General features: G+C 52.5%; 93 protein-coding genes, 1 tRNA gene, 5 pseudogenes and 1 other annotated feature. Of the genes and pseudogenes, 91 read left to right on the top strand and 8 right to left on the bottom strand.

Annotated elements, in window-relative coordinates:
* From GCWU000341_RS13755 to GCWU000341_RS06640, 6 genes and pseudogenes are all read left to right on the top strand, one after another.
* Nucleotides 1-435 (top strand): annotated as a pseudogene (locus GCWU000341_RS13755) (transposase); the annotation flags it as partial.
* A gap of 69 nt (nucleotides 436-504) precedes the next feature.
* Nucleotides 505-1,658, top strand: a protein-coding gene (locus GCWU000341_RS06665) for an IS3 family transposase (RefSeq protein WP_155812709.1) whose coding sequence is annotated in 2 segments (ribosomal slippage) — nucleotides 505-760 and nucleotides 760-1,658 — 1,155 coding nt in all. Because the reading frame shifts where the segments join, the coding sequence is not laid out codon by codon here.
* A gap of 41 nt (nucleotides 1,659-1,699) precedes the next feature.
* Complete coding sequence (locus tag GCWU000341_RS06660; RefSeq protein WP_009215086.1) at nucleotides 1,700-2,746, top strand: tyrosine-type recombinase/integrase; 1,047 nt, start codon at nucleotides 1,700-1,702, stop codon at nucleotides 2,744-2,746.
* Nucleotides 2,747-3,396: 650 nt separating this feature from the next.
* On the top strand, nucleotides 3,397-4,446 hold the full coding sequence (locus GCWU000341_RS06650; protein ID WP_242651631.1) for a reverse transcriptase/maturase family protein: 1,050 nt from the start codon (nucleotides 3,397-3,399) through the stop codon (nucleotides 4,444-4,446).
* Between the two features lie 162 nt (nucleotides 4,447-4,608).
* Nucleotides 4,609-4,872: a hypothetical protein gene (locus GCWU000341_RS14460; protein ID WP_009215083.1), complete on the top strand. Its 264-nt coding sequence runs from the start codon at nucleotides 4,609-4,611 to the stop codon at nucleotides 4,870-4,872.
* Nucleotides 4,823-5,503: pseudogene (locus GCWU000341_RS06640) on the top strand (IS3 family transposase); the annotation flags it as partial. The gene GCWU000341_RS14460 and the pseudogene GCWU000341_RS06640, both read left to right, overlap by 50 nt.
* Here the strand turns inward: GCWU000341_RS06640 and GCWU000341_RS14455 are convergent.
* Complete coding sequence (locus GCWU000341_RS14455) at nucleotides 5,444-5,779, bottom strand: DUF6431 domain-containing protein (RefSeq protein ID WP_442852100.1); 336 nt, start codon at nucleotides 5,777-5,779, stop codon at nucleotides 5,444-5,446. The pseudogene GCWU000341_RS06640 and the gene GCWU000341_RS14455 sit on opposite strands and share 60 nt — an antisense overlap.
* A 283-nt stretch (nucleotides 5,780-6,062) precedes the next feature.
* Between GCWU000341_RS14455 and GCWU000341_RS12655 the strand changes: the two genes are divergently transcribed.
* Nucleotides 6,063-6,284, top strand: a complete 222-nt coding sequence (locus GCWU000341_RS12655) for a CD1107 family mobile element protein (protein ID WP_009215080.1) — start codon at nucleotides 6,063-6,065, stop codon at nucleotides 6,282-6,284.
* A 204-nt stretch (nucleotides 6,285-6,488) separates the two neighbouring features.
* The gene (locus tag GCWU000341_RS12650; RefSeq protein ID WP_009215078.1) at nucleotides 6,489-6,695 is read left to right on the top strand and encodes a hypothetical protein; all 207 of its coding nucleotides are present in this window, start codon (nucleotides 6,489-6,491) and stop codon (nucleotides 6,693-6,695) included.
* Between the two features lie 106 nt (nucleotides 6,696-6,801).
* Here the strand turns inward: GCWU000341_RS12650 and GCWU000341_RS06630 are convergent, their stop codons facing one another.
* Both GCWU000341_RS06630 and GCWU000341_RS06625 read right to left on the bottom strand, forming a co-directional pair.
* The gene (locus tag GCWU000341_RS06630) at nucleotides 6,802-7,119 is read right to left on the bottom strand and encodes a type II toxin-antitoxin system RelE/ParE family toxin (protein ID WP_009215077.1); all 318 of its coding nucleotides are present in this window, start codon (nucleotides 7,117-7,119) and stop codon (nucleotides 6,802-6,804) included.
* Nucleotides 7,100-7,372 carry a type II toxin-antitoxin system Phd/YefM family antitoxin gene (locus GCWU000341_RS06625; RefSeq protein ID WP_009215076.1) on the bottom strand — a complete coding sequence of 91 codons (273 nt, stop codon included), beginning with the start codon at nucleotides 7,370-7,372 and terminating at the stop codon, nucleotides 7,100-7,102. Before GCWU000341_RS06625 ends, GCWU000341_RS06630 begins: the two co-directional genes overlap by 20 nt.
* Before the next feature lie 170 nt (nucleotides 7,373-7,542).
* On the opposite strand from GCWU000341_RS06625, the gene GCWU000341_RS06620 reads away from it, so the two are divergent.
* Nucleotides 7,543-7,893 (top strand): transposase, encoded by a 351-nt coding sequence (locus tag GCWU000341_RS06620; RefSeq protein ID WP_009215075.1) that lies wholly within the window; start codon nucleotides 7,543-7,545, stop codon nucleotides 7,891-7,893.
* Nucleotides 7,862-8,332 (top strand): annotated as a pseudogene (locus GCWU000341_RS06615) (transposase); the annotation flags it as partial. The gene GCWU000341_RS06620 and the pseudogene GCWU000341_RS06615, both read left to right, overlap by 32 nt.
* Before the next feature lie 108 nt (nucleotides 8,333-8,440).
* Here the strand turns inward: GCWU000341_RS06615 and GCWU000341_RS06610 are convergent.
* Nucleotides 8,441-8,833 carry an IS3 family transposase gene (locus GCWU000341_RS06610; RefSeq protein ID WP_050761938.1) on the bottom strand — a complete coding sequence of 131 codons (393 nt, stop codon included), beginning with the start codon at nucleotides 8,831-8,833 and terminating at the stop codon, nucleotides 8,441-8,443.
* A 295-nt stretch (nucleotides 8,834-9,128) separates the two neighbouring features.
* Between GCWU000341_RS06610 and GCWU000341_RS06605 the strand changes: the two genes are divergently transcribed.
* The 37 genes and pseudogenes from GCWU000341_RS06605 (at nucleotide 9,129) to GCWU000341_RS06420 (ending at nucleotide 49,474) form a co-directional block, all read left to right on the top strand.
* Nucleotides 9,129-10,376 carry an ATP-binding protein gene (locus GCWU000341_RS06605; protein WP_009215072.1) on the top strand — a complete coding sequence of 416 codons (1,248 nt, stop codon included), beginning with the start codon at nucleotides 9,129-9,131 and terminating at the stop codon, nucleotides 10,374-10,376.
* A 385-nt stretch (nucleotides 10,377-10,761) separates the two neighbouring features.
* A complete protein-coding gene (locus tag GCWU000341_RS06595; protein WP_009215071.1) occupies nucleotides 10,762-11,379 on the top strand; it encodes an SAP domain-containing protein in 618 nt (205 codons plus the stop codon).
* A gap of 102 nt (nucleotides 11,380-11,481) precedes the next feature.
* Nucleotides 11,482-11,814 carry an RNase III regulator YmdB gene (locus tag GCWU000341_RS12640; protein ID WP_009215070.1) on the top strand — a complete coding sequence of 111 codons (333 nt, stop codon included), beginning with the start codon at nucleotides 11,482-11,484 and terminating at the stop codon, nucleotides 11,812-11,814.
* Nucleotides 11,808-12,263, top strand: a complete 456-nt coding sequence (gene bcp, locus GCWU000341_RS06585; protein WP_009215069.1) for a thioredoxin-dependent thiol peroxidase — start codon at nucleotides 11,808-11,810, stop codon at nucleotides 12,261-12,263. The genes GCWU000341_RS12640 and bcp overlap by 7 nt, the downstream gene beginning before the upstream one ends.
* Nucleotides 12,260-13,078 carry a peroxide stress protein YaaA gene (gene yaaA / locus GCWU000341_RS06580; RefSeq protein ID WP_009215068.1) on the top strand — a complete coding sequence of 273 codons (819 nt, stop codon included), beginning with the start codon at nucleotides 12,260-12,262 and terminating at the stop codon, nucleotides 13,076-13,078. The genes bcp and yaaA overlap by 4 nt, the downstream gene beginning before the upstream one ends.
* Nucleotides 13,079-13,132: 54 nt before the next feature.
* Nucleotides 13,133-14,008, top strand: coding sequence for a CPBP family intramembrane glutamic endopeptidase (locus GCWU000341_RS06575; RefSeq protein ID WP_009215067.1), 876 nt, complete (start codon nucleotides 13,133-13,135; stop codon nucleotides 14,006-14,008).
* Entirely contained in the window at nucleotides 13,965-14,411 is a 447-nt protein-coding gene (locus GCWU000341_RS06570; protein WP_009215066.1) for a LytTR family DNA-binding domain-containing protein, read from the top strand. The genes GCWU000341_RS06575 and GCWU000341_RS06570 overlap by 44 nt, the downstream gene beginning before the upstream one ends.
* The gene (locus tag GCWU000341_RS06565; protein WP_009215065.1) at nucleotides 14,411-14,797 is read left to right on the top strand and encodes a hypothetical protein; all 387 of its coding nucleotides are present in this window, start codon (nucleotides 14,411-14,413) and stop codon (nucleotides 14,795-14,797) included. Before GCWU000341_RS06570 ends, GCWU000341_RS06565 begins: the two co-directional genes overlap by 1 nt.
* A gap of 122 nt (nucleotides 14,798-14,919) precedes the next feature.
* Nucleotides 14,920-16,173: a WYL domain-containing protein gene (locus GCWU000341_RS06560; RefSeq protein WP_009215064.1), complete on the top strand. Its 1,254-nt coding sequence runs from the start codon at nucleotides 14,920-14,922 to the stop codon at nucleotides 16,171-16,173.
* Entirely contained in the window at nucleotides 16,160-17,065 is a 906-nt protein-coding gene (locus tag GCWU000341_RS06555) for a hypothetical protein (RefSeq protein ID WP_040653803.1), read from the top strand. Before GCWU000341_RS06560 ends, GCWU000341_RS06555 begins: the two co-directional genes overlap by 14 nt.
* Before the next feature lie 313 nt (nucleotides 17,066-17,378).
* The gene (locus tag GCWU000341_RS06550; RefSeq protein WP_330360389.1) at nucleotides 17,379-18,866 is read left to right on the top strand and encodes a DUF2828 family protein; all 1,488 of its coding nucleotides are present in this window, start codon (nucleotides 17,379-17,381) and stop codon (nucleotides 18,864-18,866) included.
* Nucleotides 18,867-18,890: 24 nt separating this feature from the next.
* Nucleotides 18,891-19,700, top strand: a complete 810-nt coding sequence (locus GCWU000341_RS06545; protein WP_009215060.1) for a TetR/AcrR family transcriptional regulator — start codon at nucleotides 18,891-18,893, stop codon at nucleotides 19,698-19,700.
* Nucleotides 19,701-19,798: 98 nt separating this feature from the next.
* Nucleotides 19,799-20,557 (top strand): CPBP family intramembrane glutamic endopeptidase, encoded by a 759-nt coding sequence (locus tag GCWU000341_RS06540; protein WP_242651630.1) that lies wholly within the window; start codon nucleotides 19,799-19,801, stop codon nucleotides 20,555-20,557.
* The gene (locus GCWU000341_RS06535) at nucleotides 20,547-21,776 is read left to right on the top strand and encodes an MFS transporter (protein ID WP_009215058.1); all 1,230 of its coding nucleotides are present in this window, start codon (nucleotides 20,547-20,549) and stop codon (nucleotides 21,774-21,776) included. Before GCWU000341_RS06540 ends, GCWU000341_RS06535 begins: the two co-directional genes overlap by 11 nt.
* Nucleotides 21,777-21,980: 204 nt before the next feature.
* Nucleotides 21,981-23,258, top strand: a complete 1,278-nt coding sequence (locus GCWU000341_RS06530; RefSeq protein WP_009215057.1) for an L-cysteine desulfidase family protein — start codon at nucleotides 21,981-21,983, stop codon at nucleotides 23,256-23,258.
* A gap of 243 nt (nucleotides 23,259-23,501) precedes the next feature.
* Entirely contained in the window at nucleotides 23,502-24,536 is a 1,035-nt protein-coding gene (locus tag GCWU000341_RS06525) for a LacI family DNA-binding transcriptional regulator (RefSeq protein WP_040653537.1), read from the top strand.
* Complete coding sequence (locus GCWU000341_RS06520) at nucleotides 24,523-25,548, top strand: substrate-binding domain-containing protein (protein ID WP_009215055.1); 1,026 nt, start codon at nucleotides 24,523-24,525, stop codon at nucleotides 25,546-25,548. Before GCWU000341_RS06525 ends, GCWU000341_RS06520 begins: the two co-directional genes overlap by 14 nt.
* A 500-nt stretch (nucleotides 25,549-26,048) precedes the next feature.
* The gene (locus tag GCWU000341_RS06515) at nucleotides 26,049-27,494 is read left to right on the top strand and encodes an ABC transporter substrate-binding protein (RefSeq protein WP_050761933.1); all 1,446 of its coding nucleotides are present in this window, start codon (nucleotides 26,049-26,051) and stop codon (nucleotides 27,492-27,494) included.
* Nucleotides 27,495-27,566: 72 nt separating this feature from the next.
* Entirely contained in the window at nucleotides 27,567-28,574 is a 1,008-nt protein-coding gene (locus GCWU000341_RS06510) for a carbohydrate ABC transporter permease (RefSeq protein ID WP_009215052.1), read from the top strand.
* Nucleotide 28,575: 1 nt separating this feature from the next.
* Nucleotides 28,576-29,430, top strand: coding sequence for a carbohydrate ABC transporter permease (locus GCWU000341_RS06505; RefSeq protein WP_009215051.1), 855 nt, complete (start codon nucleotides 28,576-28,578; stop codon nucleotides 29,428-29,430).
* 99 nt (nucleotides 29,431-29,529) lie between these two features.
* Nucleotides 29,530-30,558, top strand: coding sequence for a glycoside hydrolase family 130 protein (locus GCWU000341_RS06500; protein WP_155812705.1), 1,029 nt, complete (start codon nucleotides 29,530-29,532; stop codon nucleotides 30,556-30,558).
* Between the two features lie 15 nt (nucleotides 30,559-30,573).
* Nucleotides 30,574-31,746, top strand: a complete 1,173-nt coding sequence (locus GCWU000341_RS06495) for an AGE family epimerase/isomerase (protein WP_009215049.1) — start codon at nucleotides 30,574-30,576, stop codon at nucleotides 31,744-31,746.
* A gap of 50 nt (nucleotides 31,747-31,796) precedes the next feature.
* Nucleotides 31,797-33,056, top strand: coding sequence for a glycoside hydrolase family 130 protein (locus GCWU000341_RS06490; RefSeq protein ID WP_009215048.1), 1,260 nt, complete (start codon nucleotides 31,797-31,799; stop codon nucleotides 33,054-33,056).
* Between the two features lie 25 nt (nucleotides 33,057-33,081).
* On the top strand, nucleotides 33,082-34,137 hold the full coding sequence (locus tag GCWU000341_RS06485) for a GDSL-type esterase/lipase family protein (protein WP_009215047.1): 1,056 nt from the start codon (nucleotides 33,082-33,084) through the stop codon (nucleotides 34,135-34,137).
* Nucleotides 34,138-34,212: 75 nt separating this feature from the next.
* Complete coding sequence (locus GCWU000341_RS06480; protein ID WP_009215046.1) at nucleotides 34,213-35,370, top strand: SGNH/GDSL hydrolase family protein; 1,158 nt, start codon at nucleotides 34,213-34,215, stop codon at nucleotides 35,368-35,370.
* 52 nt (nucleotides 35,371-35,422) lie between these two features.
* On the top strand, nucleotides 35,423-37,147 hold the full coding sequence (locus GCWU000341_RS06475; protein WP_009215045.1) for a phospho-sugar mutase: 1,725 nt from the start codon (nucleotides 35,423-35,425) through the stop codon (nucleotides 37,145-37,147).
* Nucleotides 37,148-37,234: 87 nt separating this feature from the next.
* Complete coding sequence (locus GCWU000341_RS06470; RefSeq protein ID WP_040653797.1) at nucleotides 37,235-38,212, top strand: type I phosphomannose isomerase catalytic subunit; 978 nt, start codon at nucleotides 37,235-37,237, stop codon at nucleotides 38,210-38,212.
* Nucleotides 38,213-38,483: 271 nt separating this feature from the next.
* Nucleotides 38,484-39,800, top strand: coding sequence for a DUF6688 domain-containing protein (locus GCWU000341_RS06465; RefSeq protein WP_009215042.1), 1,317 nt, complete (start codon nucleotides 38,484-38,486; stop codon nucleotides 39,798-39,800).
* A 189-nt stretch (nucleotides 39,801-39,989) separates the two neighbouring features.
* Nucleotides 39,990-40,511 (top strand): helix-turn-helix domain-containing protein, encoded by a 522-nt coding sequence (locus tag GCWU000341_RS06460; protein WP_009215041.1) that lies wholly within the window; start codon nucleotides 39,990-39,992, stop codon nucleotides 40,509-40,511.
* Between the two features lie 254 nt (nucleotides 40,512-40,765).
* Nucleotides 40,766-41,587, top strand: a complete 822-nt coding sequence (locus GCWU000341_RS14205; RefSeq protein WP_009215040.1) for a DUF1294 domain-containing protein — start codon at nucleotides 40,766-40,768, stop codon at nucleotides 41,585-41,587.
* Nucleotides 41,588-41,784: 197 nt separating this feature from the next.
* Nucleotides 41,785-42,018: a hypothetical protein gene (locus tag GCWU000341_RS06450; protein WP_009215039.1), complete on the top strand. Its 234-nt coding sequence runs from the start codon at nucleotides 41,785-41,787 to the stop codon at nucleotides 42,016-42,018.
* Nucleotides 42,019-42,052: 34 nt separating this feature from the next.
* Complete coding sequence (locus GCWU000341_RS06445; RefSeq protein WP_009215038.1) at nucleotides 42,053-43,216, top strand: SseB family protein; 1,164 nt, start codon at nucleotides 42,053-42,055, stop codon at nucleotides 43,214-43,216.
* A 336-nt stretch (nucleotides 43,217-43,552) separates the two neighbouring features.
* Nucleotides 43,553-44,900, top strand: a pseudogene (locus GCWU000341_RS14330) (ABC transporter substrate-binding protein).
* A gap of 128 nt (nucleotides 44,901-45,028) precedes the next feature.
* Nucleotides 45,029-45,919 (top strand): carbohydrate ABC transporter permease, encoded by an 891-nt coding sequence (locus GCWU000341_RS06435; RefSeq protein ID WP_009215034.1) that lies wholly within the window; start codon nucleotides 45,029-45,031, stop codon nucleotides 45,917-45,919.
* A gap of 9 nt (nucleotides 45,920-45,928) precedes the next feature.
* Complete coding sequence (locus GCWU000341_RS06430) at nucleotides 45,929-46,774, top strand: carbohydrate ABC transporter permease (RefSeq protein WP_009215033.1); 846 nt, start codon at nucleotides 45,929-45,931, stop codon at nucleotides 46,772-46,774.
* 154 nt (nucleotides 46,775-46,928) lie between these two features.
* Nucleotides 46,929-47,987 carry a LacI family DNA-binding transcriptional regulator gene (locus GCWU000341_RS06425; RefSeq protein ID WP_155812675.1) on the top strand — a complete coding sequence of 353 codons (1,059 nt, stop codon included), beginning with the start codon at nucleotides 46,929-46,931 and terminating at the stop codon, nucleotides 47,985-47,987.
* A gap of 2 nt (nucleotides 47,988-47,989) precedes the next feature.
* A complete protein-coding gene (locus tag GCWU000341_RS06420) occupies nucleotides 47,990-49,474 on the top strand; it encodes a glycoside hydrolase family 32 protein (RefSeq protein WP_009215031.1) in 1,485 nt (494 codons plus the stop codon).
* 27 nt (nucleotides 49,475-49,501) lie between these two features.
* Here GCWU000341_RS06420 and uxaC read toward each other — a convergent pair whose 3' ends face one another.
* On the bottom strand, nucleotides 49,502-50,917 hold the full coding sequence (uxaC, locus tag GCWU000341_RS06415) for a glucuronate isomerase (RefSeq protein ID WP_009215030.1): 1,416 nt from the start codon (nucleotides 50,915-50,917) through the stop codon (nucleotides 49,502-49,504).
* 184 nt (nucleotides 50,918-51,101) lie between these two features.
* Nucleotides 51,102-52,142: a LacI family DNA-binding transcriptional regulator gene (locus GCWU000341_RS06410; protein ID WP_040653535.1), complete on the bottom strand. Its 1,041-nt coding sequence runs from the start codon at nucleotides 52,140-52,142 to the stop codon at nucleotides 51,102-51,104.
* Between the two features lie 178 nt (nucleotides 52,143-52,320).
* Here GCWU000341_RS06410 and GCWU000341_RS06405 point away from each other — a divergent pair, with 178 nt between their 5' ends.
* The 8 genes from GCWU000341_RS06405 (at nucleotide 52,321) to GCWU000341_RS06370 (ending at nucleotide 60,806) form a co-directional block, all read left to right on the top strand.
* Nucleotides 52,321-53,352 carry a sugar kinase gene (locus GCWU000341_RS06405; RefSeq protein WP_009215027.1) on the top strand — a complete coding sequence of 344 codons (1,032 nt, stop codon included), beginning with the start codon at nucleotides 52,321-52,323 and terminating at the stop codon, nucleotides 53,350-53,352.
* Nucleotides 53,353-53,537: 185 nt separating this feature from the next.
* A complete protein-coding gene (locus GCWU000341_RS06400) occupies nucleotides 53,538-54,971 on the top strand; it encodes a peptide MFS transporter (RefSeq protein WP_040653533.1) in 1,434 nt (477 codons plus the stop codon).
* Between the two features lie 45 nt (nucleotides 54,972-55,016).
* Nucleotides 55,017-55,259, top strand: a binding site (T-box leader).
* 52 nt (nucleotides 55,260-55,311) lie between these two features.
* Entirely contained in the window at nucleotides 55,312-56,403 is a 1,092-nt protein-coding gene (locus GCWU000341_RS06395; protein WP_040653531.1) for an ABC transporter substrate-binding protein, read from the top strand.
* A 485-nt stretch (nucleotides 56,404-56,888) separates the two neighbouring features.
* Nucleotides 56,889-57,839 carry an ABC transporter permease gene (locus tag GCWU000341_RS06390; protein ID WP_009215022.1) on the top strand — a complete coding sequence of 317 codons (951 nt, stop codon included), beginning with the start codon at nucleotides 56,889-56,891 and terminating at the stop codon, nucleotides 57,837-57,839.
* Nucleotides 57,832-58,713 (top strand): ABC transporter ATP-binding protein, encoded by an 882-nt coding sequence (locus GCWU000341_RS06385; protein WP_009215021.1) that lies wholly within the window; start codon nucleotides 57,832-57,834, stop codon nucleotides 58,711-58,713. The genes GCWU000341_RS06390 and GCWU000341_RS06385 overlap by 8 nt, the downstream gene beginning before the upstream one ends.
* Nucleotides 58,710-59,348: an AAA family ATPase gene (locus GCWU000341_RS06380; RefSeq protein WP_009215020.1), complete on the top strand. Its 639-nt coding sequence runs from the start codon at nucleotides 58,710-58,712 to the stop codon at nucleotides 59,346-59,348. The genes GCWU000341_RS06385 and GCWU000341_RS06380 overlap by 4 nt, the downstream gene beginning before the upstream one ends.
* The gene (gene aroA, locus GCWU000341_RS06375; protein ID WP_009215019.1) at nucleotides 59,348-60,679 is read left to right on the top strand and encodes a 3-phosphoshikimate 1-carboxyvinyltransferase; all 1,332 of its coding nucleotides are present in this window, start codon (nucleotides 59,348-59,350) and stop codon (nucleotides 60,677-60,679) included. The genes GCWU000341_RS06380 and aroA overlap by 1 nt, the downstream gene beginning before the upstream one ends.
* 55 nt (nucleotides 60,680-60,734) lie before the next feature.
* Nucleotides 60,735-60,806 (top strand) — tRNA-Glu (locus GCWU000341_RS06370).
* A 271-nt stretch (nucleotides 60,807-61,077) separates the two neighbouring features.
* Here GCWU000341_RS06370 and nagB read toward each other — a convergent pair.
* Nucleotides 61,078-61,809, bottom strand: coding sequence for a glucosamine-6-phosphate deaminase (nagB, locus tag GCWU000341_RS06365; protein WP_040653529.1), 732 nt, complete (start codon nucleotides 61,807-61,809; stop codon nucleotides 61,078-61,080).
* Nucleotides 61,810-62,120: 311 nt separating this feature from the next.
* On the opposite strand from nagB, the gene GCWU000341_RS06360 reads away from it, so the two are divergent.
* The 32 genes and pseudogenes from GCWU000341_RS06360 to GCWU000341_RS06205 all read left to right on the top strand — a co-directional run bounded on the left by GCWU000341_RS06360 (nucleotide 62,121) and on the right by GCWU000341_RS06205 (nucleotide 96,770).
* Nucleotides 62,121-62,813: an N-acetylmannosamine-6-phosphate 2-epimerase gene (locus GCWU000341_RS06360; protein WP_040653528.1), complete on the top strand. Its 693-nt coding sequence runs from the start codon at nucleotides 62,121-62,123 to the stop codon at nucleotides 62,811-62,813.
* Nucleotides 62,814-63,061: 248 nt separating this feature from the next.
* Nucleotides 63,062-63,223 (top strand): annotated as a pseudogene (locus GCWU000341_RS14450) (lipolytic enzyme, G-D-S-L); the annotation flags it as partial.
* A 198-nt stretch (nucleotides 63,224-63,421) separates the two neighbouring features.
* Complete coding sequence (locus tag GCWU000341_RS06350) at nucleotides 63,422-64,315, top strand: ROK family protein (RefSeq protein ID WP_009215014.1); 894 nt, start codon at nucleotides 63,422-63,424, stop codon at nucleotides 64,313-64,315.
* Nucleotides 64,312-65,454 carry an N-acetylglucosamine-6-phosphate deacetylase gene (nagA, locus tag GCWU000341_RS06345; RefSeq protein WP_009215013.1) on the top strand — a complete coding sequence of 381 codons (1,143 nt, stop codon included), beginning with the start codon at nucleotides 64,312-64,314 and terminating at the stop codon, nucleotides 65,452-65,454. Before GCWU000341_RS06350 ends, nagA begins: the two co-directional genes overlap by 4 nt.
* 74 nt (nucleotides 65,455-65,528) lie before the next feature.
* Nucleotides 65,529-66,350, top strand: a complete 822-nt coding sequence (locus tag GCWU000341_RS06340; protein WP_009215012.1) for a MurR/RpiR family transcriptional regulator — start codon at nucleotides 65,529-65,531, stop codon at nucleotides 66,348-66,350.
* A 114-nt stretch (nucleotides 66,351-66,464) separates the two neighbouring features.
* Nucleotides 66,465-66,920 carry a large conductance mechanosensitive channel protein MscL gene (gene mscL, locus GCWU000341_RS06335; protein ID WP_009215011.1) on the top strand — a complete coding sequence of 152 codons (456 nt, stop codon included), beginning with the start codon at nucleotides 66,465-66,467 and terminating at the stop codon, nucleotides 66,918-66,920.
* Nucleotides 66,921-66,995: 75 nt separating this feature from the next.
* On the top strand, nucleotides 66,996-68,159 hold the full coding sequence (locus GCWU000341_RS06330; protein WP_009215010.1) for a cation diffusion facilitator family transporter: 1,164 nt from the start codon (nucleotides 66,996-66,998) through the stop codon (nucleotides 68,157-68,159).
* 43 nt (nucleotides 68,160-68,202) lie between these two features.
* Complete coding sequence (locus GCWU000341_RS06325) at nucleotides 68,203-68,940, top strand: acyl-[acyl-carrier-protein] thioesterase (RefSeq protein WP_040653525.1); 738 nt, start codon at nucleotides 68,203-68,205, stop codon at nucleotides 68,938-68,940.
* A complete protein-coding gene (locus GCWU000341_RS06320; RefSeq protein ID WP_009215008.1) occupies nucleotides 68,909-69,559 on the top strand; it encodes a S1-like domain-containing RNA-binding protein in 651 nt (216 codons plus the stop codon). The genes GCWU000341_RS06325 and GCWU000341_RS06320 overlap by 32 nt, the downstream gene beginning before the upstream one ends.
* A 477-nt stretch (nucleotides 69,560-70,036) precedes the next feature.
* Nucleotides 70,037-71,149 carry an ABC transporter ATP-binding protein gene (locus GCWU000341_RS06310; protein ID WP_009215006.1) on the top strand — a complete coding sequence of 371 codons (1,113 nt, stop codon included), beginning with the start codon at nucleotides 70,037-70,039 and terminating at the stop codon, nucleotides 71,147-71,149.
* A 222-nt stretch (nucleotides 71,150-71,371) separates the two neighbouring features.
* Complete coding sequence (locus GCWU000341_RS06305) at nucleotides 71,372-72,460, top strand: PucR family transcriptional regulator (RefSeq protein WP_009215004.1); 1,089 nt, start codon at nucleotides 71,372-71,374, stop codon at nucleotides 72,458-72,460.
* Between the two features lie 348 nt (nucleotides 72,461-72,808).
* Entirely contained in the window at nucleotides 72,809-74,182 is a 1,374-nt protein-coding gene (locus tag GCWU000341_RS06300) for a S41 family peptidase (RefSeq protein WP_040653786.1), read from the top strand.
* Between the two features lie 173 nt (nucleotides 74,183-74,355).
* On the top strand, nucleotides 74,356-75,288 hold the full coding sequence (locus tag GCWU000341_RS06295) for a diacylglycerol/lipid kinase family protein (RefSeq protein WP_009215001.1): 933 nt from the start codon (nucleotides 74,356-74,358) through the stop codon (nucleotides 75,286-75,288).
* Nucleotides 75,289-75,345: 57 nt separating this feature from the next.
* Nucleotides 75,346-75,849, top strand: a complete 504-nt coding sequence (gene ispF, locus GCWU000341_RS06290; protein ID WP_050761965.1) for a 2-C-methyl-D-erythritol 2,4-cyclodiphosphate synthase — start codon at nucleotides 75,346-75,348, stop codon at nucleotides 75,847-75,849.
* A gap of 65 nt (nucleotides 75,850-75,914) precedes the next feature.
* Nucleotides 75,915-77,357 (top strand): S1C family serine protease, encoded by a 1,443-nt coding sequence (locus GCWU000341_RS06285; protein WP_009214999.1) that lies wholly within the window; start codon nucleotides 75,915-75,917, stop codon nucleotides 77,355-77,357.
* Between the two features lie 196 nt (nucleotides 77,358-77,553).
* Nucleotides 77,554-78,963, top strand: a complete 1,410-nt coding sequence (gene cysS / locus GCWU000341_RS06280; RefSeq protein WP_009214998.1) for a cysteine--tRNA ligase — start codon at nucleotides 77,554-77,556, stop codon at nucleotides 78,961-78,963.
* Nucleotides 78,948-79,418, top strand: coding sequence for a Mini-ribonuclease 3 (locus tag GCWU000341_RS06275; protein ID WP_009214997.1), 471 nt, complete (start codon nucleotides 78,948-78,950; stop codon nucleotides 79,416-79,418). Before cysS ends, GCWU000341_RS06275 begins: the two co-directional genes overlap by 16 nt.
* Complete coding sequence (rlmB, locus tag GCWU000341_RS06270) at nucleotides 79,408-80,160, top strand: 23S rRNA (guanosine(2251)-2'-O)-methyltransferase RlmB (RefSeq protein ID WP_009214996.1); 753 nt, start codon at nucleotides 79,408-79,410, stop codon at nucleotides 80,158-80,160. The genes GCWU000341_RS06275 and rlmB overlap by 11 nt, the downstream gene beginning before the upstream one ends.
* A gap of 27 nt (nucleotides 80,161-80,187) precedes the next feature.
* A complete protein-coding gene (locus GCWU000341_RS06265; RefSeq protein ID WP_009214995.1) occupies nucleotides 80,188-80,910 on the top strand; it encodes a YoaK family protein in 723 nt (240 codons plus the stop codon).
* 109 nt (nucleotides 80,911-81,019) lie between these two features.
* Complete coding sequence (gene aroE / locus GCWU000341_RS06260) at nucleotides 81,020-81,910, top strand: shikimate dehydrogenase (protein ID WP_196794806.1); 891 nt, start codon at nucleotides 81,020-81,022, stop codon at nucleotides 81,908-81,910.
* A gap of 108 nt (nucleotides 81,911-82,018) precedes the next feature.
* Entirely contained in the window at nucleotides 82,019-83,671 is a 1,653-nt protein-coding gene (locus GCWU000341_RS06255; RefSeq protein WP_040653523.1) for a sensor histidine kinase, read from the top strand.
* On the top strand, nucleotides 83,671-84,333 hold the full coding sequence (locus GCWU000341_RS06250; protein WP_009214992.1) for a response regulator: 663 nt from the start codon (nucleotides 83,671-83,673) through the stop codon (nucleotides 84,331-84,333). The genes GCWU000341_RS06255 and GCWU000341_RS06250 overlap by 1 nt, the downstream gene beginning before the upstream one ends.
* The gene (locus tag GCWU000341_RS06245; protein ID WP_009214991.1) at nucleotides 84,330-85,067 is read left to right on the top strand and encodes a hypothetical protein; all 738 of its coding nucleotides are present in this window, start codon (nucleotides 84,330-84,332) and stop codon (nucleotides 85,065-85,067) included. Before GCWU000341_RS06250 ends, GCWU000341_RS06245 begins: the two co-directional genes overlap by 4 nt.
* Complete coding sequence (locus GCWU000341_RS06240; RefSeq protein WP_009214990.1) at nucleotides 85,064-85,570, top strand: hypothetical protein; 507 nt, start codon at nucleotides 85,064-85,066, stop codon at nucleotides 85,568-85,570. The genes GCWU000341_RS06245 and GCWU000341_RS06240 overlap by 4 nt, the downstream gene beginning before the upstream one ends.
* 3 nt (nucleotides 85,571-85,573) lie before the next feature.
* Nucleotides 85,574-86,911, top strand: coding sequence for a signal peptidase I (locus GCWU000341_RS06235; protein ID WP_009214989.1), 1,338 nt, complete (start codon nucleotides 85,574-85,576; stop codon nucleotides 86,909-86,911).
* The gene (locus GCWU000341_RS06230) at nucleotides 86,904-88,094 is read left to right on the top strand and encodes a DUF5305 family protein (protein WP_009214988.1); all 1,191 of its coding nucleotides are present in this window, start codon (nucleotides 86,904-86,906) and stop codon (nucleotides 88,092-88,094) included. Before GCWU000341_RS06235 ends, GCWU000341_RS06230 begins: the two co-directional genes overlap by 8 nt.
* A gap of 88 nt (nucleotides 88,095-88,182) precedes the next feature.
* Entirely contained in the window at nucleotides 88,183-88,782 is a 600-nt protein-coding gene (locus GCWU000341_RS14190; RefSeq protein WP_009214987.1) for a SipW-dependent-type signal peptide-containing protein, read from the top strand.
* Nucleotides 88,783-88,986: 204 nt separating this feature from the next.
* Entirely contained in the window at nucleotides 88,987-89,235 is a 249-nt protein-coding gene (locus GCWU000341_RS14185) for a hypothetical protein (RefSeq protein WP_009214986.1), read from the top strand.
* Nucleotides 89,236-89,606: 371 nt separating this feature from the next.
* The gene (locus GCWU000341_RS06220) at nucleotides 89,607-91,922 is read left to right on the top strand and encodes a hypothetical protein (RefSeq protein ID WP_009214984.1); all 2,316 of its coding nucleotides are present in this window, start codon (nucleotides 89,607-89,609) and stop codon (nucleotides 91,920-91,922) included.
* A gap of 14 nt (nucleotides 91,923-91,936) precedes the next feature.
* On the top strand, nucleotides 91,937-93,583 hold the full coding sequence (locus GCWU000341_RS06215; protein ID WP_155812673.1) for a hypothetical protein: 1,647 nt from the start codon (nucleotides 91,937-91,939) through the stop codon (nucleotides 93,581-93,583).
* Between the two features lie 199 nt (nucleotides 93,584-93,782).
* Entirely contained in the window at nucleotides 93,783-95,168 is a 1,386-nt protein-coding gene (locus tag GCWU000341_RS06210; RefSeq protein WP_009214982.1) for an extracellular solute-binding protein, read from the top strand.
* A gap of 12 nt (nucleotides 95,169-95,180) precedes the next feature.
* A complete protein-coding gene (locus tag GCWU000341_RS06205; RefSeq protein ID WP_009214981.1) occupies nucleotides 95,181-96,770 on the top strand; it encodes a helix-turn-helix transcriptional regulator in 1,590 nt (529 codons plus the stop codon).
* A gap of 5 nt (nucleotides 96,771-96,775) precedes the next feature.
* On the opposite strand, the gene mgtE is transcribed toward GCWU000341_RS06205, so the two are convergent.
* Nucleotides 96,776-98,182 (bottom strand): magnesium transporter, encoded by a 1,407-nt coding sequence (gene mgtE, locus GCWU000341_RS06200; protein WP_242651629.1) that lies wholly within the window; start codon nucleotides 98,180-98,182, stop codon nucleotides 96,776-96,778.
* Nucleotides 98,183-98,845: 663 nt separating this feature from the next.
* On the opposite strand from mgtE, the gene citD reads away from it, so the two are divergent.
* The 4 genes from citD (at nucleotide 98,846) to GCWU000341_RS06180 (ending at nucleotide 102,855) form a co-directional block, all read left to right on the top strand.
* Nucleotides 98,846-99,145: a citrate lyase acyl carrier protein gene (gene citD, locus GCWU000341_RS06195; RefSeq protein ID WP_036600098.1), complete on the top strand. Its 300-nt coding sequence runs from the start codon at nucleotides 98,846-98,848 to the stop codon at nucleotides 99,143-99,145.
* The gene (locus GCWU000341_RS06190; RefSeq protein WP_040653775.1) at nucleotides 99,145-100,047 is read left to right on the top strand and encodes an aldolase/citrate lyase family protein; all 903 of its coding nucleotides are present in this window, start codon (nucleotides 99,145-99,147) and stop codon (nucleotides 100,045-100,047) included. The genes citD and GCWU000341_RS06190 overlap by 1 nt, the downstream gene beginning before the upstream one ends.
* A 1-nt stretch (nucleotide 100,048) precedes the next feature.
* On the top strand, nucleotides 100,049-101,611 hold the full coding sequence (gene citF / locus GCWU000341_RS06185; protein ID WP_009214975.1) for a citrate lyase subunit alpha: 1,563 nt from the start codon (nucleotides 100,049-100,051) through the stop codon (nucleotides 101,609-101,611).
* A 266-nt stretch (nucleotides 101,612-101,877) separates the two neighbouring features.
* The gene (locus tag GCWU000341_RS06180) at nucleotides 101,878-102,855 is read left to right on the top strand and encodes a hypothetical protein (RefSeq protein ID WP_036600099.1); all 978 of its coding nucleotides are present in this window, start codon (nucleotides 101,878-101,880) and stop codon (nucleotides 102,853-102,855) included.
* Nucleotides 102,856-103,095 lie beyond the last annotated feature (240 nt).

The raw sequence follows: 103,095 nt of genomic DNA, 5'->3' as shown, positions 1-103,095 counted from the left end.
CTCGATTCGGTAGAGGGCACAAAAGGGAGGGCTGTCATGCTTACGATCACCTTCGTGACAGACGGCCTGCAGCTCGCTGTCCGACGAGAGCATAACGATTCTCAGTCGGTAACCGATCTCTTCCGCAGGCTGTATCTGGAACTTGGCCCGAACACGTTTCCCGATCTGTTCCCGGTACTTCTGGCGGACAACGGCAGCGAGTTTTCTGATCCGAAGAGCATTGAATTTGATGCCAATGGGAACCGCCGCACATGGCTGTTTTACTGCAATGCCTCTGCGCCTTATCAGAAAGGGAGCTGTGAGGTCCGTCATGAAATGATTCGCAGAATCATCCCCAAAGGCGTTGACATCACCCCTTATTCACAGGAGCAGATCAACACCATGATGAGCCACATTAATTCTTACCGAAGGAAGACACTCGGTAATAAAAGTCCATTGAAGTGATAAACTGAAGTTGTAACACAAATGGCTGATAAAATATAATAGCAAATGGAGGATTTTATCATGCCACAACCTTACGACGAACCATTTAAGAAAAAGATTGTCCGTCTCCGCCTGGAGGAAGGCCGATCCATGAGGAGCCTCACAGAAGAATATGGGGTTTCTAAATCCAGCGTTGTCAAATGGTGTAATGAATTTCGCGAAGAATGCCAGAGTAATCCAGAAAGCCAAAAAGATTATGATACCATGGAGGCAATGCTGAAGCTAAAGAAGGAAAATGAAGAACTCCGAAAAGAGAATCTATTCCTAAAAAAAGCGGCGGCATTCTTTGCGAAGGAAATCGATTAGAGGCTTATCGATTTATCCGAAATTATCATCATGAATTTGGCGTTCGTTGGCTCCTGAAAAGATTTGGCATCTGTCCAAATGCCTACTACAACTTCCTGAAGAATAGGAAGTCTGTGTATCGTGCCCAAAAACAGGCTGCTCTTAATGAAATATCGAAAATATATCACGAACACAACGGAGTAGACGGGTATCGCAGTATGCGGGTATTTTTGGCACGGAAAAATATCAAACTCAGCGCACTCACTGTACACCATTATATGAACGGTGATCTGCAGCTTTACGCCATTGTCCGGCGTAGAAAGCCGGATTACCGAAAAGGGAAGGCCCATAAAGTATTTGACAATCTCTTGAATCAAAATTTCAGTGCAGAGCATATCAATCAGAAGTGGGCTACTGATTTCACATATGTCTTCCTCAGAGATGGAAGCGTGCGCTATAACTGCACGGTCATCGATCTTTATGATCGCAGCGTAGTATCCAGTATCACGGATCGCAATATCACAAGTGATCTCGCAGTGAGGGCTGTTAAGAAAGCCCTGGAAAACCAGAAATCCATCAGCGGCAGCCTTATCTTACATTCGGATCAGGGATCACAATATACATCTAAAGAATTCACGGATTATTGTGCCTCTGCCGGCATAACCCAGAGCATGAATAAAGCTGGTTATCCTTATGACAATGCTCCTATGGAGCGGTATTTCAACACCTTGAAAAATGAGCTCTTATATCTACACGAGTATTCATCTGAGGAGGTGCTATACTCGTCCATCGATGAATTTGCATATGTATGGTACAACCATGTGCGACCTCATTCATACAATGGATATAAGACACCATTTGAGGCAAGGACTGGAATATCGAATTATTAAGCCATACGTGTTACAAAAAAGCTTGACCACTACAGTATGATATGTGGTGTAATCTGAAGAGGGGACTGAAAGACAGCACCTTCCAGAATTACAAATATACGTACACTCTTAATGTAAAGCCGTCATTTGGCCGGATGCTGATAAAGAAAGTCAGGAAATCGGATGTCAAACGTTTCTATAATTCGCTTGCCGATGAGAGAAACCTGAAGGCGACCACAATTGATGGAATACATACAGTCCTTCATCAGGTTTTTGATCTGGCTGTAGACGATAATTATATCCGTTCGAATCCCTGTGATAATGTTCTTCGCGAATTAAAACAGTCACATGTATTCAAAACGGAAAAGCGCCGCGGATTGACCAGGCAGGAGCAGGATCTGTTTCTGAACTTTTTAAAGAAATCGGAAAAGTACAGGCACTGGTATCCAATTTTTGCCATTATGATTGGGACAGGACTGAGAGTGGGAGAGGCAACTGGCCTTCGCTGGTGTGATATTGACCTGGAAGATGGGTTTATTGATGTGAATCATACCCTTGTATATTATCAGCATGAAGTCAACGGATGTTACTTCAACATTAACACACCGAAAACTGAAGCAGGGAGGCGGATTGTTCCCATGCTGGATTTTGTGAAGGAAGCTTTCCTTGAAGAAAAGCACAGACAGGAGAGAGAGGGAATCAGGAGCCTTGCCCAGGTAGATGGTTATGCTGATTTTATCTTTGTAAACCGTTTTGGAATGCTGCAGCATCAGTCCACACTTAACAAGGCGATCCGCAGGATTACACGGGACTGTAATGATGAGGTATTGCTCAAGGACCCGGAGGCGACCGTTCTCCTGCCGCATTTCAGCTGCCATTCCCTCCGTCATACCTTTACGACGAGGATGTGTGAAGCCGGTGTTAATGTTAAGGTGATTCAGGATACCCTCGGACACGCGGATATCTCCACAACGCTGAATATCTATGCGGATGTCACGAAGGATTTAAAGAAATCCGAGTTTGAAGGTCTTGACAAATGGTTTGGCAAGTCGATGAATCAGCAGAGTAACGGCGCTGATCCGGCGGATGGTAATGAAACGCCGGTATGAGCACGTTGCGTATAGAACATACATGCGCAGTAGACGTTGAATTATCATGTATCTTGTGCTATAATCACCCTTGCCTTACAAGATGTTGTAAGGGCTGAGAATTGTTGTCAACAGTTCGCCAGCGAGCTCCGATAAGAGCGGTTGGGTCAATCTGTCTGAGATGCAGCCCAGAGCGGTCAGCACGAAGATGGTGATGATTAGGAACATGACAAAGTCCTCCTGCTTGATTATACAGTAATTAAGCATTGCTACAATTGGATAGCTGGTAATCAGACGCAGTATCAGCTGCACCCTTGTTACCACGATTATTTGTATACCCATCGGCTAAGGAATGCTATCCTCCATGCCAATGGGTATTGCAATTTAAAGGAGAGAGCATTATCGACGAATGGATTTTAAAACCGGAGACTGTTGCGAAAAGCAAAAAGTATTATGCTCACTTTGATTGCCGGACTGATATCAGAAAGGCTGCAAAAAATGTGACAGATCCGAATTGGGTGGCTCATCATGGTTTTTATCCGTTTATCCATTATGAGAAAGACTGTAGTAAGTATACCAGCAAGGGAAAGAAAGATAAAAAACGGGACATATGTTATGCGGCACATATAGACCGCTGCATTTTACAGTTCTATTGTCACCGGATGAACGAGGTGTACAATCAACGAATCAGAGAGTACCATATCGAGGATGTTCCGGTTGCATACCGCTCAGATCTCGGTCTAAACAACATTCATCTTGCAAAACAGGCCATTGACTTTATTAAAGCCAATCCGAAGGCCTATGTGCTTATAGGAGACTTTACAGGGTTCTTTGATAATCTGGATCATGCATACTTGAAGGAGCAATGGTGTAAACTCCTGGGAGTTGACCGGCTCCCTTCTGATCATTACACCATTTTTAAGAATATAACCAGATACAGTGTATGGGAGTTGGATGACCTGCTCGAAATAAATGATCTTCCCAAAACGAGTTCTGGGAGAAAAAAGCTGAATGCTATGCGCACTGTTCTGACAACAGACCAGTTCAAAAAGTATCGTTCACATATACATAAGAACCCCAATTCATATGGGATTCCACAGGGGTCACCCATCAGTGCCTTACTGGCAAATGTTTATATGATGGAGGTCGATCAGAAAATCAAGGCGATTGTGGCGCAGCATAACGGGAAGTATATGAGATACAGTGATGATTTCATCATTGTTCTTCCTGTTGAGGAATCCGTTGCTAATGACGCTATCAAATCTGTCAATCAGATAATCCATGATACTCCTGGACTGGAACTGGAGCCGAAGAAGACGCAGATATTCAGAACGAATCTTCCTGAGATAATAAACGTGGGCGATTCATTTCTGAAGCATGCGGATAAATCAAAGAATGTAATAAACTTTTTGGGTTTTACCTTTGATGGGAAAAAGACGACACTCCGGCCGAAGACAGTAAGCAAGTACTATTATCGAATGTACAGAAAAGCTCATGTGATAGCAGAAAATCCCGGACAAAAGGGAAAGGATCATCTCTATGAAAGGTACTCAGAAAGAGGTGCCAGGTCAGGAGATGGGAAGAAAGGGAATTTCTTTACATATGTTCAGCGGGCTGAAAAAATATTTGGAGATGCCGAAGAAATTCGTCGGCCTGTAAAGAATCATATGGCTAAGATCCGAAAAACTCTTAAAGAGGGGAAACATAAATCTCGGGCTTAGCTGAGGCCCTTTGGCGTAACGCCAATTCTTACGCCAATCGGAACACGATGTATGTGAACCTGTAAGAACTTACGTAAAAATGAGGCTCTCTGGAACAGCGGAAATATAAGGATTTAAGAACTTACGTGAACCTTTGTAAAATCTGGAACAGAGTTCTCGACAATGAAGTCGCTAAAGAGCGGCAGTGACGGAAATGGTGTAAGCTCTGAGGACAAAAACACCGAGTCCGAAGCTACACCGGCAGTGAATGCAAATGACCCCGCGATGCCTCTCTTCGACGCCAAGAAGCCCGATTTCGAGCATCTGAACATCGAGCCGCCGTTCGCTGATTACGTCGATTTCGAGACCTTCAGCAAGTCCGATTTCCGCGCCGTGAAGGTGTTGGAATGTGAGGCGGCCGTACCGAAGAGTAAGAAGCGTTTCTGAAAAGATCGTCCGCAAAATCATGAAGGAGGAATCCCTTGTTGTCAAGATACGCAGGAGACGTAAATACAACTCTTATCAGGGTGAACTCAGCATGGCCCCGGAGAATCTCTTCAATCGTGATTTTCATGCGGATAAACCGAATGAAAAGTGGCTCACGGATATCACGGAGTTTTCCATTCCGTCCGGGAAGGGATATCTGTCCCCTGCCATTGACTGTTTTGATGGAATGCCTGTCAGTTGGAGGATGGGAGTCTCTCCTAATGCCAATCTGGTAAACGCAATGCTGAGAGATGCTGTCAATACACTGGATCCGGAAGAGAAAGCCATGATCCATTCCGATCGCGGATGTCATTACCAATGGCCGGAATGGATCAAAATAGTTAATGACGCAGGACTCACAAGATCTATGTCGAGAAAAGGCTGTTCACCAGACAACGCTGCCTGTGAAGGCTTCTTCGGACATCTAAAAAACGAAATGTTCTATAACCGCAGTTGGGAAGGCTGTTCGATTGCTGAGTTAAAATGTGAGATCGACAGTTATATTCGCTGGTACTGCACAGATCGAATCAAATCAACACTCGGAGGACTCAGTCCTCTTCAGCATAGAAAGGAGTTGGGTGTGGCTGTCTAAAAAAATGTCCGCGCTCCCAAAAATCTGAGAATACGGAACAATGGAAGACAGCAGAATCGCATGGGCAGCGCCGCATTCGGGGCATCTGAGCCTGAGGATTCGGAGAATGGAAGAGGAATGCTCATCCCGGATGTGACGCCTGTAATATCCATGTATCGTCAGGAAGGAAGAATAACCGCAGGAACATGTCAGCTGATGCAGCCGCAGAGCATGGATAAAAGAATCGTATATGTTTTGTGAAATGTGATTGCAATCTTCAACAAGTATGGTTATCATAGCATTGTACATGGGCCGGATACTTAGGTAACCGTGCTTGTGTCCTGTGTGACAGCAGGTCCGACTTTTTCAGGGTGCAGACCTGCTATTTTTATATAGCGGCAATGACAAAGATAACACAGAAGGTACAGCATACGCTAATCCGACGCGAAATGCATCAGATTAAACTATACTGTACCTTCTTTTAATTTGCGTAAAACTGCGGTGTTGGAACCCAAGTAAACTGCCGGATGACACAGAGAATCCTTCGGATGTCGGAACGGCAGTAGATACAGAAGGAAATATGGCAGATCAGACAGATGCTGAAGATACAGCATCTGATACCACGACCGAGCCGGAGGGTTCGCTTACTCCGGATGGCAACATGAATCTGGTGGACGATTACGGAAGCAGCAATAAGAGCGGCAAGCAATTCATCACGATGACCACGAAGAAAGGCAATTACTTCAATCTCATCATCGACCGCGATGACAGCGGGAATGAGACCGTGCATTTCCTGAATTAGGTTGATGAAGCGGATCTCCTTTCCCTTATGGATAAGGATAAGATCAAGGAATACGCCGAATAAAAATCTAAGGAGGATGATGCAAAGGAGACCGGCTTAACGCCAGCCTCAAAGGAGGGTACAGCTTTCACAATAAAGACCGAGAAGAAAGAGGAGACGAAGGCGAAAAAGAAGGTCAAGGTCCCTGTCGGTTCTCCGGTTCTGATGATCCTGGTCGGCTTCGGAACCATCGGTGCGTATATCTATAAGAAGATCGGAAAGCAGAACAAGGAAGACGACCGCCCGGATCCGGATGCCGATTACAGGGAAGGCGAGGAAGAGGATTATCTGGACGAGCTGGACAAGGAAGAAGATCAGGCAGAGCCGGATCTTGAGATTGATCCGGAAGACGCGGCAGACTCAGAGAAATGAGGGAAGTCAGAACGGATTGAATCTTTATAGGTGTTGTCACAAGAAGATATACCGGGGATATGGTGACGGATAAAAGCCGCCTATTCAACAGGCGGCTTAACTGTAACTATTTCAACAGGCTGTCAAGATCACGTTTGGCATACAGGACACGGCGAACTTCCATTGTGTCGCCAATGACAACGTAGAATACTGAAAAGTTTCTTACATTGATTCGGTAGTAAGGATGTGGTCTGTTTTTTGATGACGGATAGGGTGCGAAAGCAAGCGGAATCTCAAGCCGTTTATTGATCGCAATTTCAATATCATCAATCAGCCGGAGCGCGGCATCTGGATTTTGCAGATGGTTTGCAATATAGTCTGTGATTTCGTCCAGGTCTTTCTCAAAGAGAGGAAGAAATGACAGCTTATACCTTTGCGTGCTCATTAATTCTGCTCCTTGCTCTGCCAAAGACTTCGGATGCAGAGTACCGAACGGTGGTTTGTTCCGCAGCGGCATCAGCCTCATCCAGTTTTCGCTCGATGTTATCTGTGAGCTCAGAGTATTGTTCAATACTCATGAGCACCATCGTTCCATAACCATTCTTTGTAAGAAACACAGGCGCATTGGAATTAATAACCGTTTCCTCAATCTCTGAAAATTTATTTCTGAGATCCGAGACAGGACGAATGTTGATCATAGTGGCACCTCCTTTATATCGTTATATTATCATTATTTTATCATAATCACAATAAAGAATCAGCGGGGACTGGGAACGGATGTCAGAGAAAAAACCACTCTGGCATCTGGTGTTGTATCATAAATCTTGACACTTCTCATTCACGGATTTAAATAAGAAATCAGGTGAAGATGGATGTCAAAATGGCACAGAAAAAAGTTTACGACAAAGAGTTAAAAGTCCAGGCCGTAAAGCTCGGTCGGGAGATCGGCTTCAGCAAGGCAGCCAAGGAGCTCGGAATCAACGTGGAGACGCTCTATGGATGGAGCAAGGCAGCCAAGGAAGGGCGTCTGGATCTCGGACTGGGTACCTACACTCCGGAAACCGCAATGAGCCTCACAGAGAAGGCGCAGAAGCTCAGACAGCAAAACCGCAGCCTGGAGAAAGAAAACACCAGACTGAAAGAAGAAAACGAGTTTCTCGCAGAGGCAAGCGCTTTTTTCGCGGAAGGACGGCAAACTCTATGTCTCAGCCATTTTTGACTGCTTTGATCTTGGCGTTCCGGTGCTCTCCATGGCGGACAAGATGCGGGCAGATCTCTGTGTATCCACAGCAGAGAACGCACATAAGGCATTCCCCGGTATCGAAAAAGCAATCCTTCACAGTGACCGCGGAAGCCAGTACACTGGTGCAGTCTACCGTGCCGCACTTGCCCGCTGCGGTATTATACAGAGCAGGAACAGTGATGGCGGCAGATGTCATGACAATGCGCGCTGTGAAGCAATGTGGGCCAGGATGAAGGAGGAACTCCTGTACGGGCGGTACGACACGAAGAAAATGACCATCAGCGAACGGAAAACTCTGATCTGGAGGTACTTCATCATCTATTGGAACAACAGACGTATCTGCACAGCAAATGTCGGTCTTCCTCCGATGGTTATGAGACAACAGTGTTATGACTTTCTGGGACAGGCTGCATAAAAGTTCCGTGTAGAAGATGTGTCAAGTGATATTGACAATAGGGGGTGCGGACGTTTTCTTGGACTGTCTAAGCGGCAATCCCGAGCGATGCCCGGCACCCTGCAGGACTCATGAATCCAAGGATTCCTTGATTCTGTCTTCGTTATACCAGTGAAGATATCCATCCAGCCCCTTCACGAAATTTTCAAGACTCACTCCCATCCAGTCTCTGCCATAGAAGAACTCATTCTTAATCCTTCCGAACAGCCCCTCACATGCCGAGTTGTCAGGAGAGTATTCTTTCTTTGACATGGACCTTGTCCATCCATTCTCACTCATACGTTTAATCCAGCCGGGCCACCTGTAGTGGCACCCTCTGTCCGTGTGTATCATCGGTTTTGTCTCTGTCCCAAGTTTCTGTGCCAGATGATCCGGCATTGTATTTACCAGGTTCGCATTCGGATGAAGTCCAATCGTCCAGGTCGAAAGGTATCCGTCAAAGCAGTCGACGATCCGTGACATAGAAACCTTTCCGGCGGGAAGGGCAAACTCTGTGATATTAAATAACCAGGTTCCTTGCTGTGGAAATCTCTGTTTGGGGATGCGGACAAAAACCTGGACTCTCGCAGATGACAGACGAGGACTTTGATGCATTAGAGCCGATTCCAAACTTTGATGCGTGAAGTCCACGAAATATTTTTGCAGTAAACCGCAAAAATCTTTCATAGAGCGGTTGTAAAACAGCCTCGAACGGGGTATGATCCTATTGAAGATTTCTGCAGTAAACCGCAAAAATCTTTAATAGGAGGTGCTGTACATGGAAATCAAAAGAGATCGCTACTTGAATACACTTATCAGTAAGGAGCATAACGGCCTTATTAAAGTCATAACCGGTATGCGCAGGTGCGGCAAGTCATATCTCCTCTTTACGTTTTTTAAGGAGCATTTGCTGTCTGAGGGCGTAGATGAAGCGCACATTATCGAGATTGCTTTTGATGCTTTTGGAAATAAGAAGTTTCGCGATCCGGATGTCTTGTATCCGTATCTGAAGGAGCAGATCAAAGATGATGCTATGTACTATGTGCTGCTTGATGAGGTACAGCTGCTGGGTGAATTTGAATCTATTCTCAATAGCCTGATACGCATGAAAAATGTGGATATATATGTAACCGGGAGCAACGCCCGTTTTCTTTCCAAGGATGTCATTACTGAGTTCAGGGGTCGTGGGGATGAGGTGCATATGTATCCCTTAAACTTTGCGGAATTTATGTCAGTCTATCAAGGAACAAAGCAGGACGGCTGGAATGAGTATATGCTCTATGGAGGCATCCCTTTGGTGTTTGAATTTAGAACTCCGGATCAAAAAATTGCGTTTTTGAAATCCCTTTTTGAGGAAACCTATATTTCAGATATCGTCGGTAGGCATAATATTCGCAATAAGGCAGAATTGGAGGAACTTTTGAACATTCTGTCCTCGGCTATCGGTTCTCTGACCAAAAAATTGTCAGCGACATTTCAAACCGTTAAGAAAAAGAAGATCAGCAATGTGACAATCAAGCGGTATATTGATTATCTCTGTGATTCCTTCCTGATTGACAGCGCAATTCGCTATGACGTGAAGGGAAAGAAATATATTGATACGCCGGTAAAGTATTATTTTACGGATATGGGGCTTCGCAATGTCAGATTGAATTTCCGACAGATTGAAGAAACTCACAGCATGGAGAATATCATCTTCAACGAGCTGAAGATGAGGGGCTTCAATGTGGATGTAGGTGTTATTGTGCAGTATGACACTAATGAGAAAGGCAACAGCATTCGTAAGCAGCTGGAAATTGATTTTGTCTGCAATCAGGGTTCCAAGCGCTATTACATTCAGTCTGCCTATGCGATTTCTGATCATGCAAAAATGGAGCAGGAGCAAAGATCTTTGATGTTGACCGGAGATTTCTTCAAGCGAATTATCATTAGCAAAGACACACCTGCACCGTATTACAATGAGTCTGGCGTATTGATTATGAGTGTTTATGACTTCCTGCTGAATGAGAACAGTTTAGAGAACTAAGAAGCATGGAAAAAATAACAAGGTTTGTCCGAACTGTGGACGCAAAATGAAGCAGCAGTTTAGGGGATGCGGATATTTTTCTGGACCGTCTAAGCGGCAATTCTGAGCGATACCTGGTACCCCGCAGAACATATCTGACTTGGCAATGTCGACAGATCTTTCTTTCCCGGCCCAGAGATGAAGATCCTGAAACAGGGACTTATGGATTCGTTTCAGATGATTATAGTCAAATTTTCCGCTGATGGGATTTTGCTGGAGCTGCAGAAAACGCCTTGCTGTCAGATCCCTTGATTGGGCGATTTTAATCTGACTTTTCATTGGAGATTATCGCCCGTCGCTAACAAAACATTGAGAGAAACAAATTTGAAGTTTTGGAGGTGAGTATTTGAAAGAGAGCAGACCGGATTTCAGAGAGATAAAATCATTTGAAGAATTTAACAGATACTATTGGTATCGCGAAGAGCTTTCACAAATTTGCAAGTCTCTTGGACTAGAATACAGAAGTACAAAACAAGAGCTGAATCATATTATAGAACAATATTTTAAGGGAATTAGAGTGGAAAAGTCTTTGAAGAAGGCGAATAAAAACCAAATCGAGATTATAACATTAAATGCACCATTACTTGAATGTGGTTTTTCCTTCAATCAAAGATTTCGAGATTATTTTTCAGCTGTAACAGCTGTTACCCCATTTAAATTTAATGCGGATATGGCAACAGCCTGGCGAAAAGTAAAAGCTGAAAATGATTTGAATTTTACAATTTATGATATGCTGAAAGTATATTATGGGGTCTCGGACTACGCTAAGTATGATAATTCAGCTTGTCAATGGAATCAATTTCTAAAGGACTTTTGCTTAGATGAATTTAGCGATTATTATTCTGATAAGCTAAAAGTTGCGGCTATCCTTTGGAAAGAAGTCAGAGACTCGAAGAATGAAAAAATTTATTCAAGGGAACTTCTAAATGAGTATAAATACAAAATAGAGGAGTACCATAAATGACTCCCGGTTTGTATAGTTGACAACTGAATAGAAACAGTAAAAATTGTCCGCGCCTCCATATCAGCCAATTGGGAATCCGAAAAACAAGAAGGATGAGTAAAAATGCCTTTTAAGATAGTACGAAACGATATTACCAGGATGCAGACAGACGCGATCGTCAATACGGCAAATGCGCTGCCGACGGTCGGGTCTGGATGCGACCATGCCATTTATGAAGCAGCGGGCCAGGACGACCTGCTTTCTTACCGCAAAGAGCATATTGGCACGGTGAAAGAGGGAGAGGTTGATCTTGTCAACTTTATTTATACAGGATCATTGGGCCGGCTTGATGAGCCCGAAAGCATTGCAGAGTTGATGTCATGGTCGGATAAAATAAACTGTGTATGTGCCATGAATGATAAGCCAGTCATACAAAAGGAGGATCTCATATGCTGAAGACGGGAACCAGAGCGCCGGAATTTTCCTTGCCGGATCAGAACGGGGAAATGAGAAGTCTCTCGGATTATCGGGGACAGAAGCTTATCCTCTATTTCTACCCGAAGGATATGACCGCCGGATGTACAAAGCAGGCCTGTGCGTTTGGGGAACTGTACCCACAGTTTCGGGAGAAAGGCGCGGCAGTCCTTGGCGTGAGCAAGGACAGTGTGGCCTCTCATAAGAAGTTTGAGGAGAAATATGGCCTGCCGTTCACGCTGCTTTCCGATACGGAAAAAGAAGTAATTCAGGCGTATGATGTCTGGAAGGAGAAGAAAAACTATGGAAAGGTCTCCATGGGTGTTGTCCGGACGACCTATCTGATCGATGAAAACGGGATTATCGTAAGGGCGTTCGATAAGGTGAAGGCTGCTGATAACCCGGCGCAGATGCTGGCGGAGCTCGGATGAGGATCATAATTTCTCCGGCAAAACAGATGCGGACGGATCGGGATTCCTTTCTCTGTACGGAACTTCCCGTATTTATGGAGAAGACGGAAATCCTGAAAGAATGGATCCGGGGCCTCAGTTATGATGAGCAGAAAAGCTTATGGGGCTGCAATGATAAGATTGCCCGGCTGAATGCCGAGCGATTTTCGCATATGGATCTGCGAAGGAACCTGACAGCGGCAATCCTCGCCTATGACGGGATTCAATACAGCTACATGGCGCCTGCGGTCTTTGAGGACGGCCAGTATGCTTATCTGCAGGAGCAGCTGCGAATTCTGTCAGGCTTCTATGGTGTCGTCAGGCCAATGGATGGCGTAGTGCCATATCGTCTGGAAATGCAGGCGAAGGCAGCGGTTTCCGGGCATAAGAACCTTTATGATTTCTGGGGCAGAGATCTTTACCGGGAAGTTATGGATGAAAGTCACATACTTATCAATCTGGCATCGAAGGAGTATTCCAAATGCATCGAGAAATATCTGCAGCCGGAAGATCGTTATATCAGCTGTGTCTTTGCTGAGGAAAAGGGCGGTAAGATCGTGCAGAAAGGGGTTTATGCCAAGATGGCCAGAGGAGAGATGGTGCGATTCTTGTCCGGTATTCATGCAGAGGATCCGGAGCAGATAAAGGACTTCAACTGGAGCGGCTACCGCTTTGATGAGGGCAGATCCTCGGAGACGGAATATGTCTTTCTACGGGAAGCGATCCCGGAAAAGGGATCCTCTTCTCCTTTTGCATTTGGGGATCGAAATTTTGCAGCTTGGCAGAGGGGGGATTGAAGTCTATTTACGGCTGTGCTAACGTGCATAACAATGCACGGGAGGGTAAATAGAATGAAAAAAGAGAAGATCACAAAGCCTTTTACACTGGTAGCTGCAATATACACCCTTTATTTCATACTGCGTGTAATGGACCTTTTTATACTTCGTACCGATCAGACTTGGGTTGGGGAGGCCATCATTCACAAGCTGCTGGGAATTGTTATAATGTCGATCATCGCCTGCAGACTCGGATTTAAGCCTGAAGAAATCGGATTTTCCAAAGGAAAAAACATTCTCAAGGTATTTAACGGTCTGGCTTTTGGCCTTAGTGTATATGGAATCGCCTATGCAGCTGAGATAATTATGGCAAAGGCCGCAGGCTCCTTCGATTCACTTAGATTCTATGTAAGCGCCTACGCTATTGATAAAAACAGTGGAAACAGAACGGGATTCCTCTTTTTTATCCTCTGCATTATCGGAAATGTGATAAATGTGCTTATGGAAGAGGGGAACTTCCGAGGATTGTTTCCCAGGATTTTAGGAGAGAAATATGCTTTTGCCAAAGCAACAGTCATTACGTCGGCTCTGTTTGGATTCTGGCATATTGTTTTGCCTGTCAGAAACTATGTGGATAGAGAGCAAAGCTTCAGCGGAATGATCGTACAATGCGTACTTTTACTTGTCATAAGCGCAGTGATCGGATTAAAATTTACGATCTTGACAAAGATGAGCGGCAGCATTTATATGAGTATGGGGGATCACTTTTTCAACAATACCATAGTCAATCTTTTACACGTGGTGACGAATACCGGTGCCGACGAGATGATGACTGTCAGGATTTTCATCGCTCAGTCTCTTTCCTTCGTCCTCGTGCTTATTTATTACTGCAAATGGCGGAAAACCAATGCGTTTAATACTGAGAGAGAGGCAGGATTTAGAGCATCCTGAGGTTATCATCGAATATCGTGAGCTGACGGATGGGGTGAAACGAGTGTCGGCTTTTGTCCGCTCGGTGGATCAGAGCATTTCCTGTAAAAGAGAAGGCGAAGAGTTTTCCATTCCGCTAAGTGATGTGTTTTACATAGAAAGTGTAGATAAGAAAACCTTCGTATATGGCGAGACTGAGGTTTATCAGACAGGCTTAAGGCTTACCGAGCTGGAGAAAATGCTCTCACATGCGGGCTTTGTGAGGGTCAGCAAATCGGTAATTCTAAATATCGAGAAGCTTCAGGGGGTCAAGAATCTGGCTAATTCAAGGCTTGAGGCATTTCTTTCCAATAATGAGAGAATCTGCGTGAGCAGAAAGTATCTTAAGGAGATCAGAGCAGTGCTTTTAAGGAGGAACGCTTGATGAAAAAGGCCATTCTGAATATCTTTGCCATGACCGGAATGACCTTGACAGTGCTTTCCCTGGTGGCACTTTGCTATCATGCCAGCTTCCTATGTCTTGACACGGTTTTTCAGGCACTGGGGTTGAATGCGGTAATTTACGCAGGGATATCCCTGCTTAATAGTATTGAATTTCGCTATTATCTTGCTGAGATTGCTTTAAAGCTATGGTATTCCATCTCGCTTGTGCTTGTCAGCGGGATTATTTTCGGCTGGTATTCGAGTCTATCGACTCCTGTATTGTGCTTTATGGTTCTTGTGATGCTGGTTTTATGTGGATACCTTGACATGCTTAGCATTAAGAATGAGGTAAGAGAGATTAATGATTTAATAGGAGAGAATTATTAGGGATATTTCAGCGTTATGTCCGATATCCTTAAGCACTGCGGGGAGCTTTGGCAATAAGGCATCCCTTTGATAGAATATAGGAAAAGGTATTTCCTTCTGATCGGGGCAGAAAGGTGCAGTCAATGGCATACAGCGAGCTGATCAAGAATTTTGAGAAAATCCGGTCCTATATGCGCGACTTCTATGTCTACGGCTTTCGAAGCCGCGGTGACTTTGAGCAGAAGAGTGCCCGCAGCTATGATAATGAACGCCGCAGGATCGAGAGCTGGCTCGGAGATTCCATGTCCTTCCGGCAGGATGCGTCCGGGAAGAGAGTTTTTATTTCCGTGGATCAGCGGGAAGTGCCCCATAATCCATTATACAGGGCTCTGAAGGCGAAGAGCTTTACCGATAGGGATATTACACTGCACTTTTATATCCTTGACGTGCTCGCAGATGGAGGGAAGCTTCCACTCAGGGATATCGTAAACCGCGTACTCGCGTGCTGTCAGGAAATCGCAGAGGAGGAATTTCTGCCGGATGATTCTACGATCCGCAATAAGCTGAAGGAATATGCTGCTCTTGGAATTCTAAAGGCGGAAAAGCGTGGAAAGGAACTGCTTTATTATCGAAATGATGCGCCTTGGGATAGGGAGGGATGGAGGGATGCGGCGGCATTTGCTTCTGAAGTCATGCCGCTGGGGCTTATCGCTTCCCAGCTGCTCGACAAAATGCCGGAGTCAGCGGACTATTTCGGCTTTAAGCATCATTATCTTCTGAATGCCATGGATTCAGAAGTCCTGGAGGGAATTCTTCTTTGCCGTAAAGAGAAGAAAAATGCACTGCTTACATTTTCCACAAGGAAAAGTAAGGCCGGAATGCATCAGGCCTTGGTTTACCCGCTGAAGGTTTATATCAGTGCACAGAACGGAAGAGAAAACCTCCTCGCCTACAGCTTTTGTGAGAAAAGACCCTGCATGTATCGTCTGGACAGGATACATTCCGTCAGGGCAGCAGACGCTCAGCCGGATTCGGAAAAGCTGGATTACGCCGGAGAACGGTTTTCAGAGCATCTTTGGGGTACTTCAGCCGGTTCGGGCCGCGGCAGAAGACTGCAGAAGCTTACGATGAATATCCATGTTGAGAAAGAGGAGTATTTTGTCATAGACAGGTTAAAACGGGAGAAAAGACAGGGAGAGCTTGTCCGGATCGATGAAAATACCTGGCAGTTTACGATTGACGTATATGATGCTCAGGAGATGCTTCCGTGGATACGGACATTTACCGGCCGGATTGAGAGTCTTGTATGCACAGACCCGGAAGTGGTGAAACGGTTTTATGGGGATCTTCAGGAAATGGATTTGCTTTATGGAGGCGAGGACAGTGATTTTTCATGAGCTGTACAGCACGTATTATAATGTTGTCTCCGAGATTCTCACTGAGGCTGTCCGGGGAGAATTGTCCGGAGAACGAATCCGGAAGATCGTAGAGGAGAAGGCCTATCTGGAAAGCGGACTTTCGATTCCGAAGGCGCTGGAGGAAAGGGAATGGCCGCTTCTTCGAGAGAATTATACGACACCGATAGAGCATGTGCCGACTATGCCGCTTACGGAAGTTCAAAAGCAGTGGATGAAAGCGATTTGCCAGGATCCGCGCATAAGGCTCTTTGACCCTCCGATTCAGGAGCTTAAAGATACGGAACCGCTGTTTGAAGCGGGTTTTTTTGCCTGCTTCGATCGCTGTTCAGATGGAGATCCCTATGAGGACCGTCTTTACCGGGAGCATTTCCGCCTTGTGCTTCTTGCCCTGAAGGAAAGGAGAGGGCTGCGGCTTCGCTGCCGAGGAAAACGCTGTCGCCTGTATATCCCCGAGAGGCTGGAGTATTCCGCAAAGGATGATAAGTTCCGACTGATCGCGCATTCTCCGAAGGGAACGCCATATGTGATCCGGATGTCCGGCATCTGTCAGCTGAGCCTTTCGGAGAAGCTGGCGGAGGAGGAAACGGGCTCCAGGGCAGAGAAGGAAACCGTGGTGCTGGAGCTTTCGGATGAAAGAAATACTCTGGAACGGGCTATGATCCATTTTTCCGACCTTGAGAAAGAGACCGTGAAACTGGATGATACGCATTACAGGATCGCGCTGCGATATAGGAAAGATGACGAGACGGAGATCCTGATCCGGGTTCTCTCATTTGGCCCGAAGCTTCGGGTTTCCTCTCCGGAGAGTTTTGTCCGGCGGCTCAGAGGGCGGCTTAACATGCAGAAACGATTTCAGGGCTTCGGATCCTGACGAATTCGCAACTTTTTTTCCATGACTCACGTTTTTCTTCCTGATAAGATAGGTGCATCAAAGGTTCCGACCGCAATCAGCGGCTCAAAGTACGGAGAATCCGTCCTCCGGGGAAACTTCTTAAAGATAAAGACACTGCCAGCAAACATGGGAGACAGAGATGCGAAGTACAGAGCGTCCTGACGGATTCCGATATCCATCGGCGTCTGATGAATCAACAGTGTCTTGTAATGAGAAAGTGTTCGAGGAGAGACGGATTTTATTTTTTGCACCTATTTTACATCTAAAGAGGAATCCAGGCGGCTTGGTCGATGTGTATCTGGAGGGGAGAACGATGTTGGAGCTCTTAAGCAAAGAGGCAGACAGAACATATACAGAGAACAATGCCCTGAGCAACGTGAGCACGGGCTCAGAATGCCTTGACCTCTTCGCGCTCATCGGATCCCTTCGCTTTGCATCCGAGGAAGATATTATAGGACATTTTTTGCGTGCTTATGCCGAGGATGCAAATATCGCGGTAAAAATCCTGTTTTTTGCCCGCGATATTCGCGGCGGGCTCGGAGAGAGACGGCTGTTTCGCGTCTTATTAAAGTGGATTGCGGACAATGAGCCTGAGGCATGCAGAAAAAACCTCGCCCTGATCGGAGAATATGGAAGGTATGATGATCTTCTCTGTCTTCTTGGCACTGCCTGCGAGCGGGATATGATGGATCTAATCCGTACGCAGCTGAAAAGGGATCAGGAAGCAATGTCCTCCGGAAAGCCTCTGTCGCTCCTCGGGAAATGGCTGCCGTCGGTCAATACTTCCAACGCAGAAAAGGTCCGCATGGCGAAGAAGATTGCCCGCGCCTTGGCCATGACAGAGGCACAGTATCGGAAGCTTCTGTCTAAGCTTCGCCTGCGGATCCGAATCCTGGAGAATAATCTTCGGGAGAAGGACTATAGCTTTGATTATGAGAAACAGCCTTCCAGAGCGCTTTTCAAGTACAGAAGAGCCTTTCAGAGGAATGATTCCCGAAGGTACCAGGCGTTTTTGAACGCCGCTGAGACGAATCCCTTCGTGCTGCATACAGGAACGCTTGCACCATATGACATCATCGCTCCTGCCCTTTCAGGCGGAAATCTGCGCTCTCTCACAAAAGAAGAGCGCAGAAGCATGGATATCAGCTGGAATGCGCAGCCGGACTTTACAGCCAACGAAAATGCGCTGGTGGTCGTGGATGGTTCCGCTTCCATGTATTGGGGAGGGACGCCTCTGCCGGCCGCAGTGGCGCAATCCCTTGGGATCTATTTTGCGGAGCGAAACAAGGGCGCGTTTAAGGATCATTTCATTACCTTTTCGAGCACGCCGAAGCTGGTAAAGGTGAAAGGACGGGATATTGCAGAGAAGCTTCGCTACTGCACGCAGTTTAATGATTGCAGCAATACAGATCTGGAGAAGGTATTTGACCTGATTTTGAATACCGCTGTGAAGAATCATCTGTCCCAGGCGGAGCTTCCTGTAAAGCTGTACATCATTTCCGATATGGAATTTGACTGCTGCAGCAACGCGGGAATGACGAACTTCCAGTCCGCAAAGAAGAAATTCGAGGAGCATGGATATCTGCTGCCGCGCCTTGTGTTTTGGAATGTCCAGAGCAGAAGGCGTCAGCAGCCGGTCACGCGGAATGAACAGGGAGTATGTCTTATATCCGGCTGCAATGCGCGGATCTTCTCCATGCTGAAGACGGATACATTGGACCCGTACCATTTCATGCTGCAGCTTCTGAATTCGGAGCGCTATGCGTCGCTTTCGGTATAGCGCGCGCTGAAAGAAAGCGATGCCATGCTTTGCAGCGAGAACCAACTCGAAAGCATGTTTAGGAGCGATAAAACAAAGGAGCAGCGGGATATTTTATTATCTCGCTGCTCTTTGCATTGCATTGAAAAACTTCATATGAAAAAACCGACTAATGGTCGAAAATATCTTGACATCGGAATTCTCACAGCCTATAATAGAGAAAACCGACCGATAGTCGATTACAGGAGGCGGATCATGAAAAAGGGAGAACGGAGAAAAGAGGAGCTGATTAAAATCGCTTATAAAAAGTTTCTGGAAAAGGGCTATGAACAAACCAGTGTGGATGAAATCATAGAAGAGGCGCATATTGCCAAAGGAACGTATTATTATTATTTCCAGAGCAAGGAAGAGATGCTTGAGGAAGTGGTCGAAATGATGCTGGAGAATGGCTCGGAGCGAGCGAGAAAGGTGTCGAGCTCCACTCTTTCCATTCCGGAAAAAATCGTCGGCACCGTGCTCGCTTATCGGCCGATGGCGGATGAGCTGGTGATTCAGGATACTCTCAATCGGCCGGAAAATATCTACCTGCACGATAAGGTTTACAAGAAGCTGATTTCCAAAGCGGGTCCTCTGATTTCCGAGATAGTAAGGGAGGGAATTCGGCAGGGGGTCTTTGACTGTGAGCAGATCGAGGAGCATGTAAGGATGATACTCATTATAAGTTCTCAGCTATTTGACGGCGGTGATTTCACAGCGAATGATGTAATCGCATTTATAGATATCGTTGAAAAATCATTCGGCGCGAGACCGGGAACAATGGGCTTTATCAGAGAATTGATCGGAAGGAGGAAATGATGGTGAAGGCAGCAAAGGACAGCTACAGGTACAGGCCGATACTCTTTTTTATATGCGCGTATCTCTTTACATGGATTTTCTGGATTCCGGCGATCTTTTTGCCGGAAAGCATCAGCCCCTTCCTGATGTTGATCGGGCTTATGGCACCTGCTGTAGTTTCTACCGTTTTTGTCATGGCATCGGGCTCAGATGCACTGAAGCAGGACCTGAAAAATAAGATTTTCGGCTTTTACAAGGTGAAATGGCGGAATGTTCTTTGGGCGGTGATCGTATTTGCGATCATAATAGCCTGTTCCATCCTCTTATCTCTTCTTTTTGGACAGTCACCGGATCAGCTTTCCTTTGCGAAGGACTTTTCTTTTACCGGTGTCGGCATAGCCGGTGCGTTTTTTACCATTACGGTCGCCGCAATCATCGAGGAAGTGGGGTGGAAGGGATATTGTGAGGATTCGATCGGGAACTACATGAACTGGTTTTGGGAATCCATGATCTTCGGAGCGCTCTGGTCCTTCTGGCATTTTCCTCTCATTTTTATTCAGGGAACGTATCATGCCGGTCTTATGGTGAATCCGCTTTATGCAATCAATTTCTTTGTGAGTGCAGTGCCTATGGGCTTTGTTATCACATGGGTGTATCTCGTGAGTGACCGTTCCATATTGGCCTGCATGATATTCCATTTCTTCGTGAACTTCATGCAGGAGAAGATCGCGATGACTCCTGAGACAAAATGCGTAGAGACGATAGTCGTTACATTGGCGGCCGCGATCATAGTTTTGCTCAAAAAAGATATGTTCTTTGAAAGCGATCATGTTGGAAGACTTCTTGAAATGCAGGGCGGAGAGAATCATGATAAATAAAGCGAATAATTACGGGAAGTTCATATTGCTGTGGGCAGGCGAACTGATTTCTCAAATCGGAGGTGGTCTTAGCAGCTTTGGTTTAGGCGTCTATGTTTTCCGGCAGACCGGAAGAGCCTCCGACATGGCGCTTATCACTCTGTTTGGCTTTCTTCCCAGCCTCCTTTTGAGCGCCCCGGCAGGTGTCCTCGCGGATAGGTACGACAGAAGGCTGCTCATGATGATTGGCGATGGATGCTCCGGCGCAGGCGTCGTTTTCATTCTACTGTGCATGATAAACGGCGGGGCAACGCTTATCCAGATTTGCATCGGGGTATTCATCAGTTCCATTTTCGCTTCTCTTCTGGAACCGTCCTACAGAGCCACAATTACGGATTTGCTGACGAAAGAGGAGTTTTCAAAAGCGAGCGGGCTGGTATCCCTGGCGGGAAGCGCAAAATATCTCTTTTCCCCTATCATCGCAGGCTTTCTTCTTAGCATTTCTGATGTGAAGCTGCTTTTGCTGATTGATATCTGCACATTCTTTTTGACAGTACTATCCACGGCAGTCGTCAGAAGAAACATTAATAACAAGAAAACGGAAATAAGAGACGGGTTTTCCGTTCGTCTGAAGGAAGGATGGAGAGCGGTATATGAGAGAAAAGGCGTATTCATGCTCATCATGGTCACATCGGTCATTACGCTTTTTATGGGTGTGTTTCAGGTATTGGCAGCTCCTGCAATATTATCCTTTTCCGATTCCAATACTATGGGCATTACGGAAACGGTATGCGCCTGCGGAATGCTTGTATCCGGAATGATTTTAGGGATATGGGGAATAAAGAGACAGTTTATAAAAATCTTAAGCATATCCCTTGCCCTCGCCGGCGTTTTCATGGTCGGCTTCAGCGCTTTTGAGAGCATAGCATGGATGTGCGTCTTTGGATTTTTGTTTTTTGCGGCTTTGCCCTTTGCCAATAATTGTTTGGACTATCTTGCGAGGACAAACATCCCTGATGAGTTTCAGGGAAGGGCCTGGGGCTTGATCGGTTTTCTCTCTCAGCTTGGCTATCTCGCTGCGTATGCCGTATCAGGCCTTGCCGCTGACTTTTTAGGAGCATTAAGCGGACGCGGGGTGGGGCGAGGCTCCGCTATGATAATCGGGATTTCGGGAATCTGCCTCATTGTCATTGCAGTCAGTATCCCCATGATTAAGAGGATACGAGATCTTGATAGATAAAGATCACGCATGGTCTATAACATGATTCCACGTCCATATCATGAAGCGCTTCTTTGTTCTCTGCCGGGGACAGAAGATGAATCGATAATAAAAACAAAACGACCGGTTTTGTGATAGAGTATTAAGCAAGCAACGGAAAGGCGTCCGATGTGTGCCGTGCCAGGATATTTTTATGGAAAGCTCAGCTTCAGAAGGAGACTTTGCATGCATGAATTAACGAAACTTATCTATCAGGATATGCGCCCTGCCCTGGGAGTCACCGAGCCCGCTGCGATCGCTTTCTCCGTCGCAACGGCCAGAAGGCATGCCCCCGGCATCGTCCGGAGGGTGACACTGCGTCTCAACAGCGGAATCTATAAGAATGCCTTCACCTGCGGCATTCCTTCTTCCGATGAGCTTGGAAACTTCCATGCCGCGGCGCTCGGCGCCGTAGGGGCCGATCCGGAGAAGGGGCTGGAGTGCTTGGAGGGCATCAGCCCGGAACAGGCCGAGAGCGCAAGGGCCATGGTAAAGGCAGGGAAAATCAGGGTCGAAATGAGTGAGATCAGCAGCCGTATCTTCATTGAAGCGACGGTGGAATCGACGGGAGGCAGTGCCTGCGTCACCATCCGGGATGCCCATATGAAGATCGTTAGGATCACGGAAAACGGACGCACCGTCTTTGAAAAAGAATCCGCTGAGCCCTCCGAGGAGGAGAGCAGCGCACTCATCCACAGCTATACCCTGGAGCAGCTTCATGACTATGCTCTCAGCGTTCCGCTGGAGGAGATTCGATTTATCCAAGAAGCGTTTCAGCTCAATTTTGCCCTGTGTGAAGCAGGGCTTAGCAGCAGGAAGACTCGTTTTTCCCGCTATTTGCTCGAAAAAAACGGAGGCAGAATCATCTCAGAAGACGAGCAGAGGACCGCCTCGCTGCTTTGCAATGCCGCGATTGAAGCCCGTGTCCTGGGGCTTCCGGAGCCGGCGATGAGCATTACCGGATCCGGTGCCCACGGCATCATCGCCACCATGCCGCTCTATGCTGCCGCTAAGGTCAGGGGCTATTCCGAAGAGCAGCTGCTCCGGGCGACGGCCTTGAGCTTCCTGGTCTGTATGTACATTAAGGAGTACTCCGGGAAGCTCTCCGCCTTCTGCGGCTGCGCCATTGCGGCCGGCACCGGCATGGCCTGCGGACTCGTTTTGCTCCGCGGCGGCAGCACCCGGCAGATGGCAGAGAGCATCAATAATATGGCGGGCAGCATCACCGGCATGATCTGCGACGGAGGGAATCAGGGCTGCACCATGAAAGGCGTGGTCGCGGTGGACGCCGCGTGGCAGTCGGTGGAGATGGCGATGCAGGATGTTTTCATCGATAGTGTTCACGGCATCAATGCTGTAACTCCGGAGGAGACCATGCGCAATATGGGATACATCGCTTCCCCGGGTATGGTGGGCACGGAAAAGACGATTGTCGATATTCTGAGGGAGAAAAGGATGGAATAAGATGATTTCTCGTCTGCATCATGAAGAGCTTCCTTGACCTTAAGCCGGGCTTGGCGGAAGGCTTTTTCGGGAAGGGCGTTCTCTGGGATTAACAGCAAAAATATCCGGAAGACGGAAAGAGGACTTGCAAAGTGTGGTTAAATACATTAAAATAATTAAAAATACTTTATTATAGTGATTTGGTTAATATAAATTAACAAGAAATGAAAGAAACGGGCAAGGAAGAAATGGAGGCAGTCAGGTTTGGAGAGAAGAAAAAGCATCAGAATGGAAACGATCGCGAAGGAGCTTGGAGTCAGTGTAGTGACGGTTTCCAACGCGTTGAACGGGCGAAAGGGTGTCAGTGAGGAGAAGCGCAGGAGAATCGTTGCCAGGGCGCAGGAATTGGGATACAGTGCCTCGGAGCATGAGCCGGTCATGAAAAAAAAGGACTGTCTGATCGGCTGTATCGTGGCAAGCCGTTTTGTACAGGAATTTCCTTCGTTTTATATGGAGATCTATAAGAATATAGCCAGAGAAGCCGGCAAGCGAGGCTGTATGACGGTGTTGGAGGTTGTGACCTCTGAGATGGAGAATCATGCCCGCTCTTTTCCGGCCTTTCAGGAAACAGGGATAGGCGGGATTCTTTTGATCGGAGAAATGAAGCGGACATATGTGGATCATGTGAAAAAACAGTATCCGTATCTTCCGGTCGTCTGCGTGGATGACTATGATGTGCGGGAAGACATCGATTATATTGTGACGGATAGTTTCGGCGGCATGGAGAGAATGACGTATCTTTTGCTCCAGCAGGGGCTGACGGATCTTGTCTTTGTCGGAACGGTCGGAGCCACAGACAGTATTACAGATCGTTATCTTGGATTCTGTAAGGCTCTGGAGAGACGAGGGATCACAAGCAATCTTCATGAAGTAATTCCGGACAGGGAGGGGGGGAGATTATTTCCCCCAAAGCTTCCGAAGCACCTTCCTCAGGGCTTTGTGTGTAATTGTGACAAGACAGCCTTTGAGGTGATCAGGATGCTGAGGGGACGCGGCATCCGGGTGCCGGAGGATGTTTCGGTCGTCGGGTTTGATGATTTCCCGAGGGAGACAGCGGAGCATATTCGCCTCGCCACCTATCGGAATGACGCAAAGCTTATCGCGCAGCTGAGCCTTCATATCATGATAAACAGGCTGGAGAAAAAAGACAGATCCTGCGGAGTGCGGGTTGTGGAAGGAACTGTTGTGCGCGGGGAAAGTGTAAAGTACAGGAGGCAGTGCACAAATGGCGGAGGTTAAGCTGAAGGATATTGCAGACCGCATTGGAGTCAGTACGGTCACGGTATCCAATGCTCTCTCGGGGAAAAAGGGAGTGAGCGCCGGGCTGCGGGAAAATATTGAGAACGTGGCTGAGGAGCTGGGATATGATATCTCCCGTTATCACAGGACTTTGCAGGGGGCCAGGATCGGGGTGATTTCTACCGAAAAACGCTACATGGAAATCGGAAATTCCTTCTACTGGTCGCTGTACCAGCAGGTAGTAAATGCGGCAACAGAAAGGCAGAGTGTCACGATGCTTGAGCCGGTCGAGGAAAGCAGACAGGAGAGCGGGCAGCCGCCGCGTATTCTGAAAGCAAAAGCAGTGGATGGATTGATAGTGATTGGCTGGATGTTTGCTCCATATATCCAATATCTGGTAAAGGAAGCCGGTGTACCGGTTGTGCTGCTGGATTTTCGTGTGAGAGAGAGCAGCTGCGATACGGTTATAAGCTGTAATTATACCGGAATATACAAAATGACGCGCTACCTGACGGATCGCGGACACAGGAGACTTGCATTTGTGGGAAGTGTTTTGGCCAATGAGAATATTATGGATCGTTATTATGGATACAGAAAGGCGTTGATTGAGGCAGGTATTGAAGAGAGAAGAGACTGGATTCTGGAAGACAGAGATCTTCTGACTGGAGAGATGCAGTTTTCCCTTCCGGATGAGCTGCCCACGGCGTTTGTCTGTAACTGTGACCTTGCTGCCCGAGATGTGTATGCAGCATTGGATGAGCGGGGGCTCAGAGTTCCTGACGACGCTTCTATAGTGGGATACGATGATTATCTGCCGGATTCATCGGTTGCGGATTTGCTGACGACTTATCACGTGGATACCCGGAGAATGGCTGAGATGGCGGTCGGACGATTATTGGGAAAGATTCATGGGGAGGAAACTCAATATGGAATCCACTATATCGATGGACCTGTGATAGAACGAAGCAGTGTAAGGGATCTTCGAATAAAAACGGGAAACGGAAGAAAATGACAGCTATACTGAAAAACTGCCGCGTCCACGGTGTATTCGCTTATCGGATACACCGTGGACGCGGCAGTTTTTTTAGGACATAAATTGCGTTTTTTCGTAGCTGCGGACCACTCGTACTGAAACAGCAGCGTGCAGTGAAAAGCCGCCGATAAAACAATAGGGAAGACTTAAATTAGACACATAATACATTGTGTTTTAATTTTGGCCGGGTGTCAAACACGCAATGCCAAGGATTCTTTAACTTGAGAAAATATGCTTGAACTGTGAGCGCTTTAAGAGGGAGACAGGAGAGGATATGCGGTTTCAAGAGAGAATTTTTGTGTGACAAGTCGGGAAGGCAGATTAAATTATAATTAAGTTGAAATTTAAGTTAGGCGAGTATAAACTTAATTTAATAACAAAATTGGAATTGAATTTAAGCATAAAACAGTATCTCAAGACAGGAGGCAAGATAAAGCGAAAGCCAATTGCAAAAGGCATTTTCAGAAGGAGGAAAGAACATGAAAAAACAAGAGTTCATTGCAGCAGCTCTGACGGCGTTCATTGCAGCTTCTCTTGCGGCATGCGGATCTGCTTCACCCGCCACGTCAGGGACATCCGCTTCCGGAGCTTCAAGTGCCGGGGGAACGGCAGCGCCGGTATCCATGGATCAGATCAATCTGGGAACGGATTATACGGACATTAAGGCGAATCTGAAGTTCATCACACACAGAACAGATCTGCTTGACACGGATTTTGCGGAGTACATCAAGGATTTCCAGAAGATGTACCCGAATGTCAGTATTGAATATGAAGGAATCACGAACTATGTAGATGACTTCACTACCCGCCTTTCCACGGGAGACTGGGGAGATATCTGCATGATTCCGACAACCATTTCCAAGTCGGATCTGGGGGAATACTTCATTTCGTATGGTACTGAGGATACCTTGCGAAAGAAGTACACGCTGCTGGATAACTTTACCTATAATGGACAGTCCTATGGGATGCCGTCCATGGCAAACCTCAGCGGTGTGGTCTATAACAAGAAAGTGTTCAGCGACGCAGGGATTACGACGGCTCCTGTGACACCGGATGAATTTATGGAGGATCTTCAGAAGATCAAGGACAAGACAGATGCGGTCCCTCTGTATACAAATTTTGCAGCAGGATGGACGATGACGGCATGGGATGCTTATATTGACGGTACGGCAACCGGAGATCCGAACTTTACCAATGCGGGTCTGGATGAAGGAAAGAATCCGTTCAGTGATAGAGGTGACGGCACCGGCCCGTACGCAGTATACAACACCCTTTATGAAGCGGTCTCCAAGAAGCTTACGGAGGATGACCCGACCACAACAGACTGGGAAGGCAGCAAAGGGATGCTGAACAGCGGGAAGATCGGATGTATGTTCCTTGGATCCTGGGCAATCCCGCAGATGAAGTCTGCCGGAAAGAATGCGGATGAGATTGCATATATGCCTTTTCCGATCAGCGTGAACGGTATTCAGTATGCCGTAGAAGCGCCGGATTATTGCTACGGAATCAATAAGAACAGCTCCAAGGACAATCAGATCGCGGCTATCTGCTACGTGAAATATCTGATGGAGAAATCCGGGTATGCAGTGGCACAAGGCGGGATGGATTGTATTGCAGGCGCCGAGATGCCGGATTTCCTGAAGGATTTCGAATCGGACAAGATCAGAATCATTGTGAATGAAGCGGCTCCGGCAGGAAAAGAAACTCTGCACAATGATATCAACAACGATTCTGAGCTTGGGCTGAATGTTTCCGGCGCATGTGCAAAAGCGGTTGTTCAGAATGCAGTCAGCGGTGGAGAATCCATGAAGGATCTCGCGGATGAATGGAATAAGGCATGGGCATCGGCTCAGGAATCGAATGGAGTTACTCCTGCGGATTATACGCCGGTTCCCGCTGCAGCATCATCGATAGCCGGTAATTAGGACGTTTCCGTTCTCAGCGTCAGCTTCGCAAGCTGACGCTGAGAGAAATATCAAGGGAAAGGAGCTGTTTCCATGGAGGACAATAAGAATTCCGTCCGGCGCAGAAGCTGGTTTATGACTACCAGGGGAAGCCGGAGACTCGTAATGATCACTTTTATGGCTTTCCCCCTTCTGCTTCTTTTGGTATTTACTTATTTTCCTTTTTTCAAGATGGTTCAGTTCAGCTTTTATGATATGGGCTATATCGGGAAAAGGGAGTTCGTCGGACTTCGAAATTACAGAGACGTATTTACCAGGGGCGACTGCTTTCGCGCATTGAAGCTGAGTCTGTATTACCTGATTGGTGCATTTGTTCAGCTGGGACTGGCTCTGTTCTTTGCTTCAATTCTAAGTCAGAAGATGAAGGGCTCCGGTGTGTTTAAAGGACTGCTGTTTTTCCCGTTTTTGGTGTGCGGAATTGCGGTAGGCTTCATCTTCAAGTTTTTTTACACGAGAGGCTTCGTATTTGATACGGTTCTGCAGTGCTGTGGCTTGCAGCTGGACAAGCTTCCGTACTGGCTGAGAGATACGAAGATTAATAATATATCACTGGCGGCAAGCTCTATCTGGCGGTACATGGGTCAGAATATGGTTCTGTTCATCGGCGCAATCACTTCTGTGGACAGCGAACTGTATGAAGCGGCGGCTATCGATGGCGCGAATGGATGGCAGAAATTCAGATATATTACCTTTCCGGGCATCAAAACCATAGTTGTTCTGAATCTGATCCTGTCCATTTCGGGATCACTGAGCGTATTTGAACCGCCTTATGTAACTACCGGCGGTGAATTCGGAACAGCGACCTATTTTGTCGTGATGGATAAACTGGCACATGCCAGCCAGAAGGTGGGTCTTGCCTCCGCTATGGCGGTTGTACTGATGATCTTGATTCTCATTGTCACGGGGATTCAGAAATGGGTGGAGTGGTATTTTCTCGGCACATCCGGTTGTGATGCACAGATTGAGATTAAGCGGAGAAAGAAACGCGCGGAAGCAGAGCGCGCAGCAAAAGAAATGTCATCCGGGAAAGGAGCGGTATAAGATGAACAAAAATACAACGGCTGTTGTCAAGAAAACGGTTTGGACGATCGTAAAGTACATCCTTCTTGTATTTGTATCATTCTGTGCCGTCCTCCCGCTGATCAGCTGTATTTTTACCGCGCTTAAGACGCCGGAGGAGTATGCATCCACCAGCGTCATGACACTCCCGTCCCACTGGGCTTATTTTCAGAACTTTATTGACGCCTGGAAGCAGGCAAATATGGCTCTGGCCTTCCGGAATTCTCTGTTTATTCTGGTTTTTGTTCTTTTCGGATCGATCATGAGCGGATCCATGCTTGCCTATGTGCTCAGCAGGTTTAAGTTCAAGGGAAATGGAATCATCCGGGCGCTGTTCCTCTTTGCTTCCTTGCTTCCGGGCATCGCCATGCAGGTTTCTGTCTATCAGATTATGTATACCCTGGGGTGGATCAACAGTCTTCCTGGATATAGCATCCTGATGTGCGGGACAGATGTTATCTCTATCTATATCTTTATTCAGTATTTTGAAAATCTGTCGCCGGCGCTGGATGAGGCGGCCATCATGGATGGCTGCACTTACTTTGGCGTATTCTTCCGCATTTTGTTTCCGCTCCTGAAGCCGGCAATCATTACCGTAATGATTCTGAAGGGTGTGGGCACCTACAATGAATATTATATGGCAAACCTTTACCTGCAGGACAAGAACAAATATGTCACGGTGGCTACCTCGCTGTTTAAATTCACAGGGCCGCTGGGAAATCAGTACAACTACATCTGCGCGGGCGTTATCATTACAATGCTCCCGGCGCTGATTATCTTTATTCTCTGCCAGAAACAGATATACAGCGGACTGGCACAGGGAGCAGTAAAGGGTTAAGGAAAAGCTTTCAAGGATTAGGCTTAAGCCGGACGTGCTGCCGCAGTGGATATTGAAGTATGCAGCACCGTCCATAAAGATGAGAAAATGAGGACTTCAATTATGAGCGTAAAGATCATCGGAGCGAATGTACCCAATATGCCCTGGCAGGATCGTCCTGCCTCAGACGAGAGCGGACTTCCGCTCTGGAGATATAGTGAGAATCCAATCATCGGACGCAGCCCGGCAAAGGGAGTTGCGCGGATTTTCAACAGCGCAGTTATTCCCTACAAGGATGCATTTATCGGAGTTTTCCGCGGCGAGCAGACGGACGGCGTCCCCTATATTTATCTGGGAGAAAGCAAGGATGCCATTCACTGGAGCTTCAGGCCCGACAAAATCCGCTTTGTAAAGGAAGACGGAGAGGCATTCATGCCGAACTATGCGTATGACCCTCGCCTGGTAAAGATTGAGGATGTCTATTATATCATCTGGTGTCAGGATTTCTATGGAGCATCAATCGGAATGGCAAAGACAGCGGACTTCCGGACATTTACTCGACTGGAAAATCCATTGATTCCCTTCAACCGGAATGCTGTGCTGTTCCCCAGAAAAATAAACGGAAAATTCATGATGCTTTCCCGTCCGAGTGATTCCGGACATACTCCCTTCGGAGATATTTTCCTTTCGGAAAGTCCGGACATGGAATATTGGGGACATCATCGTCATGTGATGAGCAATGCAAGCGGCAACTGGTGGGAGAACGTCAAGATCGGAGGAGGCGCCGCGCCGATTGAAACCAGCGAGGGATGGCTTTTGTTCTATCATGGCGTGACCAATACCTGCAATGGCTATGTGTACAGCATCGGTGCAGCCATTCTGGACAGGGATCATCCATCCCGTGTGAAATACCGCTGTCGGACATTCCTTCTTACACCGCAGGAGTGGTACGAGGAGAGAGGATTTGTTCCGAATGTAACCTTCCCCTGTGCAACGATTCATGATGCACAGAGCGGGCGCATCGCTGTTTATTATGGCTGCGCGGACACCTATGTGGGAACGGCGTTCACCACAGTGGAGGAGCTTGTAGATTATATCAGGGCAAATAATCAGATATCGGAAATGGATGCAGAGGAAGGGGTCCGCTGACAAAAGGAGAAAATCATGTTTGCGGAGGAAGTAAAGAAGCATCTGGCGACAAAAATACTTCCCTTCTGGGAGGGACTGATCGACCGGGAGAATGGCGGCTATATCGGCTTTGTCGGGCGAGATCTTGTGCGGGACCCGAAGGCGGAAAAGGGATGTATCCTGAACAGCAGGATTCTCTGGTTTTTTTCCAGCTGCTGCCTTGGGCTGAAGGATCCTTCGATTCTGCCATACGCAGATCATGCCTGGAAGTTCCTGCGGGATCACTGCTATGACAGGGTAAATGGCGGTGTATTCTGGTTTCTGAGCTTCGACGGAAGGCCGCTGGATACGACAAAACACACATATAATCAGGCGTTTGCCATTTATGCTCTGTCTGCATATTATCGGGCCAGCGGAAACCGGGAGTCACTGGCTATGGCTATGGAACTCTATCAGCTGGTGGAAAGCAGGATGAAGGATGAATTCGGATATCTGGAGGCGTTTGATCGGACTTTTCATCCGGTATCGAATGAAAAGCTTTCCGAAAATGGAGTTATGGCAGAGAAAACCATGAATACTCTTCTTCATGTCCTGGAGGGATATTCCGGACTGTGTGAGGCCAATGAGGATGAGGCAGTGAAAAACAGCATCCGGTGGATCCTGGATATTTTTGCCGCTCATATCTACAATCCGGATCAGGGCAGGCAGGAGGTTTTCTTTGACAGAGGGTGGAATTCCCTGATAGATCTCTGCTCCTATGGACATGATATTGAATCCTCTTGGCTTCTGGACCGCAGCCTGGACATTCTGAAGGATCCGATCTATCGCTCCAAAATTGCGCCCATCACAGTGATCCTTGCGGAAAATATCTACAAACGGGCCTATAGCGATCATTCGGTATTCAATGAATGCGAACGGGGAAGGATTGATGCAACACGTGTCTGGTGGGTTCAGGCAGAAAGCATTGTGGGATTTTTAAATCTCTGGCAGAAGAAAGCGGAGTGCTTTGAGTATCGAAGGGCAGCGGAGGAGATATGGTCCTATATTCAGACCTATCTGGTAGATCATAGAAAGGGAGGGGAATGGTTCTGGGCAGTTCATGCAGACCATACGCCGACAGAGCAGCCGATTGTAGAGCCGTGGAAATGTCCGTATCATAACGGACGCATGTGTCTGGAGGTTCTCACTCGCCTGGAGAATGAGCAGTAGCAGCTGGCTTTCAGAAAGCGATTGCATGATACGGAAAGAGGGGAAACAGGATGCATCCCAGATATTATGTGGAAAAAGAAAAAACAGACCGGCTGATATTCCGGAAAAATCAGAAAACGGATTTTTACAACGGCATCTACAGCCGTTACCAGTATCCGATCCTGACCAGAGAGTCTATTCCGGTTGAGTGGAGATACGATCTGGACGAAAGAACGAATCCGTATTTCATGGAGAGGCTCGGCGTCAATGCTGTTATGAACAGCGGCGCAATTTACCTGAATGGAAAGTATTGTCTGGTCTGCCGTGTGGAAGGAAATGATCGGAAGTCCTTTTTTGCTGTGGCAGAAAGTGAGAGTCCTGTGGATGGGTTTCGTTTTCGGGATGAACCGCTAATCCTTCCGGACACCTGCCCGGATGAAAGCAATGTGTATGATATGCGTCTGACCAGGCATGAGGATGGATGGATTTACGGAGTATTCTGTTCTGAAAGTAAGGATAAGGGGAATGAGGACTTGTCTGCCGCGGTTGCAGAGGCCGGGATCGTACGTACCAAGGACATGGAGAAGTGGGAGCGCCTGGACAATCTGAAGACTCTTCAGTCTCCGCAGCAGCGAAATGTCGTTCTGCACCCGGAGTTTGTGGATAAAAAATATGCCTTCTACACCCGCCCGATGGACAACTTCATCGAAACCGGAAGCGGCGGCGGGATCGGCTTTGGCCTGTGCGATGATATCTGTCATGCGGTTGTCAAGGAGGAAAAGATCATCAGCAGGAGAATTTATCATACGCTGACAGAATCCAAAAACGGATGCGGAGCGGTCCCGATCCGCGGCAGAAAGTGCTGGATTCATATTGCCCACGGCGTGCGGAACACGGCGGCGGGTCTTCGCTACGTCCTGTATGCCTTTGGCACGGATCTTAAGGATCCGTCGAGGGTCATTGCGAAACCCTCCGGCGTCTTTCTGGTACCTCTGGGAGGAGAGCGAGTTGGAGATGTCTCCAATGTCGTGTTTACGAACGGAGCCATCGCCAGAGAGAATGGTGACGTCTATCTTTACTATGCATCGTCGGACACACGTATGCATGTCGCCTTAACGACAATAGACCGGCTGGAGGATTATCTGTTTCGGACACCGGAGGATCCGCTTCGTTCAGCGGATTGTGTGCGTCAGCGATGCGAGCTGATTCGACATAACCGGGAGATCCTCAAGGCTCAGAAAAGCATGGATTCGCAGCTGAAGCAGGGGAATACAGGCATTGCATCAGAGACGGACGCGCCTTCCTTCGCGGCTTGGGAGCATCGGATTTAGTTCAGGGAAAAGGGATCAGCTTCTTATGAAAAGAATAGATGCAGACAATAATCATCTGGTCTACAGCGGACGAATTGACTTCAGAGATCCGAAGTCTCCTGTTTTTGTGTATCCGTGTACCAATGTGCGGATGCGGTTTCGCGGAGACAGGCTGAAGATCCTGCTAAGAAACAGGCATGAATACTGGAAAAATTTTGCCGGGATACTGGCAGACGGAAAACAGATGAAATTCTCCCTGAATGAAACCGGCGAAACGGTTCTTGAGATTCCTCTGGACGAGCAGAGAGAGGAACATGAGGTTATGCTGTTCAAACGGCAGGACGGGTGCCATTATTTTGCTTTTCAGGGCATCTGGCTCGATGAGAATGCAGAGCTTCTGGCAGCGCCGGAGCTTCCGGGGCGGAGAATCGAGGTATTTGGAGATTCTGTTTCGGCCGGAGAGCTGTCGGAGGCGGTGGATTATACAGGAAAGGAAGATCCGCAGCACGAGGGAGAATACTCGAACAGCTGGTATTCATATTCCTGGACGACGGCACGGCTGCTTGGCGCAGAGCTTCATGATATCGCACAGGGCGGCATGGCCTTGCTGGATGGAAGCGGCTGGTATCATGAACCGGATGCGGAGGGTATGGTCTCCGTGTGGGATAAGATCGAATACAATCCTGTTCTTGGTGAAATTGTTCCCTGGGATTTTTCCAAATGGATTCCGGATGTGGTGATCGTGGCACTGGGGCAGAATGACAGTCATCCGATTGATTATATGGCGGAGCATCCGGACGGGCCGAAGGCGCAGGCATGGAAAGACGGTTATTATCATTTTTTGGAAAAGCTCCGGAAGGTTTATCCAAAGGCGCAGATCGTCTGCATCACGACACTTCTGATGCATGATCCTGCCTGGGATCGCGCGATCACAGAGGCAGTGGATCGATTCCGGTCCGACAATAAGGATGAGAAGCTGACGCAGTATCTTTTCCGCAGGAACGGATGCGGTACGCCGGGACATCTGCGGATTACAGAGGGACGCGAGATGGCGGAGGAGCTGGCCCGGTACCTGGAGAAGCTTTCCATTCGGGGATGGTAGTACACAAAACAGAGAAAAGCGCAGCATATTCAGAAAAAATGCAGTAAATGAAAAACAGCTGAAGAGGGAGAAAAAATGCAGGCAGATGATACAAGGCTGATCAGATGTATGGAAAGAGCGTCCCAAGGAAAGTCCCTGACGATTGGTTTTTTTGGCGGATCCATCACGCAGGACAGTCTGGCCTCTGTACACGAAAAATGCTATGCGTATCGTACTTATCTTTGGTGGAAGGAAAACTTCCCTAAAGCGGATATTCATTATGTAAATGCCGGAATCGGGGGCACAGACTCTCTGTATGGGGTATCCAGGGTGACGGGCGATATGCTGATCTATCAGCCGAATCTTGTGTTCATAGATTTCAGTGTCAATGATAAGCCGACGAATTTTTTTCGTGAAAGCTATGAGGGATTGATCAGGAGAGTGCTGAATTTCCCGTCCTTTCCCGCTGTGGTATTGCTTCATAATGTCCGCTATGACAATGGACTGACCGCGGAACCGCAGCATGGAGAAATCGGTGATTATTATCGGCTTCCCCGTGTGAGTATCCGCGATACGGTTTATCAAAGAGTGCAAAATCAGGAGCTCCGGATGGAGGATATTTCACCGGACGGTCTTCATCCGAATGACCGGGGGCATGGCCTGATTGCGAAGGAAATCATTCGCCTGCTGGAATCTGTTTTTGACAGCTGGAAGAATCAAAAGTCTGCGTCACAACCTCTCTGTGAGGGGAAAAATGTCGAAGCGGCAGGGGAAGAAAATCGTCTGATGGATACGGTTAAGGTGGATGCTCTGCCCCATCCGATTACCGAAAATGCTTATCAGGGGGCAAAACGTCTTACGATTGCCAATGCGCTGCCAAAGCTGGACGGATTTCTTGCGGATCCCCATGAGAAGCTGGGCCATCTGGATCATTTCAAAAACGGCTGGATCGGAAGGAGGGGCGGAGATACGATAAGCTTCTCTGTGGAGGCATCCTGCATTGCTGTACAGTATCGAAAATCGGTCTGCCATCCTGCCAGAAGAGCGGAGCTTGTGCTGGATCAGGATACGGCGCATCCGATTCTGCTGGACGGAAATTTCGATGAGGAATGGGGGGACTGTCTCTATCTTGAGAGTATCCTGCATCATGGAAAGAGGGGAACGCATACTGTGCAGATACGAGTGCTGCCGGAATACGGCGAAGAAAGCATCAGCTATGTGCCCTTTTATCTGCTGTCGTTGATAAGCGCCTGATGTCACTGCGGATCGCCTTATATCAGAGGCAAAGAAGGGAGGAGCCTGCACGATGAACGCAAAGGAAAAATACAGATATTGGTTGAATAGTCCTGATATAGATGAGGATACAAAGGCGGAATTACGTTCGATCGAAGGGAATGATAAGGAGATCGAGGACCGCTTTTACCGGGAGCTGGAATTCGGAACCGGGGGACTGCGGGGAGTGATGGGAGCCGGCAGCAATCGCATGAACCGATATACGGTTCGGAAAGCTGCGCAGGGACTGGCGAATTATATTAAGAAGCAGAATACATCCGGGAAGGGTGTGGCCATTGCTTATGATTCGCGTTTACATTCACAGGAATTTGCGGAAGATGCGGCGCTCTGCCTTGCGGCCAATCAGATACCGGCGTATGTCTTTCCCTCTCTTCGCCCTACACCGATGCTTTCCTTTGCCGTCAGAAAGCTGGGATGTACGGCAGGGATTGTCATAACGGCCAGCCACAATCCGAGAGAGTACAATGGGTATAAAGTTTACTGGGAGGATGGCGCGCAGATCACACCGCCCCGTGATGCGGAAATCATTGCAGAGGTCAATGCGGTCACGGATTTTGCCGAGGCGCTTAGCATGACAAAGGAAGCTGCGCTGGCGGAGGATCTCTATCATGTAATCGGATCGGAAGTCGATGATCAGTACATGGAAGCGGTAAAATCATTGGTGATCCATCCGGAGACAATCCGTGAGCAGGCAGACCGGCTCAGGATTGTCTACACTCCGCTGCATGGAAGCGGGAATCTCTGGGTCAGGCGCATCTTAAAAGAACTTGGCTTTCATCATGTATATGTGGTAGAGGAGCAGGAGCTTCCCGACGGAAGCTTCCCGACGCTGTCCTATCCCAATCCCGAGGATCCCAAGGCATTTGAGCTTGCACTGAAGCTGTCTGAGGAAAAAGATGCGGATCTCGTCCTTGCCACAGATCCGGACGCAGACAGACTTGGAATTTATGTGAAGGACAGAACAGACGGCAAGTATAAAAGCTTCACCGGAAACATGACCGGTATCCTTTTGCTGGACTACATTCTCTCTCAGAGAAAGTCGGCCGGAACACTTCCCTTAGACGGAGCTGTCGTGACAACCATTGTTTCCGGAAAAATGAGCGCACCGCTGTCCGCGGATTATGGGATGAGCCGGATTGAGACGCTGACCGGATTCAAATATATCGGAGAACAGATCAAATTCTTTGAGCAAACTCATCAGCATCACTTTGTGTTTGGCTATGAGGAAAGCTATGGCTGTCTGCTTGGCACCTGCGTAAGGGACAAGGATGCCGTAATGGCCGTAATGGCGCTTTGTGACGCGGCTGCCTGGGATATGCATTGCGGCAGAACGCTTCTGGATCATATGCGGGAGCTTTTTAATCGATATGGCTGGTACCGTGAGAAGCTTGTTCCGGTGACCCTGAAGGGGGCGGAGGGGGCAGAGAAGATCCGATCCATGATGGATGCCGTTCGTTCCTCTGTGCCGGAAATGCTTGGAGGACGACGTGTACTGGAGTTTCGGGATTACAAAGAGGGACGCATTCAAAATATGGAGACGGGAGAAGAGAATGAGATTGATCTTCCCCAATCCAATGTCCTGTATTTTCGCATGGAGGGCGATTCCTGGTGCTGTATCAGACCCTCCGGCACAGAACCAAAGATCAAATTCTATATCGGCGTGTGTGGAGAGAGTCAGGAAGATGCAGCTGCGCAGCTGGGCAGTCTGACTGCCGCGATAGAGCAGTTGGCAGAGTGAAAAAATGCGAAAAGAATGACAAAAGCAGGAATAATAGGAATAATAAGAAAAGCAGAGAAGAAATAAAGAGCGAGGATGGGTGGGAATATGAGCATTCTGAAATTAAAACCGGCCTGCAAGGATTATCTGTGGGGCGGCCGCAGGCTGGTGGAAGAATATGGAAAGGAATATGTCGGAGAAACGCTGGCAGAGACATGGGAGCTTTCCTGTCATCCGGATGGCCCATCCGTCATCTTCAATGGGAAATATGCCGGGAAGACACTGGAGGAATATATCGAAAAAGAAGGTAGAGGGATTTTGGGAACCCACTGCCGCCGCTTCCGGGAGTTTCCGGTTCTCATCAAATTTATCGATGCGAATAAGGATCTCTCCATCCAGGTCCATCCGGATAATCGCTTTGCCCTGAAAAATGAGGGACAGTACGGGAAGACAGAAATGTGGTATGTCATGGATACGGAGCCCGGAGCTTTTCTCTACTATGGATTCAAGAAGGAGATCAGCAGAGAAGAGTTCCGGAGGAGAATCAATGACAATACCTTGACAGAGGTTTTGAACAGCGTTTCGGTTAAAAAGGGAGATACCTTCTTTATAGAAGCCGGAACTATTCATGCGATTGGCAAGGGCATCCTGCTTGCGGAGATCCAGCAGAATTCCAATGTGACCTACCGTGTTTATGATTACGGAAGAGTCGGAAATGACGGAAAAAAGCGAGAGCTTCATATTGAGAAGGCACTTGCCGTTGCCGGAAGGCTTCCGATTCAGAATCGGGATCATGGATATCCCCATGTGGCAGACTGCGATTATTTCACTGTGGATCAGTTATTCCTCGACGGTAAATTCATGAGAAGCATGACCGGAGTCGTGTCCGGGGATTCCTTTCTCAGCCTATTGTTTTTGGAAGGAAGCGGAATGGTTTCTTGTCTTGATGAGAAAGAAGGCTGTGGAGCTGAGGAGGATAGGCATACTGCATTCCGAAAGGGGGACAGTCTGTTTCTTCCGGCAGGTACAGGCAGATATGAAATTTCCGGCACCTGTCATGTGCTGCTGACAACGATCCGAAATTAAATAGCTCCGCTTCGTGTCGGTAGGGCTGCATTGATGGAAAGATAAAAGGATGGAAAATGATAAAAGGATGGAATAAGAAGAGACTCTTTGCCCCCGCCGGGCAATACTGTTGCAATCCTTTTCGATCTTTGCTATAGTCCCGATATAAATTTTCCTGGGGAGGCAAGGTTTCCCGGGGATGCAGGCGGAAAATCACAGAAATCATCCGATGCCGCTGATATAGTTCCATAAAAAGCAAGTTGCTTTGCAAAAGCAGGGAAATGGATTTGCCATGAAAAAATTCCTGTTTCAATATCCTCTTGCGGCCAGTATCGTTTTGACGGAAGCGGCGGGGACGCTGGGGATATTTTTTTACACACTGATCAGAGATTTTGTCCGGGGATCCGTATCGGACTTATCCGCGGAGCCGGTAATGGCAGCGATTCCGGCGGCTGCTCTCATCAGCGCTCTCCTTTTTTATCCGCTGGTTCTGACAATATGTGAGGCGGTATTTTTGTTTTTGGAGGCAAGGAAGCGCCATGTGGAAGCCGCGTGGCATTTTGATCAGGCGGCGATCTGGTACGGACTTTTTCTGGAAGTTCTCTATGCCGCACTGATGAAAGAGATCACGGGGGCAGACTGGCAGGTACAGCTCTCGAATGGAGAAACGCATACTCCGATCTATTCCGCTGCGGCTCCCACCATTATCGTGATCTTCCTGCTTGCCTTGGCGGGGTATTATTATCTTAGCTTCCAGCCGATGGAGAAGATGCCGCCTCTTCTCATCGTTCTTTCCATGTCTGCCATGTATCTTGGGATGACGGGACTGATTGTGTTTACCGTACAGATCATGGGGAGGGAGAGGGAGGATCTGATTCTCCTGATTTATCCGATCTGTATCGCCCTCGTCATTGCAAGGACGATCCTCCGCAAGGTCCATGCGTGGCCGGAGCTGCCGATGGAGAAGCGAAGAATCCGGGAAAATGCGTTTCTTCAAAGGATCGACCATCTTTTGTCTGACTCCGGATTCTGGCCGATCTATGCTTTGCTCCTTATGCTGCCGCTTCTTGGAATTTTAATTGCGGTCCTTGTGCTGTTCGGACAGGCGCCGGATTCTATTGTAAAGGCATGGACCGAGACCAGTGACTGGGCATTGTCAGCGAAAGAGGCACCGCAGAATATCTATTACGATGAACATTATCTTTGTACGGTGGCGGCAGGCGGACACCGGAATGTGGTAAAACCGATCCGAAAGGGCGTCCGGCACGGACATGTGGTCATCGTAAACCGGCAGCTTTGTGTGGCGAATGCCTTTGAGCAGCTTCTGGAGGAGAGAACGCCACGCCTCCACAGAGCGCTCAGGGCCTTTTATGACCGATACGGCTTCCCAATCGCCAGGCTGATCCGCAGCAAATGGGCAGCCGACTTCGTCTATTTTCTCATGAAGCCGCTCGAGTGGCTCTTTGTCGCTTTTTTGTATCTTGTGGAGGTTCATCCGGAGAACCGAATCGCGGTGCAGTATATGGGGAAGCTCCCGGAATACAAAAAGCAGCTGCCTGCACTCCACGGTACAAGGGAGATCGGGATCAAAATCAGGGAGCCTCTGTAAAAGAGCGAAGGAATAGGAAGATAAAAGGGGACAGGTTCTGTCTCATTCGGGGAAACGGGGGATTTGCTCGCTTTGTGTCCTGTTTTCCTCTGCCCGTCTATGCTATTTTGCATCCGGAGGCAAAGAGGTACCTGCCTCTGATGATGTCTCAGCTGTCTGGGAAGGCATGAACTTGCAGGAGGATCTTAGATGGATCAACAAAAAATCGGGGCTCTTCTGAAAGAGCTTCGGAGGCAGAGGGCCGTGACCCAGGAGCAGCTTGCGGAGATGCTGAATGTATCACGCCGCACAGTTTCTCGCTGGGAAACCGGCAGCAATATGCCGGACTTGGATATCCTTATCGAAATAGCGGATTACTATGAGATCGATATCCGGGAATTATTGGATGGTGAAAGGAGAAGCGGGCAAATGGAAGAAGAAATGAAGGAAACCGTATGGAAGATGCTGGATTACAGCAATGAGAAGAAGCTGAAGTATATGAGGCGTCTGCACGGATGCTATATTGCGGCGCTGATCTCTTTTCTTATCTATCTTGTGACGCTGTTTCTGAAGCCGGGAACGCCAAATGGGTTCTTTGACTTTGTGCAGGGACTTACGCTGGGGATTTCCTTCGGGATGATTGTCGTTGGTGTCTTGATGACAGGGAAGCATGGGCAGAAGCTCCGTGCGCTGAAAATGCGTTTACTGAAAAAGCAGGGACTGATGCAGTGAGCTTCATGCCGGAAGTGTAGCTCGTGCACGCTCTGAGTCCGCCTGACAGCAGACTTCTGTGCACCTCTGTGCATAAGATCGGAGGCAAATTTCCTTGAAATGCTGAAGGAGCTTGTGATACTATAGTCGTAACGGGCGCGGCTGATCGATTATAATAATCAGGCAAAGAGGATCGCCGATAAGTCACGTAAGTGCGAAGCCGAATCTAAGAGAAGGATCGTCCGGATCCATAGGGAAGAGGGAGGGAAGAACTGATGTCGGTATTATTCAGCGGGGCAAATCTTTTTCCTGCATTTGCCTTTATCACAGTCCGATCCGTACAATATGGCGGCTCAGCGCAGGCACTTTTGCCTCTGGCTTTCCTTATGAACTTAATCAGCTTTTTTCTCTATGGAATTGACAAGTATAAGGCAGTCCATAAGAGATGGAGGATTCCGGAGCAGATTCTCCTCCTTTCGGCTTTCCTGGGCGGGGCGGCAGGAGCTCTCATTGGGATGCTTCTGTTCCGCCATAAAACCCGGAAATGGAAATTCCGGATTCTGGTGCCGGCAGCGTGTCTTCTATGGGCTCTGCTGATCGTATTTTTGGGAGGACAGGGAAGCGAGGTGGAAGAAGATAAATTTCCAAAGATGGATCTGCGCTCGGAATCCATCGTCGACGGAAGGCTGAAGACGGTCTGTGCGGCGGCACACAGCCCGAACCGTCCCGAGGGAGAGAATAAGAACCCCGAGCTGATGTGGGAGGAGGTCCCGGGTGCGGAGTATTATGCTGTGATTATGGTGGATCGATCTGCCCGAAACTGGCTCCACATGTTTACGAGCGGCGCGTGGACTACAGAGCTTTCGGAGGCTTCTCTCGGGGAGGATGCTTATGTGGGACCATATCCGCCACCGGGAACGGGAGAGCATGAGTATAAGATTTATGTCTATGCGCTGGAGAGGGACCCGTCCGGCATAAAAGTCGGCATGGATGCTCCATGTAATTTTCGCCGTCTTGAGGCAGAGCTTGACCGCTGCGGAGTTCTTGCGAGAGGCAGCATTACGGGAAAGTACGGGCATGGAGACGAGAATCAATGAGGAGGGGAAGCCGACGGGAAAAAGATTGACAACTATGTCCCGGACCAATTCAGATATACTTACAGCTTCGAAAAGAAGATTTCGTGAATAAAGACGCATTCGCAGGCTGTCCCGTCTGAGCGCGGGACAGCCTGTTTCTTTCCCTTCATGGGCGGGCTGTGCTATGATGTTCAGTGCATCTAAGCGGGGAGGATCTTATGGAAGAGGGGCAAAGCGGACAGCGGAGGGATTTTTGGACAGTCCTGGATGCGGGATATGAGGATGCGAAGATCATAATGGCAGATGGCAGGATCCCCTGCGCCGTGGCCGTGATGACGAAAAAGCCGTCATCGCGGAGGAACGGGGATTTTAGAGAAGAAAGTACTGTGAGAAGTCCTGTGGGACAGATAGAAGTCGCTGTGAAGAGCTCCGGCTCACAGTGGGCGAGATAGTTTATAGTGCAGCAGGACAGCATTTGGAGGGAATATGTTCAAGATCTTTGAAAAATTTCGGAAAAAGCCTGAGGATACGGAGAATCATCCGCCGGGGGATACCGGCAGTTCGTCGGGGCGTTTCACCATGATGCCGGAGGGGATGGAGAGAGGCGAGCAGGAGACCCTGCTCTTCTTTGGAAATGTGCATGGGACGGCGCGGGCAGGGGAAAAGGTCTCCTGGCTCTGTCCGGATGGAAGAGTTGTACACGCAGATCTTACGCATGTTTATGATAAAAAGAAGAGGGAGCGTTCCTTTGTCAGAGATCAGAAGGCTTATCTTGCTGTCTCCGTTCCGGAGGGAACCGTTTCGGATTGGAAGTACAGCATCGTCAGCGATATACCCTTTCAGATCGAGGCAAAGGTGAGAGAGGCGGTGGAAAATCCCTATCTTCTCGGACTTTTGTATGAGCTTAAGAGCTGCTCGCAGGAGCAGGAATACAGGAATATTCTTCTCAGGGAGGTCTGTCACGCCCATTATATCATTCCGGTCTATGGGGAGCTCCCGTCCTCTGCCGCGGGGAGCGTCACCCTGGATAAGGGAACGGTTTTTTCCCTGCCGTCACTGGGCTATGAAGGGGGATGCAGGGCGCTTCCCGTCTTTACGGACTGGCCCGCACTCGACCTGTGGAAGGCCGCCTTTTCGAAACATAAGAGGCAGACCATGATATTCAGCTTTCCGGACGCACTGAGCATGAGGAAAGAGGATGCAGTTGTGGTCAATCCCTTCGGCCCGGTGCCGTTCTTTATGGATCCGAAGCTCATCCGATCGGTCGAAAGCAGCAGCGCCTATCAAAGAGACTTCGGAGAGGCAGTGCTGAGAAGGGTAAATTCTGCTTCGGAGAATAAAATCCTTCTGAGCTATCCGGCGATCAATGAGGAGACGGAGGCACTGAGAGAGAGACTTATCCGGTACGGAGAAAGCCATGCGGAGGTGGGGGCCATCTACCTCCTGCTGAAGGATGACGGAGAGGCGAGATCCTATCTTGTGATCGCCGATATTCCGGAAGAGGCGCGGGAAAAGGTGTTTCCGCAGATTTATCGTTGCTGCCGCGATGTGATGCGAACGACCTTCCTGATGGATTTCATCACTTACGAGAAGGCAGATTTTGCAGAGGGGATCATGAAGAGCGGAGGACCTGTCTTTCAGAGGAAATAGCAGCAGTCGCGGCGGGGGAAGGAAGAAGGAGGAGAGTGCCGCCTGTGCGGTCGGGAGATGTGCTTCTGCGAGGGGGGGGGGAGGACTTTATCCCGCGATCGGAGATGAGCTTTTCTGAGGCTGGGATCAGAATCGGACAGGGGCGGAATCCGGCGGGATTTTTTGGAAAATTGCACAAGAAAGTCCCGCCGGATTCATGGAAATAACGAAAATATATGCCGGCTATTGACGGGGCGCGGGAGCGGTGGTTTTTTTGTGAAAAAGTGGAAACCTTTCCACATGGAACGGGTTCCACAGATGCAGAGAAGGAGTATTTGGGTTTTAAAGGAGGAATTTATGAAAAAAAGAGCGATTTCACTGCTTCTCAGCGCTGCTCTTCTTTTGTCTCTGAGCGCCTGCGGCGGCGGAGCGAAGACGGGAGAGGGAAGCTCCGCATCGGGAGGAGAGAAGAGCGGGGAGAGCACTGCTGCGAAGGAAGAGAACGCAAAGAACGGCGCCGCGGCCACAGTGACGATCTGGAGCCCCACGGATCTTGCGGTGATCGAGCAGTGGTGGACGGAGCATATCGACCAGTGGAATAAGGAGCATCCGGACATCCAGGTGAAGAGGGAGGCGATTGACCGCTCCGATTCCTATGCTTATGAGAATAAGATCACCACGGCGATGACCTCCGGGGATCTTCCGGACATTCTCTTTGTCGATGGCCCCACGATCTCCTATTACGCGGAGAATCAGACCATCATCCCGATCGATGACGTCTGGACGGAGGAGGACAAGAAGGATTTTGTCGCCAGCACCGTGCAGCAGGACAGCTACAACGGGCATATGTATGCGATGGGACCGACGGAGTCCTCGGTCGCTCTCTATTACAATTAAGGACTATCTCGATGAGGCCGGGATCCCCTATCCCTCGGACACGGATATCCATCAGGCCTGGACCTGGGATCAGTTCTATGAGAATGCGGAGAAGCTCACGACGAAGGATCATGTCGGAACGAATATCATCATGGATAAGGGGGAGGGGCTGATCTACGCTCTTGAGCCCTTCTTCCTGGAGGCCGGAGCGGAATTTGTGAATAAAGACGGAAGCTCTGCGGACGGCTATGTGAACAGTGAGGCCTCCGTAAAGACCATGGAATATCTGAACCGCTTCATCAAGAACGGCTATGCCAATATCGATCCGGTGAAGGATGAATTCTTAAACGGCAAGGCGGCGACACTGCTCGGAGGCTCCTGGAATGTTCAGGATCTTGAGAAATCGAATCTGAACTGGGGTGTCAGCTATTACCCGGTCTCCAATGACGGGAAAGCGGTATCCCCCACCGGGGACTGGTCCGCCGCCATCACAAAGGACAGCAAAAATCCGGAGGCGGCAAAGGAGGTCCTGAAGTGGTTCATGAACACGGAGAACATCGCGTCCTACGCCGATACGATCTCCAAGCCGACCTCCAGAACTTCTGCCTATGAGCATATGGAGGGCTGGAAGGAGGGAGCGAGAGCACTCTTCCTCTGGCAGCTTCAGAATACCGGTGTAGCCCGGCCCAGAACGCCGTCCTATTCCGTACTGTCTCAGGGCTTCTCGACGGCGATCCTGAATGTCTTTTCCGGCACGGATCCGAAGAAGGAGCTGGACACTGTGGCGGCAGATTTCAAGGAAGACTACGATACCTACTATAAGAAATGATGTCCGAAATGATGTCTGAAGAAATGATGCCCGATGAGAAATTTAGAAATGATGGATAGAAATGGACTGGGACTGCGGGAAGCGGAGAGAGGTGCAGCGCTTCCGAAGACAGAAATGAGAGGTAGAGTATGAGAGCTGCTGCGAACTGCGGAAGAGGCGGAAATTCTCTGAGCGGTGTGATCCTGTCCGCCCCCGCTGTTTTCCTGTTGTTTCTTTTCCTGATTGTGCCGATTCTCGGAACGATCTATTTTTCCTTCTTCACCTATCAGGTCATGAGGCCCGACAACATTCTCTTCAACGGCTTTCGGAACTATCAGAAGCTGTTCAGGGACCGGAATTTCTGGGCGGCACTTAGGAACTCGGTTTATTTCACGCTGCTTGTCGTGCCCTTTCAGTGTGCGCTCGCGCTGGGACTCGCCCTCCTCGTCCATTCGAGGAGGCGCGGTGTCTCGATCTTCCGGACCATGTATTTCAGCCCTCAGCTGACCTCCATGGTCGTCATCGCGATACTCTGGGTCATCCTCTATAATTCCAATGCGAGCACCGGGCTGATCAATGCGCTTTTGCAGCACTTTCACATCGGACCGATCGACTTCCTGAATGATCCGAAGACGGCGATGAATTCCATCATTTTCATGTCCGCCTGGCAGGGCGCGGGATATCAGATGATGATCTTTCTCGCGGGGCTGAACGGGATCCCGGCGGAGCAGTATGAGGCGGCCTCTGCGGACGGAGCGAACAGGCTGGAGCAGTTTTGGTATATCACGCTCCCGGGACTTAAAAATACGATAAAATATGTCTTCATGATTACGCTGATTCAGGCCATGAAGCTCTTTACGCAGCCCTATATCATGACAAAGGGAGGGCCGCAGAACCGGACGAAGACGCTGGTCTATTTTATCTATGAGCAGGGCTTTCAGAAGGGGAATTTCGGCTATGCCTGCTCTGTCGCGGCAATCTTTTTCCTGATTGTGGTCACGATGTCTCTTCTTGTGAAGAAGCTGACCCGCACTAACTGAGGTGGCGCTATGAAAAGCAAAAAGAATCATAAGAGACTGAGGGACCTCGGCTTTTATCTCGGAAATTCGCTGATCGGACTGGTCTTCGTCTCGCCGCTTCTATGGATGGTCGCGGCATCCTTCAAGCCGGAGCTCGCTATCTTTTCCAATATCAACTCCATCCGGACCTTTATCCCGGAGCATTTCAGTCTGGCAAATTATATCGAGGTTTTCCGCCGTCTGAATATCCCGCAGATTCTAGGAAATACCTTTTCGTATATCGCGATCGTCCTTCTCGGAGATCTCCTTTTCGGCTCTATGTGCGGTTATGCCCTTGCGAAGCTTGATTTCCGGGGCAGGGGGCCGATCCTCACCCTGGTCATCGCGCTGATGTCCATGCCGGTGGAGGCCATACTTCTTCCGCTTTACATCGAGGTTTCCCGCTTTGGTCTCGGGAATACGCTTCCGGGACTGGCTCTCCCCTTTATGATGAACTGCTTTTCGATCTACATGTTCTATTCCTACTTTCTGGATATTCCGGATGAGCTGATCGAGGCCGCGAGGATCGACGGCTGCGGGGAGATCCGCTGCTATTTCCGGATTGTTCTTCCGCTGGCAAAGACGGTCCTCGCCACGGTATTTATCCTGGATTTCGTGGCGCGCTGGAACGATTTCATGTGGCCCTTCCTGATCACGACCGGAGAGGATAAAAGGACGGTGCAGCTTGCGATTCAGACCTTCTTCGGCACACAGCCGATCCACTATGGTTCCATCATGGCCGCCCTGACGCTCGCCTCTGTTCCCATGCTTCTCATCTACATTTTCATGCAGAAATACTATGTGGAGGGCATCGCCTCCACCGGGATCAAGGGCTAGAGATAGATGCTGTCATTTTCCGAATACTGTGCTATGATTTCAGCAGAACCGTATTGTGATTTTCGGCATGAAAAACTCATTCTCCGTGCTTTATCTTCGCGAGAAAGCGTGACGGAATTCTGCGAGGGTGCAGAAGGGAGAAGGAGCAGGCGCTGTGAAGGCAGACAGAGCCCGGCTCAGCGCTTATTTTCAGGCGGGAGAAGAGATGGCAGGGATACAGGATGTTGCGAGGCTTGCGGGAGTGGGGACCGGAACGGTGTCCCGGGTGATCAATGGGAGCGGCTACGTCTCCTCTAAGACGAGGGACAGGGTGGAGAGGGCGGTGGCGGAGCTTTCCTATACGCCGAATGAACTCGCGAGAAATCTCCTTCAGAACCGATCGAGGATCATTGCCCTGATCGTACCGGATCTCTCCTACCCCTTCTTCGCGGAGCTTGCCTGCGCGGTGGAGCAAAGGCTTATGGTGCAGGGCTATAAGACGATGATCTGCAATGCGGTCCGCCAGAGCACGAATGAGGAGGAGTATCTCTCCATGCTGGATCGAAATATCGTGGACGGCGTCCTGACGGCCACGCATTCCTTAAAGCATGAGCAGTATTTCCGCTCCCATAAGCCGATCGTCTCCTTCGATATGTTCTACCACGAGGGAGAGATTCCGATAGTCACGGTGGATCATGAGAGGGGAGGGAGGCTTGCGGCGGAGGAGCTGCTTCAGGCCGGCTGCCGCAGGCTTCTTCAGTTTCGGGATGCCGAGGAGGCGGGGCGCTTCTCCTTTATGGAGAGGCACCGTGCTTTTGAGGAGAGCGTTCGCTCAGCCGGGGCAGAATGCCGCAATGTCTATCTCGAGTGGAACGAGTTCCGGGAGGATTATTACGCCGGGATCGCGGAGAAGGCACTTTCGGAGCATCCGGATGTCGATGGGATCTTCGGGACGGATGGAATCGTTTTGCACTGTATGAGAGCGGCGCTTATGCGGAGGAGGAGGATCCCGGAGGAGCTCAGACTGGTGGCCTATGATGGGACAAAGGCGCTGAACACCGCCTATCCCTCGGTCACGGCTCTCGTGCAGCCGATTGAGAAGCTCGCGGAAGCCGGCGTAAAGCTTCTTCTGAGAAGAATCGAGGGGAAAAAACTCCGAAGGGATAAGATTGTGCTGGGGCTCAGGCTTCGGAGAGGGATGACGACGGGACACAGCGGGAGGAGGAGCGGCTGAGAATGTCATATTTAGAGGAGGCAAGAGAATATGAGGAGAGGATGGAGCGGAAGATCGCGGCGGAGGAGCGGCCTCTCTATCATCTCACGGCGCGGACGGGCTGGCTGAATGATCCGAATGGCTTTTCCTTCTATGGGGGAAGGTACCACCTGTTCTATCAATACAATCCCTACAGCACACACTGGGACAGAATGCACTGGGGGGAGTGGAGCTCTCCGGATCTCATTCACTGGAGCTTTGAGAGAGCGGCTATGGCGCCGGATGAAGCCTATGAGAGCGGCTGCTTTTCCGGGAGCGCCGCCCTGGACCGGGAGGGAAATCCTGTGTTCATGTATACGGCCCACAGAATCATTCCGGACGGACGAGAGGAGATCGTCCGGGAGACGCAGTGCATCGCACGCCTCATAGAGAGGGAGCTTGTGAAGGAGGAGGGAAATCCGGTGATCTCCGAGGAAGGGCTTCCGGAGGGCTTTTCCCTCTCCGATTTCCGGGATCCCAAGATCTGGAGGGAGGGGGAGTATTTCTATTCCGTGCTCTCCTCCCGCTTTGAGGATGGTCTGGGGGCGGTCCTTCTCTACCGTTCTTCGGATCTCCTTCATTGGGATTTCGTGAAGCTCCTTAAGAAAAATGACGGGAGATTCGGGAGGATGTGGGAGTGTCCGGATTTCTTCCGCCTGGACGATCATTCCGTCCTCTTTGTCTCCGCCATAGCGATGAAGGCCCTTTCGCCGGAGTTCAGAAATGGCTTTTGCAGTCTCGCCTTTCTCGGGAAGGATCTCGGCGGAGAGCCGGATCTTCGGGAGAAAAGGGTACAGGCTCTGGACCTCGGCTTTGATTTTTACGCTCCGCAGACGATGTTAAGTCCGGACGGGAGAAGGATACTGATCGCATGGATGCAGGCCCCGGAGAGCGGAAATCTCGCGCCGGAGGGGGCGGGATGGTACGGACAGATGTGCTTTCCGAGGGAGCTTTCCATCCGGGGAGGAAGACTTTTTCAAAGCCCGATCCGGGAGATCTCGTCGCTCTACGGAGAGAGCACGGAGCTCGACCTCTGCGCCGACTCAGAGAGGTCCATTCCGGAGCTCCATGGACGGACGATGGATCTTTCCTTGGAGCTTAAGGCAGAGAGGGAGGATTTTTGCGAGCTGCGGCTTTGCTTTGCGAAAAGGGGGAATATTTTCACGACTCTTTCCTATCGACCGGCCGAGGGTCGGCTGATCCTGGACCGAAGGGCCGCAGGCCGCGCGGCCTCGATCTGTGAGTACCGGGAGGTTCTCCTTCCGAAGCGGGAGAAGGAGGCGAGTCTCCGCCTCCTTCTCGATCGCTTCTCCTTTGAGATTTTTCTGAATGGGGGAGAATCCGTTCTGAGCGGGACCCTCTATGACTGTCCGGCGGAGGCAGGGGAGCTCACGATTTTTGCGAAGGGAGCGAGGATCCGGGCCGTAAAGCATGAGATCGAGAGCGGGATCCTCCGGGGGAACTGCTGAAGGGAGAGCCGGGAGGACGGGACGGGATCAATACTCTGAGAGCCGGAAATCAAAGTAGCGGACCGCGTTATTGAAGCAGATCCCCCGGAGGATATCGGAGAGAGCCCTTTCATCGTCCGGATATTCTCCGTTTTCCACCCAGCCTCCCAGGAGTTCACAGAGAATGCGGCGGAAGTAATCATGCCTTGTGTAGGAGAGGAAGGAACGGGAGTCCGTCAGCATGCCGTTGAAGTTTCCGAGGGCGGAGAGATTCGCGTAGTCCTTGAGCTGCGCGCTCATTCCCTCCTTGTGATCATTGAACCACCAGGCGGCGCCCTGCGTGACGCGGTTTTTCACGGGGGCTTCACAGAAGCAGCCGCAGAGACTGCTGATCACCGCATTGTCGCAGGGATTCAGGGAGTAGAGTATGGTTTTTGGAATTTCGGCTGTCCGGGAGAGCCCGTTTAAAAGCGCTGCCATCTGATCAGCGGGGGCGTAGTTATCGGCCGAATCGAAGCCGCTGTCCGCGCCGAGTTTTTCATACATCGCTGCGTTATTGTCGCGGATGCAGCCGAAGTGGATCTGAAAGACCATGTTCCTTTTATTATATTCCCTCGCGAGGAAGAGGATCTCGCCGGTCCGATAGGCCGCGGCCTCTGCGGCGCTGAGCTGCTCTCCCCGGAGCCGCTTTTTTACGATCTCATCCAGCTCCGACTCCGAGGCCGGGGAGAACATGATATAGCGTAGGGCGTGATCCGTGACCACGCAGCCCAGGGACTGGAAGTAGTCGAGACGCCGGCAAAGTGCTTCCTTCAGGCTTCGAAAATCCCTTATCTCGATCCCGGAGCAGGCAGAGAGCTTTCGGAGATATTCCGGATACTCTTCCTTCTCAATATTGGTGACTTTGTCCGGACGGAAAGCGGGGAGGACCTGCACCTCGAAATCGGGGTCCTCCGCGATTTTTTTGTGCCATTCCAGACTGTCGATGGGATCATCCGTAGTGCAGATCAGACGGACATTGGAGGCCTTTATGATATTCCGGACGGACATAGAGGGGCTTCTCAGCTTTTCATTGCAAAGCTGCCAGACCTCCTCCGCGGTATCTCCGTTCAGATAGCCCTGATATCCGAAATATTTCCGAAGCTCCAGGTGGGACCAGTGATAGAGCGGATTCCCGATCAGCTTCGGGAGCGTCTCCGCCCATTTCTGGAATTTTTCCCGTTCCGGCCGGTTTCCTGTGATATACTCCTCCGGAATGCCGTTAATTCGCATCTGCCTCCACTTATAGTGGTCTCCGCCGAGCCAGACCTGAAAGATGTTTTCGAAGCGTCGGTCCTCCGCGATTTCCTGCGGGTTGATATGGCAGTGATAGTCCAGGATCGGCGCATTTTCTGCGTGATCCCGGTAGAGCCGCTTCGCCGTGTCCGTAGAGAGAAGAAAATCCCTGTCCATAAATGCTTTCATCTGTTTCCTCCTGTGATCCTTGCTGCTACTGTCAAAAGTCTGCCTCTGAGCTTCTGCCCCTGAACTTGAAGTACATTGTCTTACGGCATGCGGCCTGGATCCGGACCGCTCTGCCGTAAAAGGATGCTCTCTCCAGCTAAAAGGCGGAGCTTTTTTTCGGAAGATCCGCTTTCTGCCGCTCTTCCTAGGAGAGGAAGCGGGTGGTCTGCCTCTCCGCGATTTTCGGGCGGAGGAGAAGCTTTTTCGCGGGAAGCCTTTCCGGATCCCTCCGCCCGTCTGCCCCATTGGCATCGGAAGAGAGAAGCTGCAGAAGGCGCCGGACCGTCTTCTCACAGACGTCCTTTAAGCGGGGATCGACAGAGCTTAGCTCCGGGCTGGAGCATTCCGCGAGGACGGAATTATTGAAGCTTAGGATGGAGAGCTCATCCGGGAGAGAGAGTCCCCGCCGGTTTGCGAATTTGACAGCTCCGACTCCCGTGGTATCGGAGCTTGCGATGACGGCGTCGAAGGGGCGCTTCTCGTATTCCTCTTCCAGGAGAGCGGCAATACTCTGAAAGTCCTTTTTCCCCCGGACGATGCGGAGGGCATCCTCCGCTACGCCGGACGTTGCACAGCCCATACGGAGTCCCCGAAGCTTTGCCCGGCCGGAGTAGCTGTCGGAGGAATAGACATAGATAAACTCGCGGCAGCCGGATTCCCGGAGCTTTCTCACCGCCTGCTTCATGCCTGAGGCGTCATCGCTCAGAGTGCAGTAGATATTCTCGCCCTCCAGGATGCCGTTTATGAGCATGACGGGAATCTCTCTCGCACCGTCCAGGATGTATTGATTGTCCTCCGCTCTCAGCTCCACATATCGGGAGCCCGCGAGAATGATGGCATCCACCTGCCGGGAGCGGAGGAGCTCGAAGGAGCTCATCTTGTTTCGGAGCTCATACCCGGTGCAGCAGAGAATGGAGTTATAGCCGTTTTTCCGAAGAGCGGTTTCCAGATAGGAGATCGCATGGGCGAAGTAGATGTCTGCGGAGTCCGAGCACATGATTCCGATCGTCTGCATGGAGCCGCGCCCCAGGCCTCTGGCATAGACGTTTGGCGTGTAGCCGAGCTCTTCTATGACTTCTGTGACCTTCTGCCTTGTCTTTTCGCTGACGTTCTGCGCGCCGTTTATGACACGGGAGACGGAGGCGATGGATACGCCCGCTGCTCTGGAGATATCGTAGATGTTCATGCTATCCTCTGTTTTGTAAGCGTTTACATTTTTCTTGATTATAGGATAGGAATGAAGTAAAATCAAGTTGCTTCTGCCGCTTTCTTTCTTTTTGCGGCGGGTCAGCGGGGAGAATGCGGGTTCATATCGCCGGAGGGACCCGGACATTGGTCAGGGAGACCGGCGGGAGGGAGACGGTATGGAAATCAGGAAGCGGAGCTTTGATTTGATTACGATGGGACAGATTCTTCTTCGTCTTTCCCCTCCCGGCAATGAACGGATGATCCGCTCGGATCATTTTGAGAAAAATGTGGGCGGCGCGGAGCTCAATGTCGCGGTGGGGGCCTCTCTTCTCGGGCTTCGCACCGGCGTGATCTCGAAGCTTCCCTCCCATGACCTCGGGCAGTATCTGAAGTCGACGATCCGCTCCTACGGGGTCTCCGACGATTACTTTATCTATGACGACCGGCCGGACGGCAGGGTGGGGATTTATTTCTATGAGTACGGAGCTTATCCGAGAAAGCCAAAGCTGATCTATGACCGGCACGATCCCGGCTTTTTCTCCCTGAGAACGGAGGAGATCGACGAGCGGGTCTATCGGGATGCGGGCTGCTTTCACATTTCCGGGATCACACTCGCTCTCTGCCCGGAACTTCGGAGGACGGCGACGGAGGTGATACGGCGTTTTCGGGAGGCGGGGGCCCTCATCTCTTTTGATGTGAATTTCCGGGGGAATCTGTGGAGCGGGGAGGAGGCGAGGCGCTGCGTCGAGGCGCTCCTTCCCTATATCGACATCTTCTTCTGCTCCGAGTCGACAGCTCGGCTCACCTTCCAAAGAGAGGGAAGTACGAGAGAGATTCTTCGCTCCTTTACGGAGGATTTTCCGGTCCGTCTGGTATTTGCGACGGAGCGGACGGTACACAGCCCAAAGAGGCATGACTTTACTTCTCTCGCCTATTCCGCGGAGGAGAAGAGCTTCTATGAGGAGGAGCCCTACCGGGACATCGAGGTGGTGGACCGGATCGGCTCGGGGGATGCCTATATTGCAGGCGCTCTCTACGGACTTCTCTCCTCCGGGGGAAATGTGAGGCAGGCTGTCATCTACGGCAATGCCTCCGCCGCGATGAAAAATACGATCCCCGGCGATCTCTTGCAGTCTGACAGGAGGGAGCTGGACCACGTCATTTCGGATCACTCCTCCTCAGGCTTCCACTCGGAGATGGACCGATGAATAAACGCTCCGGAAAGCGGTTCCCTGTCGGATCCCCGGAGCACACTCCACGGGAGAGCGCTGGTGAACAATCGGCGGAGTTTTGTGGGAATTATCATAAATGGCTTGATTCATCCTCTGAAATGCGATATTATTACCAAAAATCGTTTCCCGAGCCGCGGGCTCAGGATAAAGAGGAGGAATCTATGTCAGAAGCAGTTTCAAAAAAGGGTGAGAAGTTTCATCACCCGAAGGGGTTGTGGCTGTCCTGCATCGGGATGGGCGCGTCCAGTTACCTGAAATATGCGGTATCCGGTATCGCTATTTTCTACTACACCTATTCCGTCGCGCAGGGAGGACTGGGGCTTTCCGATCAGGACGCGGGACTCATCATCTCCATCGCGGGGGCTCTGGGATCTTTGCTCCCGGTGCTTGGCTCCATCATCACGGACCGCTTTCTGGGATTACAGAAGGCGCTGATCTGGGCGCTGTTTTTCCAGGGCATCGCCTATCTTTTTTTCTTTCTCTTTACGCCGAATGTGCCTTTGGTTTTGGTGGGCGTCGCGATCAATATATGCTCCGCGGCCTTCATGAATAATAATCTGAGTGCCATCGTGGGTCTCCTCTACACCAAGCAGGACCATTCCCTGAAGGACGCCGCCTACGGGATCTTCTATATGGCGGTGAATATCGGAAGCTTCCTGGGACCGATCTTCGGCGGCATGCTCACAGACCACTGGATGGCTGTGAGGGATGAGGCCGGAAATATCGTGACCTACGGCTATAAGTACGCCTATCTGATGGTGTCAATCGGAATGTTCATAACCTTCCTGATCTATCTCTTCCTCACTCCGAAGTGGCTCGGTGAGGTCGGGAAATATCCGGCCGCGAAGACACCGGAGAAGTCGGACGGGAGCCCGGCGAAGAAGGAGAAGCTGACGGATACGGACAAGAAGAGGATCCTCGCCATGGCCATCATCTTTGTCTTTGTCACGATCTACTGGACCTCCTATTTCCAGACCTCTTATACCGTAAACACCATGGCAAACGAGTATGTCAATCTGAAAATCGGGAGCTTTGATATGCCGGTCGTATGGCTGATTTCCTTTAACGGCATCCTCTGCATCATTTTGGCTCCGCTCTTCGGAAATCTCTGGGTGAAGCTTTCGCACATGAAGAAGGATCCGCCTGTCACCATGAAGATGGCGGTCGGCATGATTATCACAGGTCTTGCCTTCTTTATCATCCTCGCCGGCTATCTGTCCCGGGGTGGAGGAGCGGTGGACAGCAGCGTGAAGATGGCGCTTTGGTATATGCTTGTCGCCTATACGATTCTGACTATCGGAGAGCTCCTGGTTTCTCCCGTCGGTATGGCGCTCTTCAGTAAGCTCACACCGGAGAGATTTTCTTCTCTCGCGATGAGCGGCTGGTATCTTTGCTATTTCTTCTCCGGCATTGCCTCCGGGGCCCTCGTCGCGGTGACGAAGGTCTGGGGCTATGAGAAGATCCTCTCCGTCCTCGGCGGAGCGCTGATCGTCTGCGGCGTCCTGATGTTCCTCGTAAAGCCCTTCCTCGAGAAGCTGATCGCGATGGATAAGCTCGGACACGAGGAAGAGGAGATTGCCGCGTCAGAGGCATGACGGGGGATTGACAGCGCGGCTATGCTGTGCTAGAGTACGCGGAGAAAGAAACCGATGACAGAGAGTAGTAATCTCTTTTATCCCACTTACAGAGAGCTGCAGGGGCTGAGAAGCAGTACCGGGGGATTGAGATGAATGGACTCTGGAGGGCGCGACAGAAAGAGAGATCGAGTATGAAGCGACGGGAACCGCACCGTTATCAGGCGGCGCGCATGTCAGTGCGCGGCAGAGGGGCCGGAGCTGATCCGGCAAGATGAGTGGCACCGCGGAATATTTTTCGCCTCATACATGGCTGTTTGCTGTGTATGGGGCGTTTATTTATGCGGGGAGAGGAGGATTTATGAAAAGGATTCTTAGGGCGGGGACGGCATTTCTTGCGGCGGCAGCTGTATTGACATCGGGCTGTGGCGCTTCTTCGCAAAATGCGGAGACGAGCGGAAAGGAGAGCGGGAGCAGCGCGGAAAAGGCAGAGAAGTCCGGAGAGGAAAAGACCTACAAGGTCGGGATCCTGAAGTTCATGGATCATCCGTCCCTCAATCAGATCGAGGACAGCCTTTGTACAGAGCTCGATGCGCTCTCGAAGGACGGTGTGAAATATGAGTACAAGGACTACCGTATGAACGGGCAGGGGGACGCCTCTTCCTTAAATCAGATGACGGCGCAGCTTCTCTCGGACAAGGTCGATATCATCGTTCCGATCGCGACACCGGCGATCCAGATCGTGCAGGCTCAGACAGAGGGGCAGAGCATCCCGATCGTATTTTCCGCGGCTTCTGATCCGGTATCTGCAAAGCTTGTGGATTCTCTGGAGAAGCCCGGAGGACATATTACCGGGACCTCCGACTTTTTGAATACCAATGCGATCATGGACCTTATCTTCGCGGCAAATCCCGAGACGGACTATGTGGGACTCCTCTATTCCAAGAGCGAGGACTCCTCGAAGCTTCCGATTGAGACAGCGAAGAAGTATCTCGAGGAAAAGGGAATCCGCTATATCGAGAAAACCGGGACCAGTACGGACGAGGTGTCTCAGGCGGTGGACGCACTGATCGCAGAGGGAGTGGATGCGGTCTTCACTCCTACGGACAATACCGTGCAGAAGGCGGAGCTCTCCTTCTATGAGAAGCTTCAAAAGGCAAAGATCCCTCACTACGGCGGAGCGGACTCCTTTGCGTTAAACGGTGCCTTCTGCGGCTACGGCGTCGACTATGTTCAGCTTGGGAAGGCCACGGCGGACATGGTTTCCGATATCCTGGAAAAGGGAAAGGATCCGGCGGAGACTCCGGTGCAGACCTTTGACAGCGGAATCGCGACCATCAATACGGAAACCTGCGAAAAACTCGGATATTCTCTGGAGGATATAAAAAAGGCCTTCCAGCCCTACTGCAGCAAAACCGAAGAGATCCAGACAAAGAAGGACTTTACTGCATAAGTCCCTGTCAGGCGCCGGAGCAGACGCTTTTCCTGCCGCAAGTCCGCCCGGCACAGGACGCTCTCGCTCCGACTGCCGCGGCCAGCGGCGCGAGCGTAGAAGTCTGCCATCAGGCAGACTCGGAGCGTACTTGACCACTTCTCGAAGAGAAGTGTCTCCCGGAGGGAGATCGGCTGAAGCCACCCGGGCGAAGCCGAGTCGCCGGGGCGGCAGACGGCCTGTGCGCAGACGGACAAAACGGCAGGGCGGCAGCCCGAAATGCGAATACCTGTTAAGGATTGCGAGAGCAGCAGGGCTGCGGAGCAATCCGGGGACTTATGCATACAGTGCTGTGGGGCAGGGCGAAGCCGAGTCGCCGGGGCGGCAGACGGACAAAGCGGCATGGGATTTATAAGCTGGTTCAAAGCGGATCGGAGCTTAGCATAGAGGAGCGGACAGGAAATTTTCGCGGGCCCGGAGTATGCTTCCGATAGAGAGGAGACGAAGTGACGGCATTTCTGACGGCGGGGATTATCCGGACGGCGCTTGAGGTCGGGCTGATCTATTCCTTGGTGGCGCTTTCCCTTTTTATGAGCTACAGTATATTGAATATCTGCGATCTCTCCACGGACGGCTGCTATACTCTGGGATCCGCTGTGGGCGCGGTTCTCACGATCGCGGGACATCCGATCCTGGGCATTTTCGCCGCTATGCTGGCGGGGGTCTGCTCCGGATATGTCACGGCCTTTCTCCAGACCCGTCTCGGCGTGGAGAGCATCCTCGCGGGCATCATTGTGAACACCGGGCTCTACACTGTGAATCTCGCTGTGATGGGATTTTCCTCGAATCTTTCCATCTTTGGGACGGAGACGATCTTTTCTCTCTTCCAGGGAATCTCCGGCTCCGCGTTCTGGCAGGACTGGAGCAGCCTGATTCTCCTCGCCCTTTTACTTCTCCTGACTGCCTCCGTGCTTCGCCTTTTTCTGAGCACCCGTCTCGGCCTGTCCATCCGGGCCACCGGAGACAGCCCGGCAATGGTGCGCGCGTCTTCCATCAACCCCGCTTTTACGATCACCGTGGGGCTCTGCGCCGCAAATTCTCTCACCGCTCTTGCCGGTTCCCTGATTGGGCAATACAATAAGAGCAGCGACATCAATCTGGGAATCGGCATGGTGACGATCGCGCTGGCCTCCCTTGTGATCGGGGAGACTATCTTCGGGAGGAAGAAGATGACGATGCGCATCCTGGGCGTGGTGATCGGCTCCTGCCTCTATCGTCTGGTCATCGCAGTCGCACTTCGCCTGAAGGCTCCGACCGAGGCCTTCAAGCTGGTCTCCGCCCTGATCGTCGCATTTGCGATCGCCGCCCCAAGGGCGAAGGAGCTTCTCTCTTTTGAGAGAAAGAGGCGGAGAGCCATGCGGGAGAGGCGGAGAGAGAGGGGGGAGGGACATGCTTAGGATCGAATCCATTTCGAAGACCTTCTATCCGGGCACCGTCAATGAGAGGAGGGCGCTGGACCGGCTGAGTCTCATTCTTCCCGACGGGGATTTCGCGGCCATTGTCGGCTCAAACGGGGCGGGGAAGTCCACACTTTTCAACGCGATCGCGGGGAGCTTCCTCACAGATTCCGGTTTCATCGAGCTCGACGGGGAGGATATTACCTTCCGCCCGGAGCATCTTAGGAGCCGGGAGATCGGCCGCCTCTTCCAGGATCCCCTTATGGGGACCGCGCCGCATATGAGCATCGAGGAGAATCTTTCCGTCGCCTATCTCCGGGCCTCCGGGAGCCGCTATTCTTTTTTCAGCAGAGTGGGGAAAAGGGAAAAGGAGCGTTTCCGGGAGCAGCTTTCCCTCCTCAATATGGGGCTGGAGGAACGGATGGATCAGCCGGTGGGGCTTCTCTCCGGTGGACAGCGGCAGGCTTTGACCCTTCTCATGGCGACGATGGTGACGCCGAAGCTTCTCCTTCTGGATGAGCACACGGCGGCGCTCGATCCCGCGACGGCGGAGAAGGTCCTGCTTCTCACGGAGAATATTATCCGGGAGAGAAAGATAAGTTGCCTTATGATCACGCACAATATGAATCAGGCCCTCTCCCTCGGAAATCGGACGCTCATGATGAACCGGGGCACTGTCGTGCTCGATGTATCCGGGGAGGAGAGAGCCGGGATGACGGTACAGGATCTCTTAGACCGCTTTGCGGGCAATGCCGGCCGGGAATTCAACAATGACAGGATTCTTCTCTCCGCCTTTCCCAAGGGCTCTATGCGGGAGGAGGCGGAGCGGGGAGAGAGAGGACGGGAGGAGAGAAGAGGGGGAGAAGAGCCATGATAAAGAAACACTTCGTCATCACCATCGGAAGACAGTTTGGCTCCGGAGGAAGGCTCGTCGGGAAGCGCCTCTCTGAGGAGCTCGGGATTCATTTCTATGATGAGAATATCCTGAGCCTGACTTCGGAGAAGACGGCGATCGGGGAGCAGTATTTTCGGCTTGCAGACGAAAAGGCGGGCTCCAATCTTCTCTACAGAATCGTGGATAAGCTGAAGCCGCAGCTCGGGAAGCCCCGCGTCGGAGAGCATATCGTGACGCCGGAGAATCTCTTTCGCTTCCAGGCGGAGGTGATCGAGGAGCTGGCAGAGGCGGAGAGCTGCATCATCGCCGGGCGATGCGCGAATTATGTGCTTCGGGAGGCCGGATTTCGGGAAAGAGTGGATCTTTTCGTCTATGCGGATCTGGAGACCCGGATTCAAAGAGCGATGGACTATACCAAGACGGACCGGGAGGAAGCTCTTCGGCGGATCCGGAAGATCGATCGGGAGAGAAGGGAGTACCACAGGTACTATACCGGTGAGGAATGGATGAAGCTCGATAATTATGATCTCATGATCAATGCCTCCCGCATCAGTTATGATGAGCTCTTTTCTCTTATGAGGGATTATATCCGTATGAAGGGGTATATTGACTGATGGATCAGAAAATTTATGGGAAAGGGAGAGCCCTCCGGGGAGAGCTCACTGTCCCCGGGGATAAAAGCATTTCCCACCGCGCCCTCATGCTGTCGGCCCTTACGGAAGGGGAGACGAGGATCCGCGGCTTCCTCTATGGGGCGGACTGTATTTCCACGATCCGCTGTCTTCGGGAGATGGGGGTTTCGATCGAGAGCCGTGAAGGAGAGAGCGGGCCGGAGCTTTTGCTGCGGGGCGTCGGGCTTCGCGGGCTGAGGGCTCCGGAGAGAATTCTCGATTGTGGGAATTCCGGAACGACCATGCGTCTTCTCTCCGGTCTTCTCTCCGCGCAGCGCTTTGATTCTGTCCTGAGCGGGGATGAGAGTATCAGACGGAGGCCGATGGGGCGTGTGATTCGCCCGCTCACGGAGATGGGAGCGGATATCTTTTCGGAGCGGGGGGACGGCCGGGCACCGCTTCATATCCATGGGAGGGCGCTCCGCGGGATTTCCTATGAGTCTCCGCTGGCCTCCGCACAGGTAAAGTCTGCGATCCTTCTCGCAGGACTTTATGCGGAGGGAGAGAGCAGGGTGATTGAGCCGGGACTCTCCAGAGATCATTCGGAGCGCATGCTCCGTTCCCTCGGAGTCCCGATCGAGAGCCGCACTCTTTTCGATGGGAGGACGGAAATCCGTCTGCGCCCGGTGGAGCGCCTTGCCTCTTTTCCGAATCCCCTTTTCATCCCGGGCGACATCTCATCCGCCGCCTATTTCCTCACTGCCGCCCTGATCGTTCCGGGCTCGGAGCTTCTTCTTCGGAATGTGGGCACCAATCCCACAAGGGATGGGATTTTGGAGGTCTATCGGAGTATGGGAGGCGATATCTCTTCGGAAAGGAACAGAATCATCGCGGGAGAAGAGGTCTCCGATCTGAGGGTCAGGCATTCGAAGTTGCATGGGACGACGATCTCCGGCGCTCTCATCCCCCGCCTGATCGATGAACTCCCGGTGATTGCCGCTGCCGCAGCCGCCGCGGAGGGGGAGACGCTCATAAAGGATGCGGCTGATCTCAGACAGAAGGAATCCGATCGAATCTCTGCGGTCGCGGAGGGACTTCGCGCGCTGGGAGTATCCGTAGAGGAGAGAGAGGACGGCATGAGAATCCTGGGGCAGGGAGAGAAGCTCTCCCTTCGGGAAGCGGAGATCGACAGCCGGGGGGATCATCGGATTGCGATGAGCTTTGCCGTTCTCGGCCTGCTGGAAGAGCCGGGAAGCTTCCTCCGGATCCATGGCAGTGACTGCATCCGAATCTCCTATCCGGATTTTTTCTCGGATTTTGAAAAAATCTGTTGACAGCTTTTTTCCCGTCTGCTATCATGAGAAGGTCGCAGGGAGAGCGACATGGAAAGGCAGATTGGTCAAGCGGCTAAGACGCAGCCCTCTCACGGCTGAATCCCGGGTTCGATTCCCGGATCTGTCAGCAAAAGAGACCTCAGACGAAAGTCTGAGGCTTTTTTATTTGGCTTTTGGCTTTAGCCTGCTGAGCATGTGCTTCGCTTGCAAAGCAAGTGAAGCATTGTGAAGCAAGTGAAGCATTGCGAAGCAAAAAACCACCCGCTATGCGGGTGGAGATAAATTATGAATTTTGCTTTTCCCTTTTCGGTCTTTCCGCTCTGATCCTTCTGTCCTTTCGAAATTTAAAAAGAGGCGCAGCTCAGACGCCTCTTCTTCTGCCGATGCAGGACAGGGTTTCAGGAGAGAGCGGAAGCGGCCTCTTCGTCTGCGAGGACAGTGAGATCCCTGTGGAACTGAAGGATGGAGGCGGGGACACGCGGCGTGACCGGACCCCTGAGAGCTTTTTCGAGAATCTCCGCTTTGGCTTTCCCGGATACGAGGAGGAGGATCTTTTTTGCGGAGAAGATACTCCCGATTCCCATGGTATAGGCCTCCTGCGGAACCTCTTCTTTTGATTGGAAGAAGCGCTGATTGGATTCGATCGTCTCATCCGTCAGCCTTACGCAGTTTGTCCCCTTCGAGAAAGAGTCCGCAGGCTCGTTAAATCCGATGTGCCCGTCGAGGCCGAGCCCGAGGATCTGGAGATCGATCTCTCCGACAGAGAGGATCTTTGCGTCGTAGTCCTTGCAGGCTTTCTCCCTGTTTTCTTCCATCCCGTCCGGAACATGGGTGTGCTCTTTCACTATGTTGATTTTAGAGAATAAGTTTTCGTCCATGAAATGGCGGTAGCTGTTTTTATCTTCCGCTGCGAGGCCCCGATATTCGTCGAGATTCACGGAGTGGACCTCCGAAAAGTCCAGCTCTCCCGCTTTATAGAGCTTGACCAGCTGTTCATAGCAGCCAAGCGGGGTGGAGCCGGTCGCGAGTCCCAGAACGGAATTCGCCTTCTTTTTGAGCTGCTTTGCTACAAGCTCCGCGGCTTTTTCACTCAGCTCCTGATAATCCTTTGTTATTTCCAATGAAAACATTTCAGCACCTCTTTGAAGAAAGACAGCATGCAGCGGGACAAAATAATGCAAAAATGCGGGCAGGCCTTCGCGGCGCGAAAACAGCCTTGAGCGCCTAATCATCTTAACAAAGCCAAGATCAAATTTCAATGAATCTTCCCTTTCTGAAATGCATTTCTAAATTCATGGATAATAGATAAAATAAGTTTATATAATATATGAGATATCGTGCAATACTTCGAAAAAAGAGAAAGATATTTCTGAAATGCGCCGAATCATTGAAAATAAAATTACGCCTGCTTATACTCTGGGATATTAGGAGGCCTCGGCATATGAATCAAAAAGTGGAAAGCTTAAAGGGACGCCTGATCGTATCCTGTCAGGCGCTTCCCAGGGAGCCCCTGCACTCATCCTTTATTATGGGGAGGATGGCGCTTGCGGCGAAGATGGGGGGAGCGGCCGGAATCCGCGCAAATACGAAGGAGGATATACTGGAGATTCGATCCAGGGTAGATCTGCCGCTGATCGGAATCGTAAAAAGAGATTATGAGGACAGCGAGATCTATATCACTCCCACGATGAGGGAGGTAGAGGAGCTGATGGAGGCGGGACCTGAAATCATCGCGGTGGATGCCACGGAGCGGCTGAGACCGGGCGGGGTCACGCTGGATGATTTTTTCAGAGAGCTTAAAAGAATTTATCCGGAGCAGCTTTATATGGCGGACTGCTCGACGGTGGAGGAGGCGGTCCATGCCGATGAGCTGGGCTTTGACTTTATCGGCACGACCCTTGTGGGCTATACCGAGCAATCTGCGGGAGATCACATAGAGCGGGATGATTTCCGGATTCTCCGGGAGATTCTGGCCCGGGTTTCTCACAGGGTGATCGCGGAGGGAAATATAGACACGCCGCAGAAGGCGAGGAGAGTGATCGAGCTCGGGGCTTTTGCTGTCGTGGTCGGTTCTATTATCACGAGACCGCAGCTTATCACGAAGGCCTTTGCCGAGGCGCTGTCAGAGCCATAGGGAGGCGCCGGATCTATTGCCCTTTCGTAATATTATGGAAGAAGAGCTTCCTTTTCTGTCATATCTCGGCTCTGCGGAAGGCTATCTGTCAGCCTCGGCGCTCGATGGAGGCTATGTGATTTCATCGTCGGCCCTATGGCGGCCACCTCGCTCATAACTCTGCTGCCGGTCCTCCTTTTGGTATGGCTTATGCAAAAGCAATTCGTTCAGGGACTGGCCATGGGAGCCGTAAAGGGATAGGAGAAAAAATGAGAACAATCGTCTGCTTCGGAGATTCCAATACGCACGGATATGATTCCAGGACCGGCGGGAGATTCGATAGAGAAACTCGCTGGCCCGGGCATCTGGCGAAGCTTCTCGGGGAGGGGTATTCCGTGATAGAGGAGGGACTTTCCGGGCGGACAACCGTGATTCCCGGTGTGGAAATGTATCCTTATGATTATATGCATCTCAGCCCGGATGCGCACCGGGCCCTTGCGGGAGAGCTGGCAAAACGCATCCTCACCCGCTATAATGATTCCGGCACCCGGCCGTTTTCCTGATAAGCATATTAAGCATATCCTTAAGGAGTGAGGGAAGGCAGCCTTGAAGGAGCGGAGGCAGCGTCTATGGGGAAATACATTCTCATCGATATCGGAGGGACGGCGATCAAGTATGCGCTGTCAGAAGAAGATCGGATCCTCTTTCGAAATAGCATAAAGACAGAATCCGGGCGCGGAAGGGGCTGGATCCAGAAGAGGGTCATGGGACTTACGGAAGAGCTTCTCTCCCGCGGGGAGGAAATTTCCGGGATTGCCATCTCCTCCGCGGGCATCGTGGATATTCGGCGGGGAAGGATCGTCTGCGCCGGTCCGACGATACCGGACTACAGCGGGACGGAGTTCAAGCAGCCGATGGAGGAACGCTTCGGAATCCCCTGTGAGATCGAAAATGATGTCAACTGCGCGGCCCTCGCCGAATATCGCTCGGGGGCTGCGAAGGGGAGCTCCAGTGCGCTCTGCCTTACGATAGGGACCGGAATCGGAGGAGCCGCGATTCTCGATGGGAAAATCCTCCGCGGCTTCACCGGCTCTGCCTGCGAGGTCGGCTATATGCATATGCGGGGAAGCTCCTTCGAAGAACTCGGAGCGGCAAGCATTCTAAGCAAAAGGATTTCGGAGCGAAAGGGAGGGAGCGCCGCGGACTGGGACGGAAAGCGAATTTTTCGAGAGGCAAAGAAGGGAGACCGGGACTGCATCCTCGCGCTCGATGAGCTCTGCGCTGCCCTCGGAGAAGGGATTTCCAATATCGTGTACATCCTGAATCCGGAGGTGGTTGTACTCGGAGGGGGGATCATGGCGGAAGAGGATTATCTCTATCCCCGCATCCGGAGGGAGCTCGATAAAAATCTGATTCCGATGCTTTCGGAAAACACGAAGCTTCGGATGGCGAAGCACAAAAATGAAGCCGGCATGCTGGGAGCCTACTATCATTTTTGCGCTGTGAGAGGAGGGGTACAGTGATCGTCAGAAATGCTTTCGTCTATACAGCGGATCAGGTCTTTGAGAAGAGGGAGATCTATATCCGGGAGGGGAAATTCACAGAGAGGGCGGAGAGAGAAGAGGGAGAGGAGGTTTTGGATGCAGAGGGCTGCTTTGCGATCCCGGGCCTCCTCGATATTCATTTTCACGGGGCAATGGGCTATGATATCTGCGATGCGAGCTGGGAGGCCTATGAGCGCATTGCGGAGTATGAGGCCGCAAACGGAATCACCGCAATCTGTCCTGCGACCATGACTCTCCCGGTTCCGGAGCTTGAGAATGTGCTTAAGCTCGGGGCGGAATTCTCGAAAAGCGGGCAGAGGGGGGCGGATCTCGTCGGCTTTAATATGGAGGGACCCTTTATCAGCCATGCGAGGAAGGGGGCGCAGAATGAGAAATACATCATTCCCTGCAGCAGCGAGGCGGTAGACCGCTTTCTACGCGCCTCTGAAGGCCTCCTTCGGATCATCGGACTCGCTCCGGATGAAAATCCTGATTTTGAGAGCTTCATCCGCGAGAACCGCGGAAAGCTCATCCTCTCTCTCGCTCACACCGATGCGGGCTATGAGGAGGCGCGGAGGGCCTTTTTGGCCGGGGCCTCCCATGTCGTACATCTCTATAATGCGATGCGGGGGCTCCACCACCGGGATCCCGGGCTGGTGGGGGCCGCGGCGGACAGCCCCGGGGTGAATGCGGAGCTGATCTGCGATGGGATCCATGTCCATCCCGCGGCAGTGCGTGCTGCCTTTCGGCTTCTGGGAAAGGAGCGCATTCTATTGATCAGCGACAGTCTCAGGACGGCGGGGATGCCGGATGGAGAGTATCCCTTTACCGGGCAGGCCGTCGTGAAGAAGGGGAGCCGCTGTACCTTGAAGGAGAGCGGGAACCTGGCGGGCTCGGTGTCCAATCTCATGGACTGTCTGCGCTGCGCGGTTCTGCAAATGGGGATCCCCCTGGAGGACGCCGTCGCCTGCGCGAGCATTCAGCCGGCGCGGGCGATCCATGTGGAGGATCGCTATGGCTCCATCGAGGACGGAAAGAGGGGGAACCTTGTGCTGCTCCGAAGGGACGGGAAGCTCAGCCTGGAGAAGGTGATAAAGGACGGAGAGGTCCTGGGCTGAGGCTTATACGCCGGGAAAAGGGAGACGGGCTTTCGGAGGAAGGGGGCATTGTGATAAGAGAGGATAAATCGATCATGCCGGTGCTGGAGGTGAAGTACGAGAGCTTCACGCCGGTGGAGAAAAATATCGCCGATTTCTTTCTGAAGAATGCGGAGATCGGGGACCTCTCCGCGCGGCGCATTGCGGGAGCTCTCTATGTCTCGGAGGCGTCCTTGTCCCGCTTTGCGAAAAAGTGCGGTTTCCGGGGCTATCGGGAATTTGTCTACCAATATGAAAGATCCTTCCAGGCCGCGAGAGATTTCATGGGAGCTGAGAACACGACGGAGGTCTTCGAAAATTACCGGGAGATCATGGAGAAGACCCACAGCCTCCTGGAGGACGGCCAGATTCACCGCATCGTAAATCAGCTCTATCAAAAGAAAAGAGTCATTGTCTGCGGGAAGGGGAGCTCCGGGATGGCGGCGCAGGAGATGGAGATCCGCTTTATGAGGATCGGAGTCGATGTGGATTCCGTGTGCGAGGATGACCGGATCCGGATGCAAAGCGTCTTTTTGGATAAAAGCATGATGGTCATGGGCTTTAGTCTGAGCGGAGAGACGGAGTCGGTTCTCTACCTTCTCCGGGAGGCGCACGCGAGGGGGGCCTTCACGGTTCTTATGACGAGTAAGGACGATCCGCGCTTTCGGGATTACTGTGATGAGCTCGTTCTCCTGGCATCAAGAAGATATCTGAGCGGCGGAAATATCATCTCCCCGCAGCTTCCGATCCTGCTCCTTTTAGATATCATATACAATTCCTATGTCATGAAGGACCGCTACCAGACGGAGGCTCTGCACGGAAATACGCTGCGCGCTCTGATGTCCGGCGAGAGAGCTGCGAGGACGGAGCTTTCCTGATAACGCGGGGCGGACTCTTTCTGCGATTTTCGCTTGAAATCGGAAGAGACTTGTAATAAAGTGGTTCCGGTAAAGACAGGAGCGTAAAGCGGGATTGAGCGGAAGGGGAGAAAAATGAAAAAGTTTTTTCAGGAATTCAAAGAATTTGCATTCAAAGGGAATATGATTGACCTTGCAGTGGGTATGATCATCGGATCGGCCTTTACCGCTCTTGTGAAGAATCTGGTGGATGATCTCGTCATGCCGCTGATCTCTCTCATCACGGGGAAGATCGACTTTGAGAATATGTTCCTTCCTCTTGCGGGTCAAACCACAAAGGTCTTTAAGGAGGCCGCGGAGCAGGGTTCTGTCCTCGCCTACGGATCCTTTATCACAGCACTGATCAATTTCCTGATCATGGCGATGGTTGTCTTTATCATGGTGAAGCAGGTGAACCGTCTCAGAAAGAGCGGAGAAAAGAAGGCGGAGGTCAAGGAGAAGGAGTGTCCGTACTGCAAGAGCATGATTTCTATAAAGGCGGTGAGATGTCCGCACTGCACATCGAAGCTGGACGGCTTTTCCGAGCCGTAGCTTTTTTACGGGATCGGCGGCGCAGAGATTGCGGCGGAGCCTGGTGGAATCCCCGAGGAGGGGAGGGAGCGAAATATGAACGGAAAAACGAAGCGGTCTGGAATTGTTATAAGAGCAGGTTTTGCGGGGATGCTGTGCAACCTGCTCCTTTTTCTGTTTAAGCTCGGACTTGGTCTCATGGCACATTCCGTCTCCGTCCTTGCGGACGCCTTCAATAATCTGTCGGATGCGGCGAGCTCACTGCTCTCTCTTTTCAGCGCGAGGCTTTCGGAGAAGGCGGCGGATGAAAGGCATCCCTTCGGACATGGGAGGGCGGAGTATGTGGCGGCCTTCGTCGTCTCCTTCCTGGTTCTGGAGGTCGGAGTGAAATCTCTGGAGGGGGCGGTGTCAAAGATATTTCACCCCGAGCTCATTGTTTTCCGGCCTCTGTGGCTCTGGATCCTTGGAATTTCCATCCTCGCGAAGCTCGCCATGGGCTTTTACTACCGGAGCGTCGCGCATCGGATCGATTCCGCCCTCTTCCTCGCCTCCTCGGCGGACTCCTTTCAGGACGCTCTGATCACGGGCTCCGCATTGCTGTCCATGCTGATCTACGGCTTCTTTCACATCAATGCGGATCCCTATGTGGGGCTTTTGGTCTCGCTTCTTGTGATCTGGAACGGCATCGGGATCGCGAGAGAGACGCTGGAGCCTCTCCTCGGCCAGCCGACGGATGCGGAGCTCTGCCGCGCTCTGAGAGAGCTCGTGGAATCCTATCCGGGGATCTACGGAAGCCACGACCTGATCCTCCATAACTACGGCCCGGAGCAGTACATGGGGACGATTCATGTGGAGGTCGACGGGAAGAGCAGCATCGCGGAGACGCATGAGCTTGTGGATCAGATCGAGCGGAGGGTGAAGAGAGAGCTCGGTGTGCGGCTCGTGATCCATATGGATCCAAGGGATGATCGGGATGAAACTCTGTTCTACCGCGGCATCGCCCTGCAGCTTCTCTCTGAGCTTGAGCCGCGGGCGAGGATCCATGATTTTCGGATCAGTCATGGGGAGGGGCGGAGGCTTTTCCTCCGCTTTGATCTATGGCTCCCGTGGGGGATCCGGGAGGAGCAGGAGAATCAGCTGATGCTGGAGCTCTCGGAGCGGATGAGGGAGGAAAATCCGAGGATCTGCTGCAGCATCACGCTGGACCATCCCTACTCGGAGGAGGAGAGCGGGGAGAAGGAGAGGGAAAAGCCGGATTAAGCGGTGTTTTCCCTCTCCCGGCGCTGAAAATGGGAGGATGGCAATGTACGAATTTCAGGAGAGGGTCCGTTATTCCGAGACAGATGAGAGGGGAAGGATGACGCTTCTCTCTGTGCTCAATGCGCTGCAGGACTGCTCGACCTTTCATTTAAAGGATGTCGGGCTCTCTGTCGAGGAGCTCAGAAAGCGGGGGAGAAGCTGGCTTTTGAGCGCCTGGGATATCCGGATCTTAAGACTGCCCGAGCTCTATGAGAGCATTACGATCGGGACAAGTCCCCACAGCTTCCACGGAATCCTCGCGCATCGGAATTTCTGGATCAAGGATTCGAGGGAGCGCTTTCTCCTAAGAGCGGAGAGCGAGTGGTTTTCTCTGGATACGGAGCGGATGCGTCCCGCCAGGGTGAAGGCGGAGATGCTCACCCCCTTTGGGGAAATGCGGGATGTCCTGCATCTTCCGGAGCTTGTCCGAAGGATTTTGCTTCCGGATCAGCTTTATGACGGCGGGAGCTTTCCTGTCATGAGGCAGCAGATCGACTCCAATCACCATGTCAACAACGCACAGTACATCGCGCTTTCTCTGGAGCTTTTGCAGGACAGTCCGGAGGGCTTCCCCGCTTTTTCCCGGGGGAGAATCCGCGCGGAGTATCAGAAGGCCGCGCGCTTTGGGGATCTGCTTTGCGCCCGATACGGAGAGCGGGAGGGGAAGCGGATCGTCAGTATTCAAAATCCGGAGGGGGAGGTATTTTGCAATGTTGAAATTGGGGAAGACCCAGAAGCTTAGGATCGGGAGAGAGAAGGATTTCGGAGTCTATCTGGAGGACTCGGAGGGAGAGAGCGTGCTCCTTCCCATTCGCCAGCTCCCCGCGGGAAAGAAGCTCGGGGACGAGCTCTCGGTATTTGTTTACCGGGATTCCAGGGATCGACTCATTGCAACGACGGAGACCCCGCTCATGGAGGTGGGGGAGGTCGCGAAGGTCAGGGTCTCGGATATCACCCCGATCGGCGCTTTCGTGAGTATAGGGCTGGAAAAGGAGGTTCTGATTCCGCACCGGGAGATGCGCTATGAGCTGAAGAAGGGGCAGGAGGTCGAGGTCTACCTCTACGTCGATCATTCGGGGCGCCTCGCCGCAAGCACGTATACGAAAAAGCGGGAGGACGCGAGGCATATCGAGGAGGAGGAACGGAAACGCTACCACTATGAGAGGGATGCGGAGAAGGTTCTTCACATCCTGGAGAGCAAATTTTCCGGGCAGCTCCCCTATACGGACAAGGAAGCGGATCCGGAGAGAATCGCCCGAGACTTCGGACTCTCCAAGGCCGCTTTTAAGAGGGCCATCGGAAAGCTCCTGAAGGAGGAGAGAGTTAAAATCACTAAGACCGCCATCTTCTGCAGATACTGACTCCGCTCCCCGACTGCCCTGCTCCCCGCTCCATCTGCTCCGCCCCGGCGGTCCATAGCGGGCATTTGCACCTCGGACCGCCTCCCTGCTGTTTTGTCGGTCTGGTTCCGGATCCGGATAGATAAGAAAGATTTATGGCAAAACGCGGACTCTGCGCGGGCGGCTTCGTAAAAATGGGCGGGATGAATTCCGGCGGGACCTTTCCATCGAGAGAAGAACAAAAAATACCGGGGCTTTTTGTGGGGTTTGCCAAAGAGAGCGGGAAGCGCTTCGCAAGATGCCGAAATTCCGTTTTTTTTTCGGGAGAAGTCCCCATAGCGTCTTTTCCGCTTCCGGTATAGAATATGAGCCAATGGAGGACGGAGGGATTCCGATCCGACAGGGAACAGCTAGAGGCAAAACGCCGGAATAAAGCCCCCGGTCAGGCGCGGCAGGCCTTTCGGACAGGGCGGCAGGCAGAAGAAGGAGAAGAATGGCATGGCCAGTGTACAGCTGAAGAACGTTGTGAAGAAGTATCCGAACGGCTTCGTCGCCGTAAAGGATTTCAACCTGGAGATTGAGGACAAGGAATTTATCATTTTTGTCGGTCCCTCCGGCTGCGGAAAGTCAACGACCCTCCGCATGGTGGCGGGACTTGAGGATATCAGCTCCGGCGACCTCTTCATCGATGGGAAGCGCATGAACGATGTGGAGCCGAAGGATCGGGATATCGCCATGGTCTTCCAGAACTATGCCCTCTATCCTCATATGTCTGTCTATGACAACATGGCCTTCGGGCTCAAGCTTCGGAAGGTGCCGAAGGATGAGATCGACAAGAAGGTGCATGAGGCGGCCAGGATCCTCGATCTCGAGCATCTTCTGGACAGAAAGCCGAAGGCTCTCTCCGGAGGACAGAGACAGAGAGTCGCGATGGGCCGTGCCATTGTGAGAAGGCCGAAGGTGTTCCTCATGGACGAGCCGCTCTCCAACCTGGACGCGAAGCTTCGCGCACAGATGCGGGTAGAGATCGCAAAGCTTCATAAGTCTCTGGAGACGACCATCATTTATGTCACGCATGATCAGACAGAGGCTATGACGCTGGGAACGAGGATCGTCGTCCTGAAGGACGGCATCATCCAGCAGGTGGATACGCCGGAGAATCTCTACGACACGCCCTGCAATAAGTTTGTCGCCGGCTTCATCGGTTCTCCGCAGATGAATATGATTGATGCGGAATGCACGGAGGTGAACGGAGAGCTGCATCTTAGCTTTGCCGGACATGAGATCGCACTGAATGAGAAGAAGGCGAAGGCGCTGAAGGAGAAGGGATATATCGGACGTACCGTGACGCTCGGCATCCGCCCGGAGGATCTTCACGATGATGAGGAGGCCCTCCGAAATCATGCGAAGTCACTCATCTCCGCGGAGATCAGAGTCTATGAGATGCTCGGCGCGGAGACCCTCCTCTACTTCGATCTGGGAGATGCCTCCTGGACTGCGAGGGTGAATCCGAAGACCAAGGCCCGTACCGGCGATACCGTGAAGTTCGCGATCGACGAGAACAAGATCCACATCTTCGATAAGGAGACGGAGGAGACGATCACAAACTGAGTGCCGGATCGACGGATATCTCAGCGGCCCGGAGAGGGGATTTTCCCCTCTCCGGGCCTGACTTATACACTTAGTCCAAAAGCGGACAGAGAGCAGCGGCGTATTCCGGTGATTGCGCCGCTTTTTTTTCGTGGAAGCTTGAAATATCCCCAAAAGATGATTATGATAGAAAAAGGTGCATCGTGAAGGCAAAGCAGTGTTTCCTTAGAGAATGGAGAGCAAATGATTTCAAATCAGGTATTACAAAGTACGATCGACTCCCTGAAGGGAATCGCCAGGGTGGATATCGGAATCGCCGATATCGACGGCAAGGTGCTGGCCACGACCTTTTCGGAGGAGAGGGAGATCAGCGATATGGTCGTCTCCTTCGCAAACTCTCAGGCGGATTCTCAGGCGGCGGGGGGATTTCAGTTTTTCAAAATCTTTGATGAGCATCAGCTGGAGTATGTATTGATCGCGCGGGGAGACACGGACGATGTCTATATGGTCGGAAAGCTGGCGGCTTTTCAGATTCAGACCCTGCTCGTGGCCTATAAGGAGAAGTTCGATAAGGACAATTTCGTGAAGAACCTCCTCCTCGACAATCTCCTCCTGGTGGATATCTATAACCGGGCGAAAAAGCTTCATATCGATGTCGGCGTGCGCCGCATCGTTTATCTCGTCGAGACGAAGAACGGAACGGACAGCGGCGCGCAGGAGGCCCTGAAGACGCTCTTTGCATCGCGGAGCAAGGATTTTGTGACGGCGGTGGACGAGAAGAATGTCATCGTCGTGAAGGAGTTAAAGCCCAACGAGGGCTATGAGGAGATCCAGAGGGTCGCGGAGACCATGCTGGATATGATGAATACCGAGGCCATGGTGCAGGTAAAGATCTCCTATGGAACGATCGTGAATGAGATCAAGGAGGTCTCCCGCTCCTATAAAGAGGCGAAGATGGCGCTCGAGGTCGGGAAGATCTTTTACGTCGATAAGGATATCATCGCCTATAATGCCCTCGGGATCGGAAGACTCATCTATCAGCTCCCGATTCCGCTTTGCAAGATGTTTATCCGGGAGATCTTCACCGAGGTTTCGCCGGATGAGTTCGATGAGGAGACCCTCGCGACAATCAATAAATTCTTTGAGAACAATCTGAACGTCTCAGAGACCTCCCGTCAGCTCTATATCCACAGAAATACCCTCGTCTACCGGCTGGATAAGCTGGAGAGATCCACCGGACTGGACCTTCGGGTCTTTGACGATGCGATCACGTTTAAGATCGCGCTCATGGTCGTGAAGTATATGAAATATATGGAGACCGTGGACTATTAGAGGAAGCTGCGCTTAAAAGAGGGAGGGGCGGACAGCGATTGCTGCCCGCCCCTCCCTCTCCCGGAGAGATCGTCTGCGCGGGTCTTCGCATCCTTGGAAAGCGCGGGATTCTGCGGCTTTTCCCTGTCTTCCCTCTTAATCCCTCTGTCGAAGGCGGTCTATCCATTGCCCGGACGCTTGGCGATCTGCTCTTTCATGCTCGCTTTTCACCCTGGCTTTGGCGGTCGGAGCGGGGACCTCGATGGACGGAGGAGCCGGGGCGATGCGATAATACGACAGGAATTTGAGATCAGGCGGAAAGAGACAGGAAGGGATATCGGCCGGTCAGCGGAGAGGGAGAGAGATTCTATGGAAAAAGAGCAGAATCAGGAGGGAAAAGAGGAGGAGAGGACAGAGTGCTCTCCCTCGGGAGCAAAGGCTGACAGAGGCTATCGGGCGGGCTTCCTCCGGGGAAGCATGCTGGGAGCGCTTTTTACATTTGGGCTCTGCCTTGGAGGATATCAGCTAAGCCGAGCGTCTCTTTCCTTTTCTTCCTTTTCGGGAAAGACGGCGAGCGGCTCGGAAGCGGAGAGCGGGAAGCTCGACATGGGGAGAGTGAAGCGGAAGCTCTCGAAATTACAGGAGTATATCGAGCGGGATTATTTATACCAGGAGGACAGCGAAAAGGCGGAGGAGGGGATCTACAAGGGGCTTGTGAACAGCCTTCGCTCAGAGGATCCCTATGCCTTTTACTATACGAAGGAGGAGCTCTCGGAGGATCAGAGCATGCACAGGGGCGTCTATCAGGGGATCGGCGCGGCGGTGCAGCAGGACCCGGAGACGAATATATGCACGGTGGAGACGGTTTACCCCGGTTCACCGGCGGAGAGAGCGGGACTTTTGAGAGGGGATGTGATCCGAAGAATCGATGGGATTGATATCCGCTCCATGAACCTTCGATATATCGTGGACAATCTGGTCCGCGGAGCGGAGGGAAGCTCCATGGAGCTTACGATCGAGAGAGGGGAGGAAACGATTTCTCTTCGGGTCGAGAGGGGAGAGGTCAATATTCCCGCGGTGAGGGCGGGCACACTGGAGAGCCTCGGGATCGGGGGAAGGGACAGTGATATCGGATATCTCTCCCTCTCCTCCTTTTACGAAAAGGGAGAGAAGGACTTTCTCGCCGCACTGGATTCTCTCTGCGAGAAGCCTGTCAAAGGACTGATCATCGATCTTCGGGGGAATCCCGGGGGCGATGTAGAGGTCGCGGCGAAACTTCTCGACTACATTCTCCCGGATGATCTTGGGAGCTTCACCGATGGGAAGGCGGGCTTTCAGGAGGGCAGGACGCTCCTTGTCTATACGAGGGACAAGCACGATAAGGGGAAGGAGTGGTATGCGAAGGACGGGCATTCCGTCGAGCTTCCCATTGTGATTTTGCAAAATCAGAATTCCGCCTCCGCCTCGGAGCTTTTTGCCGGAGCCCTGCAGGACTATCAGAGAGCTCTCATCATGGGGAGCCGTTCCTATGGAAAGGGCATCGTTCAGACGATACGGAAGTTCACGGATGGCTCCGCGATCGAGTTCACGACACATTTTTACTATACGCCCTCGGGGCGGAACATCCATAAGACGGGGATCGAAGCGGATATCGGGCTCTCCGAAGAGAGCGGGGCAGAGGCTTCTGACGGGGACAGTCAGATCGAAAGCGCCGCCGCAGAGCTCAGAAGGCGGGGCTCTTAAGAGGGGAAGTCATCGTTTATAGTCTTTTAATACATGAAAATGCCGGGGCATGCTATACTTTCTGAAAAAGTGGTCCAAAGGAGGATAAGCCGGGACCAAGAGCTTTGTTTTGGCGCGGCATGCAGTTTTTTGGATTCGGACCGGGTTTTCGGTGATTGGATCTGGAGCAGAGGATGTATTACATCATAGTGAATCCCCGTGCCGGCGGCGGGAGGGGCATGAGAGTCTGGCGCAGGATGCAGAAGGCGCTTCAGAGGCCGGAAAATCGGGAGAGTTACGAGCTCTTTCTGACGGAAAAGACCGGGGACGCGAGAAATATTTCCCGGCAGCTCACGGAGCGCTGCCAGGAGGAACGGACGATCGTGGTTGTGGGAGGAGACGGAACCCTGAATGAGGTGGTGGATGGAAGCTGCCTTGATCGGGACAGAGTCTCCATCATTTTTGTGCCGAGCGCTTCGGGCAATGATTTCGCAAAGACCTATCGGAAACGCTATCGGCCGGGCAGAAGTCTCCGCGAGCTGGCGCTGCCGGAGAGGGAGATGCGCCTGGACTACGGCGTACTGGATTCCGAGAGGGGAAACCGACGCTTTGTGGTGAGCTCCGGGATCGGATTTGATGCGGCGCTCTTTCAGGACATGCTGGAGGAAGAGGGGAGGAGCCGGGAGAGGGGAGGATTTCACCTTCCCTTCCGGCTCTTTGCCTATTTTCTCAGCTTTGTCCGGGAGCTTCGGAGGGCGAAGAAGAGCCGGGGCGCACTGCTCCTGGATGCGGAGAGGAGGATAGAATTCAATAATGTTCTCTTCATCTCCGCCCATGTTCATCCCTATGAGGGGGGCTGTCTGCTCGCCTCCGGCGCAAACGGCTCGGATGGCTGCCTGGATCTCTGCGTGGTGAGCACGCGGAGCAAGCACCGCCTCATCCGGATCATGATAGCCGCGCTCTTCGGCTTCCACAAGGCGCTGCCCGGGGTACATTGCTATCGCTGCCGGAGAGCGGAGATCTCCATGGAGGAGGAGCTCCCGGTCCACACGGACGGAGAGGCCTGGGGGAGAGCCAGGAAGCTCAGCATATGCTGCGTGCCGGGAAGGCTTCGAATCCGCCTGTGAGAGCGGCGGCGCTCCTCTGCCTGAGGAGCACTGCCCGGAGGGGAAATGGGAGGAAATATGCGAATAGGATGCGGATATGACGTACATCGGCTGATAGAGGGGAGGAGGCTGATCCTCGGCGGAGTGGAGATTCCCTATGAGAAAGGACTGCTCGGGCATTCCGATGCGGACGTGCTTTTGCATGCCATCTCGGATGCGCTCCTCGGCGCGGCGGCGCTTGGCGATATCGGAAAGCATTTCCCGGACAGCGATCCGGCGTATGAGGGAGCGGATTCCCTGGAGCTTCTCAGGAGGATCGCCGGACTTTTGACGGAGAAGGGATATGAGATCGTGAATGTGGACGCGACGGTGCTCCTCGAGCGCCCGAAGCTCCGCCCCTATATCGACAGGATGAGGGAGAGGATCTCCGCCGCTCTGGGCATCCCCGTTTCCGGGGTCTCCGTAAAGGCGAGCACGGAGGAGGGACTCGGCTTCACCGGAAGGGAAGAGGGGATCGCCGCGCAGGCCGTCGCTCTGATAGAGGGAAGGGGAGCGGCAGAGCGCGGGCTTTCACAAAATTGACACATTCTTCCTGTAGGATTAGAATAGACAAAAAGGGAGAATCGTAGTGAGGGAGGGAAGGATTGATGAAGCGAGCAGCGGGAGTGGTGATCTCGGCACTGGTCTTCGGACTCGTGGCGGGGGCCTCCATGGTGGGAGTCAATGTGGCCGCGCATAAGGCGGGGATCTCCGCGGGGGTTTCGAGTACGCTGGAGGAAAAGAGGGCGGAGTCCTCTCCGCTTGAGAAAAAGGAAACAAACGATGCGGCAAAGCAGGAGGAGCAGGCTCCGGTGCAGACGGTCTCATCCGGAGGGAAGACGGTGAGTCAGGTCGCGAAGGAGGCAATGCCCTCCGTCGTCGCAATCACGAACATGATGCGCTATAAGCAAAACGGCTTCTCCCTCTTTGGGAATTATCAATCGAAGGAGACGGAGGTTCCGGCGAGCGGATCGGGAGTCATCATCGGAAAGACGGAGGAGGAGCTTCTGATCGCGACGAACAATCACGTGGTGACGGATTCCAACTCTCTCTCCGTGACCTTTGTGGATAATTCCGCCGCGGTGAATGCCGCGGTGAAGGGGACGGATGCGGCGGCGGATATCGCGGTGCTCGCGGTAAAGCTTTCCGACATTCCCGCGGAGACCATGGAAAAGATCAAGGTGATCGCAATGGGAGATTCCGATCAGACCGAGGTCGGGGATCAGGTCGTCGCGATCGGCAATGCGCTCGGCTATGGGCAGTCTGTGACGACCGGCATCATCTCGGCCAAGGACAGGGATGTGGAGACCGAGGAGGGCACGGAGACCGGGCTCATGCAGACCGACGCCGCGATCAATCCCGGAAATTCCGGCGGCGCGCTTCTCAATATGAACGGGGAGCTGATCGGCATCAATGTCGCGAAATACTCGGACACCGATGTCGAGGGAATGGGCTATTCCATCCCCTCCGACAAGGCGAAGCAGGTGATCGAGAACCTCTCCACGCTTCAGACGAGAGACGTTGTGCCGGAGAACGAGAGGGGATATCTCGGCGTCCAGGTGAAAAATATCGACAAGAAGACGGCGGAGAGCTTCGACATGCCGCAGGGCGTCTTTATCTATAAGTTTGCGGAGGGGTCTTCCGCGGAGAATTCCGGTCTCCAGGAGAAGGATATCATCACGAAGCTGGATGGGCAGGGTGTGCAGAGCTATGATGATCTGCAGGCATTGCTTTCGAAGTACCGCGCCGGGGAGACGGTGAAGGTCACAGTGCAGAGGCAGGACGGGAGCGGAAAGTACGTGGAGACGGAGGCCGAGGTGAAGCTCGGTCACAACAGCACATCTCCTTCCGACCAGGGAGGTTCCTCCCGCTCTCAGAACCCCTTCGAGAAACCGAATAAGGGAAATGACGCTCCGGAAAATAATGAAGGAAATGGAGATGCACAGAATCCGGAGCAGGAGCTTCCGAAGGAAGGCGGAGGGGAGAACAGCCCCTCGGATGAAGAGCTTTGGGAGCAGTTCAGGCAGTTCTTTGATCAATACCAAAGATAGGATCGGGAAGAGAAAGGATAGGATCAGACAGAGAAAGGATAGGATCAGGCGGAGAAAGGATAGGATCAGGCGGAGAGCGGAAAAGGGAGGGGCGGGTCCCCTCCCTTTTCCGCTCTCTGTACGGCGCCGCATCCGGATTCTGCGTTGACTTGAGAGGGGAGAGCGGGTAAACTACCTGAGATGGAAGGAGGGGGATATGAGAATCTATAATACGATGAGCGGCCGGAAAGAGGAATTTAAACCCATTGAGGAGGGAAAGATCCGGATGTATGTCTGCGGGCCCACCGTCTACAACCTGATACATATCGGGAACGCCAGGCCTATGATCGTTTTTGATACCTTCCGCCGCTATATGGAATACCGGGGCTATCGCTTTAACTACGTATCGAATTATACGGATGTCGACGATAAAATCATCCAAAAAGCGAACGAGGAGGGGACGAGCTGCCAGAGGATCACGGAGCGCTATATCGGGGAAGTCGAAAAGGATATGAAGGCTTTAAATATCGAGCCTGCGAGCGCACACCCCAGGGCGACGGAGGAGATCTCCGGCATGATCTCCCTCATTGCGGAGCTCGTTGAGAAGGGCTACGCCTATGCTTCCGATGACGGCACGGTCTACTATAACACAAAGGCCTTTCGGAACTACGGGGAGCTCTCCCATAAGAATATCGATGAACTGCAGTCCGGACTCAGGGAGCTGAAGGTCTCCGGGGAGGAGAAGAAGCGGAGTCCCGCGGATTTTGTTCTGTGGAAGCCGAAGAAGGAGGGAGAACCGTACTGGAACTCCCCCTGGTCTGAGGGGAGACCGGGCTGGCACACGGAGTGCTGCGTCATGGCGCCGAAGTACTGCGGGGGCCGCCTGGATATCCATGCCGGAGGAGAGGATCTCATCTTCCCGCACCATGAGAATGAGATTGCGCAGTATGAGGCAGCGCACGGAGAGCGCTTCGCGAACTACTGGATGCACAATGCCTTTATCAATATTGACCACAAAAAGATGTCAAAGTCCCTCGGGAATTTTCTTACGGTCCGGGATGTGATAAAGCGCTGGGACCCGATGGTGCTCCGCTTCTATATGCTCTCCGCCCATTACAGGAATCCCCTGAACTTTTCCGCGGAGCTCATGGACTCCGCAAAGCAGAGTCTCGAGCGCATCCTGACCGCTGTGCAGCGTCTTCGGGAGCTTTCCGGAAGGCTTTCGGGGGAGGAGCTCCTTCCGGGAGAGGAGAAGGTCCGGGAAGCGGCAGAGGAGCAGAGGCGGAATTTCAATGAGAGAATGGATGATGATCTCAATACGGCGGATGCGATCACCGCGGTCTTTGAGCTGGTTCGAATCGCAAACAGCTCCGTATCGGAGCAGTCCTCGGCTGCGATCTGCCGCTATATGCTGGATACGATCGTGACGCTTCTCTCGGTCCTTGGAATCCGGACGGAGAGAAAAGAGGAAAAGCTGGACCGGGAGGTGGAGGAGCTGATCGAGGAGAGGCAGAAGGCGAGGGAGAAGAAGGACTTTAAGAGGGCGGATGAGATCCGGGACAGACTCCTTTCCATGGGAATTTCACTGAAGGATACAAGAGAGGGAGTCAAGTGGAGCAGGAGCTGAGAGAGGGGGCTTCCCTTTTTCCGGAGTATTATGAGAGAAGTCTCGGTCTTCCAAGGGGGAGGGACGGGGACTGCCCCTCCCTGGTGCTTGCCTACCTTGGGGACGGGCTCTATGACCTCTTTGTGAGGGATTATGTGATTTTTCACTATCCGGGAAATATCAGGCGGATGAACGAGAAAAAGAAACGCCTGGTCTGTGCGTCGGCCCAGTCGGAGATCATGGGATATCTGATCGGGAGAAAGGGGCTCACGGAGCGGGAAATGGCGGTCTACCGCCGCGCCAGAAACCACAGGTCGGAGAGTCGGTCGAAAAATTCCACGATTCTCGATTACAGGAGGGCGACCGGCTTTGAAGCGCTGCTCGGGGACCTTTATCTTCGGAGAGAGGGGGAACGGCTTATGGAGCTGGTCTCTCTTGGAATCCGGCATCTGGAAGGAGAGCTCCATGAGGGATGAACAATTCACTCTGATCGGGAGGCAGCCGGTGCTCGAGGCCTACCGCTCGGGGCAGACGGTGGACCGGCTTTTCGTGCAGGAGGGGCTTCGGGAGGGGACGCTCTCCTCTATCCTGCGGGAGGCGCGGAGGCAGAGCACGCCGCTTGACTTCGTGAAGCGATCCCGGCTGGACGAGATGTCCGGGGGAGAAAATCACCAGGGAGTCATGGCCTATCTTGCCGCCTATCGCTACTATGAGATCTCGGACATGCTGTCGGATGCGAGGGAGAAGGGGGAGGATCCCTTCCTCATTCTCCTGGACGGGATCGAGGACCCGCACAATCTGGGGGCCATTATCCGGACGGCAAATCTCGCGGGTGCGCACGGCGTCGTCATCCCAAAGCGAAGAGCGGCGGGGCTCACGGCATCCGCCGCGAAGGCGAGCGCGGGAGCTTTGAACTACACGAAGGTGGCGAAGGTCACAAATCTTTCAAAGACCATAGAGGAGCTGAAGAAGGAGGGAATCTGGTTTCTCTGCGCGGATATGGAGGGAGAGTCCATGTATCGGCAGAGGCTCACGGGACCGATCGCCCTGGTGATCGGAAACGAAGGGGAGGGGGTCTCCCGCCTGGTCCGGGAGAGCTGTGATATGAGAGCCTCTATCCCGATGAAGGGAGAGATCGATTCCCTGAACGCCTCCGTGGCCTGCGGCGTTCTCGCCTACGAGATCGTGCGGCAGAGATTATCCGCGGTGGGACGGTAGAGCGGAAGGGAGAGGAGACGGGAAATCATGGAGGAAGAGAGGCCGGGGGAGAGCTTTTTTCTGGAATGTGAGAGGCTGTGGGTCTTTTGGGGGCTCATGCTGGTCGGAGGCTTCTACGGGGGCTATACCTACGGTATCCGCGGCAGAGTCTTTTGCAATGCGCAGACCGCGAATCTCCTTGTGATGGCGATGAATATAGGGAATGGGAATTTTCGAAAGGCCGCCTATTATCTGATTCCATTTTCCGCTTATTTCCTCGGCATTGTCGTATCGGAGATTCTCGCAAAGGAGATCAAACGCCTCCGCTTTGCGCGCTGGGACACCATTCTCGTGGGGTTTGAGATGGTCGTTGTCTTTTTCCTCGGGCTCATGCCGTCGGACTGGCCGGACCAGATCTGTCAGGTGACTCTGAATTTCATCTGCGCGATGCAGTTCAACACCTTCCGCCAGGCGGAGGGGATTGGCATGGCCACGACCTTCTGCACGAATCATCTCCGTCAGTTCGCCTCCTTCCTCGTGAGATACTGCCGGGGGAAGGATCCCTCTGTCGGGAGAAAGTCGGCCCTGCACGGCCTCATGCTTCTCCTCTTTATGCTTGGTGTCATTCTCGCGACTCTGGGAATCCGCCTCTTCTCCTATCGGAGCATCTGGATCGCGGATCTCATCCTGCTGGTACTCTTTTGCAGACTGCTTCTCGCGGACCGCACCTATGAAAGGGAGCTCCTCTTGAGAAAGCCGGGGGGGCATTGAAGCGGAATAGAAGCGGAATAGAAGCGGGATAAAAGCGGGATAAAAGCGGGATAAAAGTGAGACATGGGAGCGGGACAGAGAAGTGGGCCAGGGGGAGAGAGGAAAGGCTATGAGAGAGAAGGAGGATCAGATTTTCGAGATCAGCGGGAGCACAAAATTGATCTGCCTTCTGGGGTCTCCGGTTTCGCACAGCCTTTCTCCCCGGATCCATAACGGCGCTTTCCGGGAACTGGGGCTTGACTATGTCTATCTTGCCTTCGATGTGAAGACGGAGGACCTCACCTTTGTGCTGGATGCGCTCCGCAGGATGGGGGCCCGGGGGCTGAACCTCACGATGCCCCTGAAACGGAGCGTCCTTCCGCTCTGCGACACGCTTTCAGAGGCCGCGGAGATCTCGGAATCTGTGAATACCGTCGTCTTTTCGGAGGATAGAAGGATAGAGGGACACAGTACGGACGGAAGCGGCTTTTTCCGAGGCCTTGAGAGCGAGGGGATTTCGTACCGCGGGAAAAAGCTCGTGCTGCTTGGCGCGGGCGGAGCGGGGACTGCGATCCTCGTCCAGGCCGCGCTCTCCGGCGTCCGGGAACTCTCCCTCTTTGTCCGAAGGGGGAGTCGTGATCTTCCGAGGATTCGGCGGATTCTCGCATCGCTTCGAAAAAGGAGCTCCTGTATCTTCTCCCTCCTGGAGTACGGGGAGGCGCTCTACCGGGAGCTCTCCGACTGCGATATCCTGGTCAATGCATCCAGCGTCGGCATGGCACCGGATAAGGAGCGCTCTCTCATCGAGGACAGCTCCTTCTTTCCGGAGGGGCTTACGGTAGCCGATGTGATCTACTCTCCGAGAAAGACGAAGCTTCTTCGGCTCGCCGAGGAGAGGGGACTTCGGACGGTAAACGGCCTTCCCATGCTCCTCTTTCAGGGGGCGGAGGCATTCCGGCTTTGGTGCGGGAGAGAAATGCCGATGGAGAATATTCGAAGGAATATTCTTAATTATCTTTAAATATATTGTGAAAATTTAAAAAAATGTAATAACATAAAAATAGATTTTTCTGTTATGATAGGAATGTTTCAGGACGGGCCGGGGGAAGAGGGCGGCAGGGGTGCAAAAATGCAGAGGACGGAGGAAAGCGAATATCTCAGTATTTGTCTTTTCTACAGGGCGGTGACGCTTGTTCTTTCGACCAGTGCCTATCTCCTAAGCTCACTGCTTTACCGGGAGTACAGCTCGGCCAGCTGGAGCATCGTCCTGGGCATGGCGGTTTCCTGTGCGATGGCGAACTTCCTTTATCTGAAGGCCAAGGGAAATCGTTTTCTCACAAATGTGATTTTAGTGCTGGAGCTTTTGGCCTATGGAGAGTTCATCTATCTCAGCGGAGGCCTGGCGAGCTCATATATCTGGTATTATCTTGGCTGCATCCTCATTACCCTTCGGGGGAAAAATGGCACGGGATCGGCCATAGCCGCACTGCTTTGGTGTCTGCTCTGCGGGCTTCTCAGCAGGAGCGGCACGAAGCCGGAGCATCTTAAATTCAATCTGGTGATCGGCCTGATCCTTGTGAGCGGCGGCTTTTTTGTGTTGAGAAGCTATGTCCGCATGCTGTGGGAGGAGAGGGCGGAGCTCGGCAGGCTGAATGAGCGTCTCGCGGAGGAGAACCGGAGGAGCGAGTATGCGCTCCACCAGCTCAGCAATATGTATAAGGGCTTCGGGCTGATGGCCAGGGTGGAGCCGGAGGGCATCATCCGTCAGCTCGCCGAGCTCATGACGAACAGTATCTCTCCGCAGGGCTGCGTCATTTTTGAGCGCTGGGCGGACGGTTCTGTGAAGCAGGTGATCGCCAGCGGTCTCACGGATGAGCAGGAGCAGGAGATCATTAAAAAAAGCAGGCTCCTCTGGCCGGATCGGAAGAATCCGGCCGGGGATCTCCCGAGGGAGGGATGCTTTGGGATACTCGCGGGCGGTGTCGCCTATGAGGTTCTCCTCCTGACAGAGCTTCAGAGCTCCAGGGTATACCTTCTCCTCTCCAGGGATGTAAATCATATCGTGGAGGGGCGGGAGAGGGATTTCTATATCCAGCTCTCGGAGAGTATCTTCCGGGCTCTGGATACCCAGAGCCAGATCGAGTCCTTTATCTCCGCAGAGGAGAAGAACCGCATCGCGGATGAGATCCACGATACGGTCCTCCAGAAGATTTTCGGCATGGCCTGTCAGCTGAAGAGCCTCAGCATGCGGCTTGGCAGCCTGGGAGAGGAGGAGCTTCGCTCGGAGCTTCTCTCCCTGCAAAACTCCGCGGGCAGTACGATGACGGAGCTTCGGGAGGCGATCTACGGGCGGCAGTTCGAAAGGGGAGGGGAGCACAGCTTTGAGAAAAGCCTTGTTTCCTATATGGAGGGCATCGAGAAGAATCACAGCGGGGTCCGGGTCCGTCTGGAGAATGAAATCTCCGAGGAGGAGCTTGGCTCCGCTCAGAAGATTGTGCTCTACCGCGTTGCCTGCGAGGCGGCAAACAATGCGGTCCGCCACGGGGGAGCACATGAGCTTCTTCTCCGCCTGGAAAAAAGTGAGGAGAGCATCAATATGCTGGTCGAGGATGACGGAAGCGGCTTCCAGGAGGAGACATCGCGCCGTCCCTTTGAGGGGCAGGGCATGAAGAATATGTACTATCTGGCCTCTCTCCTTAAGGGGAGGCTGAGTATCTCAGACCGGGAGGGACACGGAGTCAGAGTTCTTTTAAAGCTGCCGCTCGGGGCTAGGAGGATTTGATGTTTCTGGTTTTGGATGACCACCCGGTTTCCAGGATGGGATTAAAGGCTGTGATTCATATGACGCGCCCCGAGGAAGAGGTCATCGAGGCGGGCACGGTTCAGGAGGCGATGGACTGTGTGCAGAGAGAGAAGATCGATCTGGCATTTGTGGATCTCAAGCTGAATGGAGAGAGCGGCTTTGATTTTCTGAGGAAGGTCCATGAGAGGAAGCCGGAGATCCGGACGATTCTCATCACCTCCTCCTCCAGGGACTCGGATTTCCGAGAGGCGAAGGCCCTCGGTGTGGACGCCTATCTCCTGAAGGACGCCTTCATTGACGAGATCGTATTTTGCCTGAAATCCGTGGAGCGGGGCGGGAAATTCTATTCCGCGGCCCTGGTGGATCCCAGGCTGAGCGAGGAGGAAAAGAAGCTCGGGACCTTGACGGAACGGGAGAGAGAGGTCTATGAGCTGATGTGCCAGGGCTACACGAATCTGGAGATCAGCGCCAGGCTTTTCATCACAGAGGGGACCGCAAAAAGGCATGTCAGCAATATCCTTTCGAAGCTGGGTTCGAAGAACCGGGTGGAGGCTGTCATACAGTCGGGACAGAAGGGATATCTGACGGAGAAGAACAGGGGGAAGCGGCCGGGGCCGCAGCCGAAGGGAGAAGAGAGATGAAAATGCGCGGATCAAAGAGAAATATGCTGTTGGCAGGGATTTTGCTCCTCGCAATGGCGGGAATCGGGCACGGCTATGCCAGCTGGAACAGGGAACAGAGCATCTCCATGGAGCTTGCGACCGGGAAGTTCAAGCATTTCTTCTCTCAGAAGGGAGATTGCTCCGCGGAGATCGTGGATGAGGCGGGAAATGAGCTTCAGTCGATAGCATCGGACTGGAAGACGACGGACAATCGGACCACGGCGGAGATCAGCTTCCGGGAGGGCCTTCCGATGGAGCTCCTCGCGGAGGGAAATTATCTCTGTTTGAGCTATCCCATCGAAAAGAACGGAACCGTGGTTCGGCTTACGGAAGCGGATTTCACAAAGGAGGCGGAGCAGGAGCTCACGCTGGAGCCAAAGGATGTCTTTCTTTCCGCGGAGGGGACACTATACCGCTTTGATGAGGCGGATGATTTCTTCAAAAAACCTCTTGTGCTTGCTGTCTACCGGGCGGTAGAGGAGAGCGAGGACGGAGAGCTCAGGGCGAAGCTCTACCTGAAGCCGCAGAGTGAGGGGCTTTTGGAGGGGATGCCTGAGGAATTGAAGATAAAGAGAGGGAAGCTCGCGAAGATTCCGATTATCGGAGACGCGGGGCCCATGGAGGAGGGAATTCAGGTTGTCTATTCTCTGGAGGTTCCGATCCGGCTGGATCAGGCGAATGCGGAGAAGGAAGCTGAGGAGGTGGAGAGATGAAAAGATTCAGACTGATTTTCTTTTCCGTGCTGCTGTGCCTGTTCATGGGCTTTTCCGCCTATTCGTACTGGACGGAGCAGCTTAAGATGAAGGCGGAGCTTAAGGTGACATACCCCCTGCCGATCGAGATCGAGGAGCAGGAGGAGACGGAGGAAAGTAAGGAAGGGGAGGAGAGCTCCGGAGAGGGCGAAAAGACAGGAGCCGAGTCGGAGAGCAGTGCACCGTCGGAGTCCGATGCCTCCCAGAAGACGGAAGCCGGGGCAGCGGAAGAGGAGACAAAGGAAAAGGCGGCGGAAAACCCGGAGACAAAGACAGAGACCTCAGCGGAAAAGGCAGAGACTTCAGGGGCAAAGGAAGAAAAGACAAAGGCGGAGACCGCGGAAAAGAAGGAAGAAAAGACCCGCGCAGAGACTGCGGAAAAGAAGGAAGAGAAGGAACTGCCTTCTGAGGCTGAGAAGAGCGGGACAGAGGAAAAGACCGCATCGGCAGACGGAGAGCAGTAAGAGATGGAAAAGATACTTTCCTATATCCGGGAACGGGAGAGGAGACGCATTCCGGGGGCAGAAAACTATATGCTCTATGCACTCTTTCTCCTGCTCACGGAGCTCCTTTTGGACAATCCGCTTTGGAGGGACAGGGTTTCCGGGGATATCATTCTCTTTCTCATTCTCTATGGGACTATGATTTTCCTCCTATTTGCGGTTTTTCCGCCGGTCTTTGCCGTGCGGCGGAGAGGTCTTCAGGACAGGGTCAGGATCTATGCCTTCACCGGGGCCGCGATCTTTCTTGCGATCCGCTTCCTGCTCTCGATCTTTCTCCGAAGGCTCGCGGAATCCCCCTATGACCACAGTCCTTCGGGAATTTTGCAGAATGTGCTGCTGGTCGGGCTTCGGCTTTTTTTCCGGGAGGCTGTCCGGGCCTATGCGCTCGCCGTGATCCTCCGAAGACCAAAGCACCGGAAAGCGCTGATATTTCTTCTGACCTTTCTCCTTGCGGCGACAGAGATCAATGTTCTCAAGTTTTTAAAGCTTCCGGAGCAGAAGGAAATTTTCATTGAGATCACGGAGCATGTGCTGCCGAGCTTTGCCCAGGGCTTTCTGCTCACGATCCTCTCTCTGTACGGAGGGCTTTCGGCCTCCCTCTTCTATGCGGCGTCCATAGCGCTCTTTCAGAGACTTTTCCCCGTCCTTCCCGGACTCCCCTGGCTTGCGGAGTCTGCGATCGGGCTGTGCTTTCCTGTCTTTTATGCTTTTTATATCAAAGAAGAGCAGGAAGGGGAGGAGTATGGAAGGATGGCGGCCAGGCGGAACGGCTTTTCGCCGTCCTATATCATATCCCTGGTCCTGCTCACCGCGTTTTACTGGTTCAGTGTCGGAGTCTTTCCCATCTACCCTTCCACGATACTGACAGGGAGCATGGAGCCCGGGATAAAGCCCGGGGATATCGTTTTGATCCGGCGCTTTTATTCGGAAGCGGAGCTGGATCAGCTGCAGGAGGGGGACATCATCAATTTCCGGAGGGAGGGCATCGTCATCACACACCGCATTCTTCGGATTCAGAAGGATGCGGCCGGAAACCTCAGCTTTATCACAAAGGGAGACAATAATGTCTCTGAGGATCAGGAGGCGGTGCTGCCAAATGATATCAATGGACCTGTAGTGAAGGTGCTGCCGAAGCTCGGGAGCTACCAGCTGCTTCTCCACAGCGGAGAGAATAGAGCGGAGGGAGTCGTTGAAACAGGAAGATCAGAGGAAGAGAAGAGAGGAAGCAAGGAGGCGGAGGAGACGGATTCCAAACAGTCGGAAGGAAGGATTGCAGGAGGAGAGAACAGAGGAGATGAATAAAGAGCTGGATTCTGTAGTGAAGCATTCCGAGAACGGGGGCGCCGCTCCGAAGAAAGAGGGAGAGGAGGGGAGGATAAAGCCGATCCTGGTGTGGAGCAGGAGGAAGAGGATGGGAGTTCTCGCTCTCTCTGCCGTCCTTCTCCTGGTCGGGATTTCCCTTCTTTTGGCCTTCCTGGAAAAGAAGACGAAGCAGGAGGATGTTCCGCTTTTTTCCTATGAGCTCTCTGCGGATTCCGAATACCGGGTTCACCTCAAGGAGAATTCTCTCTATCCGGAGGAATGGCTGGAGGCGGACCGCGTCTATTCGGCAAAGCTCACGGACTACATCGAAGCCAGCTTTCACACAAAGCTCAGCGGGGCAGGGGAGCTCAATGCGATCGTCCACGGAAATTATTCGATCTCTACGGTCCTGGAGGGCAGCTACCTCGTCAATGAGGAGAAGAAACAGGTCTACATGAAGAGCTACCCCATAAAGGAGGGAGAGATCCCGGCCGGGGCGGGGGCGAGCGGCATAGATGATACCGTGCAGATCCGACCCGAGGAATACATGGGGCATTTCGCGGAGATCGAGAATGAGATCGGAGGGAGTCCCGAAAAAGAGGCCTATCTCCTTTTCAGCGGAAGCTACCAGATCGAGGCGGAGGGACAGGAGCCAAAGACGGAGGAATTCAGTGAGAAGCTGAATCTTCCGAATGCAGACAGCGCCCTCTATATGATCAAAAAGTCTGAGCCCGTTCAGAACAGCGGAGCGCTCAGCGAAACGAGGGCAGTGGAAGTCCCGCCGGAGAAGGGGAGGACGCCCCTCGCCCTGCTTCTCATACTTCTCTCTGTCGGTCTGGGACTTTTCACCTTCTACCTCACGAGGGATCCGGATGAGGGAGAGGTGGAGGAGCTGAGGCTCCGCGCCTTCCTAAGGAAATACGGAAGCCGCATCGTCATGCTCCGCTCCGGGGAAGAGGAGCTTCCCAGAGGACTCAGCTACCTCCAGGACATGGACAGCCTTCTCCTCCTCTCTGAGGAGCTCAGACAGCCTGTGACCTGCAGTATCGATGAGAGAGGGCTGCCTCTTGGCAGACGTTTCCTTCTCCGAAACGGAGAGGAGAACTACTGCTATGAAATCCCCGAAGCATCTACAACGAAAGGTGTAGATGAGATTGGGAAAAAGGAACAGGAAAGTCACTGAGAACGAGGGATGAAATTTTTCTAAAAAAAGTTATACTAAATACGAACATTTACATAATGCTTCGTGCACAAGAAGGAAAGGAGCACCAATGAAGAAAGTAGGAAAGAAGTCGCTGATCGGCGGAATTCTCGCTCTGTCCCTGATCCTCGGCGGAACAGGCTATGCTTATTGGACGGATACGCTGAACATCACGACGAAGGCAACTACCGGCGAGTTCGGCATGAAGTTCGTAGATCTGGGACTCTATGCGCAGTACAGCGATGAGATCAACACCGACGGAGCGAAGGGCTGGTCCATCGTCGACGGCATCGACAAGGGCTATGTCGAGTCGGATTTCTTCGAGAGAGGAACGCAGTACAACAAGATCGCGAAGGACGGAAGCATCGAGAAGTACAAGGAGCGCCAGAAGGGCTACAGCAATACCGAGTTTGACGCCAAGCTCAAGGATGCGGCTCCTCTGAAGAAGCAGGTCGGCCCCTACAATTCCGCCAATACGAACGGAAGCGACAGGATCGACATCAAGATCAACGAGATGTATCCCGGCTACGCACAGGCTTTCCGCTCTGATCTTCTGAATGTCGGAAGCATCGCTGCGAAGCTTGGAAACATGAAGTTCACCGTTTCCAGCAAGGACAGGGATGCCAGCACCGTGAAGGATATGCTCGGTATCGCGCTCTATATGCATTAGGAGCAGTTTAACCCGAAGTCCTCGATCAACAACGCTCATGTCTTCCGTCTTACGAAGGACCTTGCTCTTTCCGACAAGGATTTCTTCACGGTCGGCGGCGTTGACTTCCTGAGACTCTCCGCTCTTGAGAAGCTGGATGAGAAGGATATCAAGAAGGCCATCGAGAACTCCACCATCCTCTGCAGCCCGGCTACGGACAACAGAATGGATGTCTTCATCGGCATCGCCATGGATCCGGATAAGGACGGCGCTTACACCACGGGAAGCACCGAGAACCTGAAGAAGGACAATGACGATACGAAGAGCCAGAACAAGGGTGTTGAGATCGGAATCGACTTCCTCTGGGATCAGTTCAATGTCGGAAAGGATGAGGGCAAGCCGAATATCCTGAAGAACCAGAACTATGGCGGACAGAAGGATCAGAAGGATTCCGGATCGGTCAAGGGAAACTAAGTCTCTTAGGAGAGAAATATCGTAGGCGGAGAGTCAGTCTTTCCGTCTAAGTAGGAGGGAGGCCTCCGGGGCGTAAGCAAAAGCCCCGGGGGCCTTTCTTTCGTTGTTTTCATTTGCTTTTATCTCGTCTCCGAGCATTCTGAATCGAAGCGGGAGCTCCGGATTGGATTTAAGAGCTTTTCTTCGTCCCTGAACGCGGATTCGAAAGCTTCGGCCCGATATCTATGGGCTGCCTGCTTTCCTTCCGCGCTGCGCTTTGCCCGCATGAGAAAAAGCGCGCCCTATTTCTCCTGAAAAGGCAGATTTTCGGGAAAAATTATCCGACGGGTAATAGTTTTTAGCCACTGAAAGTCATAGTATGGAGGTGCAGCATGAAGGGAGCGCATCGCGGGGAGGAGGCAGAGATGAGGCTTTGGGGGAAGAGCTTTGGGAAATTTTTTCGATCGGGAGAGAGGAGCAGGGGACTGCTCGCTTTTTTCCTTTGTCTTACCATGCTGCTTTCTCTCACATCCTGTGAGGGGATCAGGGGAAGGAGGAAGAGCGGGGACAGGGAAGAGGAGGAGACGAAGGTGAGAGCGCGGGAAAGGGACAGCGGGGAGAAGGAGAGAGAGAAGAAAAAGCTCGAGGGAGAGGAAGGAGAAGAGAGGGTCTTATATTTTTCGAAGGATGGGCTGAGGCTTTATTCCCGGAGCTTGGGAAAGAGTGAAGAGGTACAGGAGGGGAGCTGGGAGAATGGCTGGAATCACATGGATCAAGAGGACGTGCAGTATACCGAGGATGGAAAATATCTCTATTATATCGAATATGAGAGCCCGGAGGTTTTGGTAAAGGAGACAGAGGGGTCTATGGAGGAGGCCTGGGGGGAGGAAGAAATGTCGGGGGAGGCGGAGATGGAGGCCTGCTGCGCGGGCGTAAATCTCCACGACGGTATACTCCGCAGGAAGACGATCGGGGAGGAGAGCGCCGTGAAAAAAATCGCGGAAGGAGTGGAAAGCTTTCAGCTCCTCTCAGATGGTTCCCTTCTCTACATAAGGAGCAATAACCGCGGGATCTATCTTTTTACGGATGGGGAAAAGGAAAAGCTCTATTCCGGGACACCGCACACGTATTTCCTGAGTAAGGATGAAAAGACGATTCTCTTTCTCGCCTATCAGGGGGAAGGCACGGACGGCTGGACAGATCGGCTCTTCGCTTTGCAAAAAGAGGAGGGAGGGGAATGGAAGCTTTCCTGCCTCAGCGATGCAGTCTGGACCTTCTATGGGAGCTCCGAGAGCATGGACAGAATCTACTACTCTGAGAGGAGAGAGGAGGATGAGGGGGAGAGGATTTTTAAGATCGAGAACTTCGGGGAGCCGGAGCAGATCGACGGCGGAGCGGAATTCATCTATGTGAGGGTCGATTCGGAGGGGAATCTTTGCTATATCAGAAAGAAGACGGATGAGATCAATTTCCTCGCAGAGGACGATCTGTCCCGGAGGGACTCTCCGGAGATTCCATCTCTCGGAGCTAAGGAGAGGGAAAGGCTCTATGGGAAGGAAAGGATTCCTGAGGGGAGCGCTCTCTATCGCTATATGGAGATTTATCTCTGGAATCAGTTTGTCCAGTCCATGAAGGATGCCTGCCATTATGCGATCTGCTCCTACGGAGATGCCTGCCTCTATGACGGGAAGGAGCTGAGAGTCCTTTCAGAGCGGGCGGAGCTTCCCTTTATCACGGGAGGGGACAGGGTCCTTTTGCTCCACAGCATCGCGGAGGGCTATCAGGGGACAAGGAAGCTCTCGGAGCTCTATGAGGAGTATCTCAGCCTGGTCTTCTTTCAGGTCTATGGAAGATGGCCCGGAGAGGCTGAGGGAGAAGGGATCGATCTGGAATGCCTTTTCTATGACTATTTCGGAATCTCCGGCAGCCCGCTAAGCGAGATCTTTTTGATGGAGGAGCAGATCTCCGAGGATGACTTTAACGGCTGGAAGTACAGCGTGATCTCCTATTATGCCGCGCGGCGGCTCGCTGACCGCCTCCTCTATGATGCCCTGCAGGGGCAGAGCTATCGGATCATCTTTGAGGGAAGGGAGGAGAAGATCGAGGAGGAGGGAATCCTTCAGGATATTTTCTCCGAAAACTCCGGAAAACTTGCCTGCCTCAGCTTTCCCCTCTCCCTTCGGGAGGAAGAGAAGGAGGATCCGGATCTGGAGAAAAGTATCCTGGAAGCGAGAAAAGGAGAAATGGAGCTTCTTTTCTGGGAGAAGCAGAGCGCGGGGATGAAGAGGCTGGACCAAAATGTCACAGATCTCAACGGATTTTGCGATGGGGAGATCTATTATATGAAGGATCAGGCGGAGAGAGAGGAGAGCGGAACAGCCTACTGCTCCGGAAAACGTCTCATGACGGACATTCAGAAGATCTACATTTCGGAGGACAGGGTCTATCTCATTGGCGAGTGGGACGGAAGGGGGCTTTTTGATATCTACCTTCCGGGAAAGAGGAAGGCTGTGCTCGCCGCGGAGGAGGTAAAGAGCTTTTATCCCTTAAAGGACGGGGGCTTTGCCTATATCGGCGACTATCGGACGAAGAGCGGACACGGGAAGCTCTGTCTCTATCGGGCGGATGGGGAGAAGGAGGAGCTCTCGGAGGAGGCCAGCTCCATTTACGACGGAGTCAGCTCCGAGGACTTCATGGTATATGGCTGAGGATGGGGGCATGCATGGAGAAAAATCCGTTTCGCATCTATTGCAAAAACTGCGGTGCGCCGATCGGCTTTGACATAGTCCGTCAGAGCTACCGCTGCAGAAGCTGCGGAAGCCAGAGCGGGATTGAGGAGGAGAAGCGGATTGTCCATTGCTGGAGAGAGTGGAAGAGACAGGAAACCCGGGAGATGGGGGAGATGGATGCCCTTCTCGAATGCGCCTGCTCGTCCTGCGGCGCGAGACTCCTCCTCCCCGCCGGAGAGGAGCCGGAAAACTGCGATTTCTGCGGGAGCAGGCTGGTCCGCGGAGAGTTCCGGGAAAAAGAGCGACTCCCGGAGCTGATCATCCCCTTTCTTCTGACGGAGGATGAGGCGAGAGAGAGGATGCGCCGCTGGGCCAGGGAGAGGAGAGGTAGGGCGGAGGGACGGGCTATTCTCTCCCATATGGACTCCTTCCGGGGCTATTATCTCCCCTGCTGCCTCATGCGAGGGCCTGTGAGCGCCGGAGTGAGCCGCTGTGGGAAGCACAGAAGCTATTTTTGCAGGGGCTATCTGGACGGCTCTGCGGTCAATGCTTCCCGGCAGCTTGATAAGCTTCCCTTAAATGAGATTGAGCCCTTTGACTGGACGGCAGCGGAGGGGTTCTCCTACGGCTTTATCGCGGGACAAAGAGTGAAGCTTTGTGATCTCAGCGGGAGGGAGCTGAATGCCCGTATCTCGGAGGAGGCGGCGGAGGAGTTTCGCCCGGAGGTGGAACGGGTGATGCAGACCGGCGGCGTAAGCCTATCGGTAAATACGGGGGAGATGACGATCCTCTCCGCCCTGCTTCCGATCTATTTTATCTGCGCGGGAAGCTTCAGCGCCGTGATGAACGGACAGAGCGGAAGGATCTCCGTCACGAGGGAGAGAGGGAAGGAGAGAAGCCACTGGACGGCGGAGGCGGCAGTCTATACCCTCCTCGCTTCCTTTCTTTTGGGATATCTCTTCCGCTTTGATCTCTCCGGCCTCCTCCTCTTCGGCCTTCTCTTTGGCTGCCTCTTCTTTTCCCTCATGGGGGCGACGGATTTTTCCCTTCTCCAAAGGATTGCGGACCGGGCAGAGAAGAGGGGGGAGAGGCGGGAGAGGGGAAGCCTTGAAAATCCCTTTGACAACACGCCGGTCTTTTATGAGAGGAGCGGAAGGGGGGAGCTTATCCCGGTGAGGCCCTGTTTTTATAATCCGATCCGCCTTCTGGAAATCTTTTTCAAGGCTGCGGCCCTTATCTTTCTGCCGCTTCTTCTCGCCCTCTCTCTTCGGATTCTGAGAGATGGGATGCAGCTTCAGAGCATCTCTTCCCTGCATCCGGGGCGTGGCCTCATATGGTATCTCCTTAGCTTTTTTCTATGTATGTTCTACTTCACAAAGGGTGTTCGGGAGGATGCCTATGAGCATCCGATTCTCTATGAGCTCCTCCCGAGCGGGAGGAAAAGACTCATCGGAAGCCACTCCTCCAGAAGCTTAAGTCCTCTCGCCGTGTTTTCGGAAGCAGGGGACGGAGGAGAGATCGGAGGGAGAGGACTCATCCCGGCATTTCGCGCCATGGGGGGAGCGGGGATTCCCGCGGCTCTCCTTCTCCTCCTCCTGCTCCTTGGATCAACCGCGGCGATTATGATTCCGGCCTTATAGGCATGGCTGCAAGTCATGGGGCGAGACTTTCTCAAAACAGCGCTTTCCCGGAGGATGGGGAGGCGCTTTTCTTTTCTCCGGGATTATGCACATTTAACAAAATGTTATTTTATAAATGGTCCATTATCATAATTCGCTATTTCTCTGCAGATGATATAATTTTTACATACGAAATTATGACGAAAAAGGGAGGTCTTTTATGGGTGGAAGGAGAACGTGCGCGGCGGTACTGGGCTTTTTGCTCCTCCTTTCCGGGTTCATCGTCTTTCAGAGCTGCAGGAGAAGGAAGGAGACTGTGACGCTCTCTGTCTGGCATGTTTACGGGGGGCAGACGGATTCCCCTCTCAGCCCTTTGATCGAGGAATTCAACGCGACGGAGGGAAAGAAGCGGGGGATCCATATCCGCGTCGTAGCGGTCTCCAATACGAATACCATCCATGAGGAGATTCTCTCCGCGATTCGTCAGGAGCCGGGAGCTCCGAGCGCTCCGGATCTTTTTGTCTCCTATCCGAAGACGGTGCTCGCTCTGCCGGATCCCTCCGTGCTCGTGGACTACCGGGACTATTTCAGTGAGGAGGAGCTTAAGCGCTATATTCCGGAGTTCATCGAGGAGGGCACGGTGGACGGGAGATTCGTGGTCTTCCCGGTGGCAAAGTCCACGGAGATTCTCTTTGTGAATAAAACTGCCTTTGATGCCTTTTCCAAGGACAGCGGGGCCACTTTGGAGGATCTCTCCAGCTGGGAGGGGATCTTCCGTCTTTCGAAGCTCTACCATGAGTGGAGCGATCAAAGAACTCCGGAGAAGGAGGGAGATGGGAAATGCTTTTTCACGCATGACTATCTCTTCAACTATCTCCAGGTCGGTGCGGAGAGTCTGGGAGCACAGTTTTTCGAGGGAGACGGGATCCGCTTTGATGAGAACTTCCGGAGGGTCTGGGACGCCTATGCGGATGCGGCCATACGGGGCGGCATCTGGCTCCGGGAGGGTTATGCGACGGAGCCGCTCCGCACCGGAGACGTGATTGTGAGCGTCGCATCCTCCGCGAGCGTTCTCTACTATAAGGATGAAGTGACCTATGAGGACAATACTTCCGAGCCGGTAGAGATCATCTCCAGGCCCTGCCCGGTCTTTTCCGATGGGGAGAAGCTTGTGATGCAGCGGGGTGCGGGCTTTTGCACCTTCCGCTCGACGAAGGAGAGAGAGAAGGCCGCCGCGCATTTTCTCCGCTGGCTCACGGATCCGGAGAGAAATGTCCGCTTTGTGACGAGCGTAGGCTATATGCCGGTCACAAAGGAGGCCTTCGATAAGGAGCTCAGCGCAGCGGTGGAAAAGCTTTCCTCCCCGAAGTACCGAAGTCTCTACGAGGCGCTTTTGGAGACACAGAGGGACTACCGCTTTTATACCGCTCCCAAGCTTCCCTCTTATCTGGAGCTTGAGATGAATACGGAGAAGTATATGAGATCGGAGCTCTCCCGTGCGGAGGAGCAGTATCGCATGAAGAAAGAGGAGGCGGAGGATCCGGAGGCCCTCATCGGGGAGCTTGCAGAGGAGGCCGCGGATCGCTTTCAGAAGCATGTTCAATGAGGGAGAGGCGATATGTCTGAGATCCTTCGATATCTGAAAAGGGAGAGGCGCTCCATGCAGTTTCGGATGAGCCTTTACCTTCTTCTCATGCTTTTTCTTGCCTTTATGACCTTTGTCTTTCTGGGGATCGCCTTCGGATTTTTCTCTTTGACGGAGGACAGACTCTATGAGGGGATGGAGCAGCAGCTTAGGCTTCTCACGGATGAAATGCGGGATGAGCTCGGCAGGATGGAGGGCTATGCGCATACTCTTTCCGGGAGACTCGGCTCCTCGGTGGAGGATTGCGTGGGAGAGTATTCCACGGAGATCTCGAAGCTGAACAATCAGCCGGATAAGCTTTTAGAGCTCCAGGAGGAATTTTACCCGGAGCTTAGCTCCATCCTTCAGCTCTCCAGAGGCTCCGGCATCTACGCGGTGATCGATGCGACGACCAATACGGAGGCCCCCGGGGCGGAGAAATCCCGGAGCGGGGTCTATCTGAGATTATACAATATCGCGGCGGACTACTCCCTGAACCCCAAATTCACCTGTTTTCGCGGGATTCCGGAGCTTGCGAGGGAGTACAGGGTCGAGCTTCATAATCGCTGGAATATGGAGTTTGACACGACGAGTCTCCCCGGCTTTCGCCTCTTTTCCGGGAAGCACTACGATAAGGCCTCAGAGGCGGGCTTTTGGTCAAACCGTCTGGACCTGCCGGATACCTGGGAGGAGATCCTTCTCTACAGCGTGCCGATACTCGGGAGCGACGGAAGAGTCTATGGGGAGTGCGGGATCGAAATGAACGAGCTTCTCTTTCAGATGAGACATATGGTCTATGCCAATCGCTCCGGCAGCATGATCTTCGTCATCGCGCCTCTTTCGGAGAGACGGCTCCGGATGGATCTGGGGCTTGCCGGGAAGATGGAGGGGAGCTCCGTCCGGACGGACGAGGCGCTTCGGATCGGAAGAAAGGGGAGATTCTTTCGCTATTATTCTGAGGGGCAGAGCTTCCTCGGCGTGCAGGCCCCGCTCCCCATGAGAGGGGAGCCGGGACAGAGCTGGGAGGCCGCGGTCCTGATGCCGCAGTCCGTCTACTCGGACTATGTGGTTTTTCACCGGATCCGCTGGACTCTCGCCGCGGCAGTGCTTCTCATTCTGATGGGGATCGCGGCCTTCTTCCTCTCAAGGAGCTATGTCCTTCCGATCAGGAACAGTTTGGATGCCTTTCGAAACGGGGGAGATCCCGCTCTGGAGTCCGGCATCCCCGAGATCGAGGAGCTCCTTCACTTTGTGGACCAGAAGCTGAAGGAGGCCAGCATAGAGCGGGAGGGGATTCCTCTTAAGATCGCGGAGCTCTTCGATGCCTTTGAGGAGAGGGTGGGAAGGCTGACCGCCGCAGAATATGCGGTCTTCTCCCATTATGTCAGGGGCTATGATATCCCGGAGCTCCCGGGCCTTTTATATATCTCCATCAATACGGTCCGAAAGCATAACCGGAGTATCTATGAGAAGCTGAATGTCGCCTCAAAGGATGAACTCATGGTCTATGTGGAGCTCTTTCGGAGGTGCGGCAGGCTGGAGAAGCTGCTCACGCCGAAGAAGCATCAGGTCTATGATAAGTGAGACCTTCAGATGGCCCCCATATGCATGATGTCTATGAGGAGGATGGCGGAGAGGCCATAGTATGTGACCACGCCGACGAGATCCGTGATCGTAGTGATCAGCGGTCCGGAGGCAGCCGCGGGATCGACCCCGACCCTTTTGAAGAAGATCGGGACCGCCGTTCCGACGAAGCTGGAGATCACCATCGCGAGTAAAAGCGCGATTCCGATGCAAAAGGAGATCAAAAAGGCCTGATGCAGGGGAAGATGCTTAAAGAGCGCGATATAGGCCCCGATTCCGCTGAGCGCGAGAAAGCCTAAGATGATGCCGTTGAGTCCTCCGACCGTCATTTCCTTTCCGATCAGACCGAGCTTCTGTCTCCCGGTGAGCTTCTCATCCATGAGGACCCGGATCGTGACGGCGAGGGACTGCGTGCCGACATTTCCGGCCATATCCAGGATCAGGGACTGAAAGGCCATGATGATCGTGAGCTTGGCTACGACCGCTTCGAACATGCCGACGACGGTGGAGACCACGAGTCCCAGAACGAGGAGAAGCATGAGCCAGGGGAGGCGCTTCTTGATGCTCTCCCGGATCGGTTCCTTTAAGTCCTCCTCCGCGGTGAGACCGGCGAGCTTTGCGTAGTCCTCGCCCATCTCATCGTCCACAACCTCGATGACGTCCTGAGCGGTGATCACGCCGAGTATCCTTTTGGAGTCGGAGAGGACGGGGATGGAGCGCTCGGAGTAGTCCTTCAGCTTTTCCAGGCAGTCCTCGATCCGGTCGTTCGCATAGACATAGGGATAGGAGGTCGCGGTGATGTCACAGAGCTTTGTGTCCCGGCGGGCGATGATGAGATCCTTCAGCTCGACGGCCCCGAGATAGCTCCGGTTTTTCCCGACGACATAGAGCGTTGAGATATTGTCATTGTCCGCTGCCTGCTCGATGAGGGAGCGCATCGCCTCCTTGATCGAGAGACCGCTGTTCAGAGCCACAAAATTGGTGGTCATGCGGCTTCCGATCAGGTCCTCATCGTAGGAGGCCAGAGTCTGGAGGGATCTCCGGTCCTCCGGGTCCATGAGAGACATCCAGACCTTTTTCTGCCGGGAATCCGTCTCCTTCAGGAGGTCGACGGCCTCATCCGGCTCCATCTCCTCCAGGATCGCCGCGGCCCGCTGGGGACTGAGCTCCTCCAGGTAATCATCCGCTTCATCGGAGTACTCCATGACCTCCGCGAGGCCTTCGTTGTTAAGGAGCGCATAAAGCCTGTGCCGCTCCTCAAGGCTCAGCTCCGGCAGGGCCTCCGCGATGTCATTTGCGTGGTAGTCCCCGAGATGATCCCGAATCTCCTCATCGCTTTTCCCGCTTCGAAGAAGCGAGAGAATCTCCTGTACATAGTCCTGCTGGACTCTGGCTTCCATCGTGTTGTCCATGGGATTCGCTCCTTTCACAGCCTGAAGAATGCGCATCAAGAAAAGCTTCCGGGTCAGTTCCCGGAATCCGGATTTTTTTGGCGTGTGGAAGTCCTCCGAAAAGAGTGCGGAGATCGGCGATCAAAACCGATTCTAAGGGCGGAAAGAGTGCCCGAAAGAAGGGAAAGGATCTGTGCCGCCGCAGCATTTTCGTATCTTTCCGGGACTTCGGTCCACGTCATCGCTGCATTTCATGCATTTCTCCTTTCCTGTCATATTTTTGAAACCGGAATCTATCCTATCATGCAAAGGGGAGAAACGCAAGAAAGGGGGCGGGCTTCCAAATAATTTTCGGCGAAAATTGATTTTCCCCGCGGGGAGAGCGCGCACTATGTAGGAGATGCTCGGTTCTTTCCCGGATCTCTCTGAAAAACTGGTATATCTGCCGTTTTACCGCGGGGGGAAAGGATTTATAATAATTTCAGGATATAAGTCCCCGTCAGGCAGAGGACGCTCTCGCTCCGGCTGCTGCGGTCGGCGGTGCATAAAAGGGCGGGACAAAAGCCCGGACAGAGAAAGCGGCGGGAGGGCAGTCCGGGCTGCGGACCCCTGTAAAACAAGTCCGCGGCCCGGTCTTGGACGGCGGATAAGGGCAGCGTGTCGCTGATACAGAAGGAGGTTCTTATGGAAATCAGAAAACCCGCAGTCGCGGGGACGATGGAGTCCAGTGACTGCCAGGTCAGCCTGGAGCCGGGGGAGGGAGGAATTGACTTCACTCTGGAAAGCGTGGTGGCGCAGCAGTTCGGAAATGAAATCCGGAGGGTCGCGCTGGAGACGCTCTCCAGACTCGGTGTGGACAGCGTAAAAATCTCCATTATCGACAAGGGCGCACTGGATTGTACGATCCGGGCCAGAGTCGAGGGGGCGGTTTACCGCTCCTTGGAGCAGTTCAAGGATTTACCCTGGGGAGGTGCCATCAGATGATCGAGAACCCGAATAAGAAGAGACTGAGGCGGTCCATGATGTTTCTGAACGCACAGAAGCCGTCTCTCATCAAGGATCCCTATATCTACGGGGCGGACTCTCTGATGCTGGATCTGGAGGACGCCGTCGCGGCCACGGCGAAGGATACCGCGCGTTTTTCCCTCTACCATGCGCTTAGGAGCATTGACTACAGAGGATCGGAGAGGGTCGTCCGGATCAACGGCCTGGACACGGATCTCTGGGAGGAGGATATCCGCTGCGTTGTGGCGGGCGGAGCGGATGTCATCCGCATCCCGAAGACGGAGAACGCGGACATGGTGAGGGCAGTCGAGGACAAGGTTTTAGCGGCGGAGGAGGAATTCCACAGAGAGCCGGGGACGACGCTTCTGATGTCGGCACTGGAGTCTGCAAAGGGCGTCATGAATGCCTATGAGATCTGCACGGCCTCAGACCGCATGATCGGCGTGGCGCTCTCCGGAGGAGATTATACCAAGGATTTACAGACCAGAATTACCGGGACCGGGGTGGAGCTGATGGGAGCAAGGCAGCAGATGATCATCGCGGCGAGGGCCGCGGGGGTGCAGTGCTTCGATACGGTCTGGACGAATCTGGATGATATGGAGGGCTTTCGGAAGGATGTCGAGACCATCCATATGATGGGCTTTGACGGAAAGTCCTGCATCAATCCCCGGCAGATCGATGTCGTCCACAAGATCTTCACACCGACCATGAAGGAGATCATCTTCTCCGAGAAGGTGATCCGGGAGATCGATGACAAGAAGGCAAAGGGCATCGGAGTATTCACGGTGGACGGCAAGATGATTGACATCGCGTTCTACGACGGCGCAAAGAGAAATATTATGCTTGCGAAGGCTGCCGGCATCTATAAGGGGGATTTATAATATGCTGAATGCGGTAGGAAGAGATATCCCGGAGGAGATTCTGAAAAAGACCGGGAAGGAGGTATTCCAGGGCTCCCATCATTTCGACGGCCATGAGTTCAAAAAGGATGGACCGAAGGTCCGCTGTGTCATCAACCAAAGCGGCACGAAGCTTCTCCCGTCCATCCGGGAGGCCCTCGAAAAATGCGGCATCAAGGACGGCATGACGCTCGGCTTTCACCATCATTTCCGAAACGGGGACAAGGTCCTCAATATGGTGATCGAGGAGTGCCATAAGATGGGGATCAAGGATCTTCGCATCGCGGCGAGCTCTCTGGGGGCGCAGAACGACCCGATCGTGCCCTATATCGAGGACGGCACGATCACCGAGATCCAGAGCTCCGGTGTGAGGGGAGGCATCGGAAAGGCGATCTCGGAGGGAAAGCTTCGGGGGCTTGCGATCATGCGTTCCCACGGCGCGAGAGTCCGTGCGATCGAGACCGGGGAGACCCACATTGACATCGCCTTCATCGGCGCCCCGACTGCGGATGAGTACGGGAATCTGAATGCCAATGGGGGGAAGGCGGACTGCGGCGTGCTCTCCTACTCGGCGGTCGATGCGGAGATGGCGGACCGGGTGGTCGCGGTCACGGACTGCCTGGTGCCCTTCCCGAATCTGCCGGCGCAGATCACGCAGACCCATGTCGACTATGTCGTGAAGGTCGCGGAGATCGGCGACCCGACAAAGATCGCGACCGGGGCCGCGAAGCCGACGACGGATCAGAGAAAGCTGATGATGGCGCAGTACTGCACGGATTTCGTGAAGAACACTCCTTATTTCAAGGAGGGCTTCTCCTACCAGACCGGTGTCGGCGGTGCCTCGATCGCGTCTACCATTTCTCTTGCGGAGGTAATGCGGGAGAGGGGCATTCATATGAGCTTCGGAGTCGGCGGGCTCACAAAGCCCATGTGCGACCTCCTGGATGAGGGCCTTGTCGGCTGTCTTGTGGATACGCAGGACTTCGATCAGGATGCGATCGAAAATATGAAGACGAATCCGAGGCATTTTTACATCACGGCGGGGGAGTACGCGGATCCCTTCAACAAGGGAGCCTATGTGAACAAGCTTGACTTCGTCATCCTGGCGGCACTGGAGGTGGATACGCACTTCAACTGTAATGTCGTCGTGGGCTCCGACGGCTATATCACCGGAGCGCAGGGGGGGCATCCCGATACTGCGGCGGGCGCGAAGTGCACGATCGTCATCGCGCCGATCATGCAGGGCAGGATTCCGACGATCTGCACGGACTGCACGACCGTCACGACGCCGGGGGAGGACGTGGATGTCGTCATCACAGACTACGGCATCGCGATCAATCCGAAGAGGAGCGATCTCATTGAGGCGACGAAGGATTCCGGACTCCCCTTCAAGACGATCGAGGAGCTTCGGGACATCGCCTATTCCATCACCGGAGAGCCGGAGAAGGTTCAGTTCGGGGACAGAGTGGTAGGAATTATCGAGGCGAGAGACGGCACGATCATGGATGTGGTCCGGGAGATCAAGCCCTTTAGCTTCAGGGATTGAGGAAGCGGCTGATAGGAGAAAGCGCGCCAAAGCGCGCCGCATCGGCGGGAGCTTCGGGGCCGAAACAAAGATTGATTTTTTCGAAAGAGACTGTAATTAAAGTGTCACAGAATTGATAGGGAATAAGTAACCACTCTTTTCCGATTTTTGTCTATACTAGGGACAGCGGTTCCGGAAGGGGGCTCCCGCAGTCTGTGAAACTGAGAGAGAACTTGCCGGAACAAGGCAAAAACAAAACTCCGCAGGACGGAGTACAGGAGGAGAACATGAAAAACGGAAAGATTCTGGGCTTGGGCTTCGCGGTCGCCCTGCTGACGGGACTGAGCTTCCCCGCCCTTGCGGCATCCACCAAGACCCCGATCAATCATGTGACACTTTCTATCGATGCGGGAGATATCGAGATCGGGTCCGCCTCGAAGACGATCTCTGTCGACGCGGCAGAGGACAGCTATGAGGTCACAAACAGCAGCGGTACTGCCATCAATATGGAGGGCGCGAAGTGGGCGAACAATGTCACCCCGAAATTCAAGATCACGATCAAGGCAGACAGTGATCACCGCTTTGACACGAATGCGCTGAAGTCCGCGGCCTTCTATACCCTGAACGGCGCCAGCGCGAGCTTCGTGAAGGCGCAGGGCTCCAGCAACTCCATTACCCTTACCGTGAAGCTTCCGAAGCTGAAGGGCAATACCTCGGATCTCGGAGTGGCGGATCTTCAGTGGCAGGATGACAGTGCGAGTGCGACCTGGACGGGTTCTGATAATGCGCAGAAGTATTATGTGAAACTCTATCGCGGATCCAGTCTCGTGACAAGCGGTGAGACCACCAATACAAGCTACGATTTCTCCAGTGCGATCACGCAGAACGGAACCTATACCTATAAGGTCCGTGCCTTCGCCTACGGAACCTATGGAGAGTGGGATACCTCGGATGAGCTCGAGGTCACGGATGTGAACAGCATCAGACAGAATAACCCCACCCCCAACACGGGTGGAAGGTGGATCCTCGACAATGTGGGCTGGTGGTGGCTCAATCCGGACAGGACCTATCCGAGAAATACCTGGAAGTTTATCAATAACGCCTGGTACTATTTCGACGGAACGGGCTATATCTACATAAACCGCTGGTTCCACTATAACAGAGACAACAACTGGTACTACTTCGGGCAGAGCGGTGCGATGCTCACAAACGCGCGCACACCGGACGGCTATTATGTAAACGGCGCAGGCATTTGGACGCGCTGAGACGGGAGACTCTGATCTTTCCCGCATAGAATGCAAAAGGGGCTGTCGCACTAAGTGATTAGTGCGGCAGTCTTTTTCATCGGATGAAATCCGGCCATTCAGCCGGATTTCTCTTATAAAAAACAAAGACCCGGACTTCGAAAAGTCCGGGCTTTATTGTAAAATAATGGTATGCAAACCCCATTACATTTACAGCCCGATTATACGACATATCGAGGCTATTATCAAATCAAACTTCCA

This window comes from Oribacterium sp. oral taxon 078 str. F0262, from assembly GCF_000160135.1.
Lineage (GTDB): Bacteria > Bacillota > Clostridia > Lachnospirales > Lachnospiraceae > Oribacterium.
Note: the sequence above shows the minus strand (reverse complement) of the source record. Positions and strands in the feature narration are given on the sequence as shown.

Bases quoted from the DNA above. Each gene is read 5' to 3' on its own strand.
- GCWU000341_RS06265 (WP_009214995.1), top strand. From the start codon at position 80,188: ATGGAGGAAGAGAGGCCGGGGGAGAGCTTTTTTCTGGAATGTGAGAGG.
- GCWU000341_RS06410 (WP_040653535.1), bottom strand. From the start codon at position 52,142: ATGAACATCTACGATATCTCCAGAGCAGCGGGCGTATCCATCGCCTCC.
- GCWU000341_RS14455 (WP_442852100.1), bottom strand. From the start codon at position 5,779: ATGATAACCATACTTGTTGAAGATTGCAATCACATTTCACAAAACATA.
- GCWU000341_RS06360 (WP_040653528.1), top strand. From the start codon at position 62,121: ATGAATCAAAAAGTGGAAAGCTTAAAGGGACGCCTGATCGTATCCTGT.
- GCWU000341_RS14205 (WP_009215040.1), top strand. From the start codon at position 40,766: ATGTCGGTATTATTCAGCGGGGCAAATCTTTTTCCTGCATTTGCCTTT.
- GCWU000341_RS06245 (WP_009214991.1), top strand. From the start codon at position 84,330: ATGAAAATGCGCGGATCAAAGAGAAATATGCTGTTGGCAGGGATTTTG.
- GCWU000341_RS06220 (WP_009214984.1), top strand. From the start codon at position 89,607: ATGAAGGGAGCGCATCGCGGGGAGGAGGCAGAGATGAGGCTTTGGGGG.
- citD (WP_036600098.1), top strand. From the start codon at position 98,846: ATGGAAATCAGAAAACCCGCAGTCGCGGGGACGATGGAGTCCAGTGAC.
- GCWU000341_RS06240 (WP_009214990.1), top strand. From the start codon at position 85,064: ATGAAAAGATTCAGACTGATTTTCTTTTCCGTGCTGCTGTGCCTGTTC.
- GCWU000341_RS06535 (WP_009215058.1), top strand. From the start codon at position 20,547: ATGATAAATAAAGCGAATAATTACGGGAAGTTCATATTGCTGTGGGCA.
- GCWU000341_RS06340 (WP_009215012.1), top strand. From the start codon at position 65,529: ATGCCGGTGCTGGAGGTGAAGTACGAGAGCTTCACGCCGGTGGAGAAA.
- citF (WP_009214975.1), top strand. From the start codon at position 100,049: ATGCTGAATGCGGTAGGAAGAGATATCCCGGAGGAGATTCTGAAAAAG.
- nagB (WP_040653529.1), bottom strand. From the start codon at position 61,809: ATGTTTTCATTGGAAATAACAAAGGATTATCAGGAGCTGAGTGAAAAA.
- GCWU000341_RS06310 (WP_009215006.1), top strand. From the start codon at position 70,037: ATGGCCAGTGTACAGCTGAAGAACGTTGTGAAGAAGTATCCGAACGGC.
- GCWU000341_RS06465 (WP_009215042.1), top strand. From the start codon at position 38,484: ATGAAAAAATTCCTGTTTCAATATCCTCTTGCGGCCAGTATCGTTTTG.
- GCWU000341_RS06215 (WP_155812673.1), top strand. From the start codon at position 91,937: ATGGAGAAAAATCCGTTTCGCATCTATTGCAAAAACTGCGGTGCGCCG.
- GCWU000341_RS06450 (WP_009215039.1), top strand. From the start codon at position 41,785: ATGGAAGAGGGGCAAAGCGGACAGCGGAGGGATTTTTGGACAGTCCTG.
- GCWU000341_RS06180 (WP_036600099.1), top strand. From the start codon at position 101,878: ATGAAAAACGGAAAGATTCTGGGCTTGGGCTTCGCGGTCGCCCTGCTG.
- GCWU000341_RS06230 (WP_009214988.1), top strand. From the start codon at position 86,904: ATGAATAAAGAGCTGGATTCTGTAGTGAAGCATTCCGAGAACGGGGGC.
- GCWU000341_RS06565 (WP_009215065.1), top strand. From the start codon at position 14,411: ATGAAAAAGGCCATTCTGAATATCTTTGCCATGACCGGAATGACCTTG.
- GCWU000341_RS06445 (WP_009215038.1), top strand. From the start codon at position 42,053: ATGTTCAAGATCTTTGAAAAATTTCGGAAAAAGCCTGAGGATACGGAG.
- GCWU000341_RS06460 (WP_009215041.1), top strand. From the start codon at position 39,990: ATGGATCAACAAAAAATCGGGGCTCTTCTGAAAGAGCTTCGGAGGCAG.
- GCWU000341_RS06520 (WP_009215055.1), top strand. From the start codon at position 24,523: ATGGCGGAGGTTAAGCTGAAGGATATTGCAGACCGCATTGGAGTCAGT.
- GCWU000341_RS06485 (WP_009215047.1), top strand. From the start codon at position 33,082: ATGAAAAGAATAGATGCAGACAATAATCATCTGGTCTACAGCGGACGA.
- GCWU000341_RS06255 (WP_040653523.1), top strand. From the start codon at position 82,019: ATGCAGAGGACGGAGGAAAGCGAATATCTCAGTATTTGTCTTTTCTAC.
- GCWU000341_RS06380 (WP_009215020.1), top strand. From the start codon at position 58,710: ATGATAAAGAAACACTTCGTCATCACCATCGGAAGACAGTTTGGCTCC.
- cysS (WP_009214998.1), top strand. From the start codon at position 77,554: ATGAGAATCTATAATACGATGAGCGGCCGGAAAGAGGAATTTAAACCC.
- GCWU000341_RS06505 (WP_009215051.1), top strand. From the start codon at position 28,576: ATGAACAAAAATACAACGGCTGTTGTCAAGAAAACGGTTTGGACGATC.
- GCWU000341_RS06660 (WP_009215086.1), top strand. From the start codon at position 1,700: ATGTGGTGTAATCTGAAGAGGGGACTGAAAGACAGCACCTTCCAGAAT.
- GCWU000341_RS14185 (WP_009214986.1), top strand. From the start codon at position 88,987: ATGGATGTCTTCATCGGCATCGCCATGGATCCGGATAAGGACGGCGCT.
- GCWU000341_RS06435 (WP_009215034.1), top strand. From the start codon at position 45,029: ATGAGAGCTGCTGCGAACTGCGGAAGAGGCGGAAATTCTCTGAGCGGT.
- GCWU000341_RS06205 (WP_009214981.1), top strand. From the start codon at position 95,181: ATGTCTGAGATCCTTCGATATCTGAAAAGGGAGAGGCGCTCCATGCAG.
- GCWU000341_RS06330 (WP_009215010.1), top strand. From the start codon at position 66,996: ATGAACGGAAAAACGAAGCGGTCTGGAATTGTTATAAGAGCAGGTTTT.
- GCWU000341_RS06395 (WP_040653531.1), top strand. From the start codon at position 55,312: ATGAAAAGGATTCTTAGGGCGGGGACGGCATTTCTTGCGGCGGCAGCT.
- GCWU000341_RS06630 (WP_009215077.1), bottom strand. From the start codon at position 7,119: ATGAGCACGCAAAGGTATAAGCTGTCATTTCTTCCTCTCTTTGAGAAA.
- GCWU000341_RS06385 (WP_009215021.1), top strand. From the start codon at position 57,832: ATGCTTAGGATCGAATCCATTTCGAAGACCTTCTATCCGGGCACCGTC.
- GCWU000341_RS06510 (WP_009215052.1), top strand. From the start codon at position 27,567: ATGGAGGACAATAAGAATTCCGTCCGGCGCAGAAGCTGGTTTATGACT.
- GCWU000341_RS06420 (WP_009215031.1), top strand. From the start codon at position 47,990: ATGTCATATTTAGAGGAGGCAAGAGAATATGAGGAGAGGATGGAGCGG.
- ispF (WP_050761965.1), top strand. From the start codon at position 75,346: ATGCGAATAGGATGCGGATATGACGTACATCGGCTGATAGAGGGGAGG.
- GCWU000341_RS06545 (WP_009215060.1), top strand. From the start codon at position 18,891: ATGCTTTGCAGCGAGAACCAACTCGAAAGCATGTTTAGGAGCGATAAA.
- GCWU000341_RS06495 (WP_009215049.1), top strand. From the start codon at position 30,574: ATGTTTGCGGAGGAAGTAAAGAAGCATCTGGCGACAAAAATACTTCCC.
- GCWU000341_RS14190 (WP_009214987.1), top strand. From the start codon at position 88,183: ATGAAGAAAGTAGGAAAGAAGTCGCTGATCGGCGGAATTCTCGCTCTG.
- GCWU000341_RS12655 (WP_009215080.1), top strand. From the start codon at position 6,063: ATGGCAGATCAGACAGATGCTGAAGATACAGCATCTGATACCACGACC.
- yaaA (WP_009215068.1), top strand. From the start codon at position 12,260: ATGAGGATCATAATTTCTCCGGCAAAACAGATGCGGACGGATCGGGAT.
- GCWU000341_RS06480 (WP_009215046.1), top strand. From the start codon at position 34,213: ATGCAGGCAGATGATACAAGGCTGATCAGATGTATGGAAAGAGCGTCC.
- GCWU000341_RS12650 (WP_009215078.1), top strand. From the start codon at position 6,489: ATGATCCTGGTCGGCTTCGGAACCATCGGTGCGTATATCTATAAGAAG.
- GCWU000341_RS06210 (WP_009214982.1), top strand. From the start codon at position 93,783: ATGGGTGGAAGGAGAACGTGCGCGGCGGTACTGGGCTTTTTGCTCCTC.
- rlmB (WP_009214996.1), top strand. From the start codon at position 79,408: ATGAGGGATGAACAATTCACTCTGATCGGGAGGCAGCCGGTGCTCGAG.
- GCWU000341_RS12640 (WP_009215070.1), top strand. From the start codon at position 11,482: ATGCCTTTTAAGATAGTACGAAACGATATTACCAGGATGCAGACAGAC.
- GCWU000341_RS06515 (WP_050761933.1), top strand. From the start codon at position 26,049: ATGAAAAAACAAGAGTTCATTGCAGCAGCTCTGACGGCGTTCATTGCA.
- GCWU000341_RS06325 (WP_040653525.1), top strand. From the start codon at position 68,203: ATGTACGAATTTCAGGAGAGGGTCCGTTATTCCGAGACAGATGAGAGG.
- GCWU000341_RS06570 (WP_009215066.1), top strand. From the start codon at position 13,965: ATGCGTTTAATACTGAGAGAGAGGCAGGATTTAGAGCATCCTGAGGTT.
- GCWU000341_RS06560 (WP_009215064.1), top strand. From the start codon at position 14,920: ATGGCATACAGCGAGCTGATCAAGAATTTTGAGAAAATCCGGTCCTAT.
- GCWU000341_RS06350 (WP_009215014.1), top strand. From the start codon at position 63,422: ATGGGGAAATACATTCTCATCGATATCGGAGGGACGGCGATCAAGTAT.
- mgtE (WP_242651629.1), bottom strand. From the start codon at position 98,182: ATGGACAACACGATGGAAGCCAGAGTCCAGCAGGACTATGTACAGGAG.
- GCWU000341_RS06470 (WP_040653797.1), top strand. From the start codon at position 37,235: ATGAGCATTCTGAAATTAAAACCGGCCTGCAAGGATTATCTGTGGGGC.
- aroA (WP_009215019.1), top strand. From the start codon at position 59,348: ATGGATCAGAAAATTTATGGGAAAGGGAGAGCCCTCCGGGGAGAGCTC.
- GCWU000341_RS06250 (WP_009214992.1), top strand. From the start codon at position 83,671: ATGTTTCTGGTTTTGGATGACCACCCGGTTTCCAGGATGGGATTAAAG.
- GCWU000341_RS06305 (WP_009215004.1), top strand. From the start codon at position 71,372: ATGATTTCAAATCAGGTATTACAAAGTACGATCGACTCCCTGAAGGGA.
- GCWU000341_RS06320 (WP_009215008.1), top strand. From the start codon at position 68,909: ATGTTGAAATTGGGGAAGACCCAGAAGCTTAGGATCGGGAGAGAGAAG.
- GCWU000341_RS06405 (WP_009215027.1), top strand. From the start codon at position 52,321: ATGGAAATCAGGAAGCGGAGCTTTGATTTGATTACGATGGGACAGATT.
- GCWU000341_RS06475 (WP_009215045.1), top strand. From the start codon at position 35,423: ATGAACGCAAAGGAAAAATACAGATATTGGTTGAATAGTCCTGATATA.
- GCWU000341_RS06530 (WP_009215057.1), top strand. From the start codon at position 21,981: ATGCATGAATTAACGAAACTTATCTATCAGGATATGCGCCCTGCCCTG.
- GCWU000341_RS06235 (WP_009214989.1), top strand. From the start codon at position 85,574: ATGGAAAAGATACTTTCCTATATCCGGGAACGGGAGAGGAGACGCATT.
- aroE (WP_196794806.1), top strand. From the start codon at position 81,020: ATGAGAGAGAAGGAGGATCAGATTTTCGAGATCAGCGGGAGCACAAAA.
- GCWU000341_RS06300 (WP_040653786.1), top strand. From the start codon at position 72,809: ATGGAAAAAGAGCAGAATCAGGAGGGAAAAGAGGAGGAGAGGACAGAG.
- GCWU000341_RS06620 (WP_009215075.1), top strand. From the start codon at position 7,543: ATGGATGTCAAAATGGCACAGAAAAAAGTTTACGACAAAGAGTTAAAA.
- mscL (WP_009215011.1), top strand. From the start codon at position 66,465: ATGAAAAAGTTTTTTCAGGAATTCAAAGAATTTGCATTCAAAGGGAAT.
- bcp (WP_009215069.1), top strand. From the start codon at position 11,808: ATGCTGAAGACGGGAACCAGAGCGCCGGAATTTTCCTTGCCGGATCAG.
- GCWU000341_RS06575 (WP_009215067.1), top strand. From the start codon at position 13,133: ATGAAAAAAGAGAAGATCACAAAGCCTTTTACACTGGTAGCTGCAATA.
- GCWU000341_RS06490 (WP_009215048.1), top strand. From the start codon at position 31,797: ATGCATCCCAGATATTATGTGGAAAAAGAAAAAACAGACCGGCTGATA.
- GCWU000341_RS06605 (WP_009215072.1), top strand. From the start codon at position 9,129: ATGGAAATCAAAAGAGATCGCTACTTGAATACACTTATCAGTAAGGAG.
- GCWU000341_RS06295 (WP_009215001.1), top strand. From the start codon at position 74,356: ATGTATTACATCATAGTGAATCCCCGTGCCGGCGGCGGGAGGGGCATG.
- GCWU000341_RS06625 (WP_009215076.1), bottom strand. From the start codon at position 7,372: ATGATCAACATTCGTCCTGTCTCGGATCTCAGAAATAAATTTTCAGAG.
- GCWU000341_RS06400 (WP_040653533.1), top strand. From the start codon at position 53,538: ATGTCAGAAGCAGTTTCAAAAAAGGGTGAGAAGTTTCATCACCCGAAG.
- GCWU000341_RS06610 (WP_050761938.1), bottom strand. From the start codon at position 8,833: ATGTCACGGATCGTCGACTGCTTTGACGGATACCTTTCGACCTGGACG.
- GCWU000341_RS06430 (WP_009215033.1), top strand. From the start codon at position 45,929: ATGAAAAGCAAAAAGAATCATAAGAGACTGAGGGACCTCGGCTTTTAT.
- uxaC (WP_009215030.1), bottom strand. From the start codon at position 50,917: ATGAAAGCATTTATGGACAGGGATTTTCTTCTCTCTACGGACACGGCG.
- GCWU000341_RS06285 (WP_009214999.1), top strand. From the start codon at position 75,915: ATGAAGCGAGCAGCGGGAGTGGTGATCTCGGCACTGGTCTTCGGACTC.
- GCWU000341_RS14460 (WP_009215083.1), top strand. From the start codon at position 4,609: ATGAAGTCGCTAAAGAGCGGCAGTGACGGAAATGGTGTAAGCTCTGAG.